We start from the raw sequence: 115,343 nt of genomic DNA, 5'->3' as shown, positions 1-115,343 counted from the left end.
CGGGTCAGGGAGAAGATCCTGGACATGCTCGAGCTCACGGCAGGCCACCGTGTCACCCATTCCGTCTCCATAATAGGCGGCGTGCGCCGCGACATCGACACAGACCAGAAGAAGAGGCTCCTGGAGACCCTGGCGGAGATCCGCAGGGAGGCGCAGGCTCTCAACAAGGTGATGATGAATGACTACACGGTGAAGCACAGGACCGTGGGGAAAGGCCCCCTCACTTATGATCAGGCGCTCCATCTCGGCTGCGCCGGCCCCGTGCTCCGCGCAAGCGGCGTGAAAGACGATGCCCGTATGCAGCCCGATCTTCACCGCTATGGGGAGCTGGGCTTTGAGCCCGTCGTGGAGACAGGGTGCGATTCCTATGCGAGGGCCCTGGTGCGGGCCCGTGAAACTATCCAGTCCATTGACCTGCAGCTTGCTGCCCTTGAGAAGCTTCCCGAAGGGGAGCTTGCGGCAAAGCCCAAGGGGAACCCTCCTGCCGAGGAAGCCGTGTTCCGCACCGAGCAGCCGAGAGGCGAGATGTTCTATTACGCCAAGGGCTCCGGCACGAAGAACGTGGCGAGGGTGAGAGTCCGCACCCCGACTTATGCCAATATACCGTCGCTGCTCGTGATGCTCCCCGGGTCGGAGCTTCCCGACGTGCCCGTGATCATTCATTCCATAGACCCCTGCATAAGCTGCACGGAGCGATAACGAGAGGACGAGGTGACCTATGCCTTTCATGCTTCCCACCATACTACAGAACCTTTTAGGCGGGTACGCCACGAGAGTGTACCCCGATGTGGCAAGGGACCTTCCTGCGCGGGTCCGAGGGCATGTGCAGTTTGATGAAAAGACCTGCATATTCTGCGCGAACTGCGCGCGGCGCTGCCCTGCCGAGGCCATTTCGGTGAATACCAAGGGGAAGGAGCTCACCTTTTACCCGGACCGCTGCATTGTGTGCGAGGTCTGCGTTGAGGTGTGCCCCAGGCAGTGCATAGAGCTCAGGTCCCAGTGGAGAAAGCCTTTCACGGAGCGCCCCGTGGAGGTCTACCGGAGTCCATCGGCTCCCAGGGAGCCTCAGGCTGAAGAGCCCGCGCCTCCCCAGGAAAAGACCGGCGAAGAGAAGCCTGAGGCCTGACACACAGGCTTCAGGCCATTTTCAGCTTTTTTCCTTTTTTATCTTTTTGTCGAGAAGCTTCAGCTGGTCACGCAGCACCTGTTCTTTTGGATCGCTGATGATGAGCCTGACAAGGTATTTCCTGGCAGTCTCGTAATGCTTCATCTTGATGTGGGCTACATAGAGAAACAGGCAGGTATCCGCAGAATCGGGATATATAAGAGTGTCATCGGTAAAGCGCTCCATGAGCTCTCTGTTCCTCCCGCATTTCCTGAGATAGATAAACAGGCCATCACCTTCATATATTTTAAGCCACGCGGGATCGCGCTCCAGGAAGTTATAACGCGGGTGCATTATGATTGTGTCAAGCCCGTATTTCTCAATAAAGCTCCTGAGGGCGTCAGGATTCGCGTATGAGCGGTATAGTTCGTTAAGGTAATCCCTGGTGAGGATGAGGTCAAGCCTCCCGTCGGCGCTTACCTTGTAGCGGGGAGCCAGGTGGTATGTAAGGTAATCACCGGCCAATTCCTCGCAGTAAATATCGGGCGGAAGGCTGTTGCCAGACAGGAAGTTCTTGAGGTTCACGGGGAAGAGCCCTTGCTCCAGGGAATGACCTGTAGGATCGGTCCCGGCAATCCGGGGTATGAAAGTCGCGAGGACTGCCGTCAGGGCGGCGAGTTTCAGCACGGCGGGCACGAGGCGGGAACGGGACCACAGGGTGCTCTTTTTTTTGGCTTGAAGCTGCCCGTCCAGCGCCCTGAAGAGGTGGAAAAAGAAAAAGGCAAAGAGCGGAATCGAGCAGGTGCTGAGAAGCTGCATGTTCCTTACGGCTTTCAGCGATGCAAGAAGCCAGAAGAAGAACAGAAACTGTTCAACAGGGGTGGGCTTTACCTTATAACGGACTGCGCATATGATGAAGGCGAGCAGGGCGCTGCCGGTGATTATGAAATAATGGATGTTGAAGCGGACCCTCTGAAGCGGGGAAGAGAATTCCGGTATCACGTGGCTGCTTTCAGTGACGTGAAAGGCATCGGCAAATATGGAAACCACAAAGGAGAAGCTCCTTGCCCCGAAAGGCGCCAGGAACATCACCGCAAAAGAGAGTGCCCAGAGGGCTACCATTCTGAGGACCGTTCCCGCAGCTTCCCGCGAACGGTCCTTCCTGATCAGTACCGCGCCGATAAGTGCTATGGCCATCCCCATGAATAGTATCCCGATAAAGCTTCCTGGATGAAAAAAAGTCCATATGAGAAAAAGGGCGGGAAAGTAGAGGAAGTCGATTCTTCGGATCCCCCTCTCTTCGAGCCGGAGCAGAAGAACGGCAAGAAGGGGGAAGAAAAGGGCGGTATGCATCATTGCCCGCGGCGCGACGAACCATCTTCCAAGATAGAGTGCGATAATGACGGCACATGCTGCAGGCAGGGCGCCCTTCTTTTTCCTCACATACCAGAATATGATGCCGTAGCTCAGGCCGTAAATAATCGTCTTATAAAGGGTGACCCAGAGAAATCCCCCCCATGAGTGGAGAAGGTAGACTGCAACATATGAAAGCCACTCGTTGTTAAGCCACGGGACCTTGCATTGAAGTGGCGGCCAGCAGAAGGAGTCATAGAGAGGGAATCCCGCTGTGCGGACAATTTCTTCTCCGCATTTCACCATCATGAAGTTGTCGGCATCTATCGGATACTCAAAATTATACAGGATGAGGGAGAGGAGAGCGTAAATCATAAGGATTGTTTCAATTGAAAGGGGAAAACTACGAGGGATTCCGCTTTTCATAGACGTTACTTCAACGCACCTGTTTTCCATTCCTTTGCCCGACTGCTTCCCAAGTAGCTTCACATCATTGCTTTTCTATGGAGAAGAGCCTGACGCGGAGAGGTCATCGATTCAGCGCCTTTTTTACCACGAGCCAGCTGGAGTGTATTCTTTCCCTGTCCATGATACCTTCAGAGATTCTCACTTCTCGTATGAAGCCGATGAAAGGCTCGTCACCGGTGTAACAGTTTCCCAGCTCAAGAGGCGTGGTGCTGTTTCTTACCGCCGCCTCTGTTTCTTCAATCCTTTGCTGCTCGCCGTTCACATACACGGTCAGTGACCGGTCCTTTATCGTGACTGCCACATAGTTCCATTGATCCTGGGGCATTTCAAAGAGTACGAAGTTCGTCCATCCTCCGGCAATCATATAGTACTTATTGTCCTTGTATTTTGCTATCGTGATGCCTTCTTTGCCGGTCGTTCCCGGCTCATTGCTGAGGATGACTCCTCCTTTCCATGAAGAGCTTGCAGGCTTTACCAGGAATTCAATGGTGAAGCCGTCGTTCAGCGCAACAGGCGGGCATTTCACATGATTGAAGTCATAATCACTTAAAACCCTGTGAAACACTGGAGCCATAGAATCCTGCTGAACTCCAGGGAGGAGGTAGGATGCCCTCTGGGAGACAGCTATTTTGCTCAATGCACGAATGCCAAAAGCAAGCATCAGCGATGAGGCGAGAATCACCGTGAGAAGTACCAGGGCATATTTTCTTGCATAAGCGCAATACCCATTGAATCGCTTCCGGATATCATTTTTATCGGCCTCCATAAGGCCCGATCCCAGGATGACCAGGCAGAACACCAGCATGAGCAGAGGGTTGAGTATTATGGAGATGCCGGCCTCATAAGGCTCTATACCCGGAACCTCGAAAGGCCTGACCCCCGGCAGGTTGAAGTGATGATAATTCTTCGGGATAAAAAGCAGTCCGAAGAGCACCGCGTAGAGCCAGTCATATTTGTCAGAGTCTCTGCTGTTGATAAAGAAAAGGAGAGGTATATAGAGATGGAGCAGCCGGTAATCTGCGGAGAAATGGGGAAGGAGAATCATCAGGAACGTGAGCACAGATATTTTTTTCCACAGGGTCTTCTCGACGAGAAGGACATAAAGGACGGCAATGCAAAAAAATATCACTGCGAAGGGCACATAAGCTTTCATCCATAGATGGCAGGGGTATATCCCGGCTGTCAGGACTTTTATCAGTCCAAAGATGCTGCTCCCGAATATGATGCCTTCGTCGCCCATTGCATAAATCCCGAGGGTGATTTTCTGATTGAGAATCATCATATGCAGATTCTCCATAAAGCCCCCCTTGAAGGCCTGGAAGGTCGCTGCCGTGATGAGAAGAAAGACAATGAGCGTGATGAGCGCTTCTTTGAATTTCCGCTCAGAAGCGAGCAGCACGAGAAAGACTGCAGGAATGGCTTTCATTGCCATTGCCAGGGAGAGAAAAATGCATCCATGAAGAAAGAGCTTCCTTTCCTCATAGTAATAGAAAAAAAGATAAAGAGCAATAAACACAAAAATCTCAACATTTGCCCTGTCGAAAGTAAAGAGAAAGGGGTATGACAGGAAGGTAATAATCAGGGCATTCTTGCAGCTCTCAAGCCGGTCCCGGGATCTTATATTCACCAGGACTATAAAGAATATCGAGAGGGAGGTGAGAAGAAGAAACAGCATCAGGGAGTGTCTCCTGCTGAGCATGGTGAAGAGAAACATTATCAGATAGGAAAAGGGGAACAGGACGTTGTTCGCGCTTGGGGCATGTTCCAGGTAGGGACTGAAGTTTCTTGCAGGATCATAGACGGAGGCAAAGTCGCTGAACCTGCCATCAGGCCTGAAAAGAAAAGTGTCAAAGGGATAGCCGCACCTCTTTGTGGAGGCCCTGTAGCAAAAACCCAGTGCAATAATGAATCCAAGGAGAATAATGAAGGCAGTAAGACTGATTTTGCTTTCTCGGGTCATTATGCAGCAGTAATGGCGAAATAAATGGGACTTGATAATTATTTCGCGGCAGTTCCGGACTTATCCTCTGCGGGAGGAGGAGCGGCTCCATGTGAGTATTATCAGCTTTTTCTTGCAGGATCACTTCCCCTGGGAGCGCTAATATGGTATAATTGCCCTGCAGATAATACCCTTGGAAGTAATCCTATGAAGATAGATTCCCGTCCCTCACGGGTGTCACAGTCAGGCGCGCCGATGCCGGGTGCTTCCCCTTCACAAGCGCAGGCTTCTGACGGCTCTGCCTCTTGTGCCGCCGCCCCTGACGGCTTTGTCCCCGGCGGCGGTGCAGAGCCTCCGAAGCCCCTCGACCTGGGCAAGGTCTCAAAAGCCCTCTTTGAAGGGGAGTCGGTCCATGTGAGGTGGAAATTCAGAGCGAAGGACGACTTCTCCATGCCCCCCGCCGTGTCGCCTGACGGCGAAAGGGTTTATGCCTGTGACGGCAAGAATCTCTACGGTCTTACCCGCAAGGGGGACCTCCTCTGGGAGGAGAAGCTTGACTCATGGACATGCTCAAAGCCCATATGCGGCCCTGACGGCTCCGTCTATCTGTGGGACAAGGGCAAGCAGCTCAAGAGCTTCGCCCCTGACGGCTCCCTCAGGTGGATGCACCCCTTTGAAAGCTCCATCCAGTCCTCGCCTGCCGTGGGCCCTGACGGAACGGTCTTCCTGTGCACCCAGGACCGGAAGCTCAATGCCCTCAATGGGGCTGACGGCTCCCTGAAATGGAGCGCCCCGATGGATTTCTTCGGCTCGCCGAGGCCTGCAGTGGCCGCAGACGGCTCCGTCTCCCTTGTCGATGACCAGGACATGCTGTACCGTTTTGACGGGGACGGGAACCTCATGTGGAAGAAAAAGTCCCCGGGAAAGGTGAATGGCCCCCTTTCGGCAGGCAGGGATGGCACCACCTATGTGCCCTCGGAGGACGGGAAGCTGTACGCCTTCAACGGGAAAGGAGTCCAGAAGTGGTCCCACAAGGCGGGATCGCCCCTGCGCAAGCCCCCCGTCGAGGGTGATGACGGCACTCTTTACCTTGCCACCTTTACGGGCAAGTCCATTCAGGCGCTCACGCCGGAGGGGAAGAAGAAATGGGAGTTCCCCATGGAGCATTTTGCCGAGGCGCCGCCGGCACTGGGTAAAGACGGCACAATCTACGTGAGCGGCTATGATACCAATTTTTACGCCCTCAACAGCGAGGGGAGCCTTCTCTGGAAAGAGAAATTCGAAGTGAGGCTCTCCGAGCCCCCTGTGGTGGGAGCCGATGGAAGCGTGTACCTGGCGGCCCTTGATGAGCACCTCTATTCATTCAAAACGGTGGAGCTCCAGGAGGAGTCTCTCGCCGAAGAGCCTGAAAGGGGCCCCCGGTCAATCCAGATTGATGATACCTCGGTCATAATCGGCGGAGTGAAAATCTCACGCAAGCAGTGAGCAAGGAGGGAGAACCGTTGCAGATATCAGGAAATTACCAGTACAGCCCTGAATCGATAAAGCCCCGGAAGGCCCCTTCGACCCACGGGGAGCCGTCTCTCATGCAGGACACGGTGACCACGGGAGGGGAGCAGGCGCCACCTCGGCATCTCTCGAGAGAGCTCCTCGCGCAGATTCAGAACAAGGGCCTTGCGTCAGCGGGGAAGCTCACGGCCTCCCAGGAGGCTTATCTCAAGAAGATGAGCGACCTGGCTGCCGCCGAGGGAGGTCTTACAAAAACCGGGGCCCTTTTCGGCATAGGAGGTGTCCTTTTCCCCGACTCGTCGGGCCGCATCAAGCACCTGGCCCTCCAGTTCGGGAATATGGAGTTTGACAGGCCCCTCCCGGAAAAGACGGCAAAGGGGCTCCTTGGGGTGTACAAGACTCTCTTTGCGAACATGCACCCCGAAACGCGCTTTACTGTGGTGACAGCCGACGAAAAGGGGGAGAAGACACTCCGCCAGGCCGCCGCCGAGAGCGGCATGGTGAACCCCGGGAGGGTGAACATCGTGAACGCCCACTCGCAGAAAGGCTTTTCCATATGGATCCGCGACTCCATGATCCCCGTGGCGAATCCCGACGGCACGACGACTCTTCTGATGCAGGACAGGACTTACTGGCCCGGCCCCGAGGATGCAAAGATAACGCCTCTCTTTGCCCAGGGAAACAGCAACCTCACGGCGGTGCCCCACCCTTCACTCCGCATTGACGGCGGCAACATGCTGAGCAACGAGGAGTTCATCTTCGTGGGCCAGGATTCCGTCGTCCACACGACTGACCGCCTCAAGGAGCTCTTTGTCCTTCCCCGGTGGAAAGACGAGATAATCCGGTTCTATGAAAACAGGACCGGGAAGGATGTGGTGCTGGAAGGGGTGCCGGAGAAGCCGGGCCAGGTGACCCTCGCGGAGATGTGGCGCACCATAGCCCCCGAGGTCTTTGAAAGCGAGTTTGAGCGCCAGGTTTATGTCATATGCCAGGATGACCCGTCAACGCCCCTCAAGGAGGAGCAGCCGGTTTTTCATATTGACATGGCCGTCACCCCCGTGGGAAACAGGAAGTTTCTCGTGGGAGACCCCGGCATGGCAATCAGGACATTCCAGGCACTCACGGAAGAGGAAAAGGCGAAAGCAAACAATGAGATGGCCAAAGAGGCCGGCTTTTCCCCCGGCACCGATCTGATCGGAAAGCTCATCGAGGTGAACGGGAGCGATGCCCACCAGGCCAATTTTGACAATGTGGCGAGGGAATTGAAGGAAAAGGGGTACGAGGTGGAGCGCATACCCTGCATGATTGGCCTGCGCACCACTTGGAGCCTGCCCTATCTCACTTACAATAACAGCATACAGGAGAATTACACCGATGAGAGCGGGAAGCAGGTGAAGAAGGTCTATCTTCCCACCTATGGGTGCGAGCCCCTCGAGAAAATAGCTCTTGATACCTATACCCGTAACGGTTACGAGGTCGTTCCCCTCAAAATGGCTGCCGTGAGTATCCTGGAAGGTGCCATCAGGTGCTCTTCCTATCCAGTTGAGAGGACCGATATACCGGGGCCCTCATAACCCCTTCAGGAAAGAGTATTTCCAGGCGGCAAAGTGAAGAAGAACCTCCGCATAAAGCTTATCATGCCCAGGATGAGCCTGAGGCCTGTGGACTCCGAATTCAAAAGGCTCATGGCGCCCTCCCTTTCCCTTCTCACCGTGGCAGCCCTCACGCCGAAGGAGCACTCCATAGCTATTGATGATGAGAACACAAGGCCCCTCTCCTTTGACATGAGGCCCGACCTGGTGGGCATCACCGTGAATGTGGACACTTCCAGGCGCGCCTATGAGATCGCCGGCAGGTACCGGCAGCTCGGGGTTCCTGTCGTGATGGGAGGAATACATGCAAGCGCCAACCCTGAGGAGGTGCTCTCCCACGCCGATTCCGTCTGCATAGGCCCTGCGAACGGCATATGGGAAAAGATCGTCTCTGACGCGGCATCCCGGGGACTCAGGAGGTTTTACCGCCGCGGAGAGGGAGGGGAAGTGCCCGACATACCCCTGCCCCGGTGGGACCTTGTGGACACATCCCGCTACCTTTATTCAAACATTGTGAGCACCTCGGCGGGGTGCCCCTTTTCATGCGAGTTCTGTTACAACTCAAGCGGCTATATGGGGGGGAGGACGCTGCTGCGGCCCCTGGAGAGCGTGATAAGAGAGGTGGAGAGCCTCCCCACAAAGCATGTGATGTTCATCGATGATAATTTCATCGCTGATACAATCCGCGCCATGGCACTCGCAAAGGCTCTCAGACCCCTGGGCCTCAGGTGGAACGCCGCGGTCTCCGCCGATATCGTCCACCATGACGATCTCCTTGACGAGATGGCCCTGTCAGGCTGCAGGAGCCTCTTTATCGGTTTTGAGAGCATCAATCCCGATTCCCTGAAGTCGGTGAGGAAGGGCCAGAATGACAGGGCCCTTTTTGAGAAGCTTATCGCGGGCCTTCACGACAGGGGGATTATGATCAACGCGAGCATGGTATTCGGCCTTGACTCCGACTGCCCTGAGGTTTTCAGCACCACGCTCCGGTGGCTCGTGGAGCAGAAGGCGGCCACCATGACGGCCCATATCCTCACGCCTTACCCGGGAACGGATCTTTTCAGGCGTTTTGTCGAGGAGAAGAGGATCACGGATTTTGACTGGTCCCACTACAATACCTCCTCGGTGGTCTTTCAGCCCCGCCGCATGAGCCCCCGGGAGCTTTCCGAAGGCTACCTCTGGATATACAGGAAATTTTACGAGACGGGGAGCATTCTCTCAAGGCTCCCGCGGCGCCGCTCCCTCTGGGCGTCTTACCTGCTCTTCAACGTTCTTTACAAGAAGTTCGGGAGAGCGGCTTCGCGGGCAGCGCGCTGCACCGGCACCATGGCGGGCCTGGGGAGAATGGCCCGCCTGCTCTCCTATGGCATTTTTTGATATGGCAGGCATGCTATCCCGGAAGAAGCGGGAAGCATGGAAAGAGAGGAGCATCAATGAGAGAAAAGCTTTTTACCATTCTGGCAGCCTGTTTTTTCCTGGTGACGGCGCTCCCTTCATACGGCAGTTCAGGATCGCTCCCCGGGGGGGGATTCCCTTATGAGGTCACAAAAGGAGAGCCCTTCCCGGCACTTTCCGCGCTTTTCAGGCAGGACAGGGGATGGACGGGCGCTGATGGCGCCTACAGCATCCCTCTGGATTCCACGAAATCGCTCTGGTTTTTCGGGGATACCTATATCGGGGAGATTACCGGGGGGAGGAGAGTGAATCACAGGCTCATCAATAATACCATCGCTCTTCAGCCGCGTGGCGTTAGAAACAGGAAAATGTGGTTTGACTGGAAGGAAATGGAAGGACGTCCCCGCGCCTGGTTTGTGCCGGCGGCAGCCGATGAATGGTACTGGCCCGGCGACGGCGCCATGGCGGAGGGGATGCTCTACCTTTTTTTCAAGCGCCTGGCGCCGATTCCCGATGCACCTGCGGGCTTTCAATTTGACTGGAAGGGCGACGATCTCATCGCCGTGGAAAACCCCCGTGACGATCCATTCCGCTGGTGCTGGAAAACGGCTGTGCTCCCAAGCTTTGGAAAGTCTCTTCACTTCGGGACCGCCTGCGCAAAAAAATCGGGCTATCTTTACGTCTACGGGCTTCAGGATGATTTCGCCCCCGGGGGCCTCAGGCGTCTCGTGGTCCTCTCCCGCATCCCTGAGGCAAAGCTCAGGAATCTCGAGATATCAGCTTTCGAGTACCTCTGCAGCGAGGGGGGCCGCAACTCATGGAAAAAGAAGCCGGAGAATCCTGCAACGCTCTTCGAGGGGGGAGCGACGGAGATGACGGTGAGCCAGGTGAAGGGCGTAGAAGGCTTTATCGCCACTTACACGCCCGATAGCTTTGGCCCCCGCATAGTGATCCGCCACGCTTTCCAGCCCGAAGGGCCCTGGAGCGAAGCATGCGAGGTGTACCGCTGCCCCGAGGAAGGAAAAGGGATCCTCCTTTACGGCGCGAAAGCCCACCCCGAGCTGAGCGAAGGACCGGGCGATCTTGTCATCACTTACTGCAGGAATACGGGCTCCCTTGAGAGGGATGTCACAGAGCCCTATGTTTACTTTCCCGAGGCGATAAAGGCAAAAATAGCGCCGCGGTGAATCCACGGAGAGCACCATGGAGGAGTGGCCATGAGCGGAGCCCCGAAGGAGCCTATTCCCGCCGTCATAACTGCCGGAGGCCTCATCTCGGGCGGTTTTGCCTCCGAGGCAGGCACGGCCATAAAAGCAATGGTCCGTATCGGGGAAAGGACTCTGCTGGAGGGGACTATTGAAGCGCTGAAGGAGTCGGGAGTCGTGTCGGCTGTCGCACTTGTGGCTCCCGGGGAGCTTGAGGGAGCCTGCGAGGCCCGGTCAGCCGATGCCTTTATTGAAGCTGACCATGACGGTGTCGAGAACATCAGGAAGGCCCTCACCCATTATTCCCAGGCTCCCCGCGTGCTTTTCTGCACCTCCGATCTCCCCTTCATCAACGGCGCTGCCGTGCGGGACTTTGTGGCCCGCTCCCCGGAGCACGCCGTAGTAACCTATCCGGTGTTCAGCAAAGACGAGATAGATCCCGCCATAAGGCCTGGTGTCCCCTCTTATCTCAGCCTGAAAGAGGGCCTCTATACGGGCGGCTCGGTGTTCTGCCTCAAGGTGGCCCCATGCCTTGGGAGAATCGATGAGATCGGCAAGGCATTCAGGGCGAGAAAAAGCCCCCTGGCCATGGCCCGTATCCTCGGCCTGAAGATAATACTGAAGTTTCTGCTGGGGAGCTGCAGCCTCGACGATATCGTGGCCCGTGTGGAAAGGATCATGGGAGGAGCATGCGCCCTCATCAGGGGGTGTGACGCCGGGATCACCGTTGATATCGATGACCTCCACTCCTATCATTTCGCCCTGGAGTACCGGAAAAAATTCCCGTGACCTCCCGGGCCCTCTTCTTTTTCTGGAGGATAACTGCTCCCTGTAAAGAATCTGATCTGGATACCAGATAAGACAGGAACATTCCCATGCTGAATATATTCAAGACGGAAGGCACATCGCTCAAAGAGCTCACGGCGGCCACCCTGGAGAAAGGGGCGTGGATCCACCTCGTGAACCCTTCAATGGATGAGCTGAACACCGTCACTGACGGCACAGGCGTGCCCATGGATTTTCTCGGGGCGGCCCTTGACGAAGAGGAGCGCTCGCGCCTCGAGGTCGAAGAGAACTGCATCCTGGTCATTACCAATATCCCCCTTCTCATCGATGAGAACAATTTCGACACCCTCCCGCTGGGCATCGTGATCACCCAGGATTATTTCATCACCGTGTGCCTGAAGCACAGCGACATTTTCTCCCACTTCAGGAGCGAGCGTTCGGCCTTCTTTGACACGCAGAAAAAAACAAGGTTCCTTTTCCAGATCCAGTACAAGGTGGCAGAGCTCTACCTGAAGCACCTTGCCTATATCAGCCGCCACACTGACCGTATTGAGCAGATCCTCAGGAAATCCATGCAGAACCGTTCGCTCTTTCACCTTTTTGAGATTGAGAGGAGCCTTGTCTACTTCACGACGGCCCTCAAGGACAACGGCGTGGTGCTGAAGAAGCTCCTGAGGCTCCGGAAAAGCAGCCAGTTCCAGCATCTTCTCCAGATGTACGAAGAAGATGAGGACCTCCTTGAGGATGTCATCATTGAAGACGAGCAGGCCGTGGAAATGGTTGAGATGCACAGGAACGTGCTGAGCGGCATGATGAATGCCTTCGCCTCCATCATCTCAAACAACCTGAACATGGTCATGAAGTTCCTCGCCACCATCACGATTATCCTTGCCGTTCCCACGATGATCGCGAGCTTCTGGGGCATGAACGTGAGAGTGCCCTGGGGGATAAGCGACAATCACCCCCTTGGATTTCTCTATGTGGTGATTTTTGCCGTGGCGAGCACCTCTATCATTGCCATGATGCTTCTCAAGAAGGAGCAGCTCTGACAGGCCTCATCCTGAAGCCCCCCTGAAAAATGCCGCTGATTATTCTGTCATCCCTGGAGGATTTTTCCCTGCAAAGGCAAATTGTCAATAAAATCATTGTGCTTTTGGAGTGAGCCTTATGGGGAATATTCAATGCAAGAAATGCCTCTGCGCCCTGCTTGTTATCCTTGCCCTCTCTGCTCCCCCTCTTTATGCCCAGGATATGAGGGAAGACAACGGGGAGAGCGATCTTGAGCTGGTAAACAGGCTCGCCTCATACCTCCGGGAGAAGCAGGGGCCGGCCCTGGCGCAGAAAGACCGCGGCGATGACGAATTACAGACTGTCGTGGGGACCGATGAAGAGATATTCCGCATGGACAGGCCCTTTGTGAGCCCGGGCAACCTTGAAAACCACGCGGTGGTCCTGGAGAATTACTATAATTATGAATCCTACAAGGACGGCTCGACAGTCTATAACTGTCTTCCCTATATTCTGAGATTTGATACAGGGAAAAACACCGAGGCAAGGATTTACAGCGATTTCTATACATGGCAGCACCCGACTAACGGCGTCAATGATATCAACCTCGGCTTCAAGTGGCAGTTCCTGAATGCCAGGAACGCTTCCATGGCCCTTATGGGAACCGTTGAGCTTCCTACGGCAGGGGGAGGCGTCGGTGATCCCGGTGTGGAGCCGGGAATCATGTTCATCTATGACCAGAAGCTAGGCGGGCCCTGGGACGTGCTCATCAATGTCGCCCTCAACAATTACATTGACGGCACAAGCTTCCTGCACTACAACAGGATGACCTATGCCGCTTCACTGAATTACCAGCTCACCAAGAAGACATCGTATTATCTCGGCAGCTCGGCCCTCTGTCCCAAGTGGTATCCCAACAGCTTCGACATCACCCGCCTTACCGGCGGCTGGTGTTACAGCCCGAACAGCAGGAGAAGTTACACAATCAATGTCTCAAAAGGGCTCTCATCAGTGCACAGGGACTGGTGGCTCCTCGTGGGGATAAGCAACAGGCTTTAGGGAGAATCGTTATCCCGCGATGCTCTCGGAATGGACAAGCCCGGTGGTGATCTCCCCGCTGCCCTCCTCGAGGGTGAAAAAGAAGGTGGTCCCCTTCTGGGGCTCCGACTCAACCCATATTTTCCCGCCATGGCGGTTTACCAGCCTCTTGACGACTGCAAGCCCGATCCCTGTACCCTCCACGTCGCGGGCGTTGGGGAGCCGCTTGAAGACATCAAAGACTGCCTCATGATATCTTATATCGAAACCGGCGCCGTTGTCCTTCACAAAGTAAACGGGAGGCAACGTGCCTGCCATGGCGCCTACCTCGATGAGGGCGTCAGCCTTGCCCCGGCTGAACTTGAGGCTGTTTGAGAGCAGGTTGATGAAGATCTGCTTCAGCAGATGGGGGTCGGCTTCGCAGGGCGGCAGGTCATGGAAGGCGATGATGACGGTGCGGCCCCTCTGGAGGTCTTCAAGCTCCATGAGGGCTTCTTTCACCAGCACCCCGGTGATGACATTTTCTTTTCTCAGGGGAGCCCCTGAGAGGCGTGAGAAGCTGAGGAGATCATCAATGAGCTCCTGGAGATGGCGGGCATTGTTCAGGATCACCTGAAGATGCTGCTTCCCCTCGGGGGGGAGGAGGGACCCGTATTCGTCGCTGATAATGCCCGCATAGCCCGACATCAGGTTCAGGGGCGTGCGGAGGTCATGAGAGACGGAGTAAGTGAAAGCCTCAAGCTCCTTGACGGTGGCCTCAAGCTGGGCCGTCCGCTCTTTCACGCGGCGCTCCAGCTCGGCGGCGAGGCGGATGTTTTCTCTCTCCCTGATCTTTCGCTCCGTGATATCCTTGACGATGGCCTCGACGACATCCTCGCCAAGGTGCGGGTCCTTCACCACGAAAGAGTCATGGATGACCCACTTGTCGATTCCCGAGAGGGTTCTGAAATGGTACTCAAAGCCATGGATCTCCCGGTGATTTTCAAGGCTTTCCCTTACGGTGCCCTCCTTTTCCGTGTAAACAAGCACTTCCCTGAGGAGCTTCCCGGTGATTTCTTCGGGGGTGTAAGGAAGATCGAGTATGGCGATGAATCCCCGGTTGGCAAAGAGAATCCTGCCCTCTCTGATGGTATAACGGTAAACCCCGTCGCGGGTGAACTTGAGAAGCCGTTTGTACATCTCGTCCATGGCACGCATCTTCCTGCCTTAAGGGGAAAAGAGCCTCTCCCTGGTCATCTTGAATTTTTCAAAGAGTTTCTGGTATAGGGTGAAGGTATCTTTCTGCGGTGCACAGGTCCTTGTACATCGTATCACAGGAAGCGCCTTTTCTGCAAGTACAGGAAATACGCCCATTCCGCTGAATGCAAGGAGCGCCGCTCCATAGAGCGATGCATGGGGGTTCTCGGTGAATTTAAGGCTTATGGTGCCGATGTCTGCCATTATCTGTCCCCACAGCTCATAATGGCTCCCCACCCCTCCTGTGACCCTGATCTCCTCAACGGGCAGGGCAAGGGACTGCAGCGCCTCAAGTATCTCTCTCGTCTCAAAAGCCACGCCTTCAATGACTGCCCTCAGAAGGCTTCCCCTGGTATGACTGAGGGAGAGGCCTGTAAAAACCCCATGGGCATCGGCAAGCCAGTGAGGGGCCGCGCTGCCGTCAAGGTAGGGGAGGAACAGAAGCCCTCCTGCTCCCGGCGGCACTGCTGCCATGGACTCGATGAGGTGCCGGGAGGGCCTCTTCCCCGAGATGAGGCTGGAAAACCAGCTGATGCTTCCGCCGGCGGCATTCTGGAGGCCCTCAATGCACCATCTGCCAGGTATCACGTGGGCAGTGCAGGCGAGGCGCCTGAGAGGATCAAGAAGGGGGGCCAGGGTGGGGGTTATGGTCACGGCGGCAGTTCCCATGGAGAGCCCGGCGATGCCGGGATCGATGACCCCCGCTCCCAGCGCGGCGCACTGCTGATCGCCTCCTCCTGCAAAAAGGGGGGTGCCCTGGAGAAGCCCGCATAACGGTGAGGCACTGAGGCTCACCACCCCCGCTTTGCTGCCGGCCGGCACGATAGGGGGGAGCTTTTCCTTCCCTATCCCTGCAAGGGAGAGAATGACCTCGCTCCAGGCGAGGGAAGAGATGTCCAGGAGCCCCGTAAGGGATGCCTGTGATGAATCGGTAAGAAAGTCTCTTGCTCCCAGGGCTCTGAGGATGAAATCGCCCGGCATGATGAACTGGCTTGCCGCGCGGTAGGTGGTGGGGTCATTCCTTTTCAGGGAGAGAATTTTTCCGATGGTAAACACGGCATTGAGGGGAAGGCCCGTAATGCCGTAATAGGCTTTGTCGTCAATTCTCTCCCTGAGCCCTGCCACGTCCTCATGTCCGCTCATATCCTGCCATGAAATGCCTTTACCCATGGCCTTCCCCTGGCTGTCAACGGCGATTACCGAAGCCCGTTTTGAAGAGAGGGAGCATCCTCCGATTTCTACAGGCCTCACGCCTGATTTCTCAATGGCTTCTCTCAGGCACATAAGGCTTTGCCGCGTCAGGTTACGGGCATCAAAAAGCACGGTGCCGCTGCCCTGGAATTCCCTCCGGTAGCTTCTCCTTGAGAAGCCCCGGAGCCCGCCCCGGTCATCAAAGACTCCGGCCTTTATCGACGAGGTTCCGATGTCAATGGAAGCTGCATACGATCCCATAATAGCTCCAGCAGGCCTCGTAAAGGTACAAGCGCAGAAAAGTCGTCAGCATGGGTGATATATTGCGGGAACGAAGCGGCAATGATTACGGTAACTGTTTCTTTGATGCTCCGCCTTATTCCTCCTTTCCCCGGGGCTTCGCCCATTGATTCCAGGCTTTTCCTGCTGCGATGGCGAGCAGGAAGAAGGTGGCGGGAAGCACAAGGAACCGCGCAAGGACCGTCAGATATGCTTTCACCACGTGGCCGAGCCCCCCGCTGAAAACCCTTGCCCAGAAAAATACGGCGGCACCGCAGAGGATGAGAAGGAGCACCCCCTGGCGGGGCGGCACGGGAATGCCTTTTTTAAAGCTGAAAAAGCTGAGCATTTTCATAAACAAGCCCCCTGCAAATCCAGGCCTGCACCATTCAAGCCCCCAGACTGCCAGGGGGGGAAGAAGCATCAGGAAATACATGAGGGGGTGAGCCCTCTGCAGCACCCTGAGGAGTGCCTCGGCGCTGATGAGGGGCAGAAGAAAATAGCTCACGAAAAGATAGTCTGGATAGCCGGAGAGGCATGACTTTGCCGAGAAAATGACGGGACATGCGAAAATAAAATCTGAAAGAACCAGCGATGACGCAAGAAGGAGCATGGCCCCCGCTCCAGAAAGGACGGAGGCTGCGAACCTCCGGCCTCCCTCTTTGAGGGGAAGGCCTGGTGAATAGTAAGAGGCAGTAAGTCCCGCCATGATAAGGAGAAAGAAACTGCAGCCCCCTAGAAGCGGGGTGATCCCCGGGATATAGAAAAGGGCGCCCCCTGCCACCAGGAGGATGGTCCAGAGAAGGAACCCCCCCCGCCCTTGGGATGTGAAGATTCCCATCGCTCCAAGGGTGAGGAGAGGGAAGAGGCCAGCCATGAATACCGCCGCCGACAAGGTGAAGAGGGGATACTTCACCTCCACGGGGCCTTGAAGGGCGCCATAAAATGAATAGTCGAGCCACTCGATGAGCCTCTTCACCACGTAGTAATCCTCCTTTTCAGAGGCATGGTTTGAAGAGGGGGAGATGAAGAGTTCCATGGCGGTGCGTTGCTCAAAGCTTCCCACCCTTATTCCTTCAGTTTTCACGGCGCCGTCGGTGAATGAGGCGATCATCTCCCTCAGGATCCCGGGGCCGTTGAGATCATCATGGGCACCGGTTCCCACGAGGAGGTTCGAGGGGCTCCTGTTCACCTCTCCGCCGATATAGTAGCCCACGGTGACTACTGCACGGACGGTGCTGTCATAATAGGCGGCTTCAATTGCGGGGATGGCGCCATAAGAATGGCCGAAGAGGGCTTTTTTCCCCGTGTCAGCCTCGGGATTGTGGGCGGCGAGGTAACGGGCCGCCCCCTGTACCACCTTGAGATGGGTTCTTGTATTGAGGCCGGACAGGTTGAGGGCGAAAGCGCAATACCCCTTCCTGGTGAGCTCGAGGGCCATGGCTCTGTACCATTCGGCATAGTTGTTAATGCCTGGCAGCAGGAAGACGACGGGGGCTTTCGATGCGCTCTCCCTGAGATGGGGCGGCTCAAAAAGCAGTCCGGAGGCCGTAATTCCTCCCTCGACAGGGAAGGTAAGGAAATCCACCCTGGCGGGAATGTAAGAGAATACCATCCCCAGGAGCCCTGCCGCGGCGAGGGCCAGTGATATCACGAGGCAGGCCCGGTGACCCATCGGCTATTTATGTGACACGAGGGGAAAATCCTGGCCTGTGCTGAACTGCACGATATTCTGGGAGCCTCCCTTGTATTTCTCTGCAAGCTCAGGGACTGTCCTCGAGAGATACTGGAGCAGGGCGTTCACCGTGACTTTTCCCTCCTTGTTGAGAGGCGCCTGGGGCTTCTTCCCGGAGCCGAGGCCTGAGAGGATGGCATAGGTGAGAATTCCGTGGCCGAGCTCCGGCACTTCGATGGCATACTGCTCGTCTGTCGAGGCCGCAATGAGGAATGTGCCGCTTCCTCTCGCAAGGCGCTGCTGGGCTTTAATGACGCCGCCGGGATCGCTCCTGAGCATGAGAGAGCCCAGGGCATGGGTCGTTCCCCCTGACTGGCAGGCATCAATGACAAGGACCTGCCTTGTTGCCGGGATCTCGGAGAGGGCTTGGCCAAGCTCGAGCGATGAGATGCTGGTGGCCCTGATTTCATGCTCCGAGTCAACCTTGACGTCCTGGGGCAGGAAGTAAAACATGTCGCCGACAGTGACGCCGTGGCCTGCAAAGTAGAGGAGCAGGGTGTCCTGGGGGAGGGCCTCCTTTGAGATTTTTGAGAGGGCCCCCAGAATTTCTTTTTTCCCGGCTTTCTCGTCGGTGATGCAGAGGGGCTTTACCTGGCTGAAAAGTCCCGGTTTGAAGAAGGAGGCGATGGACCGGGCGTCTTTCGAGGCATACTGGAGCTTGAGGCCGCTTGAGTAACTGTCAATGCCGATGGAGAGCACATAAAGGGTGGGTTTTGACGATGACTGCCTGCCGGCCACGAAGGCCACCTCGTCACCGCGGCTCTCGACGGTCCCGTCGCCGTTGAAGGCCGTTGCCCTTACGCGGTTGAGGCCGTTGACCACGGGGATACGGTAGGCGATCTTCTGGCCGGTGCGCTTTCCCTTGTCGGCAACGTGCTTGCCGTTGAGATAAAGGCCCGCATTGGAGATTCCCCCTCCCGCCTGCTCCTTCAGTTCAACCGAGACACTCACGGCAGTATCATTGATCTTTTCACTGCTTCGCGGCGTCAGTATCTTTACCAGGGGAGGCGGCTTCAGGCCCGCAAAGCTTTTTGCGGGGCGCGGCGTCCCGCCGGGCCCCGCCTGCGAAGCGCGGCCCGATGTGACAATCTTCGAGAGGAGCCCGGGAGTATAATATTCATTGAAGAACTGGTCCAGGGTGTACATTCTTTCCCCTATGCGCCACTCGATTATTTTCATGCCCTTCTGTGATCCGTCAAAAAGCCCGTCCGGTGTCGTGGCCACCCAGTCCTTCCCCTCGTCCATCAGGAAGGCCGAGCCAAGAAGTGTGCCTTCGGGGACCTTCCATAACTGCACGTCGCCGTCCTTGCCCCCCGTGATTATGACATGGCTGTTCGCGCTGAATATCACGTCCCTGTCTCCCTCGAAGTGGCAGACCTCTTTGCCTGATGCCACGTCAAAGACATAGATGAGCCTGTCCATTGCGAGGGCGATGGACTTTCCGTCCGGTGAATAGCTGATCCCATAGATTGCCCTTCTCGTGTGGGTATTGAAGGTCTTTACCGGCTCCTCGTAGCCGACTTCCCACATCTTTGCCGTTCCGTCCTGCATTCCGGCGGCAAACTCCCTCCCGCCGGGGCTTATGGCCACGGACCAGGCCCTTTTCCACGTGCTGTCGGATTCAGGCTTCAGCTCTATGATGGTCTTCCTGTCGGCGATGTCCCATTGCCGCACTCTGCCGTCGGTGCAGGCTGTCGTGAGGACCTTGCCGTCGGGGCTGAAGGCGACGGCCGTCACCTCGCCGGGGTGGCCCAGGGTGGCGCGGAGCCTGCCGTTCTGCACGTCGTATATTCTTGCCTTTTTATCCTCGCCTCCCGTGGCGATTGAGGCGCTGTCAGGGCTGAAGGCCACTGCATTAAGGCCATCCTTGTGGGCGTCGATCTGGTGGAGAAGCTTGCCTGACCCGGCCTCCCGGATTTTCAGTTTTCCCAGGCGGTAGCCTGTCGCGAAGAGGGTTCCTTCACGGTTCAGCGCCACGGCAAAAACACTGGAATCATCGGTGAAAGCCCGTGCCACCCTGCCGGAGGCCAGGTCCCACAGGGCGGATGTGCCGTCCAGGCAGCCCGTGGCGAGGAGGGTGCCCTTCTGGCTGATGGCGAGTCCCGTGATGTACGAGGATTTTCCCTCCAGGACGGCAGTCTCTTTTCCCGAGGCAGCATCAAATACATAGGCTTTCTGGTTGGCTGAACCCGCTGCAAGAGACTTCCCATCGGAGGAGACTGCAAGGCATTCCAGGCAGTCATCGACGGGGAAGGACTTTACTGGCTTCCTGGCTTTGAAGTCCCACAGGGAAACCTTATTGTACGTCGTTGACACGAGGACCTGGGCCCTGGCGGCGAACTTCACATCGACGGGGTACTGGTTATCCTCGTGGGTATAGGCTCCTGTCTCTTTCCCGGAAGAAGGGTCCCAGAAGGTGATCTCATGGGTACCGCTCACTGCGGCAAGGCATGTGCCGTCGGCAGAGAAGGAGAGGGCCTTGACGGATTTTCTCTTTGCCCATCCGCTCTTCTTTTTCCTGGAGGCGCCGTCGATGATGATGATCCCGTCTGAGGTGCCCACGGCAATGCTCCTGTCGCGGGGATTGAAGGCCAGGGCCGCCACGTCATATTCCGTGGCGAGTGCCCCTTCTTCCCTGCCGCTCTTCACGTTCCAGAATTTTACCGAGTTGTCTTCGCTGCCGCTCACTATGGTGTTTCCGTCGGGCAGGAAGAGGAGGGCCGTGATTTTTTCCTTGTGGCCTTTCAAGGTGGCAACGGTCTTTCCCGTCGTCACGCTCCAGAGCCTTATGGTGGTGTCGCTGCTCCCCGTGGCGAGGGTGCTCCCGTCAGGGCTGAATGCCAGCGAGTAAAGGCCGCTTGAGTAAGGGATATCGTCCTCGACCCACCTGTGGCCCGCCATGGTGGCGATGAGCTTTCCCGATTTTGCGTCCCAGAGCTTGGCAGTCTCATCCTTGCTTGCCGTGGCGATTATCGTGCCCTGGGGATTGAAGGCGCAGCTGGTGATGCCGTCAATATGGCCGTTCTGGACCAGCAGCTCGGGAGAGGCCTGGCGGGGCGGCGCCACCCCGGCATAGTGGCTGAAGTTAAGGGGAATTGTCGAAGCCGGCGGCGCAGCGACAAGGGCAAGTATCGAGAGCATAATGAGCACCCCGGCGGTGAGAAAGAGTTTTTTCCAGCACTTCATAGGTATCGCTCCTTTTTCACAACTTACGCTCTTTGCAGAAAGCCCCGGTCATGGCAGTCTCCGGGAGCTTTCAGGGCCAGCGCGGGGAGGCGGCCCTGGAGTCAGTCGCCCTTGACGGTGAAATCATGCTTCATCTGCTGGGTCCATCCCGCGGGGAAGTAGAAGATGACCTCCTTCTTTTCCCCTGCAGCAAGCCTTCCCACATTTTCCACCTTCTGGTTATAGACTTTGCCATCGGACAGCAGCATGCACGTGGCAACGACATTGTTGGCATCCTTGCCGCGGCCGTTTGTTACGAGGGCATAGATCCTGAGCCCGGCGTTCTTGGGATCCTTCCCGTCTTCCATGGAGCTCTTCTCGACGATGGTGAGAGGATCGGGCCCTTCAGGACCCTTGCTGTCGCCGGGGGAGGCTGTGGCAGGCTGGGTCTGCCCGGCGGCCTGGGTGGGCTGAGGTGTCGGTGAGGTCCCGGGCATCAGTGCTTTCTGCTGGTAGAGATCGACAATACCCGTGGCCTTGTTGACGGTGACTTTATAGCCCATTGCCGAAGCAACGGCCTTGAGGGGGAGATAGACCGTGCTCTGCGCCCTCATTATCTTTATGGACGTTTCATTGCCGTTTGCCTTTACGGAACCATCCTGCTCGCTCCAGGAAAGCTCTCCCCTGATGAGTTTCTTAAGCTCAGCCGCAGGAACAAATATCTCGTCCCCCTGGGTGAGAATTTTACCGGAAAGCGGCTTGTTGTGGATATAGATCTCCATTGCAGAGGCCATCCCCGCCTCAATGACAAGGCAGAGCATCAGGAACATCAGAATCAGGCGCTTCTTATTCATGGGTTCTCTCCTCCTTTACCGTGGCAGCCATCTTATTTTTTCTCCTCCCCTGAAGATAAATCCTGTAGGGCCTCAACCCATAAAGAGGAAATTTTTCCTCCCGTCAGAATAGTCAAAGGGGCTCCTGTTCGGCCTCGGGGAAGGCCGGCCCCCGATTTTCACGCAGGGAGATATGGATTATGGAGATGAACAGACTCATGAAGGTGCAGCAAAGGGTGCTTGAGATTCTGCTTCAGCACCCTCTCGGGAATGAAAAGAGAGAGGCGCCGAAAGAGTATGAGCTCTCTCACCTTTTCGGCATACTTGCCCTGGTGAAGGTGCTCTCCAGGAAAAGAGGCGCCTGTGAAGAAGATGCCTCGCTGATGGCAGTGCTTCATGACCTGGGAAGGATTGTAAGCGGCGTCCAGGACGGCCATGCGCTCCGGGGGGAGGGTCCGGCCCGCGAGGTTCTCGAGAAGACAGGGGAGTTCTCCCGCGAAGAGATCGAGAAGATCGTGAAGGGTGTCACGAGCCACAGCAGCAAGGATGAAGTGGGAACCGCCGAGGAAGAGACAGTGAAGGACGCTGATATCCTTGATTATTATCTTTTCGGCATTCCCGTCACCCGCGAGTCACACAGAAGAAGGCTCAGGGCTGTCCTTAATGAGCTCGGCCTTCAGTGCGGGGATATATGACAGCTTCTCAGCTTGCAGAGGAAAGGAGGTCCCATGGAGGACAGCAATATCTCAATGAATCCCAATCAGATTGTCCGCTCTCTCGGGAAGCCGCAGCAGGAATTCACAAGGGACGATATCATCAAGTATATCATTGATAATGAGATCCGGATGCTGAACCTGCGCTACACCGCAGGAGACGGAAGGCTCAAGGCCCTCAATTTCATAATCAGCGACAGGGAGCAGCTTGAGCGGCTCCTCACCTTCGGCGAGCGTGTTGACGGCTCAAGCCTCTTTACCTCAATAGATGCCGCCTCAAGCGATCTCTACGTGATCCCCCGCTTCAGAACTGCGCACCTTAACCCATTTTCCCCTGTTCCCACCGTGGAGCTTCTCTGCTCCTTCTACAACTGTGAAGGGAAGCCCCTGGCGAGTGCGCCGGAGCAGATACTGAGAGCGGCGTCACAGTCCCTTCAACGGACAACGGGCCTCAGCTTTGAAGCCCTCGGGGAGCTGGAGTACTACCTGTTCCTGAGCCCCCAGGAGCTCTACCCCTCGACGGTGAGAAAAGGCTATCACGAGTCATTTCCCTTCTCCAAGGGCGAGATTATAAGGCTCGAGGCGATGCAGGCCATTGCGCAGACAGGGGGAAAAATAAAGTACGGCCATTCGGAAGTGGGGTACATCTCTACCAAGAACAGCTGCATGGAGCAGCATGAGATAGAATTTCAGCCCGTTCCCGTCGAGGAGGCGGCAGATCAGATAGTCCTTGCAAAGTGGATTCTCAGGATGGTGGGCTACCGCCATGGCGTCACCATAAGCTATGCGCCGAAAATATCCTTCGGCCACGCGGGCAGCGGTCTTCATGTCCACACAAAGCTTGTCCGTGACGGGGAGAACATGCTGGTAAAATCAGGCCAGATCACCGAGACAGCGAGGAGGCTCATCGGCGGCTACCTGGAATGCGCTTCATCCCTGACGGCTTTCGGGAACACGGTTCCTGTCTCGTACCTCAGGCTCGTGCCCCACCAGGAGGCCCCTACCAACATTTGCTGGGGCGACAGGAACAGGTCGGCCCTTGTCAGAGTTCCCCTGGGCTGGCGAAATGTCGAGAATATGATGAAGGATGCCAACCCTGCCGAAGCGGCTCCCTGCCTTCCCGGGGGCGAGAAGAGCCAGACCATAGAGTTCAGGGGCGCCGACGGCTCTGCAGATATCCATCTGCTCCTCGCGGGCCTCATGGTGGCTGCCCGTCACGGCCTCACCGACGAGGGGGCGCTTGCCAAGGCTGATGATCTCTACATCGATGTGAACATATTCTCGCCGCCCCATGTCTTCATGCAGGAAAAGCTGCCCCATCTGCCCACTTCATGCTGGGAGTCAGCCGATGCTCTCAAGGAGAAGCGGTCGGTCTACGAATATGACGGCGTCTTTCCCCCGCTGGTCATCGACGATAGTATAAAACGTCTCAAGGCATTCAATGACAAGGGGCTGAGCGAGGAGCTCTACGGCAAAGAGGATGATATCAAAAAGCTGGTCGATCGCTATATTCACTGCTCATAGGGCTGGTGGAGAATTCCGGAGGCGCCGGCCAGAAGAACATTGAGGTGAGGTATGTCGAGTGAAGAATCAGTGCGTTTCATCGGGGCCGTCATATTTTCCGGCCTGATCATCTATGCGCTCCATGGCATTTTCCTTCACATGGCAAGAAAGAGGGGAGGGAAGCCTGCGAAGGGCGCGCCAGAGCCCCATTCATCACCCAGGAGGATCATGGCTGATGACGCGGTGTGCAAAGCCTGCGAAGAGGGCGATATCTCCGCCCTTGAGGCGCTCCTTTACAAGGACAGGCAGCTCGTCCATGCCAAGGACAGGGAGAACCTCACCGCCCTTCACAGGGGGGTGATGGGAGGCTTTTTTGACGTGGTGAAGCTTCTCATTGAGAAAGGCGCCTTTATCGATGCTGAGGATATGCTTCAGCGCACCCCCCTTCACCATGCAGCCCTCAGAGGCGATGCCGGGATCGCCCAGCTTCTTGTATCCGCCGGGGCTCAGGTCAACAAGGCCGATGTTCACGGCGAGACTCCTCTCCACGATGCGGCAAAGGCGGGCAGCGAGGAGATAGCCACAATGCTTATCAAGGCCGGGAGCGATGTGGACGCGGAGACGAGCGTAGGGAACCTCACTCCCTGGGAAAGTGCCATGGCGGCAGGGCACAGGGATCTTGCAAAGCTTCTTCACGAGAGAAGCTCAAAGAAGAAGGACCATACCTGGTAAGAACCCGGGAGGGAGGAGCGAGCCATGATCGTTATGAAATTCGGCGGATCATCTCTCAGGGACAGTGTCATGGTCCGCTCCGTTGCGGAGATTATCCGGTCATCGCTTCCGTCGTGCCCTGTCCTGGTCTGCTCTGCCATGGGAAGCGTCACTGACTGGCTCATTGAGTGCGGTGAAGATGCCTGCCGTGGACGCCGGTACGACCTGGAGAAGATAGAAGCCCTTCACCTCCACACTGCAGAGCAGCTCGGCATCCCGGAGGCACCTGTGGAGCTTCTCCTCTCTGAGCTGAAGAGCCTCCTCAAGGGGATCTCCCTCATCAGGGAGCTGTCATTGAGGACAAGGGATTACCTTGTCTCTTTCGGCGAGAGGCTCTCGGTGAGAATAATGGCCGGGTATCTGGACCAGGAGGTCCACAGGGCGCGCTTTTTCGATGCCTGGGACATCGGGATGCTGACCTCGTCGGAGCACCAGAATGCCGCGGTGCTCGATGAGAGTTATGAAGCGATTGCTTTATCACTGTCGCCTCTCGCCGCTCACTATGAGTATATCCCTGTGATAACGGGGTTCATTGGAAAGGACCGCATGGGAGCCATCACGACTCTCGGGCGGGGAGGAAGCGACCTTACTGCCTCTGCGGTCGGGAAAGCTGTCGCCGCTGAGGAGGTGCAGGTCTGGAAAGATGTGGACGGCCTCATGACCACCGATCCCAAGATCGTTCCCCAGGCGGAAGTGGTGGGCGAGATCTCCTTTGAAGAGGCTTCAGAGCTCGCCTATTTCGGCGCCAAGATCCTTCACCCTCTGAGCATTCTGCCTGCCATGGCAAAAAATATCCCTGTGAGGGTCAAAAATTCCTATAAGCCCCATCTGCCGGGCACAGTGATCAAGAAAAGCGTTGCCCATGAAGCCATGGTGAGGGTGATCACCTTTCAGAGGAATGTCACGCTCATCGATATCGTGAGCACAAGAATGCTCGGGCTCGCAGGCTTTCTGGAAAAAGTGTTCCACAGCTTTGCCTGCCACGGCCTGTCCGTTGATCTCATCGCCTCGAGCGAGGTGAGCATATCCCTCACCCTTAACAAGAACACGTCGGATCCCGCGCTGGTGGAGAAAGTGATGGCCGACCTCGGGGAGATTGCCACCGTGGCCGTAAGCACAGGAAAGTCGATCCTCACCGTCGTGGGTGACGTCGAGCGCTCCACCGAGCTGCTCCTTGGCATCTCCACGGTGCTCCGCAGCGAGCGGATCAGGGTCCAGGTCATCAGCCAGGGCGCCTCCAAGGTGAACGTGAGCTTTGTCATCGATGACGGTGAGCTCGAGAGGGCCGTAAGGGCAGTACATGCAGAGTTTTTCTGCAGAATACCATAAAGGCGCCGAGGCGCCCTTTGTGAAAAGGAGACATGATGAAGACCACTATTGACCCGGAACTGCTCCTCAAGCTTGCAGGGGACTATGGGACCCCCCTCTATGTCTATGACGGCGATCTCATTGAACAGAGGTACCATGAGCTTCTCGGCTTTTTCAGGAGGCCCCGCCTCAGGATTTTTTACGCAATGAAGGCTAATTGTAACTGTGATGTCCTCAGGATCCTCCACGATGCAGGCTCTTCTTTTGACGCCGTGAGCCTTGGCGAAGTTCTTCTCGCAAGGAGGCTGGGATTTGCAGGGGACCGGGTCCTTTACACCGCCAATAATGTGACCATGGCCGAAGTGGAGAGGGTCCACTCCCTGGGGATCCTCACCAACATAGAGTCCCTGTCGCTGCTTTCCAGGTTCGGCTCCCGTTTCCCCGGCGCCGCCATCTGCATGAGGTTCAACACCGATGTGGAGGCCGGGGAGCACAAATATGTCATGACGGCAGGCGATGAATCCAAGTTCGGCATCCTGATGGACCAGGCACCGGAAGCCCTCGGGCTTGTGGACAAGCACCGGCTCAAGGTGATAGGCCTTCATCAGCACGTCGGATCGGGGATTTCCGATACGGACAAGGTGCTGCAGGGAATGGAGAAGCTTCTTTCCCTGGCGGGGAGGGAAAATTTTCCCGACCTGGAGTTCATTGATTTCGGCGGAGGCTTCAAGGTGCCTTACAGGCCCGATGAGAAGAGGATAGACTACGGCGCCCTTGGTGAGAAGGTGGCTGCCCTTTTCGGCGGCTTCTGCAGGTCTTACGGGAAAGAGCTCGAGATGCGCTTCGAGCCGGGGAAGTTTCTGGCGGCCGAAAGCGGTGTGCTCCTCATCGGGGTGAACACCCTGAAAAGAAACAGGGGGCGCCTCATCGCAGGAACGGACTCGGGCTTTTCACAGCTCATCAGGCCCGTCTTCTATGATGCCTACCATCACATCCTGAACCTCTCAAATCCCGGCGGGGCCGCCGCTCCCTGTGACATTTACGGGAACATCTGTGAGTCAGGTGACTTTTTTGCCCGCGCCCGCGAGATCCCGCAGGTACGGGAGGGCGACATCCTCGCGGTGCAGAACGCCGGAGCCTACTGCTATTCCATGGGATCTGTCTATAACCTCCGCCCTCTGCCTTCAGAGGTAATGGTGCACCGCGGCAGGGCATGGCTTTCCCGGCGGGGCATGACCTATGACGAGCTCATCACCCGGATTGCAGATGAGCATTGCCCCGTTGAGGGGCGGGTGGCCGGAGGGTGGGTGGGCGGGGGTGGTGGTGGGGCGTGAAAAAGTTCTCCCTTCCCCCCGGACTGGGACCTTAGCTACTCTTTTTTCAGAAGCTCCGTGAGAATGCCCTGGAATCCCAGGTAAGTATCCTTCAGGTCGGCAAGGCTCACCGATTCGTTGACGGTATGGGCATCCTCTTCCGATCCCGGCCCGTAGCCGATAATATCGACCTTCGCTTCGGGGAAGAGGTCACGGTAGCGTACCACGCCGCTCCCGTCGGTACAGAATCCATAATGGCCGAATTCCGGCGTCTTCCCGAGGGCCTTCTCAAAACCTGCAGTCGCCTTCTTCACGAGGTCGGAGTCTGGGTCCGTCTTCCAGGCAGGGGCGAATTTTTTCTGCACGATGGGCTCGCAGGTCCATGTGACGGACCGCTCCGACGAGTACTGGATGCCGGGCGTCCTGAACTGCGGGTACCGTATTCTCGCGTTCTGCACCACCTGGTCTATATTTTCCCTTACCAGGAGGATTATGCTCTCCTCGGTGTCCTCGGCAAGTGTCCTGATGTCGTAGGTAATCTCCACCTTGTTGGGCACCGTTGAGTTTCCGCCGCGGCCGTCAATGCCGCCTCCTCCCCCCAGGGGTATCTTGATATCGGTGGGCACGATGTTGCGCCTCCCCAGTATCTCGTCAGCCTGGGAGCGGTACCATACATGGAAAGCATCGATGATGTAAGCGGTCTGCTCTATGGCGTTGATGACTTTCCTCCCCGTCGATGCATGCTGGGGCTGGCCGAAGGAGGTGATGACTATTTCCGCGCGGCCGCGCTGGCCGATGTTGATTTTCCCGCCCGTTGCCTCGCCAATCACCACAAAGTCAGGCTTGATATCCTTGAGCGCCTCGAGGAAGCAGACCCCCTCGAATAGCTCTTCGACGACGGTGCCTACCACAAAGACCTTGCCGCTGAAGGGGGCCTTAAGGCTCTGCAGGCTTGCCGCCGCATGGAGCATCACCCCGAAGGAGCCTTTCATGTCGGCAGATCCTCTTCCGTAGAGCCGTCCGTCAATAATTGACCCTGCAAAAGGCTTGGTCGTCGCATTCCACTCGGCGGGATTGGCGCTGACGGTGTCAAGATGTCCTGAAATGACAATCCGGGGGCCTTCGCCCGTGCCGACGGTCATCTCGGCCACCAGGTTGCCCATCCGGTCGTTATGGGCGCTCGTGAAGCCAAGGCGGCTCGCCACCTTGATGAGGTGCTGCACCAGCTTTTCCTCCTGCCCCGAGAGGGTGGGGAAGGTGATGCAGTCCTGGATGACGGAGAGCACGTCCTCGAAGGGGATATGCTTCAGCGGGGGGAGCAGGGTTTCTGTGGTCATGACAGTTCCTCCTTTTATTCTGGTATGTGCCGATGAGGATCAGGGGGTGCCGGAGCCTTTGTCCGGGAGAGGAAGGCCTTCCTGGTAAAGCCTTTTCACCTCGTTTTCGTCGATGGCCCTGTTAAAGATATAGACCTTGCGCATCGTTCCCTTGAAGAGATTCCCCTTGGAAAAATCAATGAAGTTCTCCATGGCTCCTACAATCAGATCGGGGGCCTTCGTCATCACGAGGGTCCCGCCGAAGATCTTGTCGGAGTCAAGCACGCTGTTATAGTAAGCCTTGATGTCCTTTCCGTCGTAGGTGACCACCAGGTGCTGCCACTGGTCAATCTTGGCGCCATTCTTGAGCACGAGGGCCACCTCGTGGTTGATGTTCGAGGATTCCGCGCATATCTCAAGCCAGACCTTGATGTGGTAATCCTCAGTGAGGCTCACGTTATACGAGCGGTAGCCATCCGTGTCCTTCCACCTTCCCATGAGGGTAGCGGCATTCTTGAAGGATTCCTTTTCAGGCTTGAAAAAGCAGGCCATGGTGACCCCCTTTTCAGTTCTGGGCGCCTTGGGCACGCCGATATACTCATTTCCGTCAAAATAGTATTCCTCAAGATGATACTCGCTTGCCGCTGTCGCCCTTGCGGAGGCAGGAGGCGGGACCACGAAGAGGATCTGGAGGGTAAGGAGGAGCAAGGCAGATGCCAGGGAGAGAGTGATACCGCGCTTCATATGACCGTCCTTGATGCAGGATAAAATCTACAAAATCAGGGAGGTACTTCAACGGGTGCCCCCTTTCTCCTCTCTCAGCCGAGAGGCCTGGAGGAATTTTCATGGCAAAAAAGAATGAAAGCAGTGTGGCAAGATATCTCATAAAGCGTGTCCTTCTCTCGATTCCGCTTCTTCTCGTCATCACGATCCTCACTTTTCTGCTCGTGAGGATTGCCCCGGGAGATCCGACCAAGATGTTCATCAGCCCCAGGACAAGGCCTGAAGACAGGGAGCAGATCCGGAGAAACCTGGGACTTGACAGGCCCCTGTATGTGCAGTACGGCATCTGGCTCAAAAATCTTGTCACGAGAGGCGACCTGGGCTTTTCCCTCGTCAACGGCCGGCCCGTACTGGAGAGCATCATGGAGAGGGTTCCCGCCACCCTTGTGCTGATGGGCACCGCCTACGTGCTGAGCATTATCCTGGCTCTCCCCCTGGGGATTTATTCTGCAGTGCGGCAGTATTCCTTCTTTGACTATGTCTTCACGATATTCTCCTTTGTGGGGATATCCCTTCCCCCTTTCTGGCTCGCCCTTATGGCGATCTATTACTTTTCACTCCGGTGGGACCTCTTTCCCCCCATGGGAATGACCAACCTTGTGGAAGGAAGCCCCCTGGAGCTAGGGGTGGACCTCCTCTGGCACCTCTTTCTCCCGGTGATGGTCCTCACGGTGAGGAACCTTGCCACGTGGAGCCGCTATATACGCTCATCGCTTCTCGAGGTGCTTGGCGAGGATTATATCAGGACGGCCTATTCGAAGGGCCTCTCGGAAGTGCAGGTAATCTGGCGCCATGCCCTCAGGAACTCCCTCCTCCCCCTCATTACCATAATCGCCCTCTCCCTGCCGGAGATCCTTGCCGGTGCTTTCATCATTGAGTTTATATTCGCGTGGCCCGGCATGGGGCGCCTGGGGATGGAGGCAGTATTTCACCGCGACTACACCATCCTCATGGGAGACATCTTCATAAGCTCGATCCTCGTGGTCTTCGCCAACATCATTGCAGATATGTGCTACTCTCTGGTTGATCCGAGAATCCGGCTGGAGGGCACCTCCTGACATGGAAGCTCTCCTCCAGTATGATATAGCGATCTGCAAGGCCGTGAATGCCGTATCATTGCCGATTCTCGACGGCCTCATGTACCTGGTAAGCCTCTTGGGCGAATGGGGAGCTCTCCTCTGGATAATTTGTCTCGTGGTGCTCTTTACTGACAGGGAAAAGGGAAAAACCGCGGCCTTTCTCTGCATTTTGACGGTGATTGTCAGTGACCAGGTGGTGGGAAAGCTCCTCAAGCACCTCTGGAACAGGCCCCGCCCTTACATGTACCTCGAGGGGATCAAGAGCCTCGGCCACCAGTGGACCAACAGCTCATTTCCTTCGGGCCATGCCAATGCCATTGTGGCGGGCACGGTGATATTATCATATTTCTACCCCTCCCTCAGGTGGCCCCTCGTGATCTTTTCCCTCCTTACGTGCATCTCCAGGATTTACTGCGGCATGCACCATCCCCTTGACGTGGCGGCAGGCGCCCTTACCGGGCTTGCAGTGGGCTTTCTTTTCCTGTACCTTTATCGCATGAAAGGAAAAAGGGCTCTCGCGGAGCCCTCATAGTGCCGCTGCCATTCATGGAGCAGGCTTTGGTCCTCTCAGTCGTCCATTCCCTTGTAGGTGCCGTCATACCAGAGGAAAATGTCTTCCACCAGGTGGTTGTATTTCTTGTTGATGGCGTCATAGAGCTTGGCGTTTTCAATTGCCACGGCGGCCTCATTGGCGAGGGCGTAGAAGAACTCTATCTCGTCATCGGTAAAATCGCGGGTGGTAAAGAAGTAGCACTGGAGTATGCCCGTGAGGTGCTCCTTGGACTTCATCGGGATGTTGATGAAGGAGTTGATCCCTTCTTTCGATGCCACGGTGAGGCATTTCTGGTCCAGCTCGCATTCCAGCCTGCTGGTGATTACCCGCTCGCCGCACAGTATCTCCTTTGACTGGTCCACATAGTTCTCCTTGATGGTCGTAAGGAACTCCTTGCTCACGCCGTAGGACTCTTCAAGGCTGAACCTGTTGAACTCCGAGTCCCAGAGGAGCAGCGCGCAGCCCTGGGCATTCGTGGCCTTTGTGGCGCCCTCCGTAATGGTCTTGAATACCTGGTGGATATCCAGGCTCTTGCTGAGGGAGGTGCTCACCAGGAAGAGGGTATGGAGCCTGTTGTACAGGATGGCGTTGTTCACCGCGATTGCCGCCTGGTTGGCAAGGGTGAGGAGAAAATTCTTCTCATCCTCGCTGAATTGATATTCCGTGGCGGTGTAAATCCTGAGGGTCCCGAAAGTCCTTTCCATCGCCTGGAGAGGCACGCAGAGGGCCGAGACAATCCCCTCCTGTTTCGCGAACTCGGGGAAGATGAACCTCGTGTCTTCGGTCACTACGGGGATATAAATCGTCTTGCCGGCGAGCACCTCCTGGTCTATGGGGAGATCGCTCAGGTCATAGGGGCCGTACTCAAGGAATTTCTCGCTGAGGCCCCAGGCGGCCTTGAGGACCATCTTGTGCTTGTTTTCATCAAGGAGGCGGATGGTGGCGGCTTTGAGCTTCATTGACTCCGCGGCGAGTTTTACGGTCGTCTGGAGCACGTTCGACAAGTCAAGCGACGAGTTGACCTTCCTGGAGATCTCAAGGAGGATCTTGTCCCGCTCAAGGGCCTTGAGGTTTTCAATGGCCACTGCCGCCTGCCCGGCAAGCTTTTCAAAGAGCGCGATCTCGTCCTGGGTGAACCTGCGCTGCCGGGAGGCATAGCCCTTGATGACTCCCAGGGTATGGAAAGGCGTTTTGAGGGGAGCGCAGATCACGGAGGTGATTTTTTCTTCTTTTACCTTGTCGGGGTAAAGGATGCGCTTGTCCTTCTGGGCATTGGCCACAAAGACTGTCCTGCCCTCGGTGATGGCCTCCCTGTCTATGGAGCTCTTATCGAGCATCATGGGGCCTTTCTCCACGTAGTCCCTGCTGAGGCCGTAATATGATGCTATTTCAAGAGCCTGGCCTTTTTTATCAAGAAGGCGTATCATAGCGCCCTTCAGATCGACGATTTCAGTAGCCCTCTGGACTATTTTGCTCATCACTTCATCGTAGCGGTCGTATGAATTGATACAGAGGCATATGTCACAAAGGTTGAGCTCCGGCACTGCCTTTTTTTTCATATCCGTCCTCCTTTTTCAAAAAGCCCCCTTCGAATCTGTAAATGGGGCAAGCATATTTTATTCTTGCTCCTGCCGTCTTCCTCCTCTATTCCCTGCAACCTCTTCTAGCCCTGGTTCTGAGGGGGCGCCTCGATTCTTGCCACCGACAGCGGTACGCTGGCCCGCATCTCGCGGTTGATGAAAATCTTGAACTCATAGTTTCCGAACCGCTCAAACTTGAGGTTGAAGAAGGGGAAGAGCTGGTCATATTTTATCTCGAACTTGCCAGGCGGCGGCTGGGGAAGCACAAGGAATCCCGGAAGGGAGAGGAGCTTCCCGCCGTCATCATCAATGAGCTGCATGTCCGCTTCGTACTGCTTTCCCGCTTCTCCCACGTCCCCTTCGATTCGCATCACGAGGTAGATGTGGGGAATGACCACGGGAACCGCCGGGGTGTGGAGGGAGTCAAAAATGCCCAGAATGTTGAGCTTGCCGCCTATCGCAATGCTTGCAAAGTCGGCAAGAAGGGCCATGGTGACCTTTATCATAGTACCTCCTTGGGGGAAGACCTTGTTCTCACGGGGATACCTTCTCCTCCCGGAAGGGCTTCTCCTCCGCCTTCACGCCAAAATTAAAAAGCCCGCCATATGACGGGCTTTTTAAGACTTTAACAGTTCCCTTTACTGTTTCTGATCGTCGAATGACTTGATATCCAGCTTGTCCTGGATCTGATCAAGCCCGCCACCGGCCTGTTCCTGAGGCGGCGGAGGCGGCGGCGGAGCTGCCTGCGGCTGGTAGCCCGCTGCTCCGGCTTCCTCGGTCTTCTTCTTGTCGCCAATCTTCCCGATTGCAAAATCGTCTGACATAAGTACCTCCTATGGATAAGTTCACATGGGTATATATCACTGCAAGGAAGGCCTTAATCAAGGGCTCTCATGTTAATTTTCTGTTGCCGTATTGTAACAATTTGTTTTTCCATAGGAAGGATTTTTGCAGCTCCATGGATAAATCTCACCATCTGCTATATTCTATAAGTGGGGTGGGGACAATGGGTGACTCTCTTGCAAGCCTTTTGGGAAATCCTGTCTATCTGGTGCTCCGGGGCTTTGACGGAAATGATGAATGGCGCTTCGGAGTCCTTGGATGCAACGGGACAAGCTACTATCTCAGGACGGACTCAAGCCTCATCGCGGTGAATCCCCGGGACATCGTGGAAATATATCCCTTCATGAGGTTTCTCACCAGGGAAAGCCGCGCCGCTTCCCTGCTCAGGAGCTGAAGCTTCCCTCTCAGCGTGTCTCTTTTCTCTGCGTGACGGTAATCTGGACTTTTTTCCGGATAGCTGCTTTCCATGGGATCTCAAGTGTTCCGTAGACTACCCAGTACACGGGCGATTTCCAGTCATCGATGAAATATGCCACTACGCGGGCGATATCCCCGAGGGCGCCCTCGGGGAGATGGGGCCCCTCTCCGCAGGCATCAAGGGGGATGACGAGTTCAAGAGGATACTCGCAGGTCTGATACTCGCCCGTGCCATCGACATTGTACTCAAACTCATAGACTTTTACCGAGCGCGATTCCGTGGCCAGCTCGCCCTTGCTGTTCACTGTGCGTGTCCTGATGGTTCGGTGTGCATAAAGACCGGCGGCAAGCCTTGCGGCATGCGCGGGAGCCTTGAGGTGAAGGATGATGCGGCCCCTGAGGCGCTCGCCGCAGTAATAATGATACTTTTCAAGCTGGATATCCATGGAGCCCAGGCCTATCCCTGTGAGGGAAGTGAAGAGCCCCAGCGGCTCACCTTTCTCCCTGGGCGGCCTCGCCTGTATGTCCGTGCTTTTTCCCTGGAGTGGCAAAGGGGCGCCGCAGTCACAGTAGCGCGCCCCGGGAAGCACTGTTTCTCCGCAGTTTTCGCAGTACATGTCTTTCCTTTCTATTCCCGGCCCCATGGACCAGGAGAAGGCCTGCCCACCCCCCTCTTATTCTTCACTTCAGGGCGGGCTCCCTTCCGGTACTGTCACTGCTGGTGTGCAGAAAGCCATGAAAGGAAAAACTCCCTGAATGTTTAACATGGAGGGAAAAGGCCTCAAAAAGGCTGCTACAGGGAGGGACTGATGAAGCATCTTGGTGATATGCTGCTCTCACGGCAGGGCTTTTCCGAGATAGTGATGGGCAATACCGCCATTGTTCGGGCGATGCTGGAAGCCCAGGTAAGGGTCGTCACCTCATATCCAGGCTCTCCGACGCCTGAGATTGCCGAGGTGATAAAGAGTATCGCCTCTTCTCAGAGGCCCTTCTATTTCCAGTTTTCAGTGAATGAGAAGGTGGCGACGGAAGTGGCCTTCGGGGCCTCGGTGAACGGCCATTTCTCAACGGTATTTTTCAAGAGCGTCGGCCTCAACGTGGCGGCTGACTCCTTTGTGCAGCTCGGACTTTTTGAGCTCATCGGAGGCCTGGTGATAGTGCTTGGCGACGATCCCGGCGCCAATTCGTCGCAGAATGAGCAGGACAACCGGCACTATGCCCGCCTTTCCTATATCCCGGTCTTCGAGCCGGCTTCACCGGGCGAGGTCTATGGCATGTACCTGGAGGCGGCAGCTCTTTCAAAGGAAAAGAAAATGCCGGTCATTCTGCGCCTTACCACCCATGTGTGCCATGCCAAGGAGAAGGTTTCCTTCGGGCCCTGGGAGCCTGTACCGCCCGATCACATTCCCCGCTTCGACAGAAAAAACGGCCCTTACATCCCCATCACGTCGGCAGTGTTCCCCCTCAAGAGGAAAGCGCTGGCAAAACTCGGAGAAACAGCCTGTTATTCTGAAAAATCCCTTTACCACAGGCTGGTTGACCATGGAAACGGAGAGAGGGGAGTCATCACCGCCGGCCTTCCCTTCCTGTCGCTTCTGGACGCTCTTGAAGGCGCCGAGAGGAAACCCGACATCCTGAAGCTGGGAATCGTCTATCCTCTCGCGAGAAGCCTTGTGGCGGACTTTCTCAGGAGCCACCGTGAGGTGAAGATCCTCGAAGAGCTCGACGACCTGCTGGAGAAAGACATCAAGGCCCTCGCCTTCGAGGAGGGCATCGCGGTAAAGATCACCGGCAAGACAGATCCTGAGGACTGGGTCGGCGAGTATACTTCCGGCAAGGTGCATGAGGTTCTCAGCAAAACATGGGCCGATCTTCTCCCTGAAAGAAAGTCCGGCAGAGGCGCAGGCCCGCCGGTGCCACAGAGGCCTGCCCAGATGTGCCCCGGCTGCGGCCACCGCTCTGCTTTTTATGCCATAAAGAAGGCATTAAGGGAAGGAGATATTACCGTTGCAGATATCGGGTGCCATACCCTCGGTTTCCTGGAGCCATACCTTATAGGGGAGGTCCTTCTCTGCATGGGGCACTCGACGGGAACTGGCGCAGGGCTCTCGCTTTTCAACAAGACCCGGAGAGTGCTGGCTTTTCTGGGCGACTCCACTTTTTTTCACGCGGGAATTCCCGGCATTGTCAATGCCCTTTTCAACAGGCACCGCCTCACGCTGGTAATCATGGAGAACGGCACCACGGCGATGACGGGGCACCAGGATCATCCCGCCACGGGGCACAACTTCAACGAGGCTGTCGATAAGATCCCGGTAAGGAAGGTGCTTGAGGGGCTCGGCGTGAAAGCAATCCGCGAGGTTGACACCTATGATCAGAAGAAGCTCACCGAGGCCGTGAGGGAATCCCTCGATGAGGAGGGCTTCAACGTGGTGATTGCCAGGCATCCCTGCATGCTGAAATTCACCAGGGAGCGAAGGAGGAAAGGCGCGGCTCATGGTTTTGCTTCCGTGAGCGGAGAGCGCTGTACCAAGGCTCACGAGTGCACTGCCGTATTCTGCTGCCCCAGTTTCCAGGTGGGGGAGGACGGCGCCGTGACAGTGACCCGCGATCTCTGCATCGGCGACGGCTCCTGCCTCAAGGCATGCCCGTCAGAAGCCATTGAGCTCACTACCATATAAGGAGGCCCCCTTGATGAAAAAGAATTTCGATATCTATGTCACCGGCGTGGGGGGGCAGGGCATCGGCCTTCTCTGCGAGGCTCTCTTGAGGGCTGCCGATCTTGCCGGTCTCCCGGTGAAGGCGGTAGACACCCATGGCCTTGCCCAGAGGGGCGGGATTGTGATCTCCCACGTGAGAATCGGGGAAAGCGCTCATTCCCCCCTTATCGCCGAAGGAAAGGCCGACCTGGTGGTGGCTCTGGAGCGCACTGAAGCCCTCAGGGCAATGAATGTCGCCCTTAAGGATGGCGGCACGCTCGTCTATTATGACACGGTGCTTCAGCCTCTTCCCGTCCGCCTGGGAAAAGCAGCCGCTGTCACCCGGGAGCTCATTACCCGGGAATGCCTCAGAAGAGGCATCAGTGAAGTGGCGGCTTTCAGGGATGATCTGAAGGACTCAAGGATGCAGAACATGGTCCTGCTGGCGGTGATAGCCCGCGACGGGCTCATACCCGGAGTGAACAGGGAGCATTATCAAAGAGCCCTCGATGACCTTCTTGAGGGAAAGGTCCTGGAAATGAACCTTGAGCTTTTCAATTCCCCTGCCGCTGAGGCTCTTCCTTGACCTTTGGCTACTTGGGCTCGATGAGAAGGGGGCAGTAGACATAGCACCGTGTCGGTTTCCCGTTCTCATAGAATACCGCATAGCGCATCAACTTTCCCCATGCCAGGGCCGCGTCGTCCAGGTCGCGGTTTCCCGATGGCCTCAAGAGCTCCACGTTGTCCACCTTCCCTGTCTCATCGACGGAAAGCTTCAGCTCGACCGTGTATGACTTTGACGTGTCGGGATTATGGGCGAACATCGACTGCACGGCCTTTTCAAAGTTGAGAAGCTGGGGCTGCTTGTTCACATCCATGGTGAGCGTCCCTGTCTGGGCATTCTCCACCTTGCACATGAGGCATTTCATGTCCTTGATCTTGTCGGAAAGGGAAGTGTTCCCGAAGTCGTTGCCGCCGCCGAAGCCGCCGGGGCCCGCGCCCCCTGCGCCGTCACCACCGGTGACGGGGCCGCCCCATCCCTGCCCGTTGGGGATTCCTGATCCGTCGCCCGAGCCGGCAGGCCCGTTGCCCCACCCGCCGTTCTGGTTGAACTCTCCTCCGCTATCGACGGGAGTGCCCAGCACCGGCGGTCCTCCCCCGCTCGAGCCCCCGGGAAGGGTCGGGGCCTGCTTGGCCATGGGGGCTATGGTGGGGTAAGCCTTGCTGGGGAGCGAAGGAACCTCTTTATAGGTAGGTGCCGGCGCCGGCTCAAAGTCCTGCATGTCCTTCACAAGCGCCTTTGACTTGGGGAGCTTGATGGTGGTCTTTTCCTTCACTTCCTGCTGCTGGGGCTTCTCCTGCTCCACGACCTTCACCTCGAAGAACTCGTAGTCCTTCTTTCTCGTCTCGGGCTTGAAAATAGCGTAAGCAGTGAGGAGCATGAGATGGAAGAAGACGGCCACCATTACCGCCGTGTGAATAGTCTGCCATTTCATGCGCTTCTTGGGCATCACGAAGTATTTTCTCATGACATGTCACCTTTCCGACGAGATTTACTGCCTTTTTTCATGCATTCAGTCGCGCAGGAGCACCTTTTATTCCCTATCATAATTATACCACAGACTTCTTCCCTGGACAATATTTATTTCCCTGCCGGCTCAAAGATGAGGGGTGACTTCTTCAGGATCACCTCTTCCATGAGGAGCTCTTCCTCATTTCCGTGAATGTCAGTCACCTTGGCCATACCCCTCACGGGCAAGGCCGAATCCTGGGCGTTCCAGGCCACGTATACAGGCTTTCCGTTCACCATGAACTCATAAACGCCGGGCCGGAGCTCCCTGGCCGAGGTAAAACCGCCGATCTTGAGGGCAATAAGCTTCTGAGTATAATAGGTGAGGTTGGGGAATCCCTTGGGCTTGCAGAGCGAGGCTTTGGCCATAAACTCCGACTTGGTGGCATAGAAAAAGGTCCAGAAGAACCGGTCTATGCCTGTGGCGAATCCCTTGGCGACAAATTTGACGAAGCTTGAGGCCGTGTCCTCCTCGCTTCCCCCTGCAAAGACCATGTGATACCCGGGGTTCAGGATGTCGTCGTTTATCGCTATTCCTGTGACAATGCCCCATTCAGTCATCCAGACCTCTTTCTTCTTCCCGGCGGTTTTCTGCATCTTCTGCCAGAAGGGTGAAAGGCCCTGGAAGCGCTCGGCATTCGCCATCAAGGGGTGGTGAATGCTCAGGATGTCTATGTATTCGTAGCCTCCCTGGGCGAGAATGTCATCCCAGAATCGTCTCATGACGCGCTCGCGGGGCGTCATCTCCTCTTCAAAATTGGAGACGAAGACCAGCGCCTTGGCGTCCCTGTCGGCCCGTTTCATCGCCTCGTAGGCGGTCTTCATGGTGCGCAGGAAAGCCCCGCTGTCGTGCTCGAAAGGCATCTCGGGCTCGTTTCCAATCTCCCAGTGTTTGATGGGGTATTTGAGCCCGGGCATGTCTTCGTACCCGTCGCCGTCGTACCGCTCGACGACTTTTTCCACGTACCTTGCGAAGGCCTCAAAATCGTGGGGCTTCGAGTAATCTTCGCCGATAAAAGTGCGCGGCCGTGAAAGGCGCGAGTTGCTGGTGCTCAGGACAGCGAGAAGCCTTATACGGTATTTCTGCACCTCGCGGACAAAGGCGTCAGAATAAGAGAAATCATACACGCCTGGCTTTCCCTCGATGAATTTCCAGGCAAGAAGGCCTCCCTGGGGGGATATGGTCCTGTTGAAGCTGATCCCGCCGTCAAAGATGGATCGGGCTTCCCAGTTGATATATTCCCTGGCTGACTCCCCCGGGAACTGTGCCATGTTTATCTCATGAAAGCCGTTGATGCCGAATCTTCCCTCTTTCATGAGGGGCACGGCGGCATTCACGAGGCTTTCTGCCGGTTTTTCCGGGGGAGGGATGTTCTTTTCCGGGACAGTGATGGAGAGCGGGCAGACCTTTATCATGGACCCGCACGAAGCGGCAATGATGGTATTGCCCAGCGTGCCGGTAAGGAAGGTGGCCCTTGCTTTTCCGTTCTTATCGGTCATGATGGTCCTGGGGACGATCCTTCCTATGACAGTTTCAAGATGGATCTCTCTTCCGGCCAGCGGCTCCCCCTGTGAGTCCTTCAAGGTGGCTTCTATCACGGAAAAGGTGGTGTCATCGGCGGGTATGGCCGAAGGAGACGCCGTGACCTCAAGGGTCCCCCCGGCAGGCTCCATTGCCTCCCCCGGGTTGACGAAGAGAAGGTAGCATGGCTCCGTGGTAAAAGTCCAGTAGCCCTTCCAGGGCTCCATGGACTCCGAAGAGCTGAGGACCTTTTTCAGCTCTCCGTTTTCATACTCCTTGAGGGTGGCATTGATGAGGTGCCTCCCCACCGCTTCGTCAACAGGCATAATCTTCTTCTGCACGAAGACCTTTGCGGCGTTCCAGGGCATTCGCTCCTCGTAGGGGTTTCCTACGAAGTTCCATCCCCCCGAGAGGGGGACGACGGTGACAGGCCCCTCAGCCGTGACACCCTCGATGGTGATGGTGAGGGGAGTGTCGTTAAAGAGGCGGTAACCTTTGCCTGCATGGAGAAAGGGAGGAGGGGTCGGGACAAAGCGCCAGGTGCCCTGGTAATACGCATTGAGCCTGCCGTAGAATCCCTTGGTGCAGGCCGTGAGTTCGAAAGGAAAGCATATATCATGGACTCCCGGTGGATAGTGCCTGCTCCGGGAGACGAGAGGCTCCTGTTTTTTTGGCGTACGGCGGCTTTCAATACCTCCAATGCCCTGGGTCACGGCAATATCCCGGTGGGCCAGCATGAGAGCGTTCAGTGTCAATGTGTAAAACAGAAAAAGCACTAAGAAGGGATTTGCCATTGATGCTCCTTGCCCTCAGAGATTCTTCTTCACCCCACCCCTTTACCTTTTTTCCCTTTTTTGATAGAATTTACAGGAAGGAGCACTAAGCCCATGCTGCGAAAAGTTACCTCTTTGCTGATCCTCTTTCTGCTGTTCTGTTCCCCTTATGCCCTGGGAGCCGGCATCGCCACCACGCTCAACAGCGTGAGCGGCCCGCCCGGGTGGTACCTTGTCTCTTTCCCCTTCAGCTCCGTTGATTCGATCAGGGGATTTGACGGCACCATTTACCGCTTCGAAGGCTCGGCCTACACGAAAAGGTCCTCGGGGAACACATCGTTCATAAGGCCCGGCCAGGCCTTCTGGATGCACGGCCGGCAGGCAATGAGCTTTACCGTTGACGGCGAGCTCAACTCGAGCCATGTGGTGAATGTGAGGCTCAATGCAGGCTGGAACATGATTGGCAATCCCTATGCCTATTATTTTGACTGGTCCAAAGCCCTTGTGAGCTACCAGGGCGTTCGTGTTGAAGTGGCGCAGGCCGAGGCGAGGGGGTGGCTCATGGCCACCTTGCTCGGCTATGACCCTGTCATCAGGTCCTATCATAAGGTGACGCCCGGGGGCAGGCTTGATCCCTGGAAAGGCTTCTGGATGTACAGCGCCGTTCCCTGCGATCTCATCCTCCCCAATCCCACGTCGGGAGGCTTGGCGGGATCGATAAAGATCACGGTCACCCCCGACAAGGTGCCTGCCAACGGCCGGGAAAAAGCCATGGTGAAGGTGCAGGTCCTCGATCTCTCGAGCAAGCCCCTCGCTTACCAGGTGGTGAAGCTCGCCACCACCAACGGCAGGATAGCGCCGGACAAGATTGCCACCGATGCCCAGGGCGAGCTTGTCACCTATGTGACGTCAACGACGGCGGGAAGCGGCCAGGTGACGGCCCAGACGGGGAGGGCCATGGGGTCGTCGTCGATAGCCTTCATTCCCGCCCCCATAGATCCCGTGGCTACGCCGACAACCCCATCGGGAGAGCTTGCCATGAGAGTCGTGGGAAAGCTCGAGAGGCCCTTTGGAGGGGCTATCTCCGTGAGGGCCTTTGAAGATGGCGTGATAAGGATATTTTATGGCGGCGCCGGAGAGCTCAAGAGCGGCACCTCCGATGACGGCATCACCTTCAGGGAGGAATCGGGGACACCCGTCACCTCCTCTGACGAGGAGGGGATCATCGCATCGCCGACGGTGGTGAGCCTTGGCGGGGGAAGATACCGCATGTACTATGATGCATATAAGAAGGACAAGCTCGCAAAGTCCAACTGGCTTTACTCGGCAATATCAGATGACGGGGTGAGCTGGAAGAGGGAGGGCCTCTGCTTTCGCTCAGCCACCGATCGTGATGTGGCAAGCACTGCGAGCGTCGTAAAAACAAAAGAGGGGAAGTGGCGGCTTTACTACTGTGACACCTCTGCACATACCTACAGCGCCATCTCCAATGATGGAAAGCAATTCGAGGCCGAAGCGGGAACGCGGGTTGAAGGTGTGGGAGCCGATGTGGTGCAGCTCCCTGATGGTAAATTTTATATGGTATACACAAAGCCGTCGTCGGCCAAGAGAAAGCCCGAGATCTGGAGTGCGACCTCTGATGACGGGCTCACCTGGACCGTCGGTGACAAGCTTGCCACCAACGACGAGGAAGACCTCCATGACCCCGCCGTAGCGGTGCTGCCCAACGGCACCATCATGGTCTATTATGCCAGGGTGGGCAAGGACAGCGGCTGGATTGAGATCGGCGAGGTCATAAAAAAATAGGGGCCTCTGCTAGAAGGGGTTCTCGCACTCCGCCTTGTTGAAGGGCTTCTGCGGCCTTGTGATCCAGTAGGTTTCAGCCGACCTTTCGAATCTCAGCTTCAGGAGATCAGCTCCCAGCAGCCTCATGATAAGCCCCGCGGGCGTAAAGATAAGGAAGAACACCAGTGCGAGGATGAGCCTGGTCATGAGCCATCCCATGGCATGGGCAACTGCCATCCACCCGCGGTAGACGGGGGCGAGCACCGCGGGGAACAGGGCGCCGGGTATCAGAAGAAGGGCGCCAAGCGCGAACAGCACGAGGCTTGCCGTGGTGAAGCTCTTTTCAGGCCAGTACTGCCAGAGTCCCAGCAGCAGGAAGATAGCCCCGATGAGAAGGCCGAAGCTTCTGAGGATTTTTGTGTCAGGCTTGTTCTTGCTCACGATTCTGCTCCTTGTCTTCTGTGGTCTTGCCGTCAATCCAGCACAAACTCCTTGCGCCAGTCAATGTCGTCCTTCATTTCGGGCTGCTCTCTCTTGTCGAGGAGGTAGTTCCCGAGGATAAGGTAATCTATGTGGGTGCGCATGAAGCAGATATAGGCCTCCTCGGGCCGGCACACGATGGGCTCGCCCCTCACGTTGAAGGAGGTGTTGATGATCACCGGGCAGCCTGTCCTGGCATGAAATGCCTTGATCATGTCATAGTAAAGGGAGTTGTCGCGGCGGTTCACCGTCTGGATCCTCGCGGAATAATCCACATGGGTGATTGCCGGGATGTCTGAGCGCGACACTTTGAGCTTTTCTATCCCCCAGAGCTTATCCTCGCTCTCGGACATCTTGCGGCACCGGCTCTCCTGCACGTTGGCCACCAGGAGCATATAGGGGCTCTCCCTGTCTATCTGGAAGGCCTCGGAAACGCGGTCTGCCATCACCGAGGGGGCAAAGGGCCTGAAAGACTCCCTGAACTTGATCTTCATGTTCATCAGAGTCTGCATCTCCTTGTTTCGGGCGTCGCCGATGATGCTCCGCGAGCCGAGTGCCCGGGGCCCGAATTCCATCCTCCCCTGGAACCACCCGATGACCTTTCCCTCCTCGATGAGCCCCGCGATTTTATCGGGGATATCGGCAGTCTCGACGAAATGGTGGGGAATTTTCTTGGTGGTGAGGAACTCCAGGATCCTCTCGTTGGAAAAGGCCGGCCCGAGGTACGAGCCTTTCTGGGTATCGTGTTCCCCCGTGGTTCTCGGGTTCTGAAGATAGCGGTACCAGGTAAAGAGGGCCGCACCGAGGGCTCCTCCCGCATCGCCCGCTGCAGGCTGAATCCAGATATCCTCAAAGGGCCCTTCCCGCAGGATACGCCCGTTGGCCACACAGTTCAGTACCACGCCGCCGGCGAGGCACAGGTATTTTTCCTGGGTCTCCTTGTGGATGTGGCGGACCATCTTGAGCATTATCTCTTCCGTGACCACCTGGGCCGATGCGGCGATATCAAGGTAAGGCTGCGACTCCGTCGTCATCATTGACTCGGCCACCCTCGGGGGAAGCCCGAAGAGCTCATCAAAAGCCTTGTTGGTCATGGTCATGCCGGTACAGTAATTGAAGAATTTCATGTTGAGCCTGATGGAGCCGTCTTCCTTCACGTCAATGAGGTTGTCGTAGATGAGCTGCACATATTTGGGGTTGCCGTATGGGGCGAGCCCCATCATCTTGTACTCGCCGGAGTTCACCTTGAAGCCCGTGTAGTAAGTGAAGGCCGAGTAGAAAAGGCCCAGGGAATGGGGGAATTTTATCTCCTTCAAGATCTCGAAGGAGTTCCCCTCGCCCCTTCCAAAGCTCGTCGTTGTCCACTCTCCCACACCGTCTATGGTGAGAAAGGCCGCCCTGCTGAAAGGCGAGGGATAGAAGCATGATGCCGCATGGGACTCATGATGCTCGGGATAGATGAGGGGAGCCCTGGTATTGAGCTCGTTTTTCACGAGATCGCCCATCCAGAGCTTTTGCTTGAGCCACGTGGGGACTGACTGCAGGAAGACGTGGAAGCCCGCCGGCGCGAAGGCCAGATGCGTCTCGAGAATCCTCTCGAATTTCAGGAAAGGCTTGTCGTAGAAAGCCACGTAGTCGAGATCCGATTCCTTGATGCCGGCTTCGTCAAGGCAGTACTGTATGGCGCGCTTTGGAAAGTTGAAATCCTGCTTTTTCCTGGTAAAACGCTCTTCCTGGGCTGCTGCAACTATGTCGCCGTCTTTCAAAAGGCAGGCTGCGCTGTCATGATAAAATGCTGAGATTCCCAGTATATACAAAAAATCACCCCATTTCCGGTGAAGATTTCCCTTTATTCTACCTCCCCGCCCTTATTCCTCCGTGGCAGGTCATTTTCACCGGCCGGAAAAAATGCGTCGCCGGAAAGAGTCCCGGAGCTCCCGCTCCCCAGGTATTTTTTCCCTGCTGCGAGAGAGGAAATAGGCTTTCCATGGGAGAATACCCCCTGGATGCGCCGGGAAAGAAAGGAAAGACCATGGAAAAGATAAAGACCGTTCTCGGTTTTTTCAAATCTCTCATCGGGAAAGACAAGTGGTGGCTCATTCCCATCATTGTGATACTGATACTTCTCTCGATAATCATCATTTTTGCAGAGAGCTCAGTGCTTGCGCCCTTTATTTACACTCTCTTCTAGTGCCGGCCTCTTGAAGCGCAGAAAGAACAGGCGATATGGGAAGTGATCAGGCACCAGAAAGCAAGCCTCTCAAAGGGGGAGCGGCAGGGAGATCTTTTCCTGCCAGGGCGGGGAAGTTTTTTGCCGCCCTGGTGATATTTCTGCTGGTGCTTGAAATCCTGCTTCACCTTGGATGCCGCCTTGTGAAAGGCTGCTGGTACCCCGCCCTGCGGGCCCGCGAGTATCCCCCTCTTTACAGGAAAGACAGCGAGTTCCGGTGGCGTGTTCTGCCGGGCCTTCATATCCCCTTCGTGACCAGGGAGTTTTCCACCGAGATAATCACTGAATCGAGCGGCCTGAGGGTCATAGGAGGCGAGGGGAGTTCTTCGCCTGTCCTTGTCATAGGGGACTCCTTCTCCTTCGGGTGGGGAGTCAATGCCGGGGACTCCTTCCCCTTTCTGCTCATGAAGGGCATGGCCCGGCCTGTCATCTCTGCCGGTGTTCCCGGATTCGGCCTGGAACAGGACGAAAGGATGCTCGGGACAATGCTTGCCACGGTCAAGCCATCCCTTGTCATCGTAGAAACCTGGCCTGTTGACTGGGATATTCTGAACGCCGACAACATGGTGGAAGTTGATCATTATCTCGTGACGAAATCAACAGTGGAGCATACGCCTCGCCTGCTGGTCTCTGCGAGAATCGCCCTCATGAGGTATTCCCCCCTTTTCGGCGTCGTTGATACCGCAGGGAAAGTCATCAAGGCCATGGGAGGGAAAAAAGAGCTGCTGGGCGGATACGGTCTTGATGCCTTCATATCGGGTGAGCAGCCTGAGCTGATCAGGGATGCGCGCAGGAGAGCCTTTCAGGCCCTCAGGAACATGCACTCGCAGGCCCGTGCCCATGGGATTCCCCTCGTTGTCGTCGTCGTGCCCTCGAGCTTCCAGATCTATGGCGGCGACCTTCCCCAGTGGACCAGGGCCTATGGCATTTCGGGAGCGCCCGATCTCGAGCGTCCCAACAGGGAGCTTGCAGCCTTTGCGGAGAAGGAAGGCATTGTGCTTGTCGATCTGCTGGAGGCCTTCAAGGCCTCCAGGGAAGGAGGGCGGCTCTACTATGTCATGGACCCACATTGGAACAAGAAGGGCCATGCTCTTGCGGCAGAGGTCATTGAGAAATTCATCGCCGGCAAAGGCCTTGTGAAAGCCCCGAGGTGAGCTTATTTTTTCCCCTCACGGGTGAGGTAGCCCCTGTCAATGAGGAACTCTCCGATATAATCGGCCATCACCTCGTTTCCCTGTTTTGTCGGGTGGACCATGTCGCTGAACAAGGTCGTGTGATAATAGGTCTGGTAATAGGTGAAGGGGGCGATCAGGTCGATAAAGCCGGCTTTCCGTGAGAAGGCCAGGTCGCGGACGGCCTCGCGGTACTCGGCCTCCTTGAATCTCAATCCCGATATGTTGGCAGGGAGGTTCAGAAATATGACTCTGGTTCCCTCCTTTGATGCGAGGGAGAGAAATTCTTCCATGGCATTGCGGTAGTCCTCGCAGGGGACCCTCATCTGAGCGGTATCGGGGCCCTGATAGCGCTCCAGGAAGCTGTCGCCTTTGATTCTGACCCTGAGCATCCTGAAAAAGGCGCTTCGGTAGAGAAGGGATTTCAGGAACTTTCCCGCCTCCGATGAGGAGAGCTTTGCCTGGTCCGGCTCCACGCAGGGGGAGAGATCATTGTTGAGAAACCCGATTATCAGCAGGTCAGGCTTGTATTTCACCGCCGTTCTGCGGTAGAATTCGAGGCCCTGGAGGGAAGTGTATCCCTGGCAGCCGCCGTTCATCACCTCTACAGGCTTCACGGTTTTTTCCTCCGAGAGCTTTTTCTCGAGACAGTATGGGTAGGTTTCCTTGTCGGAGATGTTGATGTTCCCGAAGGTCACGGAGTCCCCCAGGCAGATGATCCTGCAGGTGCCGGGAGGCCTGGAGGCCTTTACGGGTGGGGCTCCGGGCCATGTCCTGAAGCCGTCGGCATTTGTAGAGACAGTGCAGCTCCCCATGGGAGTCATCACCTTGAAGGCGGCAAGATTTTTCCGGGGGGCAAACATGAGGTAGGCATCAGGGATGAAGATCTGGTTTTCCCTGTGCCACTGCCTGGTGCTCCATTCCATGAGGCCCAGAAAGGCCGCCGCAATAAAGATATTAAGCAGTATGAGCTTTATGATTCTGGAGGGACGACGGAATGCTTCCCCGTAATCAGGGAGCTTTTTCTCTTCGGAGCCTTCGGCTGCGTGCTCTTTACGCATGGTAATCCCTATTTTTTTTCTCCTTCATTGAGAAACCCTTTCTTGTCAATGAAGTCTGCGATACCCTGGGCCATGACCATGTTCCCGTAAGCGTTGGGATGGATGGAATCGACGGTGAAGAGGGGGATTCTCTTCTTCTCATACTGCGAGCAGAAGTAAGTATAGGCATCAAAGAGGGGAATTTTTTTCCCGCTGGCAAGATCATTGAGAGCTTCGCGGTAATCCTTATCCTCCTTGGAGACAACGCTCCTTGCCGTGGGAAGGTTCAGAAAGATCAGCTTTACCCCGCGGTCCTCTGCAATCTTGATGAATTTCTCCATTGTCGCCTTATACTCTTCAAGAGAGACCCGGCTCACTGACCCTTCCTTTCTGCCGGCTTCAGGGTCCTCCTCCACTTCCTGCACACCCTGTTTCAGCTTGCGGTAAAAAGCGCTTCCGTAGAGGACTGACCGTGTGAGCTTTACCGGGCCGGGAATATTCATTCTGTCCGAGTCGCGAACAGGCACCTTGACCATTTCATGGTGCAGATAACCGATGATAAGAAGATCGGGGCTGTAGGCAAGGCCTCTCCGCCTGAGCAATTCCATGCCCTGCAGGCAGGTATATCCCGGGCACCCCCCGTTGATCACCTCGAAATCCCTCGAAGGGTGCTTTCTCTTGAGGAATTCCTGCAGGTAATAGGGATAGGTCTCTTCATTGCCTATGTCATAATTGCCGAAGGTGATGGAGTCCCCGATGCACAGTACCCTGTAGGTGCCGGGATTCTTTTTCCTGTGGACTCCCGCCGCCCTGAAGCCGTCCTCGTTGGTTGAGACGGAGGACTGGACCCTGAAGGGATTTGATCTGCGGTAGTCCTTGAGGTCGGGCCTGATCCGGTAAAAGGTATAGGCGTCAGGCACGGTGAGGGCCTGCTCGGGGTAGAGAGATCTCGTGGCGACCTCAATTGCAATGAGGCTCAGAAGGACTATGATGAAAATGCCTATCGCAGAAGTATAGAATCTCTTTTTGCCCGAAGGCTTTCTTTCTGCATTTTCGCCAGCAGGGGGCACGCCAGTCTCTGGCGACTGCGAAGGTGGTGATTCTGACAAGAGCACCTCCTGTGATGTTCACTCCGTGGTGAGGGAGAGAAGGGAGCCAGGCTGGGATGAGGAGAGGTGAGGTTCCCTAAAAGATATTATACATGGTTTTGATATATCTGGGGTAGCCTCCCTCGAAGAAAAAAATAAACCCGATGAGAAGCAGAATGATGAGTAGTACCCAGAACAAGGGATTTCGGAGCACTGCAGAAAGTATCTTTTTCTGACGGTCCTGCATTTCCTTTGGTTCCTCGCGTTATTCTCTCTATTCTCCTTTTTCCCGCCATCTCCTCTTTCATTGCGGCCTTCCTGAGTTCCATGGCCGATGAATCTCTCTGTTCTTTCCCGTATCAAAAGGAAGGAAGCACCACCATGCAAAAGCCTGTATGAGCAAGGTCCCTGTGGAGGAGAAAGAGCCATGAATGCCCCTGTGCTGAAATAAGGTTATTCCTTCACCTTGAGCACCGCCAGGAAGGCTTCCTGGGGAATGTCCACGTTCCCGATGGTCTTCATGCGCTTCTTGCCTTTCTTCTGCTTTTCCAGGAGCTTTCGCTTGCGGGTGATGTCGCCGCCGTAGCATTTTGCAAGGACGTTTTTCCTCATGGCCGAGATGGTCTCCCTTGCAATGATCCTTCCGCCTGCCGCCGCCTGGATTGGTATCACGAAGAGGTGGCGCGGTATGGCATCCTTCAGGTTTTCCACGAGGCGCTTTCCCGCAGCGTAGGCATCGTCCTTGTGGACAATGAGCGAGAGGGCATCGACCTTTTCACCATGGACCAGGATGTCCAGCTTGATAAGATCCGCCTTCTGGTAGCCGGTGGGCTCGTAGTCCAGGGAGGCGTAGCCTCTTGTGCGGCTCTTGAGCTGGTCGAAGAAGTCGGTGATTATCTCGGCGAAGGGGATCTCGTACGTGAGGAGGTAGCGGTTTTCCAGGTGGCACTCCATGTTCTTGAAGATGCCGCGCTTGTTCTGGCACAGGTCCATGACGGCTCCGACAAAGCTCTCGGGGCACATTACCGTTGCCTTTACGAGGGGCTCCTCGATATACTCAATCATGGTGGGATCGGGGAGCTGCGAGGGGTTTTCCATCCTGAGCAGCTCCTGTGCCGTGGTATAAACCCGGTACACGACGCTCGGCGCCGTGGCGATGAGGGTGAGGTCGTATTCCCTCTCGAGGCGCTCCTGGATAATCTCCATGTGGAGGAGGCCCAGGAAGCCGCAGCGGAAGCCGAAGCCAAGGGCCAGCGAGTTTTCCGGCTCGAAGACCAGGGAGGCATCGTTGAGCTGGAGCTTCTCAAGGGCGTCACGGAGCGACCCGTACTCGGTGTTGTCCACGGGGTAGAGGCCGCAGTAAACCATCGGCAGCACCTCCCTGTAGCCCGGCAGGGCCTCGGTGGTGCCCTCGACGGCCAGGGTCACCGTGTCGCCCACCCTTGTCTCCTTGATGTCTTTGATCTGCCCGATGAGGTAGCCCACATCACCAGCCGTGAGAGCCTCGGTGCGGGTCATCTCCGGCTTGAATATCCCCACTTCGTCCACTTCGTAGGTTATCTGGGAGGACATCATCCTGATGTGCGTTCCCTTCCCCACGGTCCCGTCAACGAGCCTGATGAACAGGATGACGCCCCTGTAAGAGTCGTACTGGGAATCAAAGATGAGAGCTCTGAGGGGCTTGCCGCTCTCCCCTTTCGGCGGGGGAAGACGCTTCACGATGGCCTCGAGGACCTCCCTGGTGCCGATGCCTTCCTTGGCGGAAACCAGCACGGCATCGTCTGCCGGAAGGGCCAGGATATCCTCGATCTCCCTTTTTACCCTTGGAGGATCAGCCACGGGGAGATCTATCTTGTTGATGACAGGGATCACTTCCAGGTTGTTCTGCATGGCAAGATAATAGTTGGCGAGGGTCTGGGCCTCTACTCCCTGCGAGGCGTCTACCACGAGGAGGGCTCCGTCACAGGCTGCAAGGGACCTTGAGACTTCATAGGTGAAATCAACGTGGCCCGGCGTGTCAATGAGGTTGAGGCGGTAGGTCTCACCGTCGGGGTGGTGATAATCTATGGTGACTGGATGGGCTTTGATGGTAATGCCTCTTTCCCGCTCAAGCTCCATCTTGTCCAATACCTGGTCGGCCATCTGGCGGGGAGCGATGGTCCCCGTGAACTCGAGAAGCCTGTCAGCGAGCGTTGACTTGCCGTGATCGATGTGGGCGATTATGGAAAAATTGCGTATGGTGCTCATTCTCTGTTCCATGAGAGCTGCTCCTTGGAGGAATGCGTCTTTTTCAAAAGCGGGGCCGCCGTCACCTTGTCAGTGGGAACCCCTTGTGGGCAAATTCTTGAATTTCATCACGGAAAGTCTTTTTCCTTCACCAGAGGAGAGGAATCTGAAGGGAAAATCGCAGGGGGCTTGCCTCGCTCCTGCTGCAGGTGCCCTCAGGCTTTCAGCTTCTCGATGAGCTCATCCCAGAGGGTGGCCCTGGCAAAGTCGCTGGCAAGATAGCGCTCGTGGGGATTCACCTCTGCACCCGTCTCGGTTTTGTAAGAGTCGATGAATCCCTTCGTGGGGATATAGATTGAAACTCCATGGGAGCCTCCGCCTTCTTCACCGGCGTGCATCTCGGCCACCACGGCCTGCTTGATCTCATTCATCACGCTCTCTGCTGCTTTCTTCACCTCGGGCGATGCTATTCCGCCGCTTGAAGCAAGGTTTTCAGCGAGGCTGTAAAGATCGCGGTAATCCTGGCAGAGCTGCTCATTAGGGATGACCAGACAGTAATTGTGGGTCTTCATCACGAGGTCCCTCACAAGGATTTTCATTTCCGGCCGGGCGGCCATGAGTTTCAAAAGGGCGTCTGCAAGGTCGTTTGTGCTCGCGGCAATGCGATCTGCGCCTTCCAGCTTCAGCGCCGACATGGTTTTCGTGGAATCCGTGGCGTGGGATGACTCTTCCACTATTATCTGCGCGCATTCCTCGGCGGAGAGGGGGCCTGCCTGCGCATCGTCTTTCATGTGCTTCACGATTTTCGCTTCAGGCCATCCCAGCGGATATTCAATCTCCTCGGTAGCCACAAGGTACCCTGCGGCATCCCTGAGCTGGTAGGCCACCTCGGCCTGGGCCATGAGGCATGTGTCAAAGCCTATGATATCAACTTTTTTACCGGTGAGATCCTGGGCCTTCCTCATTGCCAGCGACATCTCGTTGATGGTCATGGTGTGCTTCACTTCGTTGTCATCAGGCGAGCCAAGAAATCCGTAGCCATGATCCATCACCACCACCAGGGTGTGCTTTGAAGGATATTTTTTCATTCCCCAGGCGACAAAGTCTGCCAGGGTGTCGGGATTGCTCATATCGGTAGGGCCGAGGCTCTCCACCGGCTTTGAGTGGAGCATGTTTTTCAGTAATTGCGTGGAGCTTGCCTTCCAGGGCATGCGGGGCTCTTCCTGCTCGGGTATCTTGTCGGTATGCTTTTCAATGAAGAAGCGGTTCCCGCCGGGAAGGACCTCGGAGTTTGACGCTCTTCCAAGCTGCGCCGCCACATTCACATTGCCATCACTTCCCACGGCCTCCAGCCTTGAGATCTTCTTGATCATGTCGTCGGAGATGGCGTTATTTCCTGCAAAGTAATAAAGGACGGTCCATTCTTTCTCTTCAGGGGCAGGGGGGCTTCCCGGTGCCTCTCCCTGCGAAGGCACGTACCTGTCGCCGGGTGAAGGGGCCTCCGGGGCGCTCTCTTTCCGGGGTGCCTCCCTTTGTGGAATGTGGGGCTGATTGTTGCTGTGTAGTGGTGATATCATAAAATGCTCCATGGTAAGTAATTCCATACTCATGATAGCAGAAAGCCGGCAAAATGAATATTGAAAAATTATGAACATTTTACGTCACTTTACTTTTCGCGGGGGTGAGTGATATATAAGGTAAGGGGGCCGCGGCCCCAATTCACAATTATTTTACAAATATTTAATGTTCTGTCAACAATACGGACACACTCTGGCAATGGAAATAAGGGATAATAAAAACAGAACAATTTTATGGTGACAGCAGAAACTGTAAAAAATCTCCTCTAAGGAGGCCTTCACATGATCGACAAAATAGGCGAAATCGGCGGAGGAAAGCCACAGGAAGTACGCCAGACTGTGGAAAAGAGTGCTGGGGATCTGATAAAGAACCAGGTGGGCGAGGCCCAGGACAAGGGCGGCATCTCGACAATAGATGCCGGCGAGGTCTCTGACGAGGCCATGGAGCAGCTTGAGGGCCAGGGCGGAGAAGGCGCCGACATCGAGAGCATTCTGAAGAACATCCTTGAGGCGAAGCAGCAGGGCCAGGGTGAAGATGAGGGCGCCGAAGAGGCCGGCGAAGAGGGGGCCCAGGCCGAAGGGGGTCCCCAGCAGGCGAACCAGGCCCAGGGTGCCCAGGGAGCCGGCGACGGTAAAAAAGAAGTAGAAGAGGTCAAGGTGTCATGGAGCCCCCTGATGAAGGAGGGCCAGGTCCTCGACACAGGTGACGCCATTGGCCATTTCAATATCTCGCGCGAAAAGAAGCAGGTTGACGACAAGCAGGCAGGCGGGGGCGCCCAGGCACCGCAGCAGGGGAGCGCGCCGCAGGCGGCTCAGCCCGCGGCGGGGAAAGGCGCGGTCGGCAAGGGCGCCAAGGTGGGCGCAATGAGGGTGGCGGAAGCTCCCAAGGGCCAGGACGGCAAGACTCCCCAGATGATGAAGGGCGCCAACGGCCCGGAGGACCAGGGAAAGGAGCAGCCCAAGGGCAGCGGGGTCGAGAACAAGGGTGACGGCAAGCTCTATGTCAAAGACGAGGGAACCGGCGAGATGATAGAGATCCCCGAGAACGGAGATATAAAGGCGACCCATCCCATGAAGATCATGCAGCTGGGCAAGATCGGCGAGCTGAATCCCGGCGATCTCCTCTTCACCTATGAGTTCCCCAAGGGAGACGAGGTGGAAAAGAGCAAGAAGGCCAAAGAGCAGGGCCTTGACCCCGTCGAGGGGGTAAAGCAGATGGAGCAGCAGGAGAAGGCCGGGGGAGCCGGTGAAGAAAAGGACAGGATGAAAGAGAAGCAGCCTTAGAGCTCAGGAACGTGAAAAGCAAGGGGCGGAACTGAGCCGCCCCTTTTTGTGTACGGGCCTTCGCGGTGTTCCGCGGGGGCCTTTCCTCTTTTCCGCGAAGCCTCACTTGTTCATATTTTGTTTACGGCAATTTAACGAAAAAGCAACAAAAAGGCAACAGAACGGCAATAAAAATAAGGCATACTATAAGTAGACAGTTAAAAATGTAAACATATAAAAATGTAATTAGTGGGACTGGTCAAAGGGGAACTGACCGAAGGGGAGGCGATGACATGACTGGCGTGAAGCTGGGCAGGGCAGAAGGTATGACTTCTCTCGGCGCCGGGGGCGGTATTTCTTTCCCGCGGGGCGGCGAGGCAATGACCCATGGTGAGAAAAGGGAGGCATGTGACGGCGGAGAGCTGTCGGAAGAGGCCCTCGAAGACCGGGAAGAGCGTGGTGGCGGTAATTTCGGTCTTCTTCTGAGGAATATTCTGCTCGACACCAGAGGAGAGGTGATTCCTGAGCAGGATGACATTCTTGAGCTTCCCCCTGCCGTGCGCGGCTCTGCCATCGGCCCTGAAGCATCAGAAAGAAGAGGCAATGGCCCGGGAAAGCAGGAGGTTGAAGAGGTATCCGTTGAATGGCGGCCTCTTGTGAGCGTCCATGAGCTCGTTGAGCGCGGCCGTTCCTGGGGGCGCTTCCATGTCTCAAGAGAGCGCAGGTATCTCGAAGGCTCCGTGGGAGATGAGCCAGGCCCGGGAAAGAGCAGGGCGGTTCTGAAAAGCGCAGGGGATTCTCCCTGCGGCGGGAATCCCGGGGAAAGCGGCCATGGCGCCTTCACCACTCTTGATGAGGGCGGCCATGTCTTTGTCTATGACACGGAGTCAGGGGAGAAAAGAGAGATCCACGACGACGAGGAGCTGCAGGCCACCCACCCCCTTGCAGTGAGCACCATCGGCAGGGAGGGCGCCCTTGAGGCCGGGGAGGAGCTCATGAATTTCAAGTGCCTCTCGCCGGAAGAAGTCCGCTATTATAAGATGCTGAAGGAGCGGGAGCTGGGCGGGTGCTCACCCGGGGGGGCAGCGGGAGAGGCTGGGTGCTCATCATCGGAGTACAGGAAAGAGCTCGATGTGGAGCTGATAAGTGCGCAGTGGCTTCCCCGCGAGGAAGAGGGAAGCTCCGTAAAAGCCGGGAGGCCCCTGGGAATATGCTCCGCCGGCCGTGAGAAGAAGATTCTCGAGGTGCTCCCCCAGGACGGCATTGAAAAACTTGAGAGCCTGCCCCTGGGCGCCGACGGGAAAAGGCCTTCCCTTGCCCATGACGGCGGGAGCCAGAGGGCTTTCTCCCCTGCCGGTGAGAGAGGCGTCTTGTCGATCTGCCAGCAGGGAGCAAAGCTTGTTGTCATGGATGGGCAAAGCGGCGATACCGAGGAGCTTTCGTCACAGCAGGAGGTTACGGCGAAGCGCCCTTTCATGGTCATTTCTGCAGAGAAGCCAGGCTTTCTTCCGCCTCCGGGAAAAGTGATCTCCGGCGAGTAGGGGATTCAGCGCGAGCGCCTGGAGCGCCCTCCCAATCCCAGGACGCCAAGGATGCCCCTTGTGAGCTCTCTCGCCACCGTGGTGCCGATGGTCCTTGTGAAGCTCCTGCTCACGTCCTTCACAAGGGGGTTGTCCATGATGGTCTCTTCGTGGGCCTTCTTTGAGGAAGAGGGCTTTTTTCTCTCCTCTTCGGCCTCTTCCCTGCTGCGGGCCTCTTCAATCTTCGCCGTGAGCAGCTCGTAAGCGCTCTCCCTGTCGATTGTCTCACCGTATTTTTTCACAAGGGGTGAGCGTGCCACGAGGGCCTCAATCTCCTGGGGCGAGAGAATGCCCATCCTCGAGGAGGGGCTCCTCAGGAGGCATGCAGCCAGGGGAGTAGGGGCCCCCTTTTCATTGAGGGCGGTGACAAGAGCCTCGCCAATGCCGAGCGCGGTGAGAAGCTCGTCGGTCCGGTAAAAGGAGGACAGGGGATAGTTCTCGGCGGCGAGCTTGATGGCTTTCCTGTCCTGGGCGGTGAAGGCCCTCAGGGCATGCTGGATTTTCAGGCCCAACTGCGAGAGGACCGAAGAGGGGATATCGGCGGGGTTCTGCGTGCAGAAGAAGACGCCGACGCCTTTTGAGCGCACAAGCTTGATGATGCGGTTTATCTCCTCCGAAAGCTGCGAGCTGGCCTCTTCGAAAAGGAGGTGGGCCTCGTCTATGAAGATGGCGAGCTTGGGCTGCGAGAGGTCCCCCTCTTCAGGGAAGGTGGAATATATCTCTGCAAGAAGGCAGAGCATGAAGGTGGAGAAGAGCTTGGGCCTCTCCTGGATGTCGGTGAGGCGCAGGACCGAGATGACGCCCCTTCCCTTCTCGTCGGTCCTCTGCAGGTCATCGACTTCAAAGGACTTTTCGCCGAAGAAGAGGTCCCCCCCCTGCTGCTCAAGCTCCACGATCTTTCTCAGGATTATCCCCGATGACGTGGAAGAAAGCTTTCCGTAGGCCTCCTCGAACTCCTTCTTCCCCTCGCTGCCGGCATACTGGAGGGTTTTCTTGAGGTCCTTCAGGTCAAGGAGGGGAATTGCCCTGTCGTCGCAGTACTTGAAAAGGATCGAGACAATGCCCCCCTGCGTGTCGTTGAGGCCAAGGATGCGGGAGAGGAGCACGGGGCCGTACTCGGAGACAGTGGCCCTGAGGCGCACCCCCTTCTCCCCGGAGAGGGAGAGGAACTCCACGGGGAATGCTTCCGGCGTGAAGGGAACGCCGATTTTTTCATGGCGCTCCCTGATGGCTTCGTTTTCTGCCCCCATGGCAGCAAGACCCGAGAGGTCGCCCTTCATATCCATCAGCAGTACAGGCACGCTCTCTCTTGAAAGCTCGCCGGCAATGAGCTCCAGGGTTTTGGTCTTGCCTGTCCCCGTGGCACCGGCGATAAGTCCATGCCTGTTCAAGGTGGCGAGGGGGATTTTTACGGGGGCTTCAGGCAGCGCCTTTCCCTCAAGCATCGCCGCGCCGAGAAGGATGTGTCCTCCCTTGACGGTATATCCACTCTGCATCTCCTCCACGAAGGTCCTCGCGGTATCTCCCATGGTGTTCCTCCTTATCATGCTCCAGGGCATAACTGACGAAATTCAGGCCTGGCTATTTCGGGCCTTCAAGCCTGGTGATCTTCTTGAAAAGATCGAGCCTGGCCTTGTAGTGCTGACCTTCCTTGAACGTGAGCCACTCGGCTTCCGACCTGGCCTCGTAGGGGTATGAGTTCCCCTTGGCATCGGCAAAGAGCACGAGGTATTTTTCCGTTTTCTTTCCTTCCCGCTCCTTAGCCGGTGATTCCGCGGTGCGCAGGTCCGGCCACCGCGCCTCCTGTGTCTTTCCCTCGGCCTTTTCGGTTCTTGCCGCGTTCCAGCGGTCGATGTCGTAGGCAAGCTTTGTGCGGTACGACGGCACCTGCTTATAAACGGGATCCTGGTAGGTTACAGTGCGCTCCACCTCCCTGTAGAGGGGGCGCTCCTCGTAAATGTCCTCGAAATAGCCGTTCCCCTTGTCCTTTACCCCCACCTTGACCTTCTCAGTTCCTGACTGCACCTTGTCAGTCTCGAGCCTGGTCCTGGTGACGGTGCCGGTCTGCACCTGGTCATAATGGTGAACGGCCCGTGTTCTCTCCCTTATACGGGCCCCGGCAGGCACTTCGCCTTCCCAGGCCGTTTCTCTGAAGGTGCCAAGCTTCTCCACCTCGACGGTGCGCGTCCATTGGAATCCCGAGACTTTCAGGGTGGTGTCGCGGGAGCCGAAGGCTATGAGCGCCAGGAAAAAGACCACGAAAAGGACAAAGCAGCCGCATCCATAGGAGAGGCTCCGTTTCAGCGACCCCGATGCACCCGGGGGAGGTGTGCGGGAAGGAGGCTGCTCCCTCCTGTCAAACCGGATGTCCTTGACTTCCCTCGTTGCGGCGCCGTCTTTTGCCGCGCCGCATCCCGTGCAGGCAGGGGCGCCGGCCTTGTTGTCGCCCCCGCAGAAAGGGCATTTCCAGTCCGGGCCGGCCTGTGCCTTTGTGAGCTCCGCCTCGCTTGTGACCTCGCGGGCGCTGTCGGGCAGGTAGAACTTCACGTCGTCGCCGCGGGGAGCGCCGCATCCCGTGCAGTGCTTGTCAGGCCCCTTGTTCCCTTTGTATTCACAGTTCGGGCAGTCCCATGCTCCTTCATGAACGGCCATCGGCATGTCTCCTCTCGAGGGTGATGAGGTGATACACAAGCAGTGCCGCCATTATCCATATCAGTATGATAACGGCGGCGGCAACGAGATTCACCGGTTTTTTCTCTTGTTCCGCACCGCGGGCTTTTTCCCTGCACTCCTCCAGAACTTCGGGGGGGATGAGGGCACAGGCGGCCCATATCCCGAGGGGGAGCAGTATCAGGTCATCAAGAAGGCCGATAATGGGGATGAAGTCAGGGATAAAATCTATGGGGCTGAAGGCGTACGCTGTCACCACAAGGGCAAGGGCCTTTGCATGCCAGGGAGTGCGGGGGTGGCCCAGGGCAAAGGAGAGGGTCATCACCTCACACTTGAGGATCTTTGCCCTTTTCTTGAGCTCATCCCACATTCCCATGAAAGCCTCTCACGGTAAAACTCTTACAGATTCAGAGAGCGGTGACGTTCTGTCCGCTTCCCCGGGAGCGGGCACTCGCAGAGCCTCCTTCAGGAGGAGTCCCCAGGCGAGATTTTTCTCAAGGTCTTGAGGGCGCCGCGGTGCTTTTTGTCGGCGATCCTTCTTCTCGTTACTGCTGCCGGGACTCCAGTGGGAATGCGAGGCCTCCTTTTCCTTGACCGGGCGGCGATCTTCTGCTGGAGCCGCTTCAGGGCAAGGGCCATGTTGGCAGCCTGCGATCGTGACTCCGTGGCGTGGACCACTATCCCTGTAGGGGTGTGGCGCAGCCTTACCGCGGTCTCGCGCTTATTCTTGCGCTGACCCCCGGGGCCGCTCGACTTGTAGAACTCGAACTCGCATTCCTGCTTAAGCTTTTCCAGTGACTCTTCCACGGTCTTTTCCGGCTTCCTGAAGGTCTGCCTATTCCTCCCCCTGCTTTTGTTCATCAACACCCGGAGGGGCCGGCTCCTCGGGCACGCCGGGCCTGAGGGGAATGGGCATGGCGTGGGGCGGAATGCCCAGCAGCAGGGTGTTCCCCTTCGAGCTTTCCAGGGCCTGGATCATCCTCAGGTAGAGGAGCGAGGGGTTCTTCTCCATCAGGCGGCCCGCGTTGGCAAGGTTGCGCAGCGCCGCAGTCTCACCCCGGGCCTTTTCAAGAGCGGCAAGCCCTTCATGGCGGGCATTCACCACCTGGGCGAAAATTTTCTTGAGATCTCCGGGGAAGGTGATATCCTTGATGGCTGCCGAGTGAAGAGTGAGGCCAAGCTCGAGGGCCTTCGGTGCCGCCGCTTCAAGGAGCGCCGCGTTGAGGCGGGCCCTTTCCCTGAGAAGGTCGTCAATGGAGAAAGAGCCCACAATCTCCCTCATGGCGAGCTGGATCATCAGGTAGAGGGCTGTGGCGTAATTCTCCTCGTGGTTCACGGCCTTAGCAGCATCGGTGATCTCGTAGCGGGCCGCCACGCTCACCTTGAGGGCCACGCCGTCAGAGGAGAGGATCTCCTGGCCGGGCACAGTGGCAAAGCGGGGACGAACATCGATGAGATCGATGCGCGTGGTCCTCGTGTAAATCCAGTAGCTTCCGGCCTCGAGCACCTCCGTGCACCTGCCGTTGCAGTACTTGAGGCCCCTCTGGTATTCGTAGACCGTCACTTTCATCAGCAGGGATTTGACCCAGTGATAAAGGGCCAGGGCTACCGTCACGCCCACGATGAGAATGAGAATATGGAGCACGTCCCGCATAGCTTCCTCCTGTCTTCCGGCTCTCCCCCCCTGGGATCTCGGAGAGAGGCGGAGGCGCGAGCCTGCAGGGCCCCTGTTCCGGTGCACGGGGCACGGGATCCCGGGAGGGAGAGAATGAGGGAGTTGAACCCACTTCCACCAAGTGGTGCAGGCCACGACACGCGGGACCGCCGCGGTAACTTCCGCGGGGCCGCTCTGATCCTGCAGCGTAATTATAGCAGATGGGGGAGGAGAACTCAAGGCAGGAGATTTTTGCGTTTCTGCGGAGAAGGTATTCTTCTCTTCTTGGGGAAAATGATAGCAAGGGAGGTGTTGCCATAATGAAAACAAAAATGAGATACTTGGCCATAATTCTTGTCATAGCCCTCGGAACGGGATGCTCCGGCGGAGGGGGAGATACGACCACGTGGGGAGGCACTTCGCAGGGAGTGGTAGCCTCACCCAAAGTGACCTCAATAAGCCCCGCGAGCCTTGCGACAAGCCTTCCCATCACCATTGCAGGCCTCAACTTCGGCACTATGACAACGGGAACGACGACGGCGAACAATTACGTGCGCTTTGAGAGCACGACGCCCATGGGAGTCTCCGCAAATGCCGGAAGCCATATTTCATGGGCTGATCAGCAGATTGTCTGCACTGTCCCCACGGGGCTCACCGCAGGCGCTCAATATGTCATAATAGTCAATGTGCTCACCACCAACGGGCAGTATTCAAGCTCTTCGGTTCCCTCCACAGAAAATACCGGTATTGTCACCCAGTAACGGGCGCAAAGAGAACTGCATATGCGGCACCGGGCACGGGTCCGGAAGGAAAGGAGATCCCAATGCTTTATCCCTTTGAGTATCATGCCCCCCGCCAGGAAAAAGATCTTCTGCAGCTTCTCTCAGAATCACTGGGCACGGCAAAGCTGCTCGCAGGCGGCACCGATCTTCTCGTGGATATGAGGGCGGGAAAAATCCATCCCGGGAAGCTCATTGACATCAAGAAGATAAAGAGCTACCACGAAATTGACTTTGACGGCGGCTCAGGGCTGTCCATAGGCGCTGCCGTGCGGTGCATCGACGTGATGGAGAGCGCCCTCATCAGGGACAGATTCCCTCTGCTCGCCGGGGCGGCCTCGGAGCTAGGGTCGCCGCAGCTCCGCAACAGGGCAACCATAATGGGAAATCTGTGCACCGCCTCGCCAAGTGCTGACATGGCCCCCCTCCTTCTCTGCATGGGCGCCAGGATAAGGATCGCTTCCCTCGAGGGCACCAGGGAAGTGGATCTTGGCACGTTTTTCACGGGAGTCAAGGCGACAGTGCTGGGTCCCGGGGAAGTGGCTGAGGCGATCCTGATCCCTCCGTCAATGGCAGGAGCCCGCGGAGGCCATGAAAAGCTCAAGCGTATCAGGGGCCACGACCTTGCCCTTGCGAGCGTGGCGCTCCTCAGGACGGACGGCCGCCTCCGCGTTGCCGTCGGGGCCTGCGCCGTCACCCCGCTGCTTTTAAAGGAATTCGCCGCCGGGGCCACTCCAGAGGAGGTGTGCACCGCGGCGCGTCAGGCCATCAAGCCAATAGATGACCTGAGGGCCTCGGGAGAATACAGGGCTTTCATGGTGGACACCTTTATCAGGCGCCTTATGGCCGGGGCGAACTAAGCAAGAAGGAAGGGCGACCTATGAAAATCGAGATTACAGTGAACGCAAAGAAAGTAATCCGCGAAGTGGAGGGCAACAGGACCCTTCTTCATTTCCTGCGGGATGACCTGGGCCTCACGGGGACCAAGGAGGGCTGCGGCGCCGGGGAATGCGGAGCATGCACGGTGCTGGTGAACGGTGAGCCCGTGAACTCCTGCCTCGTGCTGACCGCCGAGATGGACGGAGCATCAGTTGAGACCATCGAGTCGGAAGCCCGGGAGGGGAAGCTTTCTCCCCTCCAGGAGGCTTTCCAGCGCCATCATGCCGTGCAGTGCGGCTTCTGCACTCCGGGTATGATAATGTCCCTCAGGGCTCTCCTCAGAAAGAACCCGAAGCCTTCAGAAGAGGAGCTGCTGCATGCAATAGAGGGGAATTTCTGCCGCTGCACAGGGTACAAGCAGATAGTGGAGGCCGTCGGCGATGTGACAGGTTCCGCCGGGAAGGGGGAGCTGACCTATGCGTGATACCGAGCCGCGTGAATCATTGAAATGTGTCGGTCACGGCGTGGAGCGCCTCGATACCGTCGAGAAGCTCACAGGCGAAGCCCTCTACACGGCTGACCTGAGGCTGCCGGGGATGCTCCATGCCAAGGTGAAGAAGAGCCCCCACGCCAAGGCAAGAATTCTGAAGATAGACACCTCCGATGCCATGAAGATTCCCGGTGTCCATGCCATTCTCACCGGCGACGAGCTTGACTACCGCGTGGGGCTGTACCTCGTGGACAAGCACATCCTCGCGAAAGGCACGGTGAGGCATTTCGGCGAGGCCGTTGCCGCCGTTGCCGCCGACACGCTGGAAAATGCCCAGAAGGCCATAGAGCTCATCAATGTCGAGTACGAGGTGATGAAGCCCGTACTGGGGCCTCTCGAGGCCATCGAGAAGGACGCCCCCCTCGTGCACCCCGACCTGGGCTCTTACCGCTACATCGAGGCGGTCTTTTCTCCGCAGCCGGGCACCAATATCGCAAACCACACCAAGCTCAGGAAGGGCGACGTGGAGAAGGGCTTCCAGGAGGCAGACTTCATCGTGGAGCGCAGCTACTCGAACCCCAACGTGCAGCATGTACCCATGGAGACCCACTGCTCCATCGGGCAGTGGGGAGCCCGCGACAGGCTCAGCGTCTGGACCTCCGCGCAGTCCCCCTTCACGGTGCGCAACCTTTTGGCGCATTCCTTCAAGCTGCCCCATAACAACATCAGGGTCGTAATCCCTTACGTGGGCGGCGGTTTCGGAGGGAAGGCCGGGATCCACCTGGAGCCCCTGGTGCTCTGCCTGTCCCGCAAGGCCGCAGGTCGGCCCGTGAAGCTCGTGGCCACACGCGAGGAGGAGTTCTCCATGCTTCCCTGCCGCTCGGGCCTGGTCTACAGGATAAAGACGGGAGTAAAGAAAAACGGCCACATCACCGCCCAGCACATGACGATGTACTGGGATTCAGGCGCTTATGCCGATTACGCCGTGAACGTCACGAGGGCTTCAGGATATTCAGGCGCCGGGCCTTACGAGATCCCCAACGCCTGGCTCGATGCCTATACCATGTATACCAACAAGCCATTCGGCACGGCATACAGGGGCTTCGGCCACGTGGAGTTCTCATGGGGCATCGAGCGCCACATGGACCTGGTGGCGCGCACCGTGGGCATCGATCCCCTCGAGTTCAGGAAGATAAACGCCCTCAAGCCCGGCTCCATGACCCTCACGGGCGAGGAGATCACCGAGCATTCAGGGAACGTGACGAAGTGCCTCGAGGCAGTGGCGAAGTCCATAAAGTACGGCAGTCTTACGGACGCCGAGCGCGAGAGGCAGGAGAAGACAGGGCTCAGGATAGGCAAGGCCGTGGCGGCGCTCCACAAGGCGCCGGCAATGCCACCCTTCACGGGCACGGCCGTCATCCTGAGGATGAACGAGGATGGCTCGGTAATGGCCACCTTTTCCCTCACCGAGATCGGCGCCGGTACTTACACGTCAGTGGCGCAGATCATCGCCGAGGAGCTCCGCTTCCCCGTTGAGAGGGTGAAGATCCCCATAGAGAATGACACCGATCACGATCCTTATGACTGGCAGACCGTGGCCTCAAAGGGACTTCTGCTCACCGGGAACGCCGGTATTCTCGCGGCGCGCGATCTCCTTCGCCAGGCATACGATATGGCCGCGCAGGTGCTGCGGGCCAACGTGGCCGATCTTGATCATGATGAGGAGAAAGTCTTCATTCGCCATCATCCCTCTCATCATGTGACCTTCAGGAGCATGGCAGTGGGGTATGCCTACCCTGACGGGAGGGGCATAGGAGGCCCCCTCGTGGGCGTAGGGCGCTATGTGGCCCAGGGCCTCACCAACCTCGACAAGGAGACAGGCCAGGGGAACCCCGCGCTGGACTGGACTTACGGTGCCCACGGCATCGTCGTGGAAGTCAACGACAAGACAGGCGAGTATGCCATCAGGAAGGTGGCCTCGGCCTTTGACGTGGGGAAAGCCATCAACCCTCTTTCCGTGAGGGGGCAGGCCATCGGGGGAATGCTCCAGGGCCTGGGCACCGCCATGTGCGAGGGGTATCTCTATGACGCCGAGGGGCATCTGCTGAACCCGAGTTTTACGGACAACAAGATTCCCACGTCCCTCGATCTCCCCATGGAGGTGGAAAGCATTGTCGTGGAAACGCCCCAGCTGGACGGGCCCTTTGGTGCCCGCGGCGTGGGAGAGCACTCCATGATCGCCATCTGCGGCGCCCTCGGAAATGCCCTGCAGAATGCCTGCGGCGCCGATCTCACCCACATGCCCATAAGGGAGGAGGATGTATGGCGGGCCCTCAAGGTCAAGGCCGCGGCGCCCGCATGATTAAGATAACGGAAAGTACCCAAAAGTTGACGAAATTGTAACAAAAAAAACTTGCATTGCCCCTGCCGATATTCTATAATGATGATGTGGGAAGAACTGCGTGACGACGGCTCCCGGAGAGAGGGAGACCGGAGAAATCGCGAATTTATGGAGAAAACATCATGATAGAAAATCCCGGCAATCTTGGCAGCTATGACAGCATCTCCCACCTTGCCCCAGGCGGGGCAAAGGGCACCCGTCCCCAGAAGTCTCCCCGGCCCCCCGAGACCGGGACTGAAGCTCCCCCCGACAGGGCCGATCTCAGCACCGTGTCCTACAGTACCAGCGACTCCATGGGGGTAAGCCGTGATCTTGACAATGCCAGTTACTCATTGTACCCGGCCGGCGAAAAGACCTTCACGGTAAATACCACTTCTATCGATGGATCCTATTATTACAGCCCCGGGGAAGATCCGGCGCCGTTCCGCAACGGCAACCCCGTGGAGATCGATCCCTTTGAGCCCACCAGCAACGTGAGAGGCACCGCCTACGAGGAGCCGCCCGAGGAAAAAGAGTGGACTGTCCTCATGTATATGGCCGGTGACAACGACCTTGAGCCCTATCTCGTGAACAACCTGAAATCTCTTGAGAAAGTCGGCTCAGGATCCAATATCAACATCGCGGTGGAGCTTGACCGAGGCGACGCGCCCCGGTCACCCGTGAGCCGCTGGAAAGGCTCCAGGCGCTTCCTGGTGCAGAAGTCCGATGACCCGAGAAAGATCACCTCCAAGCCGGTCCAGGACCTCGGGAAAGTGAACATGGCTGACCCGGAGCACCTCTCCGACTTCATCCAGTGGGGCATGAAGAATTACCCGGCGCGCCATTACATGGTCCTCATCAATGATCATGGCTACGGCTTCATGGGCATAGCCGACGACAAGGGAAACAAGCACTCCATGAACCTCACGGAGCTGGGGAAAGCCTTCGATACGGCCACCAGGGACACGGTGACCGGCGGGGTGAAGGATGCCGTTGACAAGACAGGGAAGAAAATAGATATCATAGGCTTTGACGCCTGCCTCATGGCGCAGGCCGAGGTGGCCTATGAGCTGAAAGATTATGCCGACATCATGATCGGCTCCCAGGAGGTTATCGGCAGCGGTGGATGGCCTTATGACGACATAGGCAACAGCGACAGCCAGATTTTCAAGGGTCCCGAAGGCTCACAGGCGCCTCCCGATGTTGCCAAGGGACCAGGGCCTTCCATGAGCCCGGCTCCTTCCATGAGCCCCCGGGGATATAATCCCTATATCGGGCTCTCTGACTTTCTTGCCCTCGCGGAGAAGATCATCACCAGGAAAGGCGCCCTCAATCCCGAGACTTTTGCCCATGGCATCGTGACCTATTGCGAGCGGCACCCCGAAACAACTCCCACCATGTCGGCCGTCCGGTTGGGAGAGTTTGCCGAGAAGCTTGCTGATTCGATGAAAACGCTGGCCTCAGCCATTGATGAATATCCTGACAAGGCGGCGCTTCTCGATATAGTCAACAGCACCCAGCAGTTCAACCTCCAGTCGCCTGAGCAGTCTCCCTATGGAGATTACCGCGACATTCACCATTTCTGCCAGAATATTATTGATTCCGGGACACTCAAGGATGAGAAGCTGAAGGAGGCGGCGAAGGGAGTGCAGAAGGCACTGAAGGCCATGCTGCTCGATGTGACCGACAGCAAGAAGCTTCCTCCCAAGTATAAGGATGCCCACGGGGTCTCGGCCTACCTTCCCGACACGGTGGGCTCCACTGATTTCGGCTACAAGCAGACCAAGTTCGACAAGCGCACCGGATGGTATGATTCCCTGAGCAAGCTTGCCTCCTATGACCCGGAGCAGAAGTGGGAGACCCTCTATGAGCCTCCCAAGGTCAAGATGAACAGGCCTGAGCCGCCTGAGGTGGAAAAAGCATGACAGGGCTTTTCCATTGAGGTGGCGCAATGACAGGAAAAGTGCCTTTTCCCCCGGAGCTTTCCGGGGGGTTTCTCGCCAGAACCCCTGATGAAGAGAGCCGCGAGGCAACCCTCAGGCCCACGCTTGTGATAGGCCTGGGCAACACGGGAACGCAGGTGCTTATCCCCCTCAGGAAGCGCCTCGGCGATTATTACCGGTCCATTGAGAAGGCGCCCCTTTATCACCAGTTCCTTTACATGGACATTTCAAGGCCCGGGCCTCCCCTTGGCGATGGCATTGACAAGGTTGATTTTGTCGCCCTGGGAGTGGAGAACCTGAAAATGGCCGTCAATCACATGGGCCATCTGGACGGGCGCTTCACGCGATGGTGGGATATGGGCTTCATGCCTCCCAAAAAAGACCTCGCAGACGGCACCGGGGGGATAAGGCAGCTCGGGAGGCTTGCCCTCAGCGCCCATCTCGCGGGGGTCCGGAGCGCCATCTCAGAAAAGGCGGCACTGCTGTTCCCGAAGGAGGGAAGCCTCAGGACCCTCCAGGTTTTTATCGTGAGCTCCGCATGCGGGGGCACGGGGAGCGGAAGCCTTGTGGATATCCTCTTCATGCTCCACAGGATCCTGGAAGTTGAGATGGCCCTCACCACGAGGACAACCATTTTTCTCATGCTCCCCGGCGCCTTTATTGACAAGCTCTATGTGTCCTTCAAGCAGTATAGATCACTTCATGCCAATACCTACAGCCTTTTCAGGGAGCTTGACCATCTTTTCTCCGGCGGTGCCAGGGATTTCTGGAGATTGAGCATTGAGACCGTGCCGGATGAGGAGAAAGCCCTCCATGAGAAGTGGAAGCCCTTTGACTGCTGTTACATCGCGGATAACAGGGTGCAGGATTCGCGGCTTATCCCTCTTGAAGGCCTTTTCTCCCTTATGGGGCATGCACTTTTTTGCCATATCACGGGGCCGGTGCCACTCCTTGATGCTGCTCAAGCGCCATGGCCGCCCTTTTTTGCTCCCGGCTTCTCCTTCCTCAAGTACCGGGGACTGGATATCATGAAATACCTCTCCAGCAAGATAAGCTCGGAGCTCCTGAAGAGCAGCCTCTCAAGAAGATATGACGAGCAGGGGGCACCCGAGCTCCACCGGCGCCTGCTGGACTTTACCGCCGAAGCCAGGAGGCTTGCCGAGGGGCAGATAAGAGCCGTGAGAGAGGCTTTGCGCATAGACAAAGAGTTTGAGGAGCGCAGAGAGCAGCTCAGGGCCATGGTGCCGAGGTTTCATTATTTTGCCAATATGGGCAAGATAGTGCAGACTGCGAAAGATCACCAGGAATATTACGTTGAAAAGATGAGGGCCCTCATAGAGGAGCCCCAGCCACCGCTCCGGGAGCTTGAAAGCCTGAAGGAAGCCTTTCTCGGGGAGCTTGAGGCTACTATCTCCTCAAGGCTCGTGAACGAAGGTCCCTCGTGGTGCCTTGGCACCTTGAGAAGGGTAAAGGAGCATCTGAAGGACACGAGGGCCTCGGAGCAGGAGTCCTCCCGCCTGATCCATGAAAAGTCCCTGCACTATCTCGAGTCACTTGATGAAATCAACGGGCGCATCTCCCAGAAGAAAGATCTCAGCGCCAATACCGACGAGTTCTTCCAGGCATTGAGGCGTTATGTGGAGGCGGAGCTTCAGATCCTCGCCGGCAGGATGGTCCATGACGCCATGGAGAGCCTGGCGGACCACGGGAGAATAGCCGCTCTTGAGGCACGGCTTCAGAAGACAGAAGAGTTTCTCAAGGGGATTGCCACGAATCTCCACCTGGAAGCAGGTGATTACGAGCATTCAAGCGAACGCGACGCCACGACGGCATTCTTTCCGCCGGGGGGCTTTGCGGAAAGCGAAGCGCTCAGAATCCTTTACGGTCAGCTCTATGATCCTGAAAAGTCAGGGGCGTACTGGAGCGGCTTTGTCGAGTTCTGCACTGCGGTGATGCCTCTTTCGGAGATCTTCGCCAATCCTGACCAGGATGCGGAAAATATCTTTATCTCTCTTCTTTACCGTTATACGGCAGGGATTATCAGCGGCAGAATGTGGAATTCAGCGGTGAGAGGGATAGAGGGCCTGCTCCCCGGCGGGCGGGATGAGCTCAAGAGGCTCCTGGAGAAGACTTTAAAAGAGATAGAGCCCGTTCTCCTCATTGACGGGTCCCGGGGCACCCCCCGGGAGGAGCTTTTATGGAGCTGTGGAGAGATTGACAGGCGGGAGCTCGCCTCCCTCTCGGGAGGGAGTCTTGCCATGCCCCTTTTCTGTCCTTCTGACGAGAGGGACACCATTTTGTTCCTGAAGAAGTACGGCCCCTTCCCCCTCACGGCCATCGAGCAGCTCAAGCTCTGCCAGGATCACTACCTTTTCATGGCGGAGAAAAACCGCGAGAGCCTCATGAAAAACCAGCCCATCAAGAATCCGATGCACCTGGAACGGGAATGGAATGAGCATTTCCCCGGTAAGGAGCTTCTCTTTCCCCAGGATGGCACCGGCGCCCCTCCCACGGAGTGAATGGCGCTGCAGAAGCCTGTCATATCTTGAAATGTACGGCCTCCGGGAGATCTTTTCTCCTGTAAATCAGGAGATAGTCCATGCTGAAGATGAGCTCGTAAGCGCCGCTCTCTGCAAGGCCGGGAAGAAACCTCTTCCATTCAGCTCCCTCGGTGTACCACCGCGAGCTCCTGTCAATAAAAATATAGTCAACACCCTCGTGGTAGCAGGCATAGACTTCCTTTCTGCCGCAGAGATGATGGTAGATTCCCAGCTGGGTCGCTATTGAGGCATCGCGGGGAAACTGTGATGCCAGGGAGAGAATCATGCGCTGATGGGCTGTCATCCTGGGATATTTAAAGACTAACCATGGAGGGCATATCTGCACGTGGAGCCGGAGCGGGCTGGGATTGATGAAGAAGGCGCAGAGGACCGTCAGGATGACAGGGGCGGCAAGAATCTTCGCGGTTCTCCTGCTCTCAGGAACGGAGGGCTTCCTTGAGATGAGCCTGTGGGCCCCGAGAATTGCCGATATGAAGATGAAAGGTATCAGCACCGAGGGATACCGCGATCCCGTGAGGTACATCGTGGAGTAGGTGGACATGATGTTGATGAAAAGGTTGGGGAGTGCAATGAGGAGCACCGGCAGCTCCCACAGCGAGAGAAAGGCAAGGGGAAGAAGGAGCTCGACAATATAGTGCACCCTGGCCACGTCATCCCAGAATGCCTTGAAGATGAGCTGCGGATTCAGCAGAAGATGAAGGGCCGCGCCGCTCAGGGTGGTGCCGAGGTTCCCGTAGCGCTCGCTCACAAAGGGGTAATCACCGTGCTTGAAGTGAGGGATGATCACATGGAGCGACAGATAAAGGTAGAGAAAGGAGACTGCCACAAGGACCGCCCCGTTTACCGCAATTGCCTTTCTCTGGGCCCTGTCCGGTGAGAGACGCTCCCTCACCAGGCTGCAGTAAAGCAGGTATATCCCGTAGGCAGCGGTGGTAATGGAGATCTCTTCTTTGCACAGCATGGCAAGAATACAGCAAATCCAGAAAGGGACGTAGCTCCTTTTCATGAAAAAGTAATAGGACCAGAGGAGCGGCGTGATCGTGAAGGCCAGCTCGTGGAACTGGCAGTAGTTCACGCCATGGAGCGGGTGATAAAGCAGGTAGAGAAGGGCAAAGATGACCGCGCCTTTCTCGTTTATCTTCTCCCTTGCGATGAAATAGACGGGGTAGGCTCCGCTGGCTATGGCGCACGTCATAATGAAGAGGAGGGTATAAATCCCGGGATGGAGCGCGTAGAGGGGGACTATCAGGAAGAAGACCGGTGAGTTGTGAAACATGAAATGGCTTCCCCCCTCGAAGGTGTTGTAGAAGATCTCACCGCAGAAGAGGGTGGTATGGAAAGCCTGGCCGAAGATCCCCAGGTCGGAGTCACCGTATGACGATGCTTTTGCCCTCATCATGGCAAAGAAGAAAAAGAGCGCCGTGTAAAGTAGAACGGCGCCTGTGATTACCAGGAGCGCTTTCCGGCCGGGGTGGGTGGGGTGGGTGGAGGATTCCTGCATGGCAAGGGAGGGACTCAGAACACGTCTTCGCTCAGGAGGGCAAGAAGGAGCCGCCCCAGTTCCTTATACTCGCGGGGGGGCATTGTCTCAAACTCAATGGCGACGAGCTTTTCCTTTTTTTTCTCAAGAGGCGTCGAGCGGATGACCTTCCCTCCTGCAGTGAGCTTTCTGAATCCCTTGTAAGGCCCTATGGCAAGGGTGACCGATGCCTGGGGGGAAAAATCCACGGTGCTCTCCATGAGGAGGCCTCCCAGGCCTATATTGATGATGATGCCGTCGGAGACCTTGTTGTCTCCTATGCATGAGACAGGAAAGGAGGAGAAGATCCTCAGGTTTCCCCGCGGCATGAAGATACTTTCAGGATCAAAGCCCATCCTGTGAAAGACGTAATGAACCCAGGAGCGCTCAAGAATGTCCTCCCTGTCGGTGAAGGAGAGGCCCGCAATAAAGAGGGGCGAGTAACGCTTTTTCCGGCACCATACCACTTTTACCCTGAGGGTCGTGTATTCGAAGGAGCTGTTCTCCAGCGCTGCGGCACCTGCATCAACGGAGAGCGGGAAGGTGAGGCCTGTGGAAAGCCTGATGGGGCTCTCCATCCTTATGCCGTTGAGGCTGAGGTTGGTGATGGTGAAGTGCCTGTTCCTGTCGTTAAGCCTCGCGCGGGCATTGATGCTGCACGAGATGCGGGGGATTCCCCGCTTTTCCCTCAGGGCCTCCTTGAATGAGGGAGCCCCTCCCGTAAGTTCCTTGAAGATATTTATCAGGTTCATGCAATAAGCCCCCATGGACGAAATACCCTTATGTTATCCCTCGGGGTGGCTCTTTCCTCCCGCGGTGAAAAAATACTGTACCGGGGTGGCTCTCGGAGGGAATCTGCCGGCTTTATATAATCTTAAAGGAGTCAGGGGAGGGGAGACGGAAATCATGACGGGTCTCTACCGGGGCCTCTCACCGCAGGGGCTGAAAAATGTCAAGGAAACGACTGGTCGCGCCATGGCAGGATATTCACAGGGGAGTCAACGCAGGGTACCCGTGCCGGCGAGAAAAAGCCGGGGCAGGCTTCCGATAAAGAACAGGATCATAGAGCTCGGCCTCCAGCTTTCGGCAAACCTTGATATTGACGACCTTCTCAACACGATAGTCAATGAAGCGGCATTGATATTCAAGTCGGAGAGTGCTTCCCTTATTTTCCTCGATGAAGAAAAGGAGGCGCTCCATTTCAGAAACGTGGGCTCTTCCGATGATCTCAGCTTTCTCAGGGATCTCTCTCTCAAGAGAGGTGAAGGCATAGCGGGCTATGTGGCCCAGGAAGGCACCCCTCTCATCATCAACGATGTGCAGAATGATCCCAGGTTTTCCCAGAAGGCCGATAAAAAGACCGGGAAGATCACCAGGAGCATGATGGCCGTGCCTTTGAGGGGAAATGACAGGATCCTCGGCACCATGGAGGTCATCAATAAGAGAAAGGGCTTTTTTACCGCCGCCGAGCTCTCCGAGTGCCAGACCCTTGCAAGCTTCGCCTCTGTGGCCCTGGAAAATGCGCGGCTCCACTCACAGATAAAGAGCACCCTGGCAAGAATCACTTCCCTTGAGGAGTCCAAGCACGAGCTTGTGAACCTCCTCTCCCACGAGCTCAGGACGCCCGTCACCGTGATACTGAGCAGCTCAAGCCTCCTTGCGGCCCATATAGGGCAGCTCAAGCAGGAGATGGTGCAGAAGACGGCGCAGATGATTGAGTCGCAGACGGTGAGGCTCACGTCGCTGCTGGACGATCTCTTTGTCATCAACGACATTGATGAAATAAGGAACAGAATGATGGTGAAGGATTTTTCCGTCAAGGAGCTCCTGGAGGTCACGCTGTTGAAATTCAGGAGAAGCACGACAGAGCACACTATTGAGGTTCAGTACCCGGGGGGATCAGACTTCCCCCCCCTGAGAGCCGATGCCATGAAGCTGAGGCACTGCATATTTCATCTCCTTGAAAATGCCGTGAAATTCTCTCCGGGGGGCGGCATCATCATCGTGAGAGTGCTCAATGACCGGGCAAGGCCTCCCTATCTTCATATCGAGATAGAAGATCATGGCATTGGAATTGAAGGAAAGCACCTTGGGAGGATATTTGAAAAGTTTTATCAGGTGGATTCAAGCTCCACAAGGAAGTTCGGCGGCCTGGGGCTTGGCCTCTTCATCGTGAAAAAGGTGGCGGAGATCCATGGCGGCGACGTGCAATGCAAAAGCACTCCCAGCAGGGGGAGCACCTTTACCCTCACGCTTCCCCTCTTTCCCTCCTAGTCGAGCGTTGCCTTCATCTTGAGCACGGCGGCCTCGAAATCGGGGTTGATATGGGTCCCCAGTTTTTTGGCCTCTTCATAGTGCTGTATGGCAAGCGGGTAATTCTTCAGGGCGAAATATGACACTGCCAGGTTGTTGTGGGCGGCGGCGTAACGGGGATTGAGCTTCAGCTCCTCCTCATATTCACTGATGGACTCCTGGAATTTCCCGAACTTCCCCATGATGATGCCGATGTTGTAATGGGTCTCCCACCGCTCCGGGTCAAGCTCCAGGGCCTGCCTGAACTCAAGGAGGGCCTTTTCCTTCACATCCTTTTCCATGAAAGCTCTTCCAAGGAAGTCATGGGCATCGGCAAAATCGGGATCCATGCGCAGGGCTTCGACGAATCTCTCGATGGCATTGTCGATCTTTCCCTGCTCCATGAAGATTTTCCCGTCCCGGTAATAGACCCTCGCCTTCTCCGATTCAGTGAGCTCCTTCTCCTTCTTGAATCGCTTAAAGAATTTGTCCACTCAAGACCTCCTTACCTTCAGGTTCCTGACTGCAGGGATCATGCAGTGCATCATGTGCATCAGTATAAATTATAGCACTCGGCGGAGAAAATTCAATACCGTGCCCCAGGTGACGGAAAAATGTTGCAATACTGCCAGAATTTTTAACGGGAAAAAGCCATCTTTGGTAACATCGGCAGGATACCATGGAAGGAGGAACAGGCGCAAGGGCAGGAGAGCCCCGGAGGTCACCGATCCGATGAAAGCAATGGCCGAACTCAATCCTTATGACAGGCCCCGGGAGAAGATCCTTGAAAAGGGGCCTCAAGCCCTCTCGGACGCCGAGCTCCTGGCCCTGGTGATGGGAAGCGGCACAAGGGGCGCTCCGGTGATGACCGTGGCCCGGAAGATCCTCAAAGTGCTTGACCGCGGAGGCGAGAGCCCCGATCCTCGAGAGCTCAGGAAGATCCATGGAGTGGGCGAGGCAAGAGCCTTTCAGATTCTTGCGGCATTAGAGTTTTCCCGCCGCCGCATAAGGCCTGAAGGCTTGAAGATAGCCTTTCCCGCCGATGTGCTGCCGTGGCTCTCTCATTTCTCGGAGAGAAAGCAGGAGCATTTCATTGCAGTCACTCTCAACGGCGCCCACGAGGTGATTTCCACCCGCGTGGTCACCGTGGGCCTCGTGGACAAGACCCATGTCCATCCCCGGGAGATTTTTGCCGATGCCATTACCGACAGGGCCAGCTCCCTCATCGTTGCCCATAACCACCCTTCGGGAAGCCTTGAGCCGAGTGCCGAGGATGCCGAGGTGACGTGCCAGCTCAGGCAGGCCGGGGAGATGCTCGGGATCCGGCTGCTTGATCACATAATATTCAGCAGGAGAGGATACTACAGCTTCCTGGAAAAAGGGCGCCTCTGAGAGGAGTGTGGCGCAGCTCTCTCCCTTGAAAGGTTTTTAGGGAGCCCGTGAAGAATTCCCTTTAGTGGGAGGGGGTGCCATGGTAATTCAGGAAGCCTGTCCTTCGGACTGCCGGTCCATAATCGCAATCTATGATGAAAAGCCTCCCGTGCCCGTCAATTCCCAGGCGCCGGCTGACCAGAGAGAGCACTATGCAAAGAGATTCAGGGAAAAGGCCGGCGAGATAGGCTTTGACAAGTCCCTCTGCGTCTTAGTGGCCCGCAATGACGGCGGGAACCTCTCAGGCTACCTGATGCTGGACCTCAATTCCCCTGATTCATCGACAGGAGAGCGCCGGAACGTGATCTACGATTACGGGATTGCCGCAGGTGCCAGTGAGCAGGCAATCCTCGCCCCCCTGCTCGGGAAGGCAGAAGAGATCTCGCATGCCATGGGCATAAAGAGCCTCATCATAGAAATACCGGCAGGCAGTGAGAAGGAAATGGATCTGATCGGGGAAATGGGGTTCTCTCCCAGCCTTCACCGGATAATCAAGAAAGTCGAGCACCACGCCATAAGAAGATTCACGCCCGATCCCTACCGCGTCCGGAAGGCCTCGGAGGATGACGGGATCTTCATTCTCTGGCTCAATTCTCAGTGCGCCTCCTTCATGATGAGCCACGAGAGCGTCATCTCCCGTGAAGAGGAGCTCAGGCGCTACCTCACGGCATGCGCGGAGCTTCCCATGCTTGATGACGAGTTTCTCGAGGGCCTCATCATCGAGGACACGATGATGTCCAAGCCCGTAGGCTACCTGCTCATGAAGACCAGCTCGCGACACGCCGTGACGGGCCATAAACTGGGCTGCGTACAGGACATGGCCATTCACCCCGACTACTGGGGGAAGCGCGCCACCCAGAGAATAATGAGGGTAGGAGAAAACCTCCTTCATTCACGGGGTATCGGCTATATTACCGGCGATATAAGCCATGAGAACCAGAGGGCGCTGAAGACTGCCCTGAAGAGCCTGGGGTATCAGAAAGAGTCTCTGTGGTGGATGAAAAGGATAATGATGAGAGAACCGTAAGAAGAGGGAGAGGAAGGTACACGCCATGGTCCGTTATGTTCAGACAGTTTTTGAGTCCTTCATCAAGTTTCTCGGGAAGTGGACCTTCCCGCTGCTGATAGTGACCCTCGTGACCTGTGCTGTCGGGGCCGTGCTTGCCCTGATGCTTTACAAGACCAACAGGGAGGCCTACATGGCGGCAATGGCCCAGGTAAGGCGGGTCCTGCTGAAATCAGCCATGTGGGCCGTCCTTATCACGGTCCTTCTGCTGGAGATAAGCTTCCTGAAAGCAATCTGCCAGGGCGTGGTGCGCCGAATAGATCAGGCCAGCGCCGCGCGCTATACAAGTGAAAGCGATGCCGGCAGCGGCAGTGAAGCAGTCCAGTACGTGCCCTCGATCACTTATAATGACAGGACGGAAAGGACGCAGCGCCTGATAATTCCCAAGTACACCCTCAATTATATCAACGCCCAGGGCCTGAACTTCGTTCCGGGGTGGTCTCCCGAGGAGCTGCGCTATGACACGCGCCCCATCATGAATATCGACGATCAGCTTGAAAAGGATGAAAACGCCATTGTCATCAACAGGAAGATCACCGTGGACCGCTTTCTTCCCCTCAAGCTGAAGGAATCTGACATCAACGTGAAGTTCACCTTCCTCGCCCAGGGAAACCGCGCCAAGAGGCAGTTCTACAAGGCGGACTTCAGCGGGCGCTATGGCTTCAGCAACCCGTTCCAGGAAAAAAGGATAGTCCACTTCAGCTTTCCCCTCCCATACTCGAGCGGCACCCTCTCCGACTTCAAGTTCCGCGTTGACGGCAAGGATGTCTCTGTCGAGGACGTGACGAACGGCTATGAATGGGTAGGCGAGGTGGAGCCCCAGAAGGCAGTCAGCGTGGAGGTGGCATACAGCCACAATGGTTCCCGCTCCTGGACCTACAACCTCTCGGCTCGCCGCGAGGCCATATCGTCCTTCAAGATGAATGTGGACTCCAACAACGCCCGAATCAAGTTTCTGAGGGGATCCCTTCCCCCTACGAAAAAGAGCCTCACCGGCACGACGCTCACATGGGATCTCTCGGGCCTCATCACCTCGCAGGACATAAGCCTCTATTTCCCCGGCATTTCTATCAGCGAGCTTATCACGAGACTTTACCTCTTTGCCCCCATAGCCCTTGCAGGCTTCGTGGTGCTCATCCTTCTCTGGGCCCACAAGATGCGCATCGAGATCACGCCCCTCATGCTGGTTCTCGCAACACTTGCCTATTCGGCGGGCTTTGCCCTCACGGCCTACCTTCTCACCTCCCTGCCACTTGCCGCGGCTATACTGCTCTCCTTTGCCGCAGGCCTGGTGATCAACCTGAGGCTCCTCGGCATGGCGATGATGCCTCCGCTTTGCCTGCTGGCCCTCATTCCCCTCACCTTCGTATCGGTCGGGAATACGGGGCTTCTGCTCTGCATTCTCGGGCTTGCCGCCCTTGGAGCTCTTGCCTGGTATATGCCCATGAAGGCGCCCGCCACTTCCCCGATGCCTGCCGGGACCGCGCCGATGGAGCAATAATACCGCAAGAGAATGGAGGAAGGGCAATGGCAGATGGTGCGGCGAAAAAGGCACTCATTACAGGAATCACGGGGCAGGACGGGTCGTACCTGGCGGAACTGCTCCTGGAAAAGGGCTATGAAGTCCATGGAATCGTGAGAAGGACGGCCCTGGAGGATCAGTTCAACCGCCTCTCCAGGATAGCTCCCTTCCTCTCCCGCCTGACCCTGCACTCAGCATCGCTTGAGAGCTACCCGAGCATCTTCAGCGTCGTGGAGAGAGTAATACCGGACGAGTGCTACCATCTGGCGGCGCAGAGCTTTGTGAGCTACTCCTTCGAGGACGAGTTTTCGACGATAAATACCAATATCAACGGCACCCATTACGTGCTGTCGGCAATCCAGAAGAAAGCGCCAAAATGCCGCTTTTATTTCGCCGCGTCCAGCGAGATGTTCGGCCATGTGAAAGTGTCACCGCAGAATGAGGAGTCACCCTTTCACCCCCGCTCTCCCTACGGCATATCAAAGGTGGCGGGCTATGATCTGGCAAGGAACTACCGTGAAGCTTACGGGCTTTTCGTGGCAAGCGGCATTCTCTTTAATCATGAGTCCCCCCGCAGGGGCTTTGAATTCGTGACAAGGAAGATCACGCAGGCTGTCGCCAGGATAAAGCACGGTATCGCCGGAGAGCTGCGCCTGGGCAACCTTGAGGCGAGGCGTGACTGGGGCTTTGCCGGGGAATATGTTGATGCCATGTGGCGCATGCTCCAGCCTGATGAGCCCGGCGATTACGTGGTGGCTACCGGTAAAACCCACTCGGTGCGCGAGTTCGCAGAGTGCGCCTTCGGCCGCGCGGGCCTTGACTACAGGAAATACCTTGTGACCGACGAGGCGCTTTTCCGCCCTTCCGAGGTGGTGCTGCTCTGCGGCGATGCCTCTAAAGCCCGGCGCGACCTTGGATGGCAGCCGAAAGTGAACTTCGACAGCCTCGTCGCCATGATGGTCGATGCGGACATGGAACGTGTGGCAGCCTTCTGCGGCGAGAGAGGGAGGGGGGGAGAATAGCAATGGCGTTCACTTTTGAGCCCCTCGAAATTCCCGATGTCGTGCTGATAAGGCCGGAAGTCTTCAGTGACGAGAGAGGATTTCTGCAGGTCCATTACCGGTCAAGCGATTTCCATAACGCCGGCATCATGATGCCTTTTGTGCAGGACAGCCGCACGGTGTCTCACCGGGGCGTGCTGCGGGGCCTGCATTACCAGAAGCATCCCGCCTCCCAGGGGAAGCTTGTGCGCGTCGTGAGGGGCGAGATCTTTGACGTGGCTCTTGATGTAAGGAAAGGCTCGCCTACTTACGGGAAATGGGTCTCGAGCCTTCTCAACGGGAGAAACGGCCACCTCATATGGATACCTCCCGGCTTCGCCCATGGCTTTGTTGCCCTGGCAGACGGGACCGAGGTGGAGTACAAGGCGACCTCGGAATATGCGCCCCGCCACCAGGCGGGGGTCCGCTGGGATGACCCGGACCTCGCCATAAGGTGGCCTGTGAAGAAGCCTCTTCTGTCGCAGAAAGACAGGGAGCTGCCGGCCTTATCTGAGGTCGATACCTCGTGCGAGCAAGGAGGATAAAATGAGAGTGCTGGTCACCGGCGGTGCCGGCTTTATCGGGAGCGCCTTCATAAGGCGACTTGCCTCGGGGTCGCGGTGGGAGCCTTTTGCCGTTGACAGGCTCACCTATGCCGCTGATATGGAGAGGCTTGAAGGGCGGGAAGTGCCCTTTTTCAAGGCTGACGTCGCAGATGCCGGCGCGATGGCGGCCGTATTTGAAGAGGTGAAGCCGGGGTTTCTTGTGCATTTTGCCGCCGAGACCCACGTGGACAGGAGCATAGTCTCGCCCGGCGACTTCATAAGCACCAATATCGTGGGAACGGCGACGCTCCTCTCACTTGCGAGGGCTCACGGCCTGGAAAAGTTTGTCCTCATCTCCACCGACGAGGTATACGGCCACCTGCCTGCCGACAGGGCCCTCCGGTTCAGGGAAGGCGACCCCCTCCTTCCCAACTCACCCTATGCGGCAAGCAAGGCCTCGGCAGACCTCCTCGCAAGGGCTTACAGGAGGACTTATGACCTCCCCGTGGTGACGGTGCGCCCTTCAAACAACTACGGACCCTGGCAGTACCCCGAGAAGCTCATACCCCTCACCATCGCGAGAATACTGCGCGGCGAGAAGATACCGGTCTATGGAAAAGGGGAGAACATAAGGACATGGCTTTTCGTTGACGAATGCGCGGAGGCAATAGAGATGGTCCTTGACAGGGGCGAGCCCGGCGAGGTCTATAACGTGGGAAGCGCCGAGGAGGTGAGCAACATCGAGGTGGTGAGGACCCTTATCTCGCTGCTCGGCGCCGGCGAGGGCCTCATCGAGTTCGTTGCCGACAGGCCCGGCCACGATTTCCGCTACGCCGTCGATACGGGAAAGATCACCTCGGCCCTGGGCTGGCATGCGAGGATTGATTTCTTCGAGGGGATAAGAAAGACCGTGGCCTGGTACAGGGACCACAAGGGATGGCTCGAGAAGAAAAGGGAGCTTGTTGATTCTTTCGTGACGGGCCTCTGTGCCGAGTTTGAGAAGATGAGAGGGGAGAAAGCCCGGTAATGGCCCTCCATGCGGCAGTCATCGGTGCCCGCGGCCAGCTCGGCAGCGACCTCTGCGCCCAGGCGCCCTCCCATGCCTCTGTGCTTCCCCTTACCTCGCGTGAGATCGATGTCACCTCGAGGCCTTCGGTGCGCGAGGTCCTGTCCTCGCTGAAGCCCGCCCTGGTCATCAACACTGCCGCCTATGTGCGCGTTGACGACGCGGAGGATCATGAGGAGGAGGCCTTCAGGGTGAATGCCCTGGGCCCCCGTTACCTTGCGGAGAGCTGCAGCCTTCTCGGGGCAGGGCTCATCCATATAAGCACCGATTATGTCTTTGACGGGATGAAGGAGAATCTCCCTTACATGGAGGATGATGCTGCGGGCCCTCTCAACACGTACGGCCTCTCCAAGCTTGCCGGCGAGCTTTTCATAAGGAATACTCATGAGAAGCATCATGTCATCCGCACGGCCAGCCTCTATGGCGCCACGGGCTCCCGCGGCAAGGGGGGGAGCTTCGTGAAGACCGTGATTGAAAAGGCCCGCCGCAGCGAGGAGATCACCGCTGCCGGTGATATAGTCATGTCGCCTACTTCCACCAGCGATCTCGCCCGGTGGATATGGTCTTTTGCAGCCCAGGGCAGGGAGCCGGGGATTTATCACGCCGTGAACGGGGGATGGTGCTCCTGGTATGACTTTGCCTGCGCTGTCGCGAAAGAGGCTTCGCCGGGCGCGCGCATCATCGCAGTTTCCCACGGGGACCTCGGGCGAAGGGCCCGCCGGCCGCTCAGGACGCCCCTGGGAAGCCTCAGAGGCTCCATGATGAGGCCCTGGCAGGAGGCCCTCGCTGAGTTCCTGAGAGAGAGATGAGCAAGGTTATTAAGGCTCTTTTCCTCAGCTTCATCGGATAGTTTTTGTGCCCATTCGAGGAGATAAACCCTGTCAAGCTTTCCTGAAAATCTCATCGGATCATGTTTATCCAGGTGGTTCCAGTCAATTCCTTGCCAGGTTGTGGTAGCCCCCGCATCTTATATGGCACATTCTGCCTGCCGGTCACCGGGGGGAATAAAGCAGGGGCCCCGCTGTTTTACTCCCCTTTCATAGACAAGGAAGGGCCCGCCGTCTGAGAGGGAGCCGAAGGTGAAGGTGAGGTCAAAGGGCGCCCTGCCCCTGACGGTGAGGGTCCTGAGACCATGGAGGAGGTGGAGGTGGCAGGCCTCGCAGAGGGTGATGAGGTTCCAGGGGTCATCTGTGCCCCCCTGGGAGCGCCTGATGATGTGGTGCACGTGCAAATTCCGCCTGCAGCGGCAGCCCGGGGTCTGGCAGCGGAACCGGTCCCGCTTCAGGATCTTATGGTGACGGGCCGCTTTTTTCAAGCTTCCCTCAGTGACAAGGTAGTCTGCCAGGAGGGCTGCAAGGAATTTTTCTTCGGGGAGCCCGAGGCTGTCGGGCCATTCCGCCTGGGCGAGCCTGGCGAGAAAGGCGTGGGCAGCGAGGTTCCAGACCTCATAGAGCTCCCGGGGTAGGAAGAACTTGATCGACATGGCGCCCTTCACTGCACGGGAGGAGTCTCGTGAAGAGATGACGTCCCTGAGAAAGACCTCCCCGGGGCTCTCGCCGTGAGGGATGGTGCAGGCCTCCAGGGCTTTTTCCAGTGACTGATGACAGGAGCACATGGGATTCTGGCATCCTTGCCCATGGGATGCCTGCTCCTCCCCATTGCATGCCCCTACATAAAGAGGATCGCTCCCCGACTGGTTTTCGAGGCTCGCACACAGGCGCGAATCTTTTTCAATTTTCATGGCTGCCTCGGAGGCCCTCATCTCATCGACATCGCTGAAATGCTTCCAGGGCGCATCAAAGCGCCTGTCGCGGGAAGCGATGAGCTCCTCGTCATCTGACTCAAGAGGCCACGAAGGATTGAGGGAAAGGCCCGTGTACCAGGACCCGCTCCTTATGAGGATCTGCACCTCCTCCGGCAGGTCGTGGAACCTCTCGTCGGTGAGATAGCGGAAGCCGGGAAGAAGCGTGTAATTGTGAGGGACCAGGCAGTCATATTCAAGGATCCGGGCGACACGCCCCGCCTCTTCCCTGAGGTCCGCCGTGGGCACACTCGCGGCATAGGCAATCCACTGCGATTCATTCCTGGAGTCAACAAGAGGCAGAATGAGGCGCGCCTGCTCCCTGGTGATAACGCCTTTCCTGAAGGCGTCCTCGGTGAGGGAGTGGCGGTGGAAGCCTTCGGCAAGCTTTATGAGCTGGCGGGTCTGTGCCATAGAGAAGCCGCAGCGCTCCCCTGCGTAGTCCTCGATGAACTCATAGCCGAGGAGGCGTTGGAGCTGCCGCGCATCCATAGCCCGGAGAAGCATTCCCGCGGCCACGTCGAGCCTCTGACGGATAGAGGCGGCCCTGATGAGGCGACCCGCAATCGCCCTGGTGGAGACCCCGGCGTCTTCTCCGCCAGGCCCGGCCTCTTCCAGCCACGACGGGAAATGGATGCTCCAAAGCTGCTCCCAGGGAGAGCCGAAGGAAAGGCCTCCGAAGGCCTGCCCGACAACCTCATCGGGATCGCTCACACGCCGGTTTCCCCTCCGCCTCTTCAACAGAGGTACCCGGGAGAATATGGGGCGATTTCCCTCGGCATCAAGGGCAGGAAGCTGCGGAGCGGCCTTCCTGGAAGCCAGGTAATTAGCGAGCAGCGCCTCGACAAACCCCGCCATGGGCCCGTCATAGTGCTCTTTGTCCCGAAAGAAGGAGAGGGCAAAGTCCCAGGTGAGGGCAAGTGAGGGCGGCACGCTGAAATACATCATCGTGCCTTCATCCCCGTCACTGTGTGCATCATCGCATGCCCCGTCTGCCGCGGAATCCATCGCTCCCGGAGCGGGAGCACCCTGAGCCGCCGGATTTTTCCCGCCGCGTCCGGGGACAGGCCCTCCCGCATCGCACAGGATTTCTTCAAAACCGGGAGCCCCATCGGCCATCCCTTCGGTAAGGGCCCTTCTCACTTCCCGCTCAAGGCCGCACAGAGAGCGCCCACTGGCAATGGCAAGCCATTCAGCCTCGTTCTCAGGGGTGGCGACCCTCGACAGATGTCTGAGGGCGCTCTTTGCGATCCTGCCCTCAAGATAGGCCTCCCGCGTGAGGGGGAGCGCCCTGAGAAGCTCGAAGTTGTGCATCAGCTCCGACGCGGTGCGCCCCGAGAAAGAGAGATGCTCCGTGGCGAAAGTCCCCATGGAGCGATATCCTACCTGATCAACCCCTTTCGTTTTCAGAGTAACAAGAAGGCCGCCCAGCACGAGATCAAGTGCCAGTCGGCCGCGGGCTGCCTCACAGAGAGTGAAATCTATCCTGGAAGCCCGCTCATCCCTGTCGATGGAGCCGAAGGAGATATCTTCGGTGAGCCTTTCCGCTTCGGGAATGAGCCCCTCCCTGGTGATTTTCACCATATGCTCCGGTTTATAAAGGGTCCCCCCGGGAAGCTCATAGGGCTCGGGAAGCAGAAGAAGATCCTCGTAGTCCTGCGAAGAGAAAGAATCAGCGAGGTGAAGAAGCTCCTCTTCATCAGGTAAAAGGCATGAGTGAACATGGCAGAGGTCAAATGTATCCATATTTCAATTGTAACATATCAGGCTGAAAAAAGCAAAGAGAGCATACCTCAAAAAGTCCATAATGAAGGGGTTTTAAGGCCATCGCAGGATGTCCCGTCAAGGGCTCAAAAGAGGCGCGGATGATAAAAATGACCCTGAAGGCTCTCAAAGAATTGCCACTGCCTGTTTCTGCCCTCTCCCGGCTATTGCCCGAGCCGGCGGGGTCAACGGGTGCCCCTCTTGTCGCTGCAGTAAATAATTTTTCGATATAAAGGTTATAAGGCCATCATATGATGCCATGTGAAGGGCCCGGAAGGGGCCGGGATGGCAAAAATGACCTCAAGGCCCCTCAAAGCCTTTCACGCAATAGCCCCCTCGATGACGGCAGGCCCATGAGGCAGCGGCTGAGCATCTCTCCGGTCTTATTGCCATTTTGTATAGTATCACTTAACAAAATTAATAGTATATTGTATAGATACCTCGTCTCAAAAGAGTTCAATGCTCTGCCGGGCTTCATACCGGCCTCTCTGCTCTAGGATGCCGCGCGTAATAATGAGGCCCTAACTTGATGATGGAGCAGTAAAGGGTGCCGTCCTCAGGTGCAGGGGAAATTGAGGCGGGGCACCGAATTCTATAGACGGGACTCCCGGCAGGGGGAGACCAGTACAGTGCACCGGGGAGGGGGCATGATGAGAAAGCTGAATTTTGCCTTTGTAGGATGCGGGCGAATTGCCTCAAAGATCCATGCCCCCCTTGTCTCTTCCGGCCTCGAAGAGGCAAGGCTGGCGGCGGTGTGCGATATCAAGGCCGACAGGGCCGAGAGGATGGGGGAGCAGTACAAGGTCCCCTGGTACACAGACTGCTATGCCATGATGGCGGCCCATCCCGAGGTGGACGTGGTGAGCGTCCTCACGGAAAGCGGGAACCATGGCCGCAACGTGGTGGACCTGGCCCGCTACGGGAAGCATATCGTGGTGGAAAAGCCCATAGCCCTGAGGCTTGCCGATGCCGACAAGATGATCGCGGCCTGCAGGGCAGGCGGCTGCCGCCTCTTCGTGGTGCAGCAGAACCGCTATAATATCCCCGTGCAGAAGCTCAGGGAGGCAGTGAGGAAAAAGAGGTTCGGGACGATATTTCTCCTCACGGTCCGCGTCAGGTGGTGCCGGCGCCAGGACTATTACGACATGGACCCCTGGCGGGGCACCTGGAGCCTTGACGGCGGCGTCTTCTCGCAGCAGGCAAGCCATCACCTCGATGCAATTGAATGGATCGGCGGGCCGGTCAGGAGCGTCTTCGCAAGGGCCATCAATGCCTTCGCCAGGATTGAAGCCGAGGACACCGGCACCGTGTCGCTCACCTTTAAAAACGGCGCGCTGGGGATGATAGAGGCCACGACGGCGGCAAGGCCCGCCGACATGGAGGGCTCTCTCAGCGTGCTGGGGAGCAGGGGCACCGCCGAGGTGGGCGGCTTTGCCCTCAACGAGATGAAGACCTGGCGGTTCGAGGACCAGGAGCCTGGCGACGACGAAGTCCTCACGGCCTGCAGGACCAACCCGCCCACGGTGTACGGCTTCGGCCATACCCGGTACCTCAGGGAGGTCATCGATGCCATAGTTCACGGCAAAAAGGCCCTGGTCGAGGGCCCCGAGGGGCGAAAGTCCCTGAGGCTCATCCACGCCGTCTACAGGTCCATCGAGACGGGCAGGGAAGTGCTGCTGGAGAGGAAGCCCGTGAGCGCAAGGCTGGGCCGGTAAATGGATATGGAGAAGATACCTCTCTCGGAAGTGACCCTTGATGACGGCCTGCGCAAGCGCGTGATGGAGGTGCTGGATTCGGGCCGCTACATTCTGGACAGGAACTGCCGGGAGTTCGAGGAGCGGTTCAGCGCCTTTGTCGGCAGGAAGCACGGCGTCCTTGCGAACTCCGCCACGTCGGCGATGCACCTCACCCTGATGGCCATGGGCATAGGAAGCGGCCATGAGGTCATCGTCCCATCCCATACGGCATTTCCCACGGTGGAGCCGATTTATCACTGCGGGGCGCGGCCTGTCTTTGTGGATATAAGGAATGATTATCTTATCGACAGCTCCCTCATCGAGGAGAAGATCACTCAGAAGACGGCGGCCCTGCTCCCCGTCCACCTTTACGGCTCGATGGCCTCCATGGACGAGATCATGAAAATTGCCGGAGCCCGCGGCCTGCCGGTGCTGGAGGACTCATGCCAGGCCCATGGCGCCGAGCACCATGGCAGAAAGGCGGGAGCTTTCGGTCATGCAGCCTTTTTCAGCTTCTACCCCTCGAAGAATATGACTTTCCTCGGCGACGGCGGCATCATGGTCACCGATGACGGAGACCTGGCGCAGATGGTGCGCATGCTGAGGGATCATGGCAGGCGCGAGAAATATCTCCACGAGGTGATAGGCTACAATATGAGGGCCAATGAGATCCAGGCGGCCATAGGCCTCGAGCAGCTTGCCCGCCTTGATGAGTTCAACGAGCGAAGGCGCGCCATCGCGTGCCTTTACAACAGCCTGCTCGGGGACCTGCCCCTCGGGCTTCCCCGCCCTGCGGCAGGCACGAAGCCTGTCTATCACATGTATGTCATAAGGACTGCAAGGCGCGATGCCCTCGCTCAGTTTCTCAAAGAGCACCGCATTGAGACAGGGATCCATTACCCCGTGCCATGCCACCTGCAGCCGGCAGTATTGAAAGAGAGAGGCGCCGAGGTGCTGCCTGAGACCGAGAGGGCCTGCAGGGAGATCCTGTCGCTTCCCCTCTACCCGGGGCTTTCCGATGAGAAGGTCCGCCGCGTGGCACAGAAAATAGAGGAGTTTTTCGAAAAGCACCTGCCGGAGGGAGCCAGACGGGCTTGAGAGAGGTCATCAGAGAAGCACAGGGGGCCCTGCCCCGCAGAGTCCTGATCCCGGCCCTGGCGGCGCTGGTGCTGGTCACCTTTCTCACCTTCTCGCCGGTCCTTCGCTGCGGGTTCATCAACTGGGACGACAACAAATACGTCACCGGCTCTTCCCTGGTGAAGGATCTCTCGCCGGATGGCCTGAAGCGGATCTTCACCTCGACGGTTCTCGGGTGGTACACGCCTCTTTCCGTGCTCTCCTTCGCCCTGGAGTACCGCTTTTACCAGCTCAATCCCTTCCCCTATCACGTCCACAACCTGTTGCTTCATATCTTGAACACCCTGCTGGTTTTCTGGCTTATCTATCTCATAAGCGGTGATTTCCTGGCCTCGCTGGTCGCTTCGCTCTTTTTTGCGCTGTCTCCCCTGCGTGTCCAGTCGGTGGCTTGGATATCAGAGAGAAAAGGGCTTCTCTGCGCCCTGTTCTTTTTCGCCTCTTTCATTTCCTATATCTACTGGGTGAAAAGGCACCGGAAGCGCTTTTATTTCGCCTCTCTGCTCCTTTTCTTTCTCTCGATCCTCTCAAAGCCCCAGGGCTCCCTGCTTCCCCTGTGCCTCCTGCTTTACGATCATTTTGTGGGGAAGAGGCTGGCGATTGCCGAAAAGCTGCCGTACCTGCTGGGCTTCCTTGCCGCAGGCCCTGTTGAATGGCTCTCAATGGCAAGGAAGTCCAGCCTGGAGATGAATTATCCGCAGCCTCTCATCCAGGTCCTCTGCATCAGCTGTTACCTTGTGCTTTTTTACCTCTGGAAAATTCTGGTCCCCTTAGATCTTCACGAGATTTACCCCCTTGATCCCGAATTTGTCCGCCACCTCCCCATGGCAGTCTGGCTCTCTCCCCTGCTGCTCCTGGCGCTTGCGGCGCTCTTTCTTATTGCGGTGAAAAGGGTCGCTTTGAAGGCGCCCCGTCATGCTGACCATGCGCTCTTTGGAATGGCGTTCTTTCTGCTGAACATCCTCCCGTTCCTCAAGCTCCTGCCCGTCAATGCCACTTCCCTCATCGCGCTCCGCCAGACCTACCTACCCACCCTTGGGCTCTTTCTTATTCTCGGCGAGGGCTTCTCATGGCTCTTCAGGGAGAGGGGGAGGCAAAGGGCGGCTCTCTGCCTTCTTGCGGGCATCGTGCTGGCGGTGCAGGCTGCCGCCGCACACCGGCAGTGCGGGGTATATAAGGACAGCCTCACTTTCTGGAATCATGTGCTTGAAAGGCACCCCTGCTTTGTGAGAGGGCTCAGTATCAGGGGAAGCCTCCACTATGAGCAGGGTAACCCGGCCCTTGCCCGCAGGGATTTCGAGAGAGCTCTCGCGGAAGCCCCCTCCGACGGCGACGTCCATGGCAATCTGGGCATACTCGGCCTTGCGGAAGGAGACTGTGAGAGAGCAAGGACCCACCTGGATTTCGCCATCGCGCGCGCCTCAGACGACCCGGCAGTGTGGTACTACAGGGGAAATATCTATCAGGGAGAGAGGGCCTTTGACAAGGCCGTCGCAATGTATCAGAAGGCGCTGTCGATTGATCCGCTTTACCTGAAGCCTTATGTGAACCTGGGGAATATCTATAGTGAGCAGGGAAGGCAAAGGGAAGCGGTTAAAATGTTCACCAAGGCGCTCTCCATCGACAGCGCCTCGCCCAAGGTCTATTACAACAGGGGGAATGCCTGTTTCAGGAATGAGCAGTACCGGGATGCCCTGAAAGACTACACGAGGGCTCTTGCATTGCAGAAGGATTACTGGGACGCTTACCGCAACAGGGCGCTGGTCCTTTTCGTCATGGAGGAGTACCAGGCGGCACTCCGCGACGTGAGGACGCTCCAGGAAAAGGAGCAGCCCCTTGATCCCCGTTTTCTGGACATGCTCAATGAGGCAGTGAACCGGCAGATTCCTCAGCGAGCGCCATGCCCGCCCTGAGCATGTCGTGGATCCACGAGTACTCGAAACGGCCCGGCCTCCCCGAGAGCTTCAGGTTCTGGAATTTTTCAAGGTACGTGGTGATTTCGCGCACTTCCGAAGGGGTATTCACCAGCAGCACGGGGTAAGCGTGGGTGAGCCTTTCGGTGGCGGCACCGGTGATATCCTTTTCCTCAATGAGGCCTGTCGCCAGCACTTCGCCCCTGATCTTCCCGATGAAGGGCTCATCGTCCATATTCCACAGCTCGTCGCCTTCATCGCAGCATATCTCTGCCGCCAGGGAAGTCCTGCCCTCCGGAGCCATGGAGGCGTTCCTGTTCCTGGGCTCATAAAGCCTGTTGAAGGTGAACCGCCTGTCAGGGACATAAAGGGTGGCCACATTCATCACCGATGGCCTGGCGAGAAAAAAGCAGACTATTCTCAGGTGACGGAAGCTGAGGCGACGCGCCAGGGCGGGGATGGGATCGGGCAGGGCGGGGCTCATGATTTTTACAAGGTAATCAAGGGGAAGGGTGCTTACGACCTTGTCAACGTCATGGCGCTCCTTCCCGTTCACTTCTATTGCAGTGACGCGGTTATCGTGATGAAAAAGGGCCGTCACCCTTGAGTGAAGCCTGATGTGCTCTGAGCCGGCAGCCTCGCCCAGCCTGAGGGAAAGCTGGTGGATTCCCCCCTCGGGGTAATAGAAAGCCCCTTCGCGGTGGGTCTTCTTTACAAGAGGTCCCAGGAGGGCCTCTGTCACGATGTTCCAGACGCTCAGGCCCTGGAGCCTTTTCCCCGAGATCACTGGCGAGAGGAGCGACGTGGGCCTTCCCCAGAGCTTCTCGGTATAATTGAGCAGGAACCGCGACGCAAGAGTGTTCCCGTAGGTCCTCACGGCAAAATCATGGAAGCTCTCAAAAGGCCTTCCCCTGGTGAGCCGCTCCTTCATGATCTCCGTCGAGGCCTTCATGAAGGTTCCCATTCCAAGGTTCCTGATGAGGTTTGCCGGCTTGAAGGGGATGTCTATGAACTTCCCGCCCTCAAATATCCTGCTGGGCACTTCGATGGAGTGGAGCTCCCTGCCCATGAGGGCCTTTACGTCGGCGGTCACATCGGCATACTCGTCGAGAAAGCGGTGGGCTCCCGAGTCAAAGCGGAAATCGCCGTGCCGGAAGGTGATGCAGTTTCCCCCCACGGCCCCCTTTTCCTCGAAAAGAGTGAAGGTGAGCCCCTTTTTCGCGGCGTACCAGGCGGCGGAGAGGCCTGCAATGCCTCCGCCAAGGATGGAGATACGAGTCTTGCTGATCTGGTGCTCTTCCTGCATCAAAGTCTCTTTCCCTGCCTCTCAGGTAAGTATAGCACAAGATGGATTTCATGGACAGGGGAAGAGGAGATTCAGCACCCATGTCCAACTCTCGAAGAAAGAGAGGAGGCCGATGCCATGAAGTGCCTGGTGACCGGCTGCGCCGGCTTTATCGGGAGCAGCCTCGCCGAGAAGCTTCTCCTCCAGGGCCACGAGGTGCTGGGTATTGACAGGCTCTCTGACTACTATGACAGGGCCCTCAAGAGGAAAAACCTCGAAGCCCTCTCATCACCGGCCATGAAGGGCCCCTTCACTTTTTTTGAAGCCGATCTGGCAGAGCCCGGGTGGGAGGGCCGCGTCGATAGCCTCAGGGACAGCGAGCTGGTGTACCATCTCGCGGCGCAGCCGGGCGTGGGGCCAAGCTGGACCATCTTTGACACCTATGTGAGGGACAACATTCTCGCCACCAGGGGCATCCTCGAGGTGGCGCGCTCCATGCCTTACCTTAAAGCCTTTGTGCTCGCCTCGTCGTCATCGGTCTATGGGAATGCCTCGTCATTCCCCGTTACGGAAGAGTTTCCCCTCGCCCCCTGCTCGCCTTACGGCATCACCAAGGTGGCGGCCGAGAAGCTCTGCGGCGCCTACCATGAGAATTTCGCCCTTCCTGTAGTCATCCTCAGGTATTTTACCGTCTACGGGCCGAGGCAGAGGCCCGACATGGCCTTTTACCGTTTTATCAAATCGGCTCTCCGCGGGGAAAGGATAGTGATCCATGGCGACGGGAGCCAGGAAAGGGACTTCACCCATGTGGACGACGTGACCGAAGCCCATGTGGCGCTCCTTGAGAAATCCATATCAGGGGGCATTTTCAATATAACCAGCGGCCCCGGCGGCCATGCCTCCCTTAATGAGCTTGTAGCCCTCCTGGGGGGCCTCGTGGGGAGAAAGCTGGAGGTGGAACACAGGGAGCCCATGAAAGGCGATATGGCCGTCACGAGGGGATCCTATGAGAGGGCCCGTGGCGCTTTCGGCTATGAGCCCCGTGTCTCCCTCCGCGACGGTATGACCTCCCAGGTTTCATGGATGAAGAGTTTCCTGTCATAAAAAAGAGAAGCCCGGAGGCTTCCCCTTTTAAAAGGCAGGACGGGCTTTACCAGGTCTTGATGATATTGCCATCGAAGGCGGCGCGGAAGATGCGCCCTGTGTTCATTCCCGCACCTGACGCGAAAAAGAGGGACATGTAATCGGGATCGTAAGTGAAGGTGATATTTTTCCCGTTGTCAAAGCTCACCTTACCGTCGGAGGTGGTGCTGGTGGTGGGATCAAAGGTCGCGGGATCTCCTCCGTAGGCCACAAGGCCCCCATGGATAGTGAGGCTTCCCCCCTGGAGGTCCTTGGCATTGATGTTCTTGTGGGTGTACACGAGCCCCTTGAAGAGGGTGTCGTTGAAGACGAGGTCCTTGAAGTCGGTGCTGTCCTTGTCGAGCATCTGGATTGTCGAGGAGTTCTCGGTCTTTATCTCAGAGAGCCCGCCGGTGACTTCAAATTGACCGTTTGTTTTCGTCTCGATCTCGACGGTGTCGGTTCCGCTGGTGAATGTGGCGGTGAAGTCAAAGTTTGCCCCTTCCGATAAGCTCAGAGTGGGGACAGTGCCATTTGTGCCGACATCTGCCGCTCTTCCCGACCTTTTAGACACGGCGGTCCAGTTGTTGCTGTCAAGCTTGTCCACGATAACCACCCATGATTTGCCGGCCTCTTCTCCCGCGGTGTACCAGTAATCCTTGCCGTCTATCGTTATTGTTGAGACGGCTTCATTGCCTGTATTGTCCCACACCCAGTCCATGGTGCTCGAGCTCGCGAGGGACCCGATGCTGCTGCCAGGGCCTACAGTGAGGGAGCCTGTCGTGCCGCTGCCGCCCCCTGAGCTGCTTGAGTCGGTGCCAAGGTAGGAGTTCTTGGAGAGCATCATGGCCACAAGTTCCGACGCCGTCGATTCCTCGAAGGTGAAACATGCCGTGTCGGTGAGGACATCTTTCAGGGCTACTCCTGAGTATGTCTTGCTCCTCCCCGTGCTGTCGGTGAAGGTGCCCGAGATAGGCGTTTCCAGGAGGTTTTTGACGAGGGCCTGGTAGTTGTCGGTCCCCGAGTTGAAATACTCGTTAGTGGCAGTGCCGAGCGTTGACGTGTAGGCGTCCCAGGCGGCCTGGATGACGTCGTTGGTGCTGTTTGAGCCCCCTGAGCCCCTCACGGGGTTGATGTTCACGTTGCCGTTGGCATAGGTGGCCACCGAGGAGATCTTGTCGGGATTCGCCACGCGGTCGGGGTCGGTCTGCATGAGCGATCCTCCCTGGAAGTCAAGGTTTCCCGCGCAGAGCACCTTTCCCGAGCCGGAAAGCTCGCCGTCAACGTAAACATTTCTTCCCGTGCCGCCCAGGGTCACCAGGGCGGGATCAGTGTTTGCCGACCCGTCGCCAAGCCGCACGCTTGTGCGGTAGTTGGATGAAGGAAAATACTGGTTGTCGGCCGTTGAGTAATCATAGATGAGCACCGACAGGCCGAAATTCCCGTTTGTCTCGTCAACGCCGACGGGATCCTTGACGGTGAAGAGGTACTGGCCCGACGTAGTGAGGTTGGTGGAGTTTGTCGATGACACGATGCTCACTTTGCCCGTGTCGGTGCCGGTGATGCAGTCGCCGGCATTGTAGGCAACAGCGCTGCCGATGTTATTGTCCAGCCACTCAGTCTTGTAGGTGTCAGGGTCTGCCTGGCTTCCGGGATCGAAGGCCACGGGGACGTAGTAGAGATTGTAAGTGTCGGGTGCCGCCGAGGTATTCTTGTACACGTATGTGCCCGACTTGATCATTGCTTTCACCTTGCTGGTATCATAGGCGCCGCTGCTTATGTAGTTTTTTGACACGTCGTCCCATGTGAGTGCCGCTTTTTTAAGGGCTGAGCCCTGGTCGCTCTGATTCGTGGTGAAATCATATTGCGACTCGTTCGCCGTGGTCACCGTAGTCCCGTTCACCTTGGTCGCTTCTGTGCCCGCGCCTGCGCCACCCGTGTATGACGTCCCCTTGTCGGCGATCTGAAAGCAGTTCTTGTCGTTGGCAAGGGGGTTCGTGGGATCGCCTCCCGAGGTTATTTCTATGTTGCCGCAGGACCTGACGGCCGAGTTGCCGTATATCTCTGAGTTTACAAGGAATACCGAGTCGTTATCGACAAGGTTCACCTTGATGTCTCCCGCTGTGATGCTGCAGGCTTCGCCTATCGGCGAGCCGCTCATGGCGAGCATGGCCTCCACGTAGCGCCGCGCCTGGTTGCAGCGGCCTTCCACGATGATGTGGGCAGTTTTTTTAGGGACCTTCTTGAATGAATATATCGCTGAATCCTGGTGCCTCTTTGTGCTCAACGATTCTGAATCACCCATGAGGTTATTGAATGAGTAGAATGTCATGGGCGTGTTTACCGATGTGCCGTCGGTATAGATGTCGGCGCTTACCCCGTCGCAGAAGGCCACGTAGAACTCTCCGCCCGTATCGGTGAGCTTTCCGTGGATCAGGTTCTGGGTGCCGACCTTCTCAATGGTGAAATGGGAGAAACTGGGATCATAGGCGGTCTCACCACGGTAATCGGAATCCCTCGAGATGCAGTACTGCATGTAGGCCAGGCCGCACTCGGCGGCGTAATAGGCCTGCTCCCTGTCACTGTAAGTCGCCCCCAGGATCATGGTGTTGCGGCCTGTGACCATCAGCAGGGCCGCTATCATCACGATGAATGACAGCAGCAGCATAGTGGTGATGAGCACGATGCCTTTCTCTATTTTTCTCATGGCTCCCTCCTCCTGGAAATATTCTGGTCCACGCGATACGGCATATATGATGAAACAGGTGAACTACATTATAATTATAAACAATTCCCGCGTTTTTTTCCAGGGTCCTGAAAAATCTTCAGCGATGATTTCTTCATTGCCATGGGGGAATGTTGTTTCGCAGGGGAATTTCTGCTAAGATGGGAGTGTTTGATATCATTTTTTGTTGGGTGCCCATGCGGAAAAAATTTTTTGTCGAGATTGCAGGCCGCCTGAAAAGGGGAGACTTTCAATGGCTGCTGCGGAGGGCACGCCATGGCCTCTCGATTCCCTCTGAAGCCCTCACGAAAAAATGCGTTTCAGGGCCGATCCTGGCCAGCGTCGCCGTCACTTATCGCTGCAACGAGCGCTGCCTTTATTGCGAGCTTCCCTCCAGGGCGGGGCCTCCCGGCGACGAGGATACGGCCTCTATGAAGGATCTGCTGTCACAGCTTGCCAGGCTTGGGGTTTCAACGGTAAGCTTCACCGGCGGTGAGCCTCTCCTCCGTGAAGACATGGCCGAGCTGATCTCCTATGCCTCGGGCTTCAAGGTCTCCACGAACCTCACGACAAACGGGATAAAGCTTACCCCCGGGCTCTCGGAATCCCTCATCGCGGCGGGCCTCGATTCACTGAACATATCGCTTGACAGCGCGGACCCAGAGTATGTGAATACCGTGAGGAGCTCCCCGAAAGCCTTTGAAGGCGCGGTAACAGCTATTGAGACGATGGCAGCGGCAAAGAAAAAGCAATCCTCCTCGAGGCCCAACCTGTCGGTTTCAACAGTGCTCACCTCGAGGAACTGCGAGGATGTCACCGGCCTTATCCGGTTCATAAAGGAAAAAGGGGCCGATGCCATCTATTTTAACGTGATGGAAGTGGATTTCAACCTTTACAGGGAGAACCGCTCCAGGAATTACCTTGACGACAGGGAGAAACTCGGCGCAGCTCTTGCCCTTATAAGGGAGCTCAGGCTCAAAGATGCCTTCATAGATAACTCGCCCCGGTACCTTGCCCGTCTTGGGCAGTATGTGAGCGGCCCTTTTCCTGATGTCTCCTGTTTCGCAGGTTATCATTCAATGGTGATAGACTACCGGGGCGCCGTGTTCCCCTGCTTTTATTATTTCCAGAACAACAGGGCTCTTGCCACTCTGGCACGCGGCGAGGGCCTCCGGGAGTTCTGGCATGGCAGGGAGTATGAAAGAGTGAGAAGGGAGCTCCTCTCCTGCAGGGAATGTTTTTTCGGGTGCCAGATGGAGCTCAATGAGCTTTACCAGATGACCTTGCTGAGATGACAGGGTTTCTCACATTGAAAGACTGGGAGCGTAAGGCATGAAGAGAAGCATTGAGGGCGGAAGCGGCGCGCCATTGATTTTTTTCCCGGGGAAAATGATAATCCCCGCTCTTTCCGTGCTGGTCATTGTCACGTTTCTTGCTTTTTCTCCGGTGCTGAAATGCGGATTCATCAACTGGGACGATGATGCCTACGTGACCGGGAATCACATGATAAAGGACCTCTCGCCTCATAATGTCAGGCAGATATTCACTTCGACGCTCTATGGGATGTACACGCCCCTTGTGATGCTCTCCTTTGCGCTTGAGCACCATTTTTACAGACTCAATCCCTTCCCCTACCATGCCCACAACCTTCTGCTCCACATAGTGAACAGCCTTCTTGTCTTCTGGCTTGTCCGGCTCATCAGCGGGGACCCTCTCGCTTCTCTCGCGGCAGCGTTTCTTTTTGCCCTCTCGCCTCTCAGGGTGCAGTCTGTTGCCTGGGTGGTCGAGAGAAAAGGCCTTCTCTGCGCCTTCTTCTTTCTCTCTTCCTTTATCTGCTATTGTTATTACGGGAAGCGCCCAAGCCTGGCTCTGTACTTTGTTTCGCTTCTTCTTTATGCTTTCTCGCTTCTCTCAAAGCCCATAGGGAGCCTCCTCCCTTTTGCCCTGATCCTGTATGACTATTACATTCTTGAAAGACTCGACCGCAAAGCGCTCATGATGAAAGCTCCCTACCTTCTGGGCTTTCTTGCCGCAGGAGTTGCCGCGTGGATTCATGTGTATTTTGAGTCTCATCTTGCCGAGCTCTATCATATCTCATTCTTCAAGGGGATTTTCATAGCTGCCTATCTCTTCCTCATGTATGCCCTGAAAATCGTCATCCCCTTTGATCTCCAGGAGTTATATCCTCTTGAAGCCTCCTTTATTGAAAGCCCTCCCCTCGCGGTATGGCTCTCACCTCTTGTCATCGTCGTCATAGCGACCCTTCTGGCAAAACCGTTGAAAAGGCTCAGGAGCAGCTCTCCCGCCCTTTACCGTCATGGGCTTTTCGGTATACTGTTCTTTACGCTCTTCATTTTCCCCGTGCTCAGGCTGCTCCCCGCCGATGCCACTTCGCTGATAGGTCTCAGGCAGACCTATATCCCCTCCATAGGAATAGTGCTTATCCTTGGAGAGGCTTTTTCATGGTGCTGGAGGAGCGCAAAAAGGAGCGCAGGGAAGGCATTGTGCATGCTGCTTCTCGTCCTGCTGGCGGGCTATTACGGCCTCTCGAGTTATTGTCATTGCGCCGTGTGGAAGGACGGGCTCACCTTCTGGAACCATGTGCTTGAGAAGCATCCCCGTTACCTTATTGCCCTCAACGGGAGGGCAAATTTCTTCAAGGAAAGGGGCGAATACCTGAAAGCCCGAGAAGATCTCGAGAAAGCTTTCTCGATAAGTCCCTTCGACGGGATAACCCGCATCAATCTCGCCGGAGTCCTCATCGCTCTTGATGATTACCGCGCTGCAAAAGGCCACCTTGATTTCATGATCGCTTTCGAGCCCAAAAAATCCGTTCTGTACTACTACCGCGGCAATATTTACCAGAGAGAGAAGGATTACGGGAAAGCAGAGGAGATGTACCGGAAGGCCATTGCCATAGATTCAAGCTATATAGAGCCCTACATAAACCTGGGGAATATATATTTTGAGCAGGGAGCCCGTGAAAAGGCCATAGAGGAGTTCAACAGGGCGCTCTCCATCAACAGGAAGTCGTCTGAGGCCTATTATAACAGGGGGAATGCTCATTTCAGGGAGAAGAGGTACTCTGATGCTCTAGGGGACTATGACAAGGCCGTGGCTTTTCGGAAAAACTACTGGGATGCCTACCGCAACAGGGCTCTTGCCTCATTCATGATGAAGGACTACCAGGCATCAGGGCGGGATGTGAAACTGCTTCTGGAAGCCGGGCAGAAGGTGGACCCTCTTTTCCTGCTGCTCCTGGACAAGGCCCGAAGGGCTCCCTGAAACCATGGCAGTGAGCTTATGGCCCTTATGACGGAGTAACGCTCTTCGCTGTTTTGCTATCCATACCGAGTGCGGCAGCTGCGGGAAAACCGATAAGCATATTGAAAGACTTTTTCAGCATGTGATCCAGAAAGGCAAGGGCCACGGCGCTCTCGAGGGGGGTGCCAAGGAGGACAAGCATCCCGGAAAAGATGCTCTCGTGAACGCCGATTCCTCCCGGCACGGCAATAATTCCCTTGCCTGCGTTTGCCATGGCCATTGCCCCTGTGACGGCGAAAAAAGGCAGGGAGATTCCCAGAGCGATGGCCACGGCGTAAGCGGTGAGCCCCTCGAAAATCCATATCAGAAGAGAAAGGACCCCTGTAGAGCTCATGAGTTTTCCGTCAAATACCATGGCTTGAGAGGCTTTGTAGGCTTCATGAGTCTGCAGCGCTGCCATTTTCACTATGCGGTGGCCGAAGCTCTTTTCCGCCTGCATCAGCAAATCGCCTATCCGTTGCTTCCTGTCAAGAAGAAGTGTGACAATGGGAACTGCCGCAAGAGCGAGGCATACCAGCATGAGAGTCACAATCCATGAGGGCATGTCTTTTTCGGCAATCATGAAAAGAGAGGGGATAATGCAGATAATCACTGCCATTATATCTTGTATCCTCATCTGGAGCACCACGGCGGCGGCGCTTCCCAGGGAGAATCCCCTTGCGGCGAGGACGCCGGCCAGGGCAGCGTCGCCGAGCTTGGCCGGCAGAATGGAGTTGAGGGCATAGCTGGCGATATGCATCCTGAAAAGGTCCGCAGCGCGAATAGCCTCTCCCCTATGGGAGATGAACCTCGAGAGCCTCATGGTCCTGAGGAGCCAGACCACGCAATAGAGTGCGAGGGCTGCTGCTATCGCCGCTGGTGACAGGCGGGAGAGGGTCCTCAGGAAAGGCTGCACTCCTGCACTTGAGATGAGCATGACCAGGAGGATGCAGCCTGCGGCAAAGGCGCTTCCATGGAGCAGGCGGTTCCTGTGAAGTGCCTTCACGGTATCATGGGCAGTAATTGTTGGCCGGGATGATTTTCTGGTCCACCTGGATGGACATGGTGGAGGGGATGAGGCTTGACGCGAGATCGGACGTACCTATGGCTCCCGACTTTGCATACTCCAGGACCTTGAAGCATTTCAATGAAAAAGCAACCTGGGGGATTGATGCAGTGATTCCATATGATCGAGAGTTCTTCAAATCGTTGAATCCCGGGGCGAAATTGAGCACATTGCGGGCAACTACCGACACAGAGGGGCCGAGAGTGGTGTCCACGGCTTTTTCCGTGCCGGACGCCACGTCTTTTGCCGATTCTGTCTGCGTAAGGTAGGGGTCCACATCGCTGGAAGAGAGGTATGTCTTATTGGTAATATTTGCATCGGTGCCCCCTGTTCCTGTCCCGCTTACCGCCAGGAATTTCTTGATGAGAATCTTGTGGGGGCAATATTTTTCCGCTGCCGTATCGCCCTGGCAGTTGTCATTTGTCGGCGGCACGGCATAGTAAAGGATGAAGTAAGTCCACTGCATCCTGTTGGTATCCGTAGTTCCGTCAAATCCGACGAACTCGGGGTCGTAAAGCTCCACTGCCTGTGCCGTCTTGAAGGCCATCCAGGGCACTACGAAGGTTTTTCCGTTAATTGATTTTGAATATGAGCCTGAGCAGTTGAAGGTGGCCACGTCGGTGTTTCTCATGGTCTTGGAGAGGTCGAGGAGCGCCCGGCGGATGTCCTTCTCCGTGGACGAGCGGGACTCCACCTTCTTCCACGTCTGGGTGCCGAAGTTGATGATGCCCAGCAGGATCATGGTGAGAAAGCCGAAGATGAACGTGGCGATGAGAAGCTCTGCGAGGGTGGTGCCGCGCAGGAGCCGTCGGGTGTGTCTGGTATAGCTTTCCACAGCTTTGCTCCTTGTTTCCGTGCCGCCAAAAACCCTGGCGGCATCTATGGTGATGTATCCTGAGAGAGGCTCCCGTTTTCCGTTCTCTTTAAATTCTAGCAAAAAACCGGGCCCATGACAAGGTAGAAGCAAAAGTCCCTCTGTGGTATTTCACAGAGGGACGGAAAACTCCTTTCAATGCCCCGTTTCCCCCGGGCCTCTTGGCATAAGCATTATTTCCTGCATAGTTAAAAGCCTCGTCTATCGCGGGGAAAGATGAAGGTAAGGCCATAGGGCGCCCGGCCCCTGATGATGAGGTGGCCCTCGTGGAGGCACCGCAGGTGGTGGGCCATGCAGAGGGTGATTCTGTTTTGAAGTTTGTCACTTCCCCCGTGTGAGCGGAAGATGATATGATGGGAATGAAGGTTGCGCCGGCACTTGCAGCCGGGAGCCTGGCACTGGTAATTATCACGGGCCAGGGTGCGGTGGTGGATGTCCCGCTTCTCGGGGAGGTCCCAGGCGGAGAGGAAAGTGTCAAGAAGGGCCTCGATGAAGAGCGCGAGCTCCTGCCCGCCCTCGGCGGCTTCTTCGGACCTGCCGGCGGCCCAGAGTCTCACCGCGTGGTTCCAGAGGGGGACAAGATCTTTTTTGATGAAGAAGCGGATGATGGCGCCCCGGTCTGAGGGATTTGATCCGAAGGTTCCTTCTTTCGGGGTCTCTCCCGAGAGGATCGAGAGAATCTCAGGGAGATCGGGGTGCTCCCTGCCCTGGGTGACCTCCCAGATGACGGCTCCCCTGGAACTATGTCCCCCTTCCCCTGTTTTTTGCTGTGCGGAAATCTGGACGGTGGCATCCAAACCCATATCCCCACTGGGTTCCATGGCATTAGAGATTGCGGGGGAAACCCTCTTGACGGACCTTCCCGTGACGGCCACCTCGAAGGCCTCGGGATGGATGTCCCACTTTTTGTGGACCGCCCTCTTCGCGAAGCGGAGGAACCCTTCAACGGCAGCCATCAGGGTGGCAACCGGCACCTCCTGTGCATAGGAGAGCCATGCTCCCTGGACGCGGGTTCCCTCAATGAAGACCCTGGCGAGATGCCGCGCCTGCTCAGGGGAGAGCTTTCCCACCTGCACAAGGTCCAGCATATCGGGATATTCCAGATAACTCCTTTCTAATTTGATGAGAGAATACGCGGTGCTGCGGGACATCCCGAGGCGCTCCCTGGTGTAATGCCCCAGGGAGAGGAAGAGCATGTCCTTATAGAGACCGAAATTGTTGAGAGTCCGCAGGAGCCTCCCCTGGTAGAAGGAGAGGGAGTGCCGCAGGGAAGCCATCTTCCGGAGGCGGGAGACCGTCTCGAAGGGATCGGCGGGAGGATGCACCAGGGTCCCGTCAGGGGTGACGGTGGTATCGGCATCGGAGCAGTGACTCCCGGGAGCCTGAAACTCCGGGGGAAGCTCCACCGTGACAGGCTTCCAGGGCAGGAACTCCCAGAGGTGCGATATCTCTTCAAGATCCTTGTGGACCTGGCGGGCAAGCTCCTTGTCCCGCTCGCCGAAGGAGGCCTCGTCATCGAGGGAGCCGATGGCACCCGCCAGGGCGCCAAGGAGAAGGGCTTTCTTCTCGATGGCGGGATCGGTTCCGTTCTCCTTGGTGCCGGAAGCATCAAGGCTATTCCGAGAGTATGCCCCCTCGCCGTGGGTGACGCAGGCTCCCTGGGAGTCTTTCCCCTGCGAGCGGCAGAGAGAAGCTCCCGCGGCCTCCCGAGCCTCAGGCTTCCCTGTCCCGGAATCGGAATCCTCCGGTGCCTGTACTGTGGTGCCCTGCACCCCGATCCCAATGCTCGGCGCCGAAGCGGAGAATTCGGCGAGAAGAGCCTCCACGAAAGACTCCGAAGAGAGCTCCACCTCCTCCATCCTGCGGAACACTTCCAGCGCCCGGTCCCATTTTGCGGCAACAGAAAAAGGAGCCCGCACGCTCACTGCGAGGCTCCCTGCGTCCTCTTCGTCGTCATCGGCGGCAGCGAATGAATTGATGCCGCTTCCCTCGGCACCGGATTTGAAACACTTCACCTCCTCTTCAATTTGTCTTATGGTGCACTGCATGGCTTTTGAGAGCCACTCCGCCTCGGTTTCGGGCGTGACGGCCTGGAAGAGATACCGCAGCGCACTTTTGCGCAGAAGCCCCTTTTCAAGAGCCTCCCTGATGAGGGGGAGCTTCTGAAGGGCCTTCGTATACCGCATCAGCTCATGGCCGCTCCGGGAAGAGATCCCCAGCTCCTCGCGCACGAAGTCTGAAACCCGCACATAGCCGAGCTTCTCGAGCTTCCCGTTGAGAGAAAGAAGGGCTTCCCCTATGAGAATATCAAGCTTTGTGCCGGCGGAGGAGAGGCACCAGAGGTTCCAGTCCAGGACCTCCCCGGCGAGATCGCGGAAAATGTGGCGGCAGTTCGAGCGCGAGAGCACCTCGTCGGCGCCGTACGTCACCAGCGGAAAGCCGGGGATGGCATTGAAGACCTGCCCGCCCTCCATGACGGCCTCGTAGCCGGGATACTCGCGGATCATCGCTGGAGAAGCAAACCTGGCCTTGGTGGCCTGATCAGCCTCCCGGTGAGGGGCCTCCCTGAGGTGAGAGCCAGCCTTGATATTCACGATAATACTCCTTTCGTAAGTGATTTTATTTTGATGGAAACAAATGTATCTATAATTATTATAGGACAAATGAAGTGGAATGTCAAATAATGAAATATCGAAAAAACCTATGGTTATGGGATTTTAGAGCCATCACCACGCTGCCGGGGAGAGACGGAAAGGCCTGTTTTGCGATTTTTTCACCACGAGTCCCTGAAAGCCCCTCCAGTGAAGAGAAAAGGCGCATTGCTGAAGCGAAATGGGAGGGGTGTGGAAAGGGGCGGCGCAGAATGATTTTTTAAGAAATATTTCTGCCATGCGGGGTAGTTTTTTGAGCTGAGCGAAGAGATATTGAAAAGGGCAGCTCTCTCTATGATGCGGAGCTGGGTGGCTCAAGAGAGAGCAGCTCTTTTCGCCTCCAGCTCAGGGCGTTTAATGGAGCTCTGCAGCTTTTCCCCGCGCGGCTTTGTGTCTGGCACTTCTCTTTTCTTGATATGTGGCGCCTGAATGTGCCTGGCATTCCATGAGGAAATTATAAATTTTGTTCATATCAAAATCATGTTCTGAAGCAAGCTTCTCCCGTAATTGCCGGATCTCCTCAACAATGGGATCTTTCAGCATTCTATGCCTCTCCCTTCTTCTTGTATAAGATTTTCAGGTGTTACTATCAGGGGAGTATGATGTGACAGCGAATTGTTTGTTTTGACCAGTCTTCTTTGAAAGATTTCATTGGCAAGATGAGTGCAGTTCCAGGTGAGCAGATAGTCCATGGCAGAATGGACTGATATGGCAAGATGGAGGGCATCAATGAGTGCTTTCTTAGGGAATCCGAGTTCGGTCATATAAAGTACGGCGAGTTCCCTGACTTTTTCGTTGACGGCAATAAGAGGGATTCCTGCCAGATAGCTCATTCTTCTTGCGGCGGCGTCAATGTCGCCCATCTGTGCTTCCTGCAGAACAATCTCGGAGGTATAAAGCCGAAACCTGGAACTATGGTTTTCCCACCAGATGTGGGTAAGCTCCTGGTGGGCAAGCACGACAATGTCACGGCTCCGCCTCCCTGCGAGGTACCCTGCTATTGTGGTCTCCAGATAAACAGTGGGTTTCTTCATGCTTCAAGTTTAGCACATACTCATTTTTCCATCAATAGCAGGTAATCTTTTCCAGGCCGTTCGCAGGCCAATGCCAATAAGGCAGCGATTCTCAAGTTCCCTTCCTCCGCTGGAAGGCTCTTCATATGGGGATTCGGAAAATGCATTGGTGTGAAAACCGCTTTTTCTTTTCAGGATCCCGCTCATCCGCTCCGGCACCCTCTTTTTCCCCCGTGAGAAAAAAGGACTTCCCCTGTGAGCGGGGAAAAAGAGTGACACCTAACAAAAATCCCTGCAGGAAAACCGGCAATGTCCCAAGACGATCCGCTCAAAGCACCGGAGCAGAGTGAGGCTGAGCCCAGTGGCTCAGGTATAGCGGCCAGGCGGGCCTTCAACAAAAGGCTGCTCTTCGCCACCGTCATCACCACCGCCATTCTTCTATGCCTTCTCGAAGGGGCAGCCAGGCTCTGTTACCGCGATCAGGAGGTCTTTGTCCCCGATCCCTATCTGCTCTTCTCACCTCAAAAAAACCTGGTGAATTTCAAAATCAAGACTCCAAGGGCAACTTACTGGCTCTCCACCACCTCTGACGGCTTCAGGACATGGATCGGTGCCGGTCCCGTCACCGTTGCAAAGCCTCCCGGCACTTACAGGATCTTATGTCTTGGCGACTCGGTGACCTTCGGAAACATTGGCATCTCCGATAATGAGACCTACCCGTACTATCTTCAAAGGATTCTTTCAGCGAAAAATCTCACGAAGCCTGTGCAGGTGATCAATGGAGGGTGCATGGGGTATTCATCCCTCCAGGGCCTTGAGTTTTACCGGAGGACGGCGATGAAATACAGGCCCGACCTGCTGATAATCGCTTTCCTCAACAACGATATTCACCCTCAGATGGTCACTGACCGGGAGAGGCTCTCCTCGTCGGAAGCCGCGAAAATCCTCAAGACCTCTCTTCAGAAGAGCGCCTTTTACCGGATGCTCAGGGCCAGGCTCAGCGGCGAAGAGATCTTTGAATCCATGCGGGGAAAAAGCAATTTCACCTCCAGGGTTCCCTATGAGGAGTACCGTGAAAACATGGAGGAGTTTCTCTCGCTGGCCTCCAGTGAAGGAACTGAGGTCATCTTTCTCAACCTGCCGATCAACACATCAAGCATGAGGCCCGATGAAACGCACTACCGCGCCGCGGTCTATGATCTTGCCTTCTGCAATAATGCCGGCTATATTGACCTCGTTGACCTCTTCACCAATTACCAGAATTACCACCATAAATACCTGTTCTCTGACCTGATCCACCCCAACCCGGAGGGAAACGAGGTCATGGCCAGCCATATCGCAGGGTACCTGCAGGAGAAAGGCTACCTCACGAAGTAAGGAAACATGGACGCGGAGACTCACCTGTCTCATTCCCGGAATGGTATTCTCTCCCGGGGGGAGCGATACGAATAGAGAGAGGCTCACAGAAAAAACACCGGTGCCAGCCCTTCAGTGAGGCAGGAGAAATGCGGGAAAGCCTCTAAGGAGTATCTCATGGAAAAAACTCAGGTCTTCAAGGCTCTCTCCTGCATGCGTGTCAGGGAGGGCGGACTCGGCAGTGAGCCTGCCAGGAGCGGTCTCTGGGCCGGGGCTCCCCCGGCAGAGCTCTCGTATTACGACGGCAGTACCCTTCCCGCAGGAATAGAAACCTCGGTGCGCTGCCTGTGGGACACTGAGTTCCTTTATGTGCTCTTCAGGGGGATGTACGAGGAGCTCCGCCTGGCGCCTCCCGGCACCCCCCGGGACCCCGCTACAGGGAAAACCCCGCTGCTCTGGCAGCTCTCCGATGTCTTTGAGGTCTTTGCGGGCCCCCGTGCAAGGGATCTCAGGATTTACAGGGAATTCCAGGCGTCCCCTGACGGCCGCTTCATCGATGTTGCCCTTGATGCCAGCGGCGAGCGCAGGATTGCCGATTTTTCGTGGCATTCAGGAGTTCAGGTCCACTCTTCTGTCCACGGGGAGGAATCACTCTGGGAGTCTCTTTTCATCATTCCGTGGGAGGCCTTTTCTTCAAGTCCTCTCAAGGAGCGCCGGTGGCAGGGAAATTTCTACAGGGTGTCAGGGTGTCCCGAAAATGCCGCCTATTGCGCCTGGTCTTCCGTGGGGAAGATTGACTTTCATCAGCCGGGATTTTTCGGCGACCTTCTCTTTGACGGCGACTGACGTCTATTCCGCCCCCTCGAATGCCGGCTGCAGCTCTGTTTCCCCGCAATAGCATATATATGACTCATAGAGGCCGTTCAGCTCGTCCTCCAGCTTTTCCCGCTCCATCTTCAGATCGTTCACCTTTTCATTCATCTTGGCCATCTTCTCTTCCATCTTCTCTATCTCGAGGTTCTTTATCTGGTATAATTCCTTGAGGCGGAAGTAAGAGAGCTCCATCTTGTTTTTCACAAGCTCTGCAGTGAGGTTGTTAAGGGTTTTCTTTGCGCCTGTATTTTTATCCATGGGGGGCTCCTTTCAAAATGCAAAGCGGTAATAAGGATACATTCATTCTCGTCAAACGGGATTCTTCCTTCTCTCCGGCGATGGCCCCCCGGGGGCATGAGTGTTCCTCTCCTGCCCGGCTATTTCATGAAGGGCTTCAGCTTCTCCATCAGCATGGGCTCCTGGGTAAATCCCACAAGGCGGTCAACTTCCTTGCCCCCCTTGAAGATGAGAAGGCTGGGAATCCCCTGGATGTTGAAATCAGAGGCGATCTTGCCGTTCTCGTCGGTGTTGAGCTTTACCACTTTGACGGATCCTTCCAGTTTTTTTGAGACTCCGTCGATGACAGGCGCCATCATCCTGCAGGGACCGCACCAGGGCGCCCAGAAGTCCACCAGCACCGCCGTGGGGGCCTCGAGAACCTCAGTCTGGAAATTCTGATCGGTTACTTCCATCACGCTGCTCATTGTAGTTCCTCCTTTGCTGTTATTTATTGTTTTCAATGAATTTCATAAGCTTTCTTACCCTCTCATCGACTACCTTATAGCATATCTGCGTTCCCTTTCTCTCGCCCCTGATGATGCCGCAGGACTTGAGGACCGCCAGGTGCTGTGATATGGTAGCCTGGGGTATCTTGAGGCACTCCACGATATGCATGACATTGCACTCGTTCTTGGTGAGGCCTTCCACTATGGTAAGCCTCGTGGGGTGGCCCAGGGCTTTGAACAGTTCCGCCATATCGCTCTGTTTTTCTTTCATAATATCACCACATTCATATATTACAATATTAAAATAAAGATGTCAAGAGGGCAGCCATTTTTATCTGCCGGGCCTGGGGACAGATACAGAAGGCCCATGAGAGCTGGAGGAATTCCAGGAGCCGGAGGTTCCATAGCGGGCGCCCTGTATGAGCTGCTGGTTCTGTGCCTGTATCTGCTGCTGCATCCGCTCGTTATAACTGTTGATGACGGCCTGGTTTCTCGCCTGGGTCTCCCTCAGCCTGGCGTTGTACGCCTCAATAACGCTGCGGTTCTGTTCGCTTATGGCCTGTGAATATGATGAGCTTCCGTACCCTGAATAGGTTCCGGAAGGGTAGTAAGAGGGGATTGACAGGGAGCCCTGGGAGGGGGACACATAAAGGGATGATGAAGGGTACCTGCTGTACGAAGGCGATGAGTAAGAGGAGGACGGGTAAGTGGAATAGGAGGCGCGGGATGATGAGGATCGCACGGCCGCAGGAGGCTTTATCTGCGAGGAGACTGTTTTAAAGGAAGCCCTGTAAGAGCTGTTCGCAGGGTTGAGGCTCAGCGCCTGGGTGTAGAAGTTGGCTGCCTGCGAGGGGTTGCCGAGGATACGGGCACAGTCCCCCTGAAGGGCGTACATTGCAGCCTTCTCATTCGACGGCCCTCCGGTCCTCTCAAGAGCGTTAACAGCTTTTTCAGCAAGATCCATTGCGCCCAGGTGGTTTCCCCTGCTCTTCTCGGCGCGGGCCTGGCTCTCGAGGGCCCTCACCGATGAGAGCCGCTTTTCGTCCTCACGCTTTTTGAGCTCCGCCAGCTTCACGCGGTAAAGCGAGTTTCCGGGATTCATCCCGGCAAGGAGGGTATACTGCACCTTTGCATTCTCATAGTCTTTGAGAGCCTCGTAAACCTTCGCGAGAAACTCGCGTCCCATGAGTATCTTTTCCCGGGAGGCTTTCGCCTCTATCCAGCATGTGACGGCCGTCTCTCCGTAAGTGGCGGCCTTGCGGTAATCCTTTCTTTTCCAGCAGTCCTTTGCCATGGTGAAGTATGTCTCTGCTGAATGGGCTTCAGGTTGAGGCTTCTGAAGGTCCCCTCCCTCTTTCCCGTTCTTTTTTGCAGGGGCCTTTGTGCCTTCCGTCAGGCTGCGGGCCATTTTTTCCAGCGTGCCGTCCAGCTCACGCAGCAGGTCTCCAGGGGAAAAATGCCGCAGTGAAGGTTTTTTCTCGCTGACGAGATATTTCCTTGCTTTGAAAGAGTCGAGCGTTGACGCCACAAACAGCATCATGGCGCACATCACGAAGAGCAGCAAGGTATCACGCCCGGATTTCATAGCTTTATTATAGCAGAAAAGGGGACAGACTCCAACAGCCTGTCCCCATAAGTTCACAATTCTTTAAGATGCCATGCATTGAATGGAGGCGCACCTTGTGTTACACTATATTAGGATGATACCGTCAACAGGAATGGCAGGTCAGAATTATGGACAGCATACAGCCTCTCGCTCAAGGGATCAATGAGTACCGGAAACTGGCGGCGCCCCAGGCACAGGAAGCTCAGGCGGCTCCTGCGGCTGATACCATAGAGCTTTCCGGAGCGGCACCCAGGGAAGGGGAGAAAGGGACTTCATCTCTCTCTGATACGATAAAAAAGCTTCCCAAGATAGATCTTCACCGCCACCTCGAGGGCTCCCTGAGGCCTGAGACTATCATCAGGATGGCCGGCAAGTACGGAATAAGCCTTCCCGCCACGACGGCCGACACCCTCAAGCCTTACGTGTGCATCACCGAAAAGGACAAGACGCTGGGGGATTTTCTGTCCAAGTTCTCTCCCATCAGCGAGCTTTTTGTCAATACCGACGCAATCAGGGAAATAAGCACCGAATGCGTGCGGGATGCAAAGAATGAGAATATCAGGGCGATGGAGCTCCGCTTCTCTCCCATGTCCATGGCAAGGAAAGGGAAGCTTGACCTGAAGAAGGTGATGGATGCCGTCATTCAGGGGGTCCGCCAGGGTGAAAAAGAGACCGGCATCATGGTGAGCCTCACGGTAATCATTCCCCGCCACAAGGGCGCCGAGACAGGCAAAATGCTTGAAGACCTTGCCGAGGAGTACCTTAAGAGCGGGTCCGTAGCCGCCTGCGAGGGTGAGCCCCCGCAGGCATCCGGGGGGTATGGGAGAGTGAATGCTCTTGATCTTGCCTGTGATGAGGCCCAGTATCCTCCCGATCCTTACGTGCCGGTCTTTATCGAGTCCGAAAACGATGGCCTCCACAGGACCATCCATGCAGGAGAGGCCCGCGGCGCGGACAGCGTTCGCACCGCCGTCGAGGAGTGCCATGCCGAGAGAATAGGCCACGGGGTGAGGGCCTTTGAAGATCCCGCCCTTGTGCAGGATCTCATAAAGAAGGGAATCGTGCTGGAGATGTGCCCTACCAGCAACGTGCAGACCGGCGCCGTTCTGTCGCTTGAAAGCCATCCCCTGAAAAAATTCCATGACGGGGGGGGCAAGGCTACCATAAACACCGATGATCCAGGCGTGTGCGACACCGATCTCAACAAGGAATACGAGAAGGCTCTCACCAGGATGGGCTGCACGATGGAAGACCTGAAATCGATGATCCTTGTGGCGGCAGATGCCATATTTCTCCCGCCTCCTCTCAAGGCTGCCCTGAAGGAGTCAATAAAGGCGGAGCTTCAGGCGTTGAACGGGAAGCGCTCCTGAAATCTGTTCCTCAGAGGATTCTCTCTGCGCAGAGCAAATATAATAGTGGTACGCTCATTGCACTATTCTGTTCTGCCGAGGTCACCATAATGGCTCCTGAAGAGATATCCAGAGGGAAAAAGGACTTGGATCCTGAGTCCGATATCGGCTCGGTCATCAATAAAATCCTTCCCGACGGGCAGGTTTTTTCTTTTACCCTTGGCGACATCAGCGGAGACCAGGAAGTGGACCGCGACGATCTTGAAATCCTACAGCATGTGGTAAGCAATTCTCCTGTGGGCCAGTTCATAATGGAAAAAATGTCCATGGCGGACCTCATGGCCTGTGATCTGAATGGAGACGGCGTAGTGGATCACAAGGATTTCGTCATCCTCTGCAACCATGTGGTGACGAACCTCAATAACCAGGCGCGGACCGACGAGCTCACCGGCCTGGACAACCGCCGAGCCCTCAAGGAGAAAACCAGCCTGAAAATTGTCGCCTCCCGGCAGTTTGATATTCCCCTCTGCTGCATGGCCGCTGACATAGATTTTTTCAAGCAGTTCAATGACCTCCATGGCCATGATTACGGCGACAAGGTCCTCTGTTTCATCGGCGAGGCCCTCAGGAAAAGCACAAGGTCCTCTGATGTGGTGTGCCGCTCCGGGGGAGAGGAATTCATAGTCATCCTGGAAAATGCCACCATAGAGGGAGCCGTCAAAGTGGCGGAAAAGATCAGGCGTTACCTGAAAGAGCACGCCGTGGAGCATGGAGGGCACAGGGAGCACGTGACGCTGAGCTTCGGCATCACTGCCTTTGAAGAGCAGATTCCTTTCCAGAGGTTAATCAAGCAGGCCGATGTGGCCCTCTACCAGGCAAAGCAGAAAGGCAGAGACCGCATCTGTATCTATGAGCCGGCAGGCAGAACAGAGGCTCATTCCTGAACGCCGTTGCAGGTGTCTGCCCCTGCGGCAGCCAATCACTCCATGATGAGGAACAGGATATGCCGTCAATGAAGAAAAACAGGACACCCCTTAAGGGCATAGTTGATGCATCTCAGTTTTTTATATTTCAGCGCCATTTCTTCAACATCACGGGGTTAAGCCTCACCGTGACAGACAGCGCGGGGAAAGTCATAAGAAAGATACCTCATCCCGAAGACAGCGCATACCTCCATATCGTGGGGAGCAGGGTTTTTTCGAAGCTCCTGGGCTCCCAGGTGATAGAGAAGTTTGCCATGACGCCGGACTACCGGCCCCAGGAAGTCATTATGGGGATGAGGTTTCTCGTCGTGCCCATAGTCTTTTTCGGCCTCCCGGAAGGATTTCTCCTCGCAGGGCCTTATAAATCCGATACTCTCACTGAAGATAACAAGTCTGAGCTGGCGGCAGCATTCAAGCTCCATAGCAACACCGTCGAGGCCTTTACAGATAAGGTGCCTCTGCTTTCCCCGGCTTCATTGAAGCTTGCCGGCGAGGTGCTCCTTTTTCTTGAGGAGTCCTTGAAGCTCATCGAGGAGCCTGGTGTCACGACCCTCAAGATTCACAGGAAGGCCTCCCTTCTCGATGATTATATCTCATCGGCCAGCGGGGAAATCGATATTGACCAGTCCCTCAACATCATACTGATGCAGTTTCTTGAGCTTTTCTCTGCCGAAGTGGGGTCTATTCTTCTCAATGACCTTCATAACGAGGAGAAAGTGATAAGCATTACCTGCGCTGCCGGCCAGGCGGTGAAAAAGGGCACCCTTACAAGGAAAGAATGCGATTTTCTCAGGAACATTATCAAGACAGGCACACCGGGAATACTCTCTGCCGGCGATATCACCTCTCCCCATTTCGATTACATAAAGAAGGCGGGATGCATTACCGTCCTCTGCGTCCCCCTCGCCGTGGAGCATCATTTTGTCGGCGTGATCCTTGTGGCAGCAAGAGAGCTGTGGAACTTTTCGGCCCGGGACCTGAAATTTCTCTCAATCTCTGCGAAAACCGTGGCGATAGCCGTAAACAGCGCCTATCATCATGCAAGCTTTGCTAGGAAGGTGCAGGAGCTTGCCACGATTCAGTCGATAGAATCGGCCCTCTGTTCAACGCTTGACCTGGAAAAGGTCCTCAGCGAAGTGCTCAAGAAGTCAACAAAGCTTCTCGGCGCAAAGAAGGGTTCAATCATGCTGATTGACGACTCGGGGGAGTACCTGAAGATTGCCCATGCCCACGGCCTCTCCAGGGAGATCATAGAAAACACCAGGATTAAGCTGGGCGATGGTATCTCGGGAAAGGTGGCCCTCGAGGCGCAGCCCAGAAACCTTCCCCAGGGGGTGAGGACCAAAGATTCAAAGAGCGGGGAGAGCAAGGACATACCCGCGGCACTCTCGGTACCCATCATAATCAAGGGGAAGGTCATCGGTGTTCTCAACGTAAGCGACAGGATCGAGGGCGACAACTTCAATGCCGAGGACCTCGGGCTTCTCACCCTCTTTGCCTCGGTGGCGGCCATTGCAATTGATAATGCAAAGCTTCATACGGACCTTCATGACATGTTCTCGAGCTCCATCAGGGCTCTCATCAACGCCATTGATGCAAGGGATCCCTACACAAGGGGCCACTCGGAGCGGGTATGCCACTATGCCGTGAAAATCGGGGAGAGCCTGGGGCTCGAGAAGGAGTTCGTGCAGCTCCTGGAGTACTCGGCTATCCTTCACGACATCGGGAAAATCAACATAAGCGACAATATTCTCCTGAAAGAGGGGAAGCTTACGCCTCCCGAGTGGGCAAAAATGAAGCAGCACCCTGTGATTGCCACGAGAATAATTGATCCCGTGAAGTCCTTCAGGATCGCCATGCCCATCATAGAGCACCATCATGAGCGCTACGAGGGAACGGGGTACCCTGAAAAGCTCATCGGCGAGGACATCCCGCTGGCCTCAAGAATAATCGCCGTTGCCGATTCATTCGATGCCATGACCTCCACAAGGCCTTACCGCAGGTCTATGTCAAGGGAGGCCGCGGTGCAGGAGATCATCACGAACTCGGGATCGCAGTTTGACCCCAAGGTGGTGGAGGCTTTTCTGGAGCTTCTCGCCAGGGGGGATCTTGATGAAATATATAATGCCGGCCTTCAGGGAGCCAGCTCCGCAGAAGACGGTCAGGAGTAAGCAGTTCAGTTGCGGTCATCACCTATTCTCCAGGGCATTCACTCACCTCCTTTCTTGATCGGCCTTATTTCCCCGCCTTTTTTCCTGAGAGCCACCCGAGCCACGAGATCCCTTTCTTTTCCTGGAGCCCGGCCTTCAGCTTTTCGCACTCTGCCCGCAGCTCGCTCCTGGATTCTTTCAGCTCACCGATGGATCTCTTAAGCAGCGCAATCTGCAGGTCCCTGTTCCGTTTCGCTTTCCGCTCTTTCTGAAGGGACTCTTCCAGGGAAATTATTCGGTCCAGAAGCTCCTTACTGCTTGAAGCCGCTTCATGCCCGCCTGTCTCCCCCGGATCGGCAGGAGCAGGCTTTGAAAGATCATCGGGCTCATCAAAGACTATGATGAAGTCTTCTTCCTTGGAGGGGCTCTCACTCATTGGGTCACTTTCCTCAGTAATTGCATAAATAAAGAAATCACGGACCAGGATTTTTCCTAGCCGTGATTCCCGCTCTTTAATGTTTCGACGGCCCTGTGGCAATTCCTTCCTTAATGCTTTTGAGTACCGGGAACGCCTTTTTCTCAGTGCTCAAGGGTCTGGTAGAGCTCCTCGTAAGCGGCAAAATGATCATCGACAAGTTTTTTCTGGAGCGCATAGTCCTCGGAGAGTTTCTTTACCTTCTGGGGATCGGAGATGTTGTGAGGATCTGCCAGGGCTTCCTCTATCCTCTTCAGGCTCTTTTCAATGCCGCAGATTGTCTCTTCGAGCTCCTGGAGCTTTTTACCGGTGCTCTTCTCGGCGGGTCCATGGCGGGCTTTCTTCGGCCGCACCAGTTTCGCTTTCTCAGGCAGGGGCTCTCTTCCCGCCGATCCTTCGCTTTTTTTCATGAAGTAATAGCTGTAGTTGCCAGGATAATCCGCCATGACACCCTTTTCAATCTCGATTACCCTGGCGCATACCTGGTCTATGAAATACCGGTCATGGGAAACGACGATTATAGTGCCCTCGTATGCTTCAAGGGCCTCCGCGAGAGCCTCGCGCGAATCTATATCCAGGTGGTTTGTCGGCTCGTCAAGGAGGAGGACATTTGATGAGGAAGCCACGATCTGCGCCAGGGCGAGGCGGGCCTTCTCGCCGCCCGAGAGGACTTCCACCCTTTTGAAAACATCGTCACCCCTGAAAAGAAAGTTGCCCAGAAGGGTCCTCAGGGCCTGGAGGGACATCCCTGGCGGCGCCGAGTCCTGGAGCTCTTCAAGCACGGTATGCTCGGAGCGGAGGCTGAGCTGGTGATTCTGGCGGTAATACCTGACAGTGGAGCTTTGATGAACTCTCAGTTTTCCTGAGAAATGGAGGTCGTCTCCCGAGAGCAAGGAGAGGAGCGTCGTTTTTCCCGCCCCGTTCTCTCCCACAATCGCCAGGCGCTCGCCGCTGCGGATCTCGATTTCCCCCCTGAGAGGGACCGAGAGGGAGCCATAGTGCTTCTCCAGGTCCTTCAGCCTGAACACCGTCGTCATCTGGGTGTCTTCGTATTCAAAAGCCAGGTTTATCGAAGGGAGATCCCTTGAGGGGGCTTCCACCTTTTCCATTTTCTCAACCATTTTTTCACGGCTTTTCACCCTTGATGCAAGCCGTGCCTTATAACGGAATCTCTCAATGAAGCGCATGTCCCTTTCCAGCTTTTTCTGCTGGAGGTGATAAGCCTTTTCCTGGAGCTCTCTTGTTTTATTTCTTTCCCTGACGAAGAGGTCATAGTTGCCCCTGTAGGTGGTCAATGAGCCCCGCTCTATGTGGAGCGTGGCGGTGGTGACCCTGTTCAGAAAGTAGCGGTCATGGGAGACAATGACCACGGCACCCGGGTACTCCCTGAGGTAGTCCTCGAGCCACCGGGTGGCGGCAAGGTCAAGATGGTTCGTGGGCTCATCGAGAAGGAGAAGGTCCACTTCCCTCAGGAGAAGCTTCGCAAGCTCCATCCTCATCTGCCAGCCCCCGCTGAACTCCGAGACATAGCGCCCCTTATCCCTGAGGGAGAATCCCAGCCCCTGGATTATGCAGTCGATTTTCCATTCAAGGTCGTGGCCGCTCCCTCTCTCGTACTCTTCCTGCAGGCCTGCATAGCATCCCAGAAGCTCCTCCATGCGCTCCACGTTATCAGCCTCTGCAATCATCTCCTCCTCAAGGGCTCTCAGTTTTCTCTCCAGGTGCACAAGGTGGGGGAGGGCTCTTCTCATCTCGTCGTGGAGCGTGTGGTAGGGCTTTACGGTGACCTCCTGGGAGAGGAGGGCAGTCTGGCAGGGCGCGGAGAAAATTACGGAGCCTTTGTCCGGTGGGGTCTCGCCCGTGATGATCCTGAGGAGAGTGGTCTTGCCGCTCCCGTTTACCCCGATTAGGCCTGTTTTTTCCCGGGGAGCGATGTGGAGATGGACGTCTTTCAGTACAGTCGCAGCTCCAAAGGACTTTTCAACGGCATGAAGGTGAAGCATCTTTCAACAGGTACCTTGGGGATAATGGCTCTCACGCGACAAGATAGGCCTCCAGAATCTCGCATGCCACCGCCCTGCTCACGACGGTCACCGGCAGGAGTCCCTGGGCGGAGCGGGTGAGGGCTTCAACGGCGGTGACATTCCGCGACTCCACGTTGTAAAATGCGGCGCTTCTCTTGAAGATCACCGTATAGGTATGGAGCTCCTTATTCTGCTTTATCTTCTTGACTACATCGGTAAAGGTGACGGTCTCTTTCTCTGTCATCTCTCTCACCGCGGGCCCGGGGGCTTTTCCGAAGGATGGTGGGCATAATAATCTTTCTTTATTTTTTCAAGGCTTTTCAGGTAGTCAATGTTGGTCTTTTTTGCCTCGGCGAGGTACTTGTGAAAGGTCTTCTGGGAGAACTGCTCCTCCGAGGGATAGTGGCTTTCCATGGGAGGGTCGTACACATCGGCAAAGGTGAGGTCGTATTTCATGGGGAAATCGGCGCTCCACAGGGATTTGATCCACTCGTCGGCCTTCATGGGCCTGTCGGCATTCACCGAGCGGTCTATGACGTAACCGTCAACTTTTCCTGTCTCCTCATCCTGGGCAAACACGAGGACTCCCACATGGTACCACCATTCTCCCCTGGTGAACTTGTTCTCTGCCCTGAAACGGTAATCGGGGAAGGGATTGAAGGGATCGCTCGAGGCCTGGTCATCGACCATCACGTAGAGCTTGGCGCAGTTGAGTCCATTGCTCACGAACTCGTTCGCGGCCTCATGGGCCCTCGCGTAACAGCCGTCGGGGAGGTACTCCCAGGGAATGGTATCGTTAGCGGCAATTCTCTTGAAGTGGTCCTGGAGCTCTGCGACGGTGGGGATCCACCCGTCGAGCTTTTCAATGTCCCAGTCATTCTGGACCTTCGCCAGGGAGCCGAGGTCCCTGCCGAGCTTCTTCTCGAAGCGCTCTATATCGTCGGCCACTATCGCCGGGCCGCCGATGCCGGTGTGCTGCTCCTCTATGAGCGTGATGCACTTCGGGGCTCTTGAGGTGTGCTTTATTTTCTCCGTGCCGGGCGCTTTCCCTGTAAACTGCGCTTTTAAAGCTGCCCGGCGGCGCCTTGAAGGCTTCGCGGAAGCTCTTGCAGAGATTCCCGGCCTTACGCCCTCTTTCTCAATGAGGGAGGGAATGTCGGATGTGTCAACAGGCGCTGGAACGGCGTCATTCTCCCTTGCGACTCCTTTTGTGACGGCTTTATGATCTCTTGCAGGCTCGCCAGGTGAAATGCTCTTTATCACGGTATCGCTCCTTCTCAAAGCCTCAAGCGGCTGTTCATACAGATCCCGTTCTTGTCAGAAGCATTGTATCACAAAATCAGGGGAATGACAATGAGAGGGGGCGGTGCGTGAAAATTTAACATGAATGTAACAAAAAATTAATATGGCGGTAACGATACGGTAAAAAGATTAACATAAAATATACATAGAGGCCCTTTACTGGAAGATGCTTTTTGCACGGTCTGAAAGAAGTCTTTCGTAGAGGCCTTCGGGGATGGGGAGACTGACAGGGGAGAAGAGATAGTGACAGGATCATTGTCTTCTGCTGATGATTCCATAAGGCAGATCCACGACCAGCATAACCGTTATTTCAACGGCGAGACAGCGGCCACCAGGAACACGGTGGCGAAGCCTGTCTCTGCCGAAGAGCTCCCTCCCCAGGTAATTGACCGCGACATTACGCAGTTCTCCCAGGAAGCCATAGATATGCGCCGCACCAGGCGCGCTCCCCAGCTTGAGGCTGGTGCCGTCCCCGAGATACGCGATGATCCCCAGGATTCGGTCTCCACGGGCCTCGATAACCGCCAGCAGGACAGGTACACCGGGAGCGGCCGGGCGGGAGCCGAAAAAGAGGGAAGCGCTGAAGATGCCCATCTTGCCGCATTCAGGAGAACCTGGCAGCCCGGCGGGGATCCCTCGGAATCTGGCGTCAATGATACCGGCACCCCTTCAGGTCCTGAGGATTCGCAGCAAGGCCCTTCCCAGGACAATACTGCCAATAATTCGGCCCTCTCGCTGCTCGACAGCCTCCTCTCAAGGATGAAATCCCCCGATTCAAAGGAAAGCAAGCCCGGCGCGAACTCGGCGGCGTCACAATATCTTACAGGCAGCAAGGGAGCTCCCGATGCCGACTGGGTGAAGCGCCGCATCTCCTCCCTGGACGAGACGGGGAAGGGATGGTCATCAGTTGCCATGATGAGCATATTCGGGGAGCGCTGACAGGAAGGGGCACAGGTTTTTTTCTCCTGGCAGAGAATCCTTTCTGGTATATCTTACCAGGGAGTGACCAGGTGCCGAGATACTGCACGCTTTGCCAGCGGGAGAACCCTGACAGCGCTGATCATTGCCTCTTCTGCGACGCCCTCCTTTACAAGGATGCCTCTCACAAGGCATCGATAAGAGGAGCCCTTCCGGCAAAAGTGGACGGGATCCTTCCCTCCAGGAAGGACAGGTCCTCCCGGGGCAGCGGTGTTCCCATGCCGCCGCCATCAGGGGCACCCCAGAAGCCGTCTCAAAGCGCACCCCAAAAGCCGTC

The 115,343-nt window shown here is 56.4% G+C and carries 96 protein-coding genes (1 of these 96 running past the window's edge); 51 read left to right on the top strand and 45 right to left on the bottom strand.

Annotation, left to right across the window (positions count from 1 at the left end):
- Both RDV48_02355 and RDV48_02350 read left to right on the top strand, forming a co-directional pair.
- Window positions 1-699 carry the 3' portion of a nickel-dependent hydrogenase large subunit gene (locus RDV48_02355; protein MDQ7821619.1) on the top strand. Its footprint begins 387 nt before the window's first position, so only the last 699 of its 1,086 coding nucleotides appear in the window; its start codon lies off the left edge, out of view; it ends in the stop codon at window positions 697-699.
- A gap of 19 nt (window positions 700-718) precedes the next feature.
- On the top strand, window positions 719-1,126 hold the full coding sequence (locus tag RDV48_02350) for a 4Fe-4S binding protein (protein MDQ7821618.1): 408 nt from the start codon (window positions 719-721) through the stop codon (window positions 1,124-1,126).
- A gap of 21 nt (window positions 1,127-1,147) precedes the next feature.
- On the opposite strand, the gene RDV48_02345 is transcribed toward RDV48_02350, so the two are convergent.
- A complete protein-coding gene (locus RDV48_02345) occupies window positions 1,148-2,833 on the bottom strand; it encodes a hypothetical protein (protein MDQ7821617.1) in 1,686 nt (561 codons plus the stop codon).
- 154 nt (window positions 2,834-2,987) lie between these two features.
- The gene (locus tag RDV48_02340) at window positions 2,988-4,886 is read right to left on the bottom strand and encodes a LamG-like jellyroll fold domain-containing protein (GenBank protein ID MDQ7821616.1); all 1,899 of its coding nucleotides are present in this window, start codon (window positions 4,884-4,886) and stop codon (window positions 2,988-2,990) included.
- Between the two features lie 186 nt (window positions 4,887-5,072).
- Between RDV48_02340 and RDV48_02335 the strand changes: the two genes are divergently transcribed.
- The 7 genes from RDV48_02335 to RDV48_02305 all read left to right on the top strand — a co-directional run bounded on the left by RDV48_02335 (window position 5,073) and on the right by RDV48_02305 (window position 13,419).
- Window positions 5,073-6,350, top strand: a complete 1,278-nt coding sequence (locus RDV48_02335; protein MDQ7821615.1) for a PQQ-binding-like beta-propeller repeat protein — start codon at window positions 5,073-5,075, stop codon at window positions 6,348-6,350.
- A 17-nt stretch (window positions 6,351-6,367) separates the two neighbouring features.
- Window positions 6,368-7,948 carry a hypothetical protein gene (locus RDV48_02330; protein ID MDQ7821614.1) on the top strand — a complete coding sequence of 527 codons (1,581 nt, stop codon included), beginning with the start codon at window positions 6,368-6,370 and terminating at the stop codon, window positions 7,946-7,948.
- A gap of 33 nt (window positions 7,949-7,981) precedes the next feature.
- Window positions 7,982-9,343, top strand: a complete 1,362-nt coding sequence (locus tag RDV48_02325; protein ID MDQ7821613.1) for a radical SAM protein — start codon at window positions 7,982-7,984, stop codon at window positions 9,341-9,343.
- A gap of 56 nt (window positions 9,344-9,399) precedes the next feature.
- Window positions 9,400-10,548, top strand: coding sequence for a DUF4185 domain-containing protein (locus tag RDV48_02320; protein ID MDQ7821612.1), 1,149 nt, complete (start codon window positions 9,400-9,402; stop codon window positions 10,546-10,548).
- 30 nt (window positions 10,549-10,578) lie between these two features.
- Window positions 10,579-11,355 carry a nucleotidyltransferase family protein gene (locus RDV48_02315; protein ID MDQ7821611.1) on the top strand — a complete coding sequence of 259 codons (777 nt, stop codon included), beginning with the start codon at window positions 10,579-10,581 and terminating at the stop codon, window positions 11,353-11,355.
- A gap of 86 nt (window positions 11,356-11,441) precedes the next feature.
- Window positions 11,442-12,401: a magnesium transporter CorA family protein gene (locus RDV48_02310; protein ID MDQ7821610.1), complete on the top strand. Its 960-nt coding sequence runs from the start codon at window positions 11,442-11,444 to the stop codon at window positions 12,399-12,401.
- Between the two features lie 118 nt (window positions 12,402-12,519).
- Entirely contained in the window at window positions 12,520-13,419 is a 900-nt protein-coding gene (locus RDV48_02305) for a hypothetical protein (GenBank protein MDQ7821609.1), read from the top strand.
- Between the two features lie 9 nt (window positions 13,420-13,428).
- Here the strand turns inward: RDV48_02305 and RDV48_02300 are convergent, their stop codons facing one another.
- The 5 genes from RDV48_02300 to RDV48_02280 all read right to left on the bottom strand — a co-directional run bounded on the left by RDV48_02300 (window position 13,429) and on the right by RDV48_02280 (window position 21,858).
- The gene (locus RDV48_02300) at window positions 13,429-14,586 is read right to left on the bottom strand and encodes an ATP-binding protein (protein MDQ7821608.1); all 1,158 of its coding nucleotides are present in this window, start codon (window positions 14,584-14,586) and stop codon (window positions 13,429-13,431) included.
- Window positions 14,587-14,604: 18 nt separating this feature from the next.
- Window positions 14,605-16,086: an FGGY family carbohydrate kinase gene (locus RDV48_02295; GenBank protein ID MDQ7821607.1), complete on the bottom strand. Its 1,482-nt coding sequence runs from the start codon at window positions 16,084-16,086 to the stop codon at window positions 14,605-14,607.
- Between the two features lie 115 nt (window positions 16,087-16,201).
- Window positions 16,202-17,779 (bottom strand): hypothetical protein, encoded by a 1,578-nt coding sequence (locus RDV48_02290; protein MDQ7821606.1) that lies wholly within the window; start codon window positions 17,777-17,779, stop codon window positions 16,202-16,204.
- Window positions 17,780-17,782: 3 nt separating this feature from the next.
- Window positions 17,783-21,025: a caspase family protein gene (locus tag RDV48_02285; GenBank protein MDQ7821605.1), complete on the bottom strand. Its 3,243-nt coding sequence runs from the start codon at window positions 21,023-21,025 to the stop codon at window positions 17,783-17,785.
- Window positions 21,026-21,126: 101 nt separating this feature from the next.
- A complete protein-coding gene (locus RDV48_02280) occupies window positions 21,127-21,858 on the bottom strand; it encodes a hypothetical protein (protein MDQ7821604.1) in 732 nt (243 codons plus the stop codon).
- Window positions 21,859-22,037: 179 nt separating this feature from the next.
- On the opposite strand from RDV48_02280, the gene RDV48_02275 reads away from it, so the two are divergent.
- The 5 genes from RDV48_02275 to lysA are packed head-to-tail and all read left to right on the top strand — an operon-like array spanning window position 22,038 to window position 27,466.
- Window positions 22,038-22,532, top strand: a complete 495-nt coding sequence (locus tag RDV48_02275) for an HD domain-containing protein (protein ID MDQ7821603.1) — start codon at window positions 22,038-22,040, stop codon at window positions 22,530-22,532.
- Between the two features lie 33 nt (window positions 22,533-22,565).
- Window positions 22,566-24,074 (top strand): glutamine synthetase family protein, encoded by a 1,509-nt coding sequence (locus RDV48_02270; GenBank protein MDQ7821602.1) that lies wholly within the window; start codon window positions 22,566-22,568, stop codon window positions 24,072-24,074.
- A gap of 51 nt (window positions 24,075-24,125) precedes the next feature.
- Window positions 24,126-24,785, top strand: a complete 660-nt coding sequence (locus RDV48_02265) for an ankyrin repeat domain-containing protein (protein ID MDQ7821601.1) — start codon at window positions 24,126-24,128, stop codon at window positions 24,783-24,785.
- Window positions 24,786-24,809: 24 nt separating this feature from the next.
- Window positions 24,810-26,153, top strand: coding sequence for an aspartate kinase (locus RDV48_02260; protein MDQ7821600.1), 1,344 nt, complete (start codon window positions 24,810-24,812; stop codon window positions 26,151-26,153).
- 32 nt (window positions 26,154-26,185) lie between these two features.
- Window positions 26,186-27,466, top strand: coding sequence for a diaminopimelate decarboxylase (lysA, locus tag RDV48_02255; GenBank protein ID MDQ7821599.1), 1,281 nt, complete (start codon window positions 26,186-26,188; stop codon window positions 27,464-27,466).
- 35 nt (window positions 27,467-27,501) lie between these two features.
- On the opposite strand, the gene RDV48_02250 is transcribed toward lysA, so the two are convergent.
- Both RDV48_02250 and RDV48_02245 read right to left on the bottom strand, forming a co-directional pair.
- Window positions 27,502-28,782, bottom strand: a complete 1,281-nt coding sequence (locus RDV48_02250; GenBank protein MDQ7821598.1) for a M20/M25/M40 family metallo-hydrolase — start codon at window positions 28,780-28,782, stop codon at window positions 27,502-27,504.
- A gap of 39 nt (window positions 28,783-28,821) precedes the next feature.
- Window positions 28,822-29,505 (bottom strand): LamG-like jellyroll fold domain-containing protein, encoded by a 684-nt coding sequence (locus RDV48_02245; protein MDQ7821597.1) that lies wholly within the window; start codon window positions 29,503-29,505, stop codon window positions 28,822-28,824.
- A gap of 101 nt (window positions 29,506-29,606) precedes the next feature.
- Here RDV48_02245 and RDV48_02240 point away from each other — a divergent pair, with 101 nt between their 5' ends.
- Window positions 29,607-30,602: an ABC transporter permease gene (locus RDV48_02240; GenBank protein ID MDQ7821596.1), complete on the top strand. Its 996-nt coding sequence runs from the start codon at window positions 29,607-29,609 to the stop codon at window positions 30,600-30,602.
- A 1-nt stretch (window position 30,603) separates the two neighbouring features.
- Window positions 30,604-31,155, top strand: coding sequence for a phosphatase PAP2 family protein (locus RDV48_02235; protein MDQ7821595.1), 552 nt, complete (start codon window positions 30,604-30,606; stop codon window positions 31,153-31,155).
- A gap of 35 nt (window positions 31,156-31,190) precedes the next feature.
- On the opposite strand, the gene RDV48_02230 is transcribed toward RDV48_02235, so the two are convergent.
- The 3 genes from RDV48_02230 to RDV48_02220 all read right to left on the bottom strand — a co-directional run bounded on the left by RDV48_02230 (window position 31,191) and on the right by RDV48_02220 (window position 33,580).
- A complete protein-coding gene (locus RDV48_02230) occupies window positions 31,191-32,735 on the bottom strand; it encodes a GAF domain-containing protein (GenBank protein ID MDQ7821594.1) in 1,545 nt (514 codons plus the stop codon).
- A 104-nt stretch (window positions 32,736-32,839) separates the two neighbouring features.
- The gene (locus RDV48_02225; protein MDQ7821593.1) at window positions 32,840-33,262 is read right to left on the bottom strand and encodes a hypothetical protein; all 423 of its coding nucleotides are present in this window, start codon (window positions 33,260-33,262) and stop codon (window positions 32,840-32,842) included.
- Window positions 33,263-33,394: 132 nt separating this feature from the next.
- Window positions 33,395-33,580, bottom strand: a complete 186-nt coding sequence (locus tag RDV48_02220) for a hypothetical protein (protein ID MDQ7821592.1) — start codon at window positions 33,578-33,580, stop codon at window positions 33,395-33,397.
- Window positions 33,581-33,762: 182 nt separating this feature from the next.
- On the opposite strand from RDV48_02220, the gene RDV48_02215 reads away from it, so the two are divergent.
- Window positions 33,763-33,993, top strand: a complete 231-nt coding sequence (locus RDV48_02215; protein ID MDQ7821591.1) for a hypothetical protein — start codon at window positions 33,763-33,765, stop codon at window positions 33,991-33,993.
- Window positions 33,994-34,003: 10 nt separating this feature from the next.
- Here the strand turns inward: RDV48_02215 and RDV48_02210 are convergent, their stop codons facing one another.
- Complete coding sequence (locus RDV48_02210) at window positions 34,004-34,633, bottom strand: zinc ribbon domain-containing protein (GenBank protein MDQ7821590.1); 630 nt, start codon at window positions 34,631-34,633, stop codon at window positions 34,004-34,006.
- A gap of 192 nt (window positions 34,634-34,825) precedes the next feature.
- Here RDV48_02210 and RDV48_02205 point away from each other — a divergent pair, with 192 nt between their 5' ends.
- Window positions 34,826-36,697: an indolepyruvate ferredoxin oxidoreductase subunit alpha gene (locus tag RDV48_02205; protein MDQ7821589.1), complete on the top strand. Its 1,872-nt coding sequence runs from the start codon at window positions 34,826-34,828 to the stop codon at window positions 36,695-36,697.
- Between the two features lie 13 nt (window positions 36,698-36,710).
- On the top strand, window positions 36,711-37,301 hold the full coding sequence (locus tag RDV48_02200) for a 2-oxoacid:acceptor oxidoreductase family protein (protein MDQ7821588.1): 591 nt from the start codon (window positions 36,711-36,713) through the stop codon (window positions 37,299-37,301).
- Between the two features lie 7 nt (window positions 37,302-37,308).
- Here the strand turns inward: RDV48_02200 and RDV48_02195 are convergent, their stop codons facing one another.
- On the bottom strand, window positions 37,309-38,244 hold the full coding sequence (locus RDV48_02195) for an energy transducer TonB (protein ID MDQ7821587.1): 936 nt from the start codon (window positions 38,242-38,244) through the stop codon (window positions 37,309-37,311).
- A gap of 113 nt (window positions 38,245-38,357) precedes the next feature.
- Window positions 38,358-40,601 (bottom strand): Ig-like domain-containing protein, encoded by a 2,244-nt coding sequence (locus RDV48_02190; protein ID MDQ7821586.1) that lies wholly within the window; start codon window positions 40,599-40,601, stop codon window positions 38,358-38,360.
- 93 nt (window positions 40,602-40,694) lie between these two features.
- Here RDV48_02190 and RDV48_02185 point away from each other — a divergent pair, with 93 nt between their 5' ends.
- The gene (locus RDV48_02185; protein MDQ7821585.1) at window positions 40,695-42,386 is read left to right on the top strand and encodes an Ig-like domain-containing protein; all 1,692 of its coding nucleotides are present in this window, start codon (window positions 40,695-40,697) and stop codon (window positions 42,384-42,386) included.
- Between the two features lie 9 nt (window positions 42,387-42,395).
- On the opposite strand, the gene RDV48_02180 is transcribed toward RDV48_02185, so the two are convergent.
- Together RDV48_02180 and RDV48_02175 are read right to left on the bottom strand one after the other, a co-directional pair.
- Window positions 42,396-42,842: an SxtJ family membrane protein gene (locus RDV48_02180; protein MDQ7821584.1), complete on the bottom strand. Its 447-nt coding sequence runs from the start codon at window positions 42,840-42,842 to the stop codon at window positions 42,396-42,398.
- On the bottom strand, window positions 42,839-44,662 hold the full coding sequence (locus tag RDV48_02175; protein ID MDQ7821583.1) for a carbamoyltransferase: 1,824 nt from the start codon (window positions 44,660-44,662) through the stop codon (window positions 42,839-42,841). Before RDV48_02175 ends, RDV48_02180 begins: the two co-directional genes overlap by 4 nt.
- Before the next feature lie 170 nt (window positions 44,663-44,832).
- On the opposite strand from RDV48_02175, the gene RDV48_02170 reads away from it, so the two are divergent.
- Both RDV48_02170 and RDV48_02165 read left to right on the top strand, forming a co-directional pair.
- A complete protein-coding gene (locus RDV48_02170) occupies window positions 44,833-45,036 on the top strand; it encodes a DUF5989 family protein (GenBank protein ID MDQ7821582.1) in 204 nt (67 codons plus the stop codon).
- A 35-nt stretch (window positions 45,037-45,071) separates the two neighbouring features.
- On the top strand, window positions 45,072-46,229 hold the full coding sequence (locus tag RDV48_02165; protein ID MDQ7821581.1) for a hypothetical protein: 1,158 nt from the start codon (window positions 45,072-45,074) through the stop codon (window positions 46,227-46,229).
- Window positions 46,230-46,231: 2 nt separating this feature from the next.
- On the opposite strand, the gene RDV48_02160 is transcribed toward RDV48_02165, so the two are convergent.
- The 4 genes from RDV48_02160 to RDV48_02145 all read right to left on the bottom strand — a co-directional run bounded on the left by RDV48_02160 (window position 46,232) and on the right by RDV48_02145 (window position 52,178).
- Window positions 46,232-47,308 (bottom strand): SGNH/GDSL hydrolase family protein, encoded by a 1,077-nt coding sequence (locus tag RDV48_02160; protein MDQ7821580.1) that lies wholly within the window; start codon window positions 47,306-47,308, stop codon window positions 46,232-46,234.
- 8 nt (window positions 47,309-47,316) lie between these two features.
- Window positions 47,317-48,396, bottom strand: coding sequence for an SGNH/GDSL hydrolase family protein (locus RDV48_02155; GenBank protein ID MDQ7821579.1), 1,080 nt, complete (start codon window positions 48,394-48,396; stop codon window positions 47,317-47,319).
- Between the two features lie 432 nt (window positions 48,397-48,828).
- Entirely contained in the window at window positions 48,829-50,634 is a 1,806-nt protein-coding gene (gene lepA, locus RDV48_02150; GenBank protein MDQ7821578.1) for a translation elongation factor 4, read from the bottom strand.
- Window positions 50,635-50,816: 182 nt separating this feature from the next.
- The gene (locus tag RDV48_02145) at window positions 50,817-52,178 is read right to left on the bottom strand and encodes a clostripain-related cysteine peptidase (protein MDQ7821577.1); all 1,362 of its coding nucleotides are present in this window, start codon (window positions 52,176-52,178) and stop codon (window positions 50,817-50,819) included.
- Window positions 52,179-52,460: 282 nt separating this feature from the next.
- Between RDV48_02145 and RDV48_02140 the strand changes: the two genes are divergently transcribed.
- On the top strand, window positions 52,461-53,462 hold the full coding sequence (locus RDV48_02140; protein MDQ7821576.1) for a hypothetical protein: 1,002 nt from the start codon (window positions 52,461-52,463) through the stop codon (window positions 53,460-53,462).
- A 272-nt stretch (window positions 53,463-53,734) separates the two neighbouring features.
- Window positions 53,735-54,982, top strand: coding sequence for a hypothetical protein (locus RDV48_02135; protein ID MDQ7821575.1), 1,248 nt, complete (start codon window positions 53,735-53,737; stop codon window positions 54,980-54,982).
- Window positions 54,983-54,987: 5 nt separating this feature from the next.
- On the opposite strand, the gene RDV48_02130 is transcribed toward RDV48_02135, so the two are convergent.
- The 5 genes from RDV48_02130 to RDV48_02110 form a co-directional block, all read right to left on the bottom strand.
- Window positions 54,988-56,550: a DUF853 family protein gene (locus tag RDV48_02130; protein MDQ7821574.1), complete on the bottom strand. Its 1,563-nt coding sequence runs from the start codon at window positions 56,548-56,550 to the stop codon at window positions 54,988-54,990.
- A 52-nt stretch (window positions 56,551-56,602) separates the two neighbouring features.
- Window positions 56,603-57,673 (bottom strand): zinc finger protein, encoded by a 1,071-nt coding sequence (locus tag RDV48_02125; GenBank protein MDQ7821573.1) that lies wholly within the window; start codon window positions 57,671-57,673, stop codon window positions 56,603-56,605.
- Window positions 57,660-58,067 carry a DUF1232 domain-containing protein gene (locus RDV48_02120; GenBank protein MDQ7821572.1) on the bottom strand — a complete coding sequence of 136 codons (408 nt, stop codon included), beginning with the start codon at window positions 58,065-58,067 and terminating at the stop codon, window positions 57,660-57,662. Before RDV48_02120 ends, RDV48_02125 begins: the two co-directional genes overlap by 14 nt.
- 89 nt (window positions 58,068-58,156) lie before the next feature.
- Window positions 58,157-58,552 carry a peptide chain release factor-like protein gene (locus RDV48_02115; protein MDQ7821571.1) on the bottom strand — a complete coding sequence of 132 codons (396 nt, stop codon included), beginning with the start codon at window positions 58,550-58,552 and terminating at the stop codon, window positions 58,157-58,159.
- Window positions 58,527-59,345 (bottom strand): slipin family protein, encoded by an 819-nt coding sequence (locus RDV48_02110; GenBank protein ID MDQ7821570.1) that lies wholly within the window; start codon window positions 59,343-59,345, stop codon window positions 58,527-58,529. The genes RDV48_02115 and RDV48_02110 overlap by 26 nt, the downstream gene beginning before the upstream one ends.
- A gap of 320 nt (window positions 59,346-59,665) precedes the next feature.
- On the opposite strand from RDV48_02110, the gene RDV48_02105 reads away from it, so the two are divergent.
- The 6 genes from RDV48_02105 (at window position 59,666) to RDV48_02080 (ending at window position 68,335) form a co-directional block, all read left to right on the top strand.
- The gene (locus RDV48_02105) at window positions 59,666-60,106 is read left to right on the top strand and encodes an IPT/TIG domain-containing protein (protein MDQ7821569.1); all 441 of its coding nucleotides are present in this window, start codon (window positions 59,666-59,668) and stop codon (window positions 60,104-60,106) included.
- A gap of 62 nt (window positions 60,107-60,168) precedes the next feature.
- Window positions 60,169-60,984 carry a xanthine dehydrogenase family protein subunit M gene (locus RDV48_02100; protein ID MDQ7821568.1) on the top strand — a complete coding sequence of 272 codons (816 nt, stop codon included), beginning with the start codon at window positions 60,169-60,171 and terminating at the stop codon, window positions 60,982-60,984.
- A 20-nt stretch (window positions 60,985-61,004) separates the two neighbouring features.
- On the top strand, window positions 61,005-61,487 hold the full coding sequence (locus RDV48_02095; protein MDQ7821567.1) for a (2Fe-2S)-binding protein: 483 nt from the start codon (window positions 61,005-61,007) through the stop codon (window positions 61,485-61,487).
- Window positions 61,480-63,855 carry a xanthine dehydrogenase family protein molybdopterin-binding subunit gene (locus RDV48_02090; GenBank protein MDQ7821566.1) on the top strand — a complete coding sequence of 792 codons (2,376 nt, stop codon included), beginning with the start codon at window positions 61,480-61,482 and terminating at the stop codon, window positions 63,853-63,855. Before RDV48_02095 ends, RDV48_02090 begins: the two co-directional genes overlap by 8 nt.
- Window positions 63,856-64,016: 161 nt before the next feature.
- Window positions 64,017-65,798, top strand: coding sequence for a clostripain-related cysteine peptidase (locus RDV48_02085; GenBank protein ID MDQ7821565.1), 1,782 nt, complete (start codon window positions 64,017-64,019; stop codon window positions 65,796-65,798).
- Between the two features lie 26 nt (window positions 65,799-65,824).
- Complete coding sequence (locus tag RDV48_02080) at window positions 65,825-68,335, top strand: tubulin-like doman-containing protein (protein MDQ7821564.1); 2,511 nt, start codon at window positions 65,825-65,827, stop codon at window positions 68,333-68,335.
- 19 nt (window positions 68,336-68,354) lie between these two features.
- Here RDV48_02080 and RDV48_02075 read toward each other — a convergent pair whose 3' ends face one another.
- Window positions 68,355-69,878, bottom strand: coding sequence for a DUF2079 domain-containing protein (locus RDV48_02075; protein MDQ7821563.1), 1,524 nt, complete (start codon window positions 69,876-69,878; stop codon window positions 68,355-68,357).
- Window positions 69,879-69,892: 14 nt separating this feature from the next.
- The gene (locus tag RDV48_02070; GenBank protein ID MDQ7821562.1) at window positions 69,893-70,648 is read right to left on the bottom strand and encodes a PilZ domain-containing protein; all 756 of its coding nucleotides are present in this window, start codon (window positions 70,646-70,648) and stop codon (window positions 69,893-69,895) included.
- 154 nt (window positions 70,649-70,802) lie between these two features.
- On the opposite strand from RDV48_02070, the gene RDV48_02065 reads away from it, so the two are divergent.
- Window positions 70,803-72,170 carry a GAF domain-containing sensor histidine kinase gene (locus RDV48_02065; GenBank protein ID MDQ7821561.1) on the top strand — a complete coding sequence of 456 codons (1,368 nt, stop codon included), beginning with the start codon at window positions 70,803-70,805 and terminating at the stop codon, window positions 72,168-72,170.
- On the opposite strand, the gene RDV48_02060 is transcribed toward RDV48_02065, so the two are convergent.
- Entirely contained in the window at window positions 72,167-72,682 is a 516-nt protein-coding gene (locus tag RDV48_02060; GenBank protein MDQ7821560.1) for a tetratricopeptide repeat protein, read from the bottom strand. The genes RDV48_02065 and RDV48_02060 overlap by 4 nt on opposite strands.
- Before the next feature lie 238 nt (window positions 72,683-72,920).
- Here RDV48_02060 and radC point away from each other — a divergent pair, with 238 nt between their 5' ends.
- The 7 genes from radC to rfbD all read left to right on the top strand — a co-directional run bounded on the left by radC (window position 72,921) and on the right by rfbD (window position 79,667).
- Window positions 72,921-73,580 (top strand): DNA repair protein RadC, encoded by a 660-nt coding sequence (gene radC / locus RDV48_02055; GenBank protein MDQ7821559.1) that lies wholly within the window; start codon window positions 72,921-72,923, stop codon window positions 73,578-73,580.
- 79 nt (window positions 73,581-73,659) lie between these two features.
- Window positions 73,660-74,646, top strand: a complete 987-nt coding sequence (locus RDV48_02050) for a GNAT family N-acetyltransferase (protein MDQ7821558.1) — start codon at window positions 73,660-73,662, stop codon at window positions 74,644-74,646.
- Window positions 74,647-74,671: 25 nt separating this feature from the next.
- Window positions 74,672-76,186 carry a hypothetical protein gene (locus tag RDV48_02045; protein ID MDQ7821557.1) on the top strand — a complete coding sequence of 505 codons (1,515 nt, stop codon included), beginning with the start codon at window positions 74,672-74,674 and terminating at the stop codon, window positions 76,184-76,186.
- 26 nt (window positions 76,187-76,212) lie between these two features.
- Complete coding sequence (locus tag RDV48_02040) at window positions 76,213-77,229, top strand: GDP-mannose 4,6-dehydratase (GenBank protein MDQ7821556.1); 1,017 nt, start codon at window positions 76,213-76,215, stop codon at window positions 77,227-77,229.
- A gap of 2 nt (window positions 77,230-77,231) precedes the next feature.
- On the top strand, window positions 77,232-77,792 hold the full coding sequence (gene rfbC, locus RDV48_02035; protein ID MDQ7821555.1) for a dTDP-4-dehydrorhamnose 3,5-epimerase: 561 nt from the start codon (window positions 77,232-77,234) through the stop codon (window positions 77,790-77,792).
- Window position 77,793: 1 nt separating this feature from the next.
- The gene (gene rfbB, locus RDV48_02030) at window positions 77,794-78,819 is read left to right on the top strand and encodes a dTDP-glucose 4,6-dehydratase (GenBank protein ID MDQ7821554.1); all 1,026 of its coding nucleotides are present in this window, start codon (window positions 77,794-77,796) and stop codon (window positions 78,817-78,819) included.
- Window positions 78,819-79,667, top strand: a complete 849-nt coding sequence (gene rfbD, locus RDV48_02025; GenBank protein MDQ7821553.1) for a dTDP-4-dehydrorhamnose reductase — start codon at window positions 78,819-78,821, stop codon at window positions 79,665-79,667. Before rfbB ends, rfbD begins: the two co-directional genes overlap by 1 nt.
- Before the next feature lie 158 nt (window positions 79,668-79,825).
- Here rfbD and RDV48_02020 read toward each other — a convergent pair whose 3' ends face one another.
- Window positions 79,826-82,405 (bottom strand): HNH endonuclease signature motif containing protein, encoded by a 2,580-nt coding sequence (locus RDV48_02020; protein ID MDQ7821552.1) that lies wholly within the window; start codon window positions 82,403-82,405, stop codon window positions 79,826-79,828.
- Window positions 82,406-83,070: 665 nt separating this feature from the next.
- On the opposite strand from RDV48_02020, the gene RDV48_02015 reads away from it, so the two are divergent.
- The 3 genes from RDV48_02015 to RDV48_02005 are packed head-to-tail and all read left to right on the top strand — an operon-like array spanning window position 83,071 to window position 87,206.
- Window positions 83,071-84,138, top strand: coding sequence for a Gfo/Idh/MocA family oxidoreductase (locus RDV48_02015; GenBank protein ID MDQ7821551.1), 1,068 nt, complete (start codon window positions 83,071-83,073; stop codon window positions 84,136-84,138).
- A gap of 6 nt (window positions 84,139-84,144) precedes the next feature.
- Window positions 84,145-85,257, top strand: a complete 1,113-nt coding sequence (locus RDV48_02010) for a DegT/DnrJ/EryC1/StrS family aminotransferase (GenBank protein MDQ7821550.1) — start codon at window positions 84,145-84,147, stop codon at window positions 85,255-85,257.
- Window positions 85,254-87,206 (top strand): tetratricopeptide repeat protein, encoded by a 1,953-nt coding sequence (locus RDV48_02005; protein MDQ7821549.1) that lies wholly within the window; start codon window positions 85,254-85,256, stop codon window positions 87,204-87,206. The genes RDV48_02010 and RDV48_02005 overlap by 4 nt, the downstream gene beginning before the upstream one ends.
- On the opposite strand, the gene RDV48_02000 is transcribed toward RDV48_02005, so the two are convergent.
- Window positions 87,154-88,512, bottom strand: a complete 1,359-nt coding sequence (locus RDV48_02000) for an FAD-dependent oxidoreductase (GenBank protein MDQ7821548.1) — start codon at window positions 88,510-88,512, stop codon at window positions 87,154-87,156. The genes RDV48_02005 and RDV48_02000 overlap by 53 nt on opposite strands.
- Window positions 88,513-88,629: 117 nt before the next feature.
- On the opposite strand from RDV48_02000, the gene RDV48_01995 reads away from it, so the two are divergent.
- Window positions 88,630-89,595: an NAD-dependent epimerase/dehydratase family protein gene (locus tag RDV48_01995; GenBank protein ID MDQ7821547.1), complete on the top strand. Its 966-nt coding sequence runs from the start codon at window positions 88,630-88,632 to the stop codon at window positions 89,593-89,595.
- 46 nt (window positions 89,596-89,641) lie between these two features.
- Here RDV48_01995 and RDV48_01990 read toward each other — a convergent pair whose 3' ends face one another.
- Window positions 89,642-92,320 carry a pilus assembly PilX N-terminal domain-containing protein gene (locus tag RDV48_01990; GenBank protein ID MDQ7821546.1) on the bottom strand — a complete coding sequence of 893 codons (2,679 nt, stop codon included), beginning with the start codon at window positions 92,318-92,320 and terminating at the stop codon, window positions 89,642-89,644.
- Between the two features lie 215 nt (window positions 92,321-92,535).
- Here RDV48_01990 and RDV48_01985 point away from each other — a divergent pair, with 215 nt between their 5' ends.
- On the top strand, window positions 92,536-93,633 hold the full coding sequence (locus tag RDV48_01985) for a radical SAM protein (protein MDQ7821545.1): 1,098 nt from the start codon (window positions 92,536-92,538) through the stop codon (window positions 93,631-93,633).
- A 37-nt stretch (window positions 93,634-93,670) separates the two neighbouring features.
- Window positions 93,671-95,623 carry a tetratricopeptide repeat protein gene (locus RDV48_01980; GenBank protein ID MDQ7821544.1) on the top strand — a complete coding sequence of 651 codons (1,953 nt, stop codon included), beginning with the start codon at window positions 93,671-93,673 and terminating at the stop codon, window positions 95,621-95,623.
- A gap of 25 nt (window positions 95,624-95,648) precedes the next feature.
- Here RDV48_01980 and RDV48_01975 read toward each other — a convergent pair whose 3' ends face one another.
- The 5 genes from RDV48_01975 to RDV48_01955 all read right to left on the bottom strand — a co-directional run bounded on the left by RDV48_01975 (window position 95,649) and on the right by RDV48_01955 (window position 101,266).
- The gene (locus RDV48_01975; protein ID MDQ7821543.1) at window positions 95,649-96,647 is read right to left on the bottom strand and encodes a lysylphosphatidylglycerol synthase transmembrane domain-containing protein; all 999 of its coding nucleotides are present in this window, start codon (window positions 96,645-96,647) and stop codon (window positions 95,649-95,651) included.
- A gap of 4 nt (window positions 96,648-96,651) precedes the next feature.
- Window positions 96,652-97,542, bottom strand: coding sequence for a hypothetical protein (locus RDV48_01970; protein ID MDQ7821542.1), 891 nt, complete (start codon window positions 97,540-97,542; stop codon window positions 96,652-96,654).
- Window positions 97,543-97,769: 227 nt separating this feature from the next.
- Complete coding sequence (locus RDV48_01965) at window positions 97,770-100,175, bottom strand: hypothetical protein (protein ID MDQ7821541.1); 2,406 nt, start codon at window positions 100,173-100,175, stop codon at window positions 97,770-97,772.
- A gap of 411 nt (window positions 100,176-100,586) precedes the next feature.
- Complete coding sequence (locus RDV48_01960) at window positions 100,587-100,775, bottom strand: hypothetical protein (GenBank protein ID MDQ7821540.1); 189 nt, start codon at window positions 100,773-100,775, stop codon at window positions 100,587-100,589.
- On the bottom strand, window positions 100,769-101,266 hold the full coding sequence (locus tag RDV48_01955) for a type II toxin-antitoxin system VapC family toxin (GenBank protein ID MDQ7821539.1): 498 nt from the start codon (window positions 101,264-101,266) through the stop codon (window positions 100,769-100,771). Before RDV48_01955 ends, RDV48_01960 begins: the two co-directional genes overlap by 7 nt.
- A 288-nt stretch (window positions 101,267-101,554) precedes the next feature.
- On the opposite strand from RDV48_01955, the gene RDV48_01950 reads away from it, so the two are divergent.
- Both RDV48_01950 and RDV48_01945 read left to right on the top strand, forming a co-directional pair.
- A complete protein-coding gene (locus RDV48_01950) occupies window positions 101,555-102,622 on the top strand; it encodes an SGNH/GDSL hydrolase family protein (GenBank protein MDQ7821538.1) in 1,068 nt (355 codons plus the stop codon).
- 156 nt (window positions 102,623-102,778) lie between these two features.
- Window positions 102,779-103,447: a carbohydrate-binding family 9-like protein gene (locus tag RDV48_01945; GenBank protein MDQ7821537.1), complete on the top strand. Its 669-nt coding sequence runs from the start codon at window positions 102,779-102,781 to the stop codon at window positions 103,445-103,447.
- A 3-nt stretch (window positions 103,448-103,450) separates the two neighbouring features.
- Here RDV48_01945 and RDV48_01940 read toward each other — a convergent pair whose 3' ends face one another.
- From RDV48_01940 to RDV48_01925, 4 genes are all read right to left on the bottom strand, one after another.
- Window positions 103,451-103,732, bottom strand: coding sequence for a hypothetical protein (locus tag RDV48_01940; GenBank protein MDQ7821536.1), 282 nt, complete (start codon window positions 103,730-103,732; stop codon window positions 103,451-103,453).
- A 119-nt stretch (window positions 103,733-103,851) separates the two neighbouring features.
- Window positions 103,852-104,178 carry a thioredoxin gene (trxA, locus tag RDV48_01935; GenBank protein MDQ7821535.1) on the bottom strand — a complete coding sequence of 109 codons (327 nt, stop codon included), beginning with the start codon at window positions 104,176-104,178 and terminating at the stop codon, window positions 103,852-103,854.
- 19 nt (window positions 104,179-104,197) lie between these two features.
- On the bottom strand, window positions 104,198-104,470 hold the full coding sequence (locus RDV48_01930; protein MDQ7821534.1) for a metalloregulator ArsR/SmtB family transcription factor: 273 nt from the start codon (window positions 104,468-104,470) through the stop codon (window positions 104,198-104,200).
- Window positions 104,471-104,530: 60 nt separating this feature from the next.
- A complete protein-coding gene (locus RDV48_01925) occupies window positions 104,531-105,784 on the bottom strand; it encodes a tetratricopeptide repeat protein (protein MDQ7821533.1) in 1,254 nt (417 codons plus the stop codon).
- Window positions 105,785-105,933: 149 nt separating this feature from the next.
- On the opposite strand from RDV48_01925, the gene RDV48_01920 reads away from it, so the two are divergent.
- The 3 genes from RDV48_01920 (at window position 105,934) to RDV48_01910 (ending at window position 110,308) form a co-directional block, all read left to right on the top strand.
- Window positions 105,934-107,175 carry an adenosine deaminase family protein gene (locus tag RDV48_01920; GenBank protein MDQ7821532.1) on the top strand — a complete coding sequence of 414 codons (1,242 nt, stop codon included), beginning with the start codon at window positions 105,934-105,936 and terminating at the stop codon, window positions 107,173-107,175.
- Between the two features lie 125 nt (window positions 107,176-107,300).
- The gene (locus RDV48_01915) at window positions 107,301-108,098 is read left to right on the top strand and encodes a diguanylate cyclase (GenBank protein ID MDQ7821531.1); all 798 of its coding nucleotides are present in this window, start codon (window positions 107,301-107,303) and stop codon (window positions 108,096-108,098) included.
- Window positions 108,099-108,157: 59 nt separating this feature from the next.
- Complete coding sequence (locus RDV48_01910; GenBank protein MDQ7821530.1) at window positions 108,158-110,308, top strand: GAF domain-containing protein; 2,151 nt, start codon at window positions 108,158-108,160, stop codon at window positions 110,306-110,308.
- 64 nt (window positions 110,309-110,372) lie between these two features.
- On the opposite strand, the gene RDV48_01905 is transcribed toward RDV48_01910, so the two are convergent.
- The 4 genes from RDV48_01905 to RDV48_01890 form a co-directional block, all read right to left on the bottom strand.
- Entirely contained in the window at window positions 110,373-110,723 is a 351-nt protein-coding gene (locus RDV48_01905) for a hypothetical protein (protein ID MDQ7821529.1), read from the bottom strand.
- 143 nt (window positions 110,724-110,866) lie between these two features.
- Window positions 110,867-112,765 (bottom strand): ABC-F family ATP-binding cassette domain-containing protein, encoded by a 1,899-nt coding sequence (locus RDV48_01900; GenBank protein ID MDQ7821528.1) that lies wholly within the window; start codon window positions 112,763-112,765, stop codon window positions 110,867-110,869.
- A gap of 31 nt (window positions 112,766-112,796) precedes the next feature.
- A complete protein-coding gene (locus RDV48_01895; GenBank protein MDQ7821527.1) occupies window positions 112,797-113,030 on the bottom strand; it encodes a hypothetical protein in 234 nt (77 codons plus the stop codon).
- A gap of 5 nt (window positions 113,031-113,035) precedes the next feature.
- Window positions 113,036-114,049 carry a protein-glutamine glutaminase family protein gene (locus RDV48_01890; protein ID MDQ7821526.1) on the bottom strand — a complete coding sequence of 338 codons (1,014 nt, stop codon included), beginning with the start codon at window positions 114,047-114,049 and terminating at the stop codon, window positions 113,036-113,038.
- Window positions 114,050-114,331: 282 nt separating this feature from the next.
- Here RDV48_01890 and RDV48_01885 point away from each other — a divergent pair, with 282 nt between their 5' ends.
- Together RDV48_01885 and RDV48_01880 are read left to right on the top strand one after the other, a co-directional pair.
- Window positions 114,332-115,027 (top strand): hypothetical protein, encoded by a 696-nt coding sequence (locus RDV48_01885; GenBank protein ID MDQ7821525.1) that lies wholly within the window; start codon window positions 114,332-114,334, stop codon window positions 115,025-115,027.
- A gap of 71 nt (window positions 115,028-115,098) precedes the next feature.
- The coding region (locus RDV48_01880) for a hypothetical protein (protein ID MDQ7821524.1) at window positions 115,099-115,343 on the top strand (245 nt) is incomplete at its 3' end.

The organism is Candidatus Eremiobacterota bacterium, assembly GCA_031082125.1.
Classification (GTDB): domain Bacteria; phylum Vulcanimicrobiota; class CADAWZ01; order CADAWZ01; family Ess09-12; genus Ess09-12.
Note: the sequence above shows the minus strand (reverse complement) of the source record. Positions and strands in the feature narration are given on the sequence as shown.

Bases quoted from the DNA above. Each gene is read 5' to 3' on its own strand.
- RDV48_02170 (MDQ7821582.1), top strand. From the start codon at position 44,833: ATGGGAGAATACCCCCTGGATGCGCCGGGAAAGAAAGGAAAGACCATG.
- RDV48_02290 (MDQ7821606.1), bottom strand. From the start codon at position 17,779: ATGGGTCACCGGGCCTGCCTCGTGATATCACTGGCCCTCGCCGCGGCA.
- RDV48_01955 (MDQ7821539.1), bottom strand. From the start codon at position 101,266: ATGAAGAAACCCACTGTTTATCTGGAGACCACAATAGCAGGGTACCTC.
- RDV48_02260 (MDQ7821600.1), top strand. From the start codon at position 24,810: ATGATCGTTATGAAATTCGGCGGATCATCTCTCAGGGACAGTGTCATG.
- RDV48_02045 (MDQ7821557.1), top strand. From the start codon at position 74,672: ATGGTCCGTTATGTTCAGACAGTTTTTGAGTCCTTCATCAAGTTTCTC.
- lysA (MDQ7821599.1), top strand. From the start codon at position 26,186: ATGATGAAGACCACTATTGACCCGGAACTGCTCCTCAAGCTTGCAGGG.
- RDV48_02205 (MDQ7821589.1), top strand. From the start codon at position 34,826: ATGAAGCATCTTGGTGATATGCTGCTCTCACGGCAGGGCTTTTCCGAG.
- RDV48_02120 (MDQ7821572.1), bottom strand. From the start codon at position 58,067: ATGGGAATGTGGGATGAGCTCAAGAAAAGGGCAAAGATCCTCAAGTGT.
- RDV48_02105 (MDQ7821569.1), top strand. From the start codon at position 59,666: ATGAAAACAAAAATGAGATACTTGGCCATAATTCTTGTCATAGCCCTC.
- RDV48_02350 (MDQ7821618.1), top strand. From the start codon at position 719: ATGCCTTTCATGCTTCCCACCATACTACAGAACCTTTTAGGCGGGTAC.
- RDV48_02085 (MDQ7821565.1), top strand. From the start codon at position 64,017: ATGATAGAAAATCCCGGCAATCTTGGCAGCTATGACAGCATCTCCCAC.
- RDV48_02125 (MDQ7821573.1), bottom strand. From the start codon at position 57,673: ATGGCCGTTCATGAAGGAGCATGGGACTGCCCGAACTGTGAATACAAA.
- RDV48_02130 (MDQ7821574.1), bottom strand. From the start codon at position 56,550: ATGGGAGATACCGCGAGGACCTTCGTGGAGGAGATGCAGAGTGGATAT.
- RDV48_02340 (MDQ7821616.1), bottom strand. From the start codon at position 4,886: ATGACCCGAGAAAGCAAAATCAGTCTTACTGCCTTCATTATTCTCCTT.
- RDV48_02270 (MDQ7821602.1), top strand. From the start codon at position 22,566: ATGGAGGACAGCAATATCTCAATGAATCCCAATCAGATTGTCCGCTCT.
- RDV48_02245 (MDQ7821597.1), bottom strand. From the start codon at position 29,505: ATGAAGCGCGGTATCACTCTCTCCCTGGCATCTGCCTTGCTCCTCCTT.
- RDV48_02300 (MDQ7821608.1), bottom strand. From the start codon at position 14,586: ATGGACGAGATGTACAAACGGCTTCTCAAGTTCACCCGCGACGGGGTT.
- RDV48_02275 (MDQ7821603.1), top strand. From the start codon at position 22,038: ATGGAGATGAACAGACTCATGAAGGTGCAGCAAAGGGTGCTTGAGATT.
- RDV48_02115 (MDQ7821571.1), bottom strand. From the start codon at position 58,552: ATGAACAAAAGCAGGGGGAGGAATAGGCAGACCTTCAGGAAGCCGGAA.
- RDV48_01960 (MDQ7821540.1), bottom strand. From the start codon at position 100,775: ATGCTGAAAGATCCCATTGTTGAGGAGATCCGGCAATTACGGGAGAAG.
- RDV48_02000 (MDQ7821548.1), bottom strand. From the start codon at position 88,512: ATGCAGGAAGAGCACCAGATCAGCAAGACTCGTATCTCCATCCTTGGC.
- RDV48_02090 (MDQ7821566.1), top strand. From the start codon at position 61,480: ATGCGTGATACCGAGCCGCGTGAATCATTGAAATGTGTCGGTCACGGC.
- RDV48_02220 (MDQ7821592.1), bottom strand. From the start codon at position 33,580: ATGTCAGACGATTTTGCAATCGGGAAGATTGGCGACAAGAAGAAGACC.
- RDV48_02280 (MDQ7821604.1), bottom strand. From the start codon at position 21,858: ATGAATAAGAAGCGCCTGATTCTGATGTTCCTGATGCTCTGCCTTGTC.
- rfbD (MDQ7821553.1), top strand. From the start codon at position 78,819: ATGGCCCTCCATGCGGCAGTCATCGGTGCCCGCGGCCAGCTCGGCAGC.
- RDV48_02195 (MDQ7821587.1), bottom strand. From the start codon at position 38,244: ATGAGAAAATACTTCGTGATGCCCAAGAAGCGCATGAAATGGCAGACT.
- RDV48_02265 (MDQ7821601.1), top strand. From the start codon at position 24,126: ATGTCGAGTGAAGAATCAGTGCGTTTCATCGGGGCCGTCATATTTTCC.
- RDV48_02110 (MDQ7821570.1), bottom strand. From the start codon at position 59,345: ATGCGGGACGTGCTCCATATTCTCATTCTCATCGTGGGCGTGACGGTA.
- RDV48_01930 (MDQ7821534.1), bottom strand. From the start codon at position 104,470: ATGAAAGAAAAACAGAGCGATATGGCGGAACTGTTCAAAGCCCTGGGC.
- RDV48_02185 (MDQ7821585.1), top strand. From the start codon at position 40,695: ATGCTGCGAAAAGTTACCTCTTTGCTGATCCTCTTTCTGCTGTTCTGT.
- RDV48_02095 (MDQ7821567.1), top strand. From the start codon at position 61,005: ATGAAAATCGAGATTACAGTGAACGCAAAGAAAGTAATCCGCGAAGTG.
- RDV48_02135 (MDQ7821575.1), top strand. From the start codon at position 53,735: ATGACTGGCGTGAAGCTGGGCAGGGCAGAAGGTATGACTTCTCTCGGC.
- RDV48_02010 (MDQ7821550.1), top strand. From the start codon at position 84,145: ATGGAGAAGATACCTCTCTCGGAAGTGACCCTTGATGACGGCCTGCGC.
- RDV48_01980 (MDQ7821544.1), top strand. From the start codon at position 93,671: ATGAAGAGAAGCATTGAGGGCGGAAGCGGCGCGCCATTGATTTTTTTC.
- RDV48_02080 (MDQ7821564.1), top strand. From the start codon at position 65,825: ATGACAGGAAAAGTGCCTTTTCCCCCGGAGCTTTCCGGGGGGTTTCTC.
- RDV48_02065 (MDQ7821561.1), top strand. From the start codon at position 70,803: ATGACGGGTCTCTACCGGGGCCTCTCACCGCAGGGGCTGAAAAATGTC.
- RDV48_02240 (MDQ7821596.1), top strand. From the start codon at position 29,607: ATGGCAAAAAAGAATGAAAGCAGTGTGGCAAGATATCTCATAAAGCGT.
- RDV48_02335 (MDQ7821615.1), top strand. From the start codon at position 5,073: ATGAAGATAGATTCCCGTCCCTCACGGGTGTCACAGTCAGGCGCGCCG.
- trxA (MDQ7821535.1), bottom strand. From the start codon at position 104,178: ATGAGCAGCGTGATGGAAGTAACCGATCAGAATTTCCAGACTGAGGTT.
- RDV48_02215 (MDQ7821591.1), top strand. From the start codon at position 33,763: ATGGGTGACTCTCTTGCAAGCCTTTTGGGAAATCCTGTCTATCTGGTG.
- RDV48_02015 (MDQ7821551.1), top strand. From the start codon at position 83,071: ATGATGAGAAAGCTGAATTTTGCCTTTGTAGGATGCGGGCGAATTGCC.
- RDV48_02075 (MDQ7821563.1), bottom strand. From the start codon at position 69,878: ATGCAGGAATCCTCCACCCACCCCACCCACCCCGGCCGGAAAGCGCTC.
- RDV48_01950 (MDQ7821538.1), top strand. From the start codon at position 101,555: ATGTCCCAAGACGATCCGCTCAAAGCACCGGAGCAGAGTGAGGCTGAG.
- RDV48_01940 (MDQ7821536.1), bottom strand. From the start codon at position 103,732: ATGGATAAAAATACAGGCGCAAAGAAAACCCTTAACAACCTCACTGCA.
- lepA (MDQ7821578.1), bottom strand. From the start codon at position 50,634: ATGGAACAGAGAATGAGCACCATACGCAATTTTTCCATAATCGCCCAC.
- rfbB (MDQ7821554.1), top strand. From the start codon at position 77,794: ATGAGAGTGCTGGTCACCGGCGGTGCCGGCTTTATCGGGAGCGCCTTC.
- RDV48_02140 (MDQ7821576.1), top strand. From the start codon at position 52,461: ATGATCGACAAAATAGGCGAAATCGGCGGAGGAAAGCCACAGGAAGTA.
- RDV48_02020 (MDQ7821552.1), bottom strand. From the start codon at position 82,405: ATGGATACATTTGACCTCTGCCATGTTCACTCATGCCTTTTACCTGAT.
- RDV48_02145 (MDQ7821577.1), bottom strand. From the start codon at position 52,178: ATGATATCACCACTACACAGCAACAATCAGCCCCACATTCCACAAAGG.
- RDV48_01925 (MDQ7821533.1), bottom strand. From the start codon at position 105,784: ATGAAATCCGGGCGTGATACCTTGCTGCTCTTCGTGATGTGCGCCATG.
- RDV48_02305 (MDQ7821609.1), top strand. From the start codon at position 12,520: ATGGGGAATATTCAATGCAAGAAATGCCTCTGCGCCCTGCTTGTTATC.
- RDV48_01990 (MDQ7821546.1), bottom strand. From the start codon at position 92,320: ATGAGAAAAATAGAGAAAGGCATCGTGCTCATCACCACTATGCTGCTG.
- RDV48_01985 (MDQ7821545.1), top strand. From the start codon at position 92,536: ATGCGGAAAAAATTTTTTGTCGAGATTGCAGGCCGCCTGAAAAGGGGA.
- RDV48_02165 (MDQ7821581.1), top strand. From the start codon at position 45,072: ATGGGAAGTGATCAGGCACCAGAAAGCAAGCCTCTCAAAGGGGGAGCG.
- RDV48_02230 (MDQ7821594.1), bottom strand. From the start codon at position 32,735: ATGAAAAAAAAGGCAGTGCCGGAGCTCAACCTTTGTGACATATGCCTC.
- RDV48_02225 (MDQ7821593.1), bottom strand. From the start codon at position 33,262: ATGATAAAGGTCACCATGGCCCTTCTTGCCGACTTTGCAAGCATTGCG.
- RDV48_02040 (MDQ7821556.1), top strand. From the start codon at position 76,213: ATGGCAGATGGTGCGGCGAAAAAGGCACTCATTACAGGAATCACGGGG.
- RDV48_02285 (MDQ7821605.1), bottom strand. From the start codon at position 21,025: ATGAAGTGCTGGAAAAAACTCTTTCTCACCGCCGGGGTGCTCATTATG.
- RDV48_02345 (MDQ7821617.1), bottom strand. From the start codon at position 2,833: ATGATTTACGCTCTCCTCTCCCTCATCCTGTATAATTTTGAGTATCCG.
- RDV48_01900 (MDQ7821528.1), bottom strand. From the start codon at position 112,765: ATGCTTCACCTTCATGCCGTTGAAAAGTCCTTTGGAGCTGCGACTGTA.
- RDV48_02100 (MDQ7821568.1), top strand. From the start codon at position 60,169: ATGCTTTATCCCTTTGAGTATCATGCCCCCCGCCAGGAAAAAGATCTT.
- RDV48_02295 (MDQ7821607.1), bottom strand. From the start codon at position 16,086: ATGGGATCGTATGCAGCTTCCATTGACATCGGAACCTCGTCGATAAAG.
- RDV48_01995 (MDQ7821547.1), top strand. From the start codon at position 88,630: ATGAAGTGCCTGGTGACCGGCTGCGCCGGCTTTATCGGGAGCAGCCTC.
- RDV48_02160 (MDQ7821580.1), bottom strand. From the start codon at position 47,308: ATGCGTAAAGAGCACGCAGCCGAAGGCTCCGAAGAGAAAAAGCTCCCT.
- RDV48_02070 (MDQ7821562.1), bottom strand. From the start codon at position 70,648: ATGAACCTGATAAATATCTTCAAGGAACTTACGGGAGGGGCTCCCTCA.
- RDV48_01910 (MDQ7821530.1), top strand. From the start codon at position 108,158: ATGCCGTCAATGAAGAAAAACAGGACACCCCTTAAGGGCATAGTTGAT.
- radC (MDQ7821559.1), top strand. From the start codon at position 72,921: ATGAAAGCAATGGCCGAACTCAATCCTTATGACAGGCCCCGGGAGAAG.
- RDV48_02310 (MDQ7821610.1), top strand. From the start codon at position 11,442: ATGCTGAATATATTCAAGACGGAAGGCACATCGCTCAAAGAGCTCACG.
- RDV48_02250 (MDQ7821598.1), bottom strand. From the start codon at position 28,782: ATGACCACAGAAACCCTGCTCCCCCCGCTGAAGCATATCCCCTTCGAG.
- RDV48_02320 (MDQ7821612.1), top strand. From the start codon at position 9,400: ATGAGAGAAAAGCTTTTTACCATTCTGGCAGCCTGTTTTTTCCTGGTG.
- RDV48_02210 (MDQ7821590.1), bottom strand. From the start codon at position 34,633: ATGTACTGCGAAAACTGCGGAGAAACAGTGCTTCCCGGGGCGCGCTAC.
- RDV48_01920 (MDQ7821532.1), top strand. From the start codon at position 105,934: ATGGACAGCATACAGCCTCTCGCTCAAGGGATCAATGAGTACCGGAAA.
- RDV48_01945 (MDQ7821537.1), top strand. From the start codon at position 102,779: ATGGAAAAAACTCAGGTCTTCAAGGCTCTCTCCTGCATGCGTGTCAGG.
- RDV48_02235 (MDQ7821595.1), top strand. From the start codon at position 30,604: ATGGAAGCTCTCCTCCAGTATGATATAGCGATCTGCAAGGCCGTGAAT.
- RDV48_02200 (MDQ7821588.1), top strand. From the start codon at position 36,711: ATGAAAAAGAATTTCGATATCTATGTCACCGGCGTGGGGGGGCAGGGC.
- RDV48_01905 (MDQ7821529.1), bottom strand. From the start codon at position 110,723: ATGAGTGAGAGCCCCTCCAAGGAAGAAGACTTCATCATAGTCTTTGAT.
- RDV48_02315 (MDQ7821611.1), top strand. From the start codon at position 10,579: ATGAGCGGAGCCCCGAAGGAGCCTATTCCCGCCGTCATAACTGCCGGA.
- RDV48_02050 (MDQ7821558.1), top strand. From the start codon at position 73,660: ATGGTAATTCAGGAAGCCTGTCCTTCGGACTGCCGGTCCATAATCGCA.
- rfbC (MDQ7821555.1), top strand. From the start codon at position 77,232: ATGGCGTTCACTTTTGAGCCCCTCGAAATTCCCGATGTCGTGCTGATA.
- RDV48_02190 (MDQ7821586.1), bottom strand. From the start codon at position 40,601: ATGGCAAATCCCTTCTTAGTGCTTTTTCTGTTTTACACATTGACACTG.
- RDV48_01895 (MDQ7821527.1), bottom strand. From the start codon at position 113,030: ATGACAGAGAAAGAGACCGTCACCTTTACCGATGTAGTCAAGAAGATA.